Annotated in this window: 97 protein-coding genes (2 of these 97 running past the window's edge); 26 read left to right on the plus strand and 71 right to left on the minus strand. The window is 57.8% G+C overall.

Going from position 1 to position 115,343, the window contains the following annotated elements:
- Together KGD89_RS14900 and KGD89_RS14905 are read right to left on the minus strand one after the other, a co-directional pair.
- A protein-coding gene (locus KGD89_RS14900; protein ID WP_025260564.1) for an RHS repeat domain-containing protein crosses the window boundary here: on the minus strand, nucleotides 1–409 show its 5' portion. Its footprint begins 4,328 nt before the window's first position; only the first 409 of its 4,737 coding nucleotides appear in the window; its start codon is at nucleotides 407–409; the stop codon falls past the left edge of the window.
- 45 nt (nucleotides 410–454) lie between these two features.
- Nucleotides 455–958 (minus strand): hypothetical protein, encoded by a 504-nt coding sequence (locus KGD89_RS14905; RefSeq protein ID WP_025260565.1) that lies wholly within the window; start codon nucleotides 956–958, stop codon nucleotides 455–457.
- Between the two features lie 291 nt (nucleotides 959–1,249).
- Between KGD89_RS14905 and KGD89_RS14910 the strand changes: the two genes are divergently transcribed.
- From KGD89_RS14910 to KGD89_RS14925, 4 genes are all read left to right on the plus strand, one after another.
- Nucleotides 1,250–3,634 carry a hypothetical protein gene (locus tag KGD89_RS14910; protein ID WP_025260566.1) on the plus strand — a complete coding sequence of 795 codons (2,385 nt, stop codon included), beginning with the start codon at nucleotides 1,250–1,252 and terminating at the stop codon, nucleotides 3,632–3,634.
- A gap of 192 nt (nucleotides 3,635–3,826) precedes the next feature.
- Nucleotides 3,827–6,235, plus strand: a complete 2,409-nt coding sequence (locus tag KGD89_RS14915; RefSeq protein WP_143008704.1) for a hypothetical protein — start codon at nucleotides 3,827–3,829, stop codon at nucleotides 6,233–6,235.
- A 67-nt stretch (nucleotides 6,236–6,302) separates the two neighbouring features.
- On the plus strand, nucleotides 6,303–9,608 hold the full coding sequence (locus KGD89_RS14920) for a hypothetical protein (protein WP_025260568.1): 3,306 nt from the start codon (nucleotides 6,303–6,305) through the stop codon (nucleotides 9,606–9,608).
- Nucleotides 9,609–9,676: 68 nt separating this feature from the next.
- Nucleotides 9,677–14,614, plus strand: coding sequence for an RHS repeat-associated core domain-containing protein (locus tag KGD89_RS14925; protein ID WP_025260569.1), 4,938 nt, complete (start codon nucleotides 9,677–9,679; stop codon nucleotides 14,612–14,614).
- Nucleotides 14,615–14,683: 69 nt separating this feature from the next.
- Here the strand turns inward: KGD89_RS14925 and KGD89_RS14930 are convergent, their stop codons facing one another.
- The 3 genes from KGD89_RS14930 to KGD89_RS14940 form a co-directional block, all read right to left on the minus strand.
- On the minus strand, nucleotides 14,684–16,138 hold the full coding sequence (locus KGD89_RS14930) for an Ig-like domain-containing protein (protein ID WP_143008705.1): 1,455 nt from the start codon (nucleotides 16,136–16,138) through the stop codon (nucleotides 14,684–14,686).
- Nucleotides 16,139–16,222: 84 nt separating this feature from the next.
- Entirely contained in the window at nucleotides 16,223–18,232 is a 2,010-nt protein-coding gene (locus KGD89_RS14935) for a hypothetical protein (RefSeq protein ID WP_143008706.1), read from the minus strand.
- Nucleotides 18,233–18,467: 235 nt separating this feature from the next.
- Nucleotides 18,468–20,348: an autotransporter outer membrane beta-barrel domain-containing protein gene (locus tag KGD89_RS14940; RefSeq protein ID WP_244165753.1), complete on the minus strand. Its 1,881-nt coding sequence runs from the start codon at nucleotides 20,346–20,348 to the stop codon at nucleotides 18,468–18,470.
- An 862-nt stretch (nucleotides 20,349–21,210) separates the two neighbouring features.
- Between KGD89_RS14940 and pabB the strand changes: the two genes are divergently transcribed.
- A complete protein-coding gene (gene pabB, locus KGD89_RS14945; RefSeq protein ID WP_025260573.1) occupies nucleotides 21,211–22,563 on the plus strand; it encodes an aminodeoxychorismate synthase component I in 1,353 nt (450 codons plus the stop codon).
- Between the two features lie 47 nt (nucleotides 22,564–22,610).
- On the opposite strand, the gene thrH is transcribed toward pabB, so the two are convergent.
- A complete protein-coding gene (gene thrH / locus KGD89_RS14950; RefSeq protein WP_025260574.1) occupies nucleotides 22,611–23,228 on the minus strand; it encodes a bifunctional phosphoserine phosphatase/homoserine phosphotransferase ThrH in 618 nt (205 codons plus the stop codon).
- A 152-nt stretch (nucleotides 23,229–23,380) separates the two neighbouring features.
- Here thrH and KGD89_RS14955 point away from each other — a divergent pair, with 152 nt between their 5' ends.
- Entirely contained in the window at nucleotides 23,381–24,115 is a 735-nt protein-coding gene (locus KGD89_RS14955; RefSeq protein WP_025260575.1) for a phosphoadenylyl-sulfate reductase, read from the plus strand.
- A 59-nt stretch (nucleotides 24,116–24,174) separates the two neighbouring features.
- On the opposite strand, the gene cysB is transcribed toward KGD89_RS14955, so the two are convergent.
- From cysB to KGD89_RS14975, 4 genes are all read right to left on the minus strand, one after another.
- Nucleotides 24,175–25,149, minus strand: coding sequence for an HTH-type transcriptional regulator CysB (cysB, locus tag KGD89_RS14960; protein ID WP_025260576.1), 975 nt, complete (start codon nucleotides 25,147–25,149; stop codon nucleotides 24,175–24,177).
- A gap of 145 nt (nucleotides 25,150–25,294) precedes the next feature.
- Nucleotides 25,295–25,795, minus strand: coding sequence for a universal stress protein (locus KGD89_RS14965; RefSeq protein ID WP_025260577.1), 501 nt, complete (start codon nucleotides 25,793–25,795; stop codon nucleotides 25,295–25,297).
- A 90-nt stretch (nucleotides 25,796–25,885) separates the two neighbouring features.
- Entirely contained in the window at nucleotides 25,886–26,791 is a 906-nt protein-coding gene (locus KGD89_RS14970) for a 5'-nucleotidase (RefSeq protein ID WP_025260578.1), read from the minus strand.
- A 21-nt stretch (nucleotides 26,792–26,812) separates the two neighbouring features.
- Nucleotides 26,813–27,769, minus strand: a complete 957-nt coding sequence (locus KGD89_RS14975) for a putative 2-dehydropantoate 2-reductase (protein WP_025260579.1) — start codon at nucleotides 27,767–27,769, stop codon at nucleotides 26,813–26,815.
- Nucleotides 27,770–28,051: 282 nt separating this feature from the next.
- Between KGD89_RS14975 and KGD89_RS14980 the strand changes: the two genes are divergently transcribed.
- The gene (locus KGD89_RS14980; protein ID WP_025260580.1) at nucleotides 28,052–29,128 is read left to right on the plus strand and encodes a 3-deoxy-7-phosphoheptulonate synthase; all 1,077 of its coding nucleotides are present in this window, start codon (nucleotides 28,052–28,054) and stop codon (nucleotides 29,126–29,128) included.
- Between the two features lie 63 nt (nucleotides 29,129–29,191).
- On the opposite strand, the gene KGD89_RS14985 is transcribed toward KGD89_RS14980, so the two are convergent.
- Nucleotides 29,192–29,473, minus strand: coding sequence for a GNAT family N-acetyltransferase (locus tag KGD89_RS14985; protein WP_025260581.1), 282 nt, complete (start codon nucleotides 29,471–29,473; stop codon nucleotides 29,192–29,194).
- A 612-nt stretch (nucleotides 29,474–30,085) separates the two neighbouring features.
- Here KGD89_RS14985 and oprI point away from each other — a divergent pair.
- Nucleotides 30,086–30,337, plus strand: coding sequence for an outer membrane lipoprotei OprI (gene oprI / locus KGD89_RS14990; RefSeq protein ID WP_002553018.1), 252 nt, complete (start codon nucleotides 30,086–30,088; stop codon nucleotides 30,335–30,337).
- A 119-nt stretch (nucleotides 30,338–30,456) separates the two neighbouring features.
- On the opposite strand, the gene KGD89_RS14995 is transcribed toward oprI, so the two are convergent.
- The 5 genes from KGD89_RS14995 to KGD89_RS15015 form a co-directional block, all read right to left on the minus strand.
- Nucleotides 30,457–31,422: a L,D-transpeptidase family protein gene (locus KGD89_RS14995; RefSeq protein ID WP_025260582.1), complete on the minus strand. Its 966-nt coding sequence runs from the start codon at nucleotides 31,420–31,422 to the stop codon at nucleotides 30,457–30,459.
- Nucleotides 31,423–31,518: 96 nt separating this feature from the next.
- Nucleotides 31,519–31,800 (minus strand): hypothetical protein, encoded by a 282-nt coding sequence (locus tag KGD89_RS15000; RefSeq protein WP_025260583.1) that lies wholly within the window; start codon nucleotides 31,798–31,800, stop codon nucleotides 31,519–31,521.
- A 132-nt stretch (nucleotides 31,801–31,932) separates the two neighbouring features.
- Nucleotides 31,933–32,349 carry a hypothetical protein gene (locus KGD89_RS15005; RefSeq protein ID WP_074569006.1) on the minus strand — a complete coding sequence of 139 codons (417 nt, stop codon included), beginning with the start codon at nucleotides 32,347–32,349 and terminating at the stop codon, nucleotides 31,933–31,935.
- Nucleotides 32,336–33,475 carry a polymorphic toxin type 44 domain-containing protein gene (locus KGD89_RS15010; protein WP_025260584.1) on the minus strand — a complete coding sequence of 380 codons (1,140 nt, stop codon included), beginning with the start codon at nucleotides 33,473–33,475 and terminating at the stop codon, nucleotides 32,336–32,338. Before KGD89_RS15010 ends, KGD89_RS15005 begins: the two co-directional genes overlap by 14 nt.
- Before the next feature lie 367 nt (nucleotides 33,476–33,842).
- Nucleotides 33,843–34,448 (minus strand): arylesterase, encoded by a 606-nt coding sequence (locus KGD89_RS15015; protein WP_025260585.1) that lies wholly within the window; start codon nucleotides 34,446–34,448, stop codon nucleotides 33,843–33,845.
- Between the two features lie 10 nt (nucleotides 34,449–34,458).
- Here KGD89_RS15015 and KGD89_RS15020 point away from each other — a divergent pair, with 10 nt between their 5' ends.
- Together KGD89_RS15020 and KGD89_RS15025 are read left to right on the plus strand one after the other, a co-directional pair.
- Complete coding sequence (locus tag KGD89_RS15020; RefSeq protein ID WP_025260586.1) at nucleotides 34,459–35,142, plus strand: ABC transporter ATP-binding protein; 684 nt, start codon at nucleotides 34,459–34,461, stop codon at nucleotides 35,140–35,142.
- The gene (locus KGD89_RS15025) at nucleotides 35,142–37,649 is read left to right on the plus strand and encodes an ABC transporter permease (RefSeq protein ID WP_025260587.1); all 2,508 of its coding nucleotides are present in this window, start codon (nucleotides 35,142–35,144) and stop codon (nucleotides 37,647–37,649) included. The genes KGD89_RS15020 and KGD89_RS15025 overlap by 1 nt, the downstream gene beginning before the upstream one ends.
- A gap of 65 nt (nucleotides 37,650–37,714) precedes the next feature.
- On the opposite strand, the gene greB is transcribed toward KGD89_RS15025, so the two are convergent.
- From greB to KGD89_RS15050, 5 genes are all read right to left on the minus strand, one after another.
- The gene (gene greB, locus KGD89_RS15030) at nucleotides 37,715–38,188 is read right to left on the minus strand and encodes a transcription elongation factor GreB (RefSeq protein WP_025260588.1); all 474 of its coding nucleotides are present in this window, start codon (nucleotides 38,186–38,188) and stop codon (nucleotides 37,715–37,717) included.
- Nucleotides 38,189–38,320: 132 nt separating this feature from the next.
- Nucleotides 38,321–40,351 carry a methyl-accepting chemotaxis protein gene (locus tag KGD89_RS15035; protein ID WP_025260589.1) on the minus strand — a complete coding sequence of 677 codons (2,031 nt, stop codon included), beginning with the start codon at nucleotides 40,349–40,351 and terminating at the stop codon, nucleotides 38,321–38,323.
- Between the two features lie 369 nt (nucleotides 40,352–40,720).
- Entirely contained in the window at nucleotides 40,721–41,029 is a 309-nt protein-coding gene (locus KGD89_RS15040; RefSeq protein WP_025260590.1) for a hypothetical protein, read from the minus strand.
- A gap of 234 nt (nucleotides 41,030–41,263) precedes the next feature.
- Nucleotides 41,264–41,698 carry a DoxX family protein gene (locus KGD89_RS15045; RefSeq protein WP_025260591.1) on the minus strand — a complete coding sequence of 145 codons (435 nt, stop codon included), beginning with the start codon at nucleotides 41,696–41,698 and terminating at the stop codon, nucleotides 41,264–41,266.
- A 104-nt stretch (nucleotides 41,699–41,802) separates the two neighbouring features.
- The gene (locus tag KGD89_RS15050; RefSeq protein WP_025260592.1) at nucleotides 41,803–43,230 is read right to left on the minus strand and encodes an MltF family protein; all 1,428 of its coding nucleotides are present in this window, start codon (nucleotides 43,228–43,230) and stop codon (nucleotides 41,803–41,805) included.
- 165 nt (nucleotides 43,231–43,395) lie between these two features.
- Between KGD89_RS15050 and KGD89_RS15055 the strand changes: the two genes are divergently transcribed.
- The 3 genes from KGD89_RS15055 to KGD89_RS15065 all read left to right on the plus strand — a co-directional run bounded on the left by KGD89_RS15055 (nucleotide 43,396) and on the right by KGD89_RS15065 (nucleotide 46,265).
- Entirely contained in the window at nucleotides 43,396–44,220 is an 825-nt protein-coding gene (locus KGD89_RS15055; protein WP_025260593.1) for a TatD family hydrolase, read from the plus strand.
- Between the two features lie 98 nt (nucleotides 44,221–44,318).
- Entirely contained in the window at nucleotides 44,319–45,794 is a 1,476-nt protein-coding gene (locus KGD89_RS15060; protein WP_025260594.1) for a methyl-accepting chemotaxis protein, read from the plus strand.
- Nucleotides 45,795–45,890: 96 nt separating this feature from the next.
- Entirely contained in the window at nucleotides 45,891–46,265 is a 375-nt protein-coding gene (locus tag KGD89_RS15065) for an Mpo1-like protein (protein ID WP_025260595.1), read from the plus strand.
- 26 nt (nucleotides 46,266–46,291) lie between these two features.
- On the opposite strand, the gene KGD89_RS15070 is transcribed toward KGD89_RS15065, so the two are convergent.
- The 6 genes from KGD89_RS15070 to KGD89_RS15095 form a co-directional block, all read right to left on the minus strand.
- A complete protein-coding gene (locus KGD89_RS15070) occupies nucleotides 46,292–47,089 on the minus strand; it encodes an acyl-CoA thioesterase (protein ID WP_025260596.1) in 798 nt (265 codons plus the stop codon).
- Between the two features lie 112 nt (nucleotides 47,090–47,201).
- Entirely contained in the window at nucleotides 47,202–47,954 is a 753-nt protein-coding gene (locus KGD89_RS15075) for a CHAD domain-containing protein (protein ID WP_176767547.1), read from the minus strand.
- Nucleotides 47,955–47,987: 33 nt separating this feature from the next.
- Nucleotides 47,988–49,988 (minus strand): transglutaminase TgpA family protein, encoded by a 2,001-nt coding sequence (locus KGD89_RS15080; RefSeq protein ID WP_025260598.1) that lies wholly within the window; start codon nucleotides 49,986–49,988, stop codon nucleotides 47,988–47,990.
- Nucleotides 49,985–50,941: a DUF58 domain-containing protein gene (locus KGD89_RS15085; RefSeq protein ID WP_025260599.1), complete on the minus strand. Its 957-nt coding sequence runs from the start codon at nucleotides 50,939–50,941 to the stop codon at nucleotides 49,985–49,987. The genes KGD89_RS15080 and KGD89_RS15085 overlap by 4 nt, the downstream gene beginning before the upstream one ends.
- Complete coding sequence (locus KGD89_RS15090) at nucleotides 50,938–51,855, minus strand: AAA family ATPase (RefSeq protein WP_025260600.1); 918 nt, start codon at nucleotides 51,853–51,855, stop codon at nucleotides 50,938–50,940. Before KGD89_RS15090 ends, KGD89_RS15085 begins: the two co-directional genes overlap by 4 nt.
- Before the next feature lie 185 nt (nucleotides 51,856–52,040).
- Nucleotides 52,041–52,319 carry a hypothetical protein gene (locus KGD89_RS15095; RefSeq protein WP_025260601.1) on the minus strand — a complete coding sequence of 93 codons (279 nt, stop codon included), beginning with the start codon at nucleotides 52,317–52,319 and terminating at the stop codon, nucleotides 52,041–52,043.
- 139 nt (nucleotides 52,320–52,458) lie between these two features.
- Between KGD89_RS15095 and KGD89_RS15100 the strand changes: the two genes are divergently transcribed.
- Nucleotides 52,459–53,499: a patatin-like phospholipase family protein gene (locus tag KGD89_RS15100; RefSeq protein WP_025260602.1), complete on the plus strand. Its 1,041-nt coding sequence runs from the start codon at nucleotides 52,459–52,461 to the stop codon at nucleotides 53,497–53,499.
- 84 nt (nucleotides 53,500–53,583) lie between these two features.
- Here the strand turns inward: KGD89_RS15100 and KGD89_RS15105 are convergent, their stop codons facing one another.
- From KGD89_RS15105 to kdpF, 6 genes are all read right to left on the minus strand, one after another.
- Nucleotides 53,584–54,273: a response regulator gene (locus tag KGD89_RS15105; protein ID WP_025260603.1), complete on the minus strand. Its 690-nt coding sequence runs from the start codon at nucleotides 54,271–54,273 to the stop codon at nucleotides 53,584–53,586.
- 55 nt (nucleotides 54,274–54,328) lie between these two features.
- Nucleotides 54,329–56,983 carry a sensor histidine kinase gene (locus KGD89_RS15110; RefSeq protein WP_025260604.1) on the minus strand — a complete coding sequence of 885 codons (2,655 nt, stop codon included), beginning with the start codon at nucleotides 56,981–56,983 and terminating at the stop codon, nucleotides 54,329–54,331.
- Nucleotides 56,984–56,999: 16 nt separating this feature from the next.
- Nucleotides 57,000–57,572 carry a potassium-transporting ATPase subunit KdpC gene (gene kdpC / locus KGD89_RS15115; RefSeq protein ID WP_025260605.1) on the minus strand — a complete coding sequence of 191 codons (573 nt, stop codon included), beginning with the start codon at nucleotides 57,570–57,572 and terminating at the stop codon, nucleotides 57,000–57,002.
- A gap of 121 nt (nucleotides 57,573–57,693) precedes the next feature.
- On the minus strand, nucleotides 57,694–59,760 hold the full coding sequence (gene kdpB, locus KGD89_RS15120; protein WP_025260606.1) for a potassium-transporting ATPase subunit KdpB: 2,067 nt from the start codon (nucleotides 59,758–59,760) through the stop codon (nucleotides 57,694–57,696).
- A gap of 10 nt (nucleotides 59,761–59,770) precedes the next feature.
- The gene (kdpA, locus tag KGD89_RS15125; RefSeq protein ID WP_025260607.1) at nucleotides 59,771–61,465 is read right to left on the minus strand and encodes a potassium-transporting ATPase subunit KdpA; all 1,695 of its coding nucleotides are present in this window, start codon (nucleotides 61,463–61,465) and stop codon (nucleotides 59,771–59,773) included.
- Between the two features lie 8 nt (nucleotides 61,466–61,473).
- Nucleotides 61,474–61,563 (minus strand): K(+)-transporting ATPase subunit F, encoded by a 90-nt coding sequence (gene kdpF, locus KGD89_RS15130; RefSeq protein ID WP_074569008.1) that lies wholly within the window; start codon nucleotides 61,561–61,563, stop codon nucleotides 61,474–61,476.
- Nucleotides 61,564–61,878: 315 nt separating this feature from the next.
- Here kdpF and KGD89_RS15135 point away from each other — a divergent pair, with 315 nt between their 5' ends.
- The 3 genes from KGD89_RS15135 to xopAW all read left to right on the plus strand — a co-directional run bounded on the left by KGD89_RS15135 (nucleotide 61,879) and on the right by xopAW (nucleotide 64,435).
- Nucleotides 61,879–62,628 carry a response regulator gene (locus KGD89_RS15135; RefSeq protein ID WP_025260608.1) on the plus strand — a complete coding sequence of 250 codons (750 nt, stop codon included), beginning with the start codon at nucleotides 61,879–61,881 and terminating at the stop codon, nucleotides 62,626–62,628.
- Nucleotides 62,625–63,665 carry a sensor histidine kinase gene (locus tag KGD89_RS15140; protein WP_025260609.1) on the plus strand — a complete coding sequence of 347 codons (1,041 nt, stop codon included), beginning with the start codon at nucleotides 62,625–62,627 and terminating at the stop codon, nucleotides 63,663–63,665. The genes KGD89_RS15135 and KGD89_RS15140 overlap by 4 nt, the downstream gene beginning before the upstream one ends.
- Nucleotides 63,666–63,778: 113 nt before the next feature.
- Nucleotides 63,779–64,435, plus strand: a complete 657-nt coding sequence (xopAW, locus tag KGD89_RS15145) for an EF-hand domain-containing protein (RefSeq protein WP_025260610.1) — start codon at nucleotides 63,779–63,781, stop codon at nucleotides 64,433–64,435.
- Nucleotides 64,436–64,476: 41 nt separating this feature from the next.
- Here xopAW and KGD89_RS15150 read toward each other — a convergent pair whose 3' ends face one another.
- From KGD89_RS15150 to KGD89_RS15185, 8 genes are all read right to left on the minus strand, one after another.
- Nucleotides 64,477–65,529, minus strand: a complete 1,053-nt coding sequence (locus KGD89_RS15150) for an AI-2E family transporter (RefSeq protein ID WP_025260611.1) — start codon at nucleotides 65,527–65,529, stop codon at nucleotides 64,477–64,479.
- Nucleotides 65,530–65,576: 47 nt separating this feature from the next.
- Nucleotides 65,577–66,395: a DUF4892 domain-containing protein gene (locus KGD89_RS15155; RefSeq protein ID WP_025260612.1), complete on the minus strand. Its 819-nt coding sequence runs from the start codon at nucleotides 66,393–66,395 to the stop codon at nucleotides 65,577–65,579.
- A 139-nt stretch (nucleotides 66,396–66,534) separates the two neighbouring features.
- Nucleotides 66,535–67,389, minus strand: coding sequence for an alpha/beta hydrolase (locus KGD89_RS15160; RefSeq protein WP_025260613.1), 855 nt, complete (start codon nucleotides 67,387–67,389; stop codon nucleotides 66,535–66,537).
- Nucleotides 67,386–68,195 (minus strand): alpha/beta fold hydrolase, encoded by an 810-nt coding sequence (locus tag KGD89_RS15165; RefSeq protein WP_025260614.1) that lies wholly within the window; start codon nucleotides 68,193–68,195, stop codon nucleotides 67,386–67,388. The genes KGD89_RS15160 and KGD89_RS15165 overlap by 4 nt, the downstream gene beginning before the upstream one ends.
- A 121-nt stretch (nucleotides 68,196–68,316) precedes the next feature.
- Nucleotides 68,317–68,760 (minus strand): hotdog fold thioesterase, encoded by a 444-nt coding sequence (locus KGD89_RS15170; protein WP_025260615.1) that lies wholly within the window; start codon nucleotides 68,758–68,760, stop codon nucleotides 68,317–68,319.
- A 133-nt stretch (nucleotides 68,761–68,893) separates the two neighbouring features.
- The gene (gene sixA, locus KGD89_RS15175; protein WP_025260616.1) at nucleotides 68,894–69,349 is read right to left on the minus strand and encodes a phosphohistidine phosphatase SixA; all 456 of its coding nucleotides are present in this window, start codon (nucleotides 69,347–69,349) and stop codon (nucleotides 68,894–68,896) included.
- Complete coding sequence (locus tag KGD89_RS15180) at nucleotides 69,346–69,636, minus strand: DUF4389 domain-containing protein (RefSeq protein ID WP_232924438.1); 291 nt, start codon at nucleotides 69,634–69,636, stop codon at nucleotides 69,346–69,348. Before KGD89_RS15180 ends, sixA begins: the two co-directional genes overlap by 4 nt.
- A 79-nt stretch (nucleotides 69,637–69,715) precedes the next feature.
- A complete protein-coding gene (locus KGD89_RS15185; protein WP_025260618.1) occupies nucleotides 69,716–70,741 on the minus strand; it encodes an NAD(P)H-dependent glycerol-3-phosphate dehydrogenase in 1,026 nt (341 codons plus the stop codon).
- Between the two features lie 305 nt (nucleotides 70,742–71,046).
- Between KGD89_RS15185 and KGD89_RS15190 the strand changes: the two genes are divergently transcribed.
- The 4 genes from KGD89_RS15190 to KGD89_RS15205 all read left to right on the plus strand — a co-directional run bounded on the left by KGD89_RS15190 (nucleotide 71,047) and on the right by KGD89_RS15205 (nucleotide 75,871).
- The gene (locus KGD89_RS15190) at nucleotides 71,047–72,948 is read left to right on the plus strand and encodes an ATP-binding protein (RefSeq protein WP_025260619.1); all 1,902 of its coding nucleotides are present in this window, start codon (nucleotides 71,047–71,049) and stop codon (nucleotides 72,946–72,948) included.
- Between the two features lie 222 nt (nucleotides 72,949–73,170).
- Complete coding sequence (fabA, locus tag KGD89_RS15195) at nucleotides 73,171–73,686, plus strand: 3-hydroxyacyl-[acyl-carrier-protein] dehydratase FabA (protein WP_025260620.1); 516 nt, start codon at nucleotides 73,171–73,173, stop codon at nucleotides 73,684–73,686.
- Nucleotides 73,687–73,696: 10 nt separating this feature from the next.
- Nucleotides 73,697–74,917, plus strand: coding sequence for a beta-ketoacyl-ACP synthase I (gene fabB, locus KGD89_RS15200; RefSeq protein ID WP_025260621.1), 1,221 nt, complete (start codon nucleotides 73,697–73,699; stop codon nucleotides 74,915–74,917).
- Nucleotides 74,918–75,016: 99 nt separating this feature from the next.
- Nucleotides 75,017–75,871, plus strand: a complete 855-nt coding sequence (locus KGD89_RS15205) for a pirin family protein (protein ID WP_025260622.1) — start codon at nucleotides 75,017–75,019, stop codon at nucleotides 75,869–75,871.
- Between the two features lie 71 nt (nucleotides 75,872–75,942).
- On the opposite strand, the gene KGD89_RS15210 is transcribed toward KGD89_RS15205, so the two are convergent.
- The gene (locus KGD89_RS15210) at nucleotides 75,943–76,671 is read right to left on the minus strand and encodes a dienelactone hydrolase family protein (RefSeq protein WP_025260623.1); all 729 of its coding nucleotides are present in this window, start codon (nucleotides 76,669–76,671) and stop codon (nucleotides 75,943–75,945) included.
- Between the two features lie 82 nt (nucleotides 76,672–76,753).
- Entirely contained in the window at nucleotides 76,754–78,661 is a 1,908-nt protein-coding gene (gene htpG, locus KGD89_RS15215; protein WP_025260624.1) for a molecular chaperone HtpG, read from the minus strand.
- 356 nt (nucleotides 78,662–79,017) lie between these two features.
- Here htpG and KGD89_RS15220 point away from each other — a divergent pair, with 356 nt between their 5' ends.
- Complete coding sequence (locus KGD89_RS15220; RefSeq protein WP_025260626.1) at nucleotides 79,018–79,275, plus strand: hypothetical protein; 258 nt, start codon at nucleotides 79,018–79,020, stop codon at nucleotides 79,273–79,275.
- A 109-nt stretch (nucleotides 79,276–79,384) separates the two neighbouring features.
- On the opposite strand, the gene brnQ is transcribed toward KGD89_RS15220, so the two are convergent.
- From brnQ to sdhC, 10 genes are all read right to left on the minus strand, one after another.
- Nucleotides 79,385–80,698, minus strand: a complete 1,314-nt coding sequence (brnQ, locus tag KGD89_RS15225) for a branched-chain amino acid transport system II carrier protein (RefSeq protein ID WP_025260627.1) — start codon at nucleotides 80,696–80,698, stop codon at nucleotides 79,385–79,387.
- Between the two features lie 353 nt (nucleotides 80,699–81,051).
- Entirely contained in the window at nucleotides 81,052–81,936 is an 885-nt protein-coding gene (sucD, locus tag KGD89_RS15230) for a succinate--CoA ligase subunit alpha (protein WP_025260628.1), read from the minus strand.
- Nucleotides 81,936–83,102 carry an ADP-forming succinate--CoA ligase subunit beta gene (sucC, locus tag KGD89_RS15235; protein ID WP_025260629.1) on the minus strand — a complete coding sequence of 389 codons (1,167 nt, stop codon included), beginning with the start codon at nucleotides 83,100–83,102 and terminating at the stop codon, nucleotides 81,936–81,938. The genes sucD and sucC overlap by 1 nt, the downstream gene beginning before the upstream one ends.
- A gap of 208 nt (nucleotides 83,103–83,310) precedes the next feature.
- On the minus strand, nucleotides 83,311–84,747 hold the full coding sequence (gene lpdA, locus KGD89_RS15240; RefSeq protein ID WP_025260630.1) for a dihydrolipoyl dehydrogenase: 1,437 nt from the start codon (nucleotides 84,745–84,747) through the stop codon (nucleotides 83,311–83,313).
- A 169-nt stretch (nucleotides 84,748–84,916) separates the two neighbouring features.
- A complete protein-coding gene (gene odhB, locus KGD89_RS15245) occupies nucleotides 84,917–86,143 on the minus strand; it encodes a 2-oxoglutarate dehydrogenase complex dihydrolipoyllysine-residue succinyltransferase (protein ID WP_025260631.1) in 1,227 nt (408 codons plus the stop codon).
- A 41-nt stretch (nucleotides 86,144–86,184) separates the two neighbouring features.
- Nucleotides 86,185–89,016 (minus strand): 2-oxoglutarate dehydrogenase E1 component, encoded by a 2,832-nt coding sequence (locus KGD89_RS15250; protein ID WP_025260632.1) that lies wholly within the window; start codon nucleotides 89,014–89,016, stop codon nucleotides 86,185–86,187.
- A gap of 259 nt (nucleotides 89,017–89,275) precedes the next feature.
- Complete coding sequence (locus tag KGD89_RS15255; protein ID WP_025260633.1) at nucleotides 89,276–89,980, minus strand: succinate dehydrogenase iron-sulfur subunit; 705 nt, start codon at nucleotides 89,978–89,980, stop codon at nucleotides 89,276–89,278.
- 11 nt (nucleotides 89,981–89,991) lie between these two features.
- Nucleotides 89,992–91,764, minus strand: a complete 1,773-nt coding sequence (sdhA, locus tag KGD89_RS15260) for a succinate dehydrogenase flavoprotein subunit (protein WP_025260634.1) — start codon at nucleotides 91,762–91,764, stop codon at nucleotides 89,992–89,994.
- 3 nt (nucleotides 91,765–91,767) lie between these two features.
- Nucleotides 91,768–92,136 (minus strand): succinate dehydrogenase, hydrophobic membrane anchor protein, encoded by a 369-nt coding sequence (gene sdhD, locus KGD89_RS15265; RefSeq protein ID WP_025260635.1) that lies wholly within the window; start codon nucleotides 92,134–92,136, stop codon nucleotides 91,768–91,770.
- Nucleotides 92,130–92,504 (minus strand): succinate dehydrogenase, cytochrome b556 subunit, encoded by a 375-nt coding sequence (gene sdhC, locus KGD89_RS15270; protein WP_025260636.1) that lies wholly within the window; start codon nucleotides 92,502–92,504, stop codon nucleotides 92,130–92,132. The genes sdhD and sdhC overlap by 7 nt, the downstream gene beginning before the upstream one ends.
- Nucleotides 92,505–92,868: 364 nt before the next feature.
- Here sdhC and gltA point away from each other — a divergent pair, with 364 nt between their 5' ends.
- Entirely contained in the window at nucleotides 92,869–94,158 is a 1,290-nt protein-coding gene (gene gltA / locus KGD89_RS15275; protein ID WP_025260637.1) for a citrate synthase, read from the plus strand.
- A gap of 59 nt (nucleotides 94,159–94,217) precedes the next feature.
- Here the strand turns inward: gltA and KGD89_RS15280 are convergent, their stop codons facing one another.
- The 9 genes from KGD89_RS15280 to KGD89_RS15320 all read right to left on the minus strand — a co-directional run bounded on the left by KGD89_RS15280 (nucleotide 94,218) and on the right by KGD89_RS15320 (nucleotide 101,439).
- Nucleotides 94,218–94,823 carry an START domain-containing protein gene (locus KGD89_RS15280; RefSeq protein WP_025260638.1) on the minus strand — a complete coding sequence of 202 codons (606 nt, stop codon included), beginning with the start codon at nucleotides 94,821–94,823 and terminating at the stop codon, nucleotides 94,218–94,220.
- A gap of 71 nt (nucleotides 94,824–94,894) precedes the next feature.
- Nucleotides 94,895–95,152 carry a YkgJ family cysteine cluster protein gene (locus KGD89_RS15285; protein ID WP_025260639.1) on the minus strand — a complete coding sequence of 86 codons (258 nt, stop codon included), beginning with the start codon at nucleotides 95,150–95,152 and terminating at the stop codon, nucleotides 94,895–94,897.
- Nucleotides 95,153–95,241: 89 nt separating this feature from the next.
- Complete coding sequence (locus tag KGD89_RS15290; protein WP_074569012.1) at nucleotides 95,242–95,892, minus strand: translation initiation factor 2; 651 nt, start codon at nucleotides 95,890–95,892, stop codon at nucleotides 95,242–95,244.
- A 98-nt stretch (nucleotides 95,893–95,990) separates the two neighbouring features.
- Nucleotides 95,991–97,430: an aminotransferase-like domain-containing protein gene (locus tag KGD89_RS15295; RefSeq protein ID WP_025260641.1), complete on the minus strand. Its 1,440-nt coding sequence runs from the start codon at nucleotides 97,428–97,430 to the stop codon at nucleotides 95,991–95,993.
- 219 nt (nucleotides 97,431–97,649) lie between these two features.
- A complete protein-coding gene (locus tag KGD89_RS15300) occupies nucleotides 97,650–98,465 on the minus strand; it encodes an OmpA family protein (protein ID WP_025260642.1) in 816 nt (271 codons plus the stop codon).
- A complete protein-coding gene (locus KGD89_RS15305; RefSeq protein ID WP_025260643.1) occupies nucleotides 98,462–98,815 on the minus strand; it encodes a DUF4398 domain-containing protein in 354 nt (117 codons plus the stop codon). Before KGD89_RS15305 ends, KGD89_RS15300 begins: the two co-directional genes overlap by 4 nt.
- Before the next feature lie 10 nt (nucleotides 98,816–98,825).
- Nucleotides 98,826–99,656, minus strand: coding sequence for a substrate-binding periplasmic protein (locus KGD89_RS15310; protein ID WP_025260644.1), 831 nt, complete (start codon nucleotides 99,654–99,656; stop codon nucleotides 98,826–98,828).
- A gap of 103 nt (nucleotides 99,657–99,759) precedes the next feature.
- On the minus strand, nucleotides 99,760–100,689 hold the full coding sequence (locus KGD89_RS15315; RefSeq protein WP_025260645.1) for an electron transfer flavoprotein subunit alpha/FixB family protein: 930 nt from the start codon (nucleotides 100,687–100,689) through the stop codon (nucleotides 99,760–99,762).
- Nucleotides 100,690–101,439 (minus strand): electron transfer flavoprotein subunit beta/FixA family protein, encoded by a 750-nt coding sequence (locus tag KGD89_RS15320; protein WP_025260646.1) that lies wholly within the window; start codon nucleotides 101,437–101,439, stop codon nucleotides 100,690–100,692.
- Nucleotides 101,440–101,958: 519 nt separating this feature from the next.
- Here KGD89_RS15320 and KGD89_RS15325 point away from each other — a divergent pair.
- Entirely contained in the window at nucleotides 101,959–103,614 is a 1,656-nt protein-coding gene (locus tag KGD89_RS15325) for an electron transfer flavoprotein-ubiquinone oxidoreductase (protein WP_025260647.1), read from the plus strand.
- Nucleotides 103,615–103,678: 64 nt separating this feature from the next.
- Here the strand turns inward: KGD89_RS15325 and KGD89_RS15330 are convergent, their stop codons facing one another.
- Nucleotides 103,679–104,584, minus strand: coding sequence for an AraC family transcriptional regulator (locus tag KGD89_RS15330; RefSeq protein WP_025260648.1), 906 nt, complete (start codon nucleotides 104,582–104,584; stop codon nucleotides 103,679–103,681).
- Nucleotides 104,585–104,761: 177 nt separating this feature from the next.
- Between KGD89_RS15330 and KGD89_RS15335 the strand changes: the two genes are divergently transcribed.
- Nucleotides 104,762–105,814: an NAD(P)-dependent alcohol dehydrogenase gene (locus KGD89_RS15335; RefSeq protein ID WP_025260649.1), complete on the plus strand. Its 1,053-nt coding sequence runs from the start codon at nucleotides 104,762–104,764 to the stop codon at nucleotides 105,812–105,814.
- 46 nt (nucleotides 105,815–105,860) lie between these two features.
- Here the strand turns inward: KGD89_RS15335 and KGD89_RS15340 are convergent, their stop codons facing one another.
- From KGD89_RS15340 to KGD89_RS15360, 5 genes are all read right to left on the minus strand, one after another.
- Nucleotides 105,861–106,670: an IclR family transcriptional regulator gene (locus tag KGD89_RS15340; protein ID WP_025260650.1), complete on the minus strand. Its 810-nt coding sequence runs from the start codon at nucleotides 106,668–106,670 to the stop codon at nucleotides 105,861–105,863.
- Nucleotides 106,671–106,735: 65 nt separating this feature from the next.
- Nucleotides 106,736–108,046: an MFS transporter gene (locus tag KGD89_RS15345; RefSeq protein ID WP_025260651.1), complete on the minus strand. Its 1,311-nt coding sequence runs from the start codon at nucleotides 108,044–108,046 to the stop codon at nucleotides 106,736–106,738.
- Between the two features lie 93 nt (nucleotides 108,047–108,139).
- Nucleotides 108,140–109,288, minus strand: a complete 1,149-nt coding sequence (gene dgoD / locus KGD89_RS15350; protein WP_025260652.1) for a galactonate dehydratase — start codon at nucleotides 109,286–109,288, stop codon at nucleotides 108,140–108,142.
- Between the two features lie 51 nt (nucleotides 109,289–109,339).
- Nucleotides 109,340–109,966 carry a 2-dehydro-3-deoxy-6-phosphogalactonate aldolase gene (locus KGD89_RS15355; protein ID WP_025260653.1) on the minus strand — a complete coding sequence of 209 codons (627 nt, stop codon included), beginning with the start codon at nucleotides 109,964–109,966 and terminating at the stop codon, nucleotides 109,340–109,342.
- 1 nt (nucleotide 109,967) lies between these two features.
- Entirely contained in the window at nucleotides 109,968–110,972 is a 1,005-nt protein-coding gene (locus KGD89_RS15360; protein WP_025260654.1) for a 2-dehydro-3-deoxygalactonokinase, read from the minus strand.
- Between the two features lie 288 nt (nucleotides 110,973–111,260).
- Between KGD89_RS15360 and KGD89_RS15365 the strand changes: the two genes are divergently transcribed.
- On the plus strand, nucleotides 111,261–112,427 hold the full coding sequence (locus tag KGD89_RS15365; RefSeq protein ID WP_025260655.1) for an acyltransferase family protein: 1,167 nt from the start codon (nucleotides 111,261–111,263) through the stop codon (nucleotides 112,425–112,427).
- Nucleotides 112,428–112,484: 57 nt separating this feature from the next.
- Here the strand turns inward: KGD89_RS15365 and asd are convergent, their stop codons facing one another.
- From asd to leuD, 3 genes are all read right to left on the minus strand, one after another.
- On the minus strand, nucleotides 112,485–113,597 hold the full coding sequence (gene asd, locus KGD89_RS15370; RefSeq protein WP_025260656.1) for an aspartate-semialdehyde dehydrogenase: 1,113 nt from the start codon (nucleotides 113,595–113,597) through the stop codon (nucleotides 112,485–112,487).
- 75 nt (nucleotides 113,598–113,672) lie between these two features.
- Nucleotides 113,673–114,755, minus strand: coding sequence for a 3-isopropylmalate dehydrogenase (gene leuB, locus KGD89_RS15375; RefSeq protein WP_025260657.1), 1,083 nt, complete (start codon nucleotides 114,753–114,755; stop codon nucleotides 113,673–113,675).
- Between the two features lie 112 nt (nucleotides 114,756–114,867).
- A protein-coding gene (gene leuD, locus KGD89_RS15380; RefSeq protein ID WP_025260658.1) for a 3-isopropylmalate dehydratase small subunit crosses the window boundary here: on the minus strand, nucleotides 114,868–115,343 show its 3' portion. Its footprint extends 166 nt past the window's final position; only the last 476 of its 642 coding nucleotides appear in the window; its start codon lies off the right edge, out of view; its stop codon occupies nucleotides 114,868–114,870.

Consider the following 115,343-nt stretch of genomic DNA (forward strand, 5'->3'; position numbering starts at 1 on the left):
TGTCGCCGCCGCGCAGGGTGAGGATTTCCACCAGGCCGGACTTGTGGGCCACCCGATAGCGGCCGGTGGCCTCGACGGAAAAATGAAAACTGTCGATCTTGCGTTCGGGGACGGTGGGCTGGCTGGCCGAGCCTTCGATGCGGAAGGTTTCCCCGGTGGACAGCGAGAGAATGCGCGAGACGGTATCGAAGTGCGACAGGCGCACGCTCCAGCCCTTGCCGAACCCGGTGTTGCGGGGGCTCATGGGGCTGAAGCCGAGGCTGAGGGGCACCGTAGGCCCGCACAGGTGGTTGGCCTTGAGTTCGGGCAAGGTAATGAGGCAGGTGTACTGCCCGGTGCGCGGGTCGACACCGGCCTGAACCGCGCTGAGAAAGTTGAAGGCATTGGAGTGAACGGTAGGCGTAGGCATGGAGAGATCTCCAACATGCAAATCAGGCGTTGTCAGAAACGACTCTTATGGCGATGGAACGGCGGAACGTTCTATTTTGACGCACGAAAGTTTTCCGCCCACCTGACCACTCGTACTGCTGGACATCAACATCACGCCAGGCAAAACAACCGAACCCACTGGCTTTTTCCCGGCTTCCTCAATATCGAAACCTTGTTCCATATGAGTAGGCTGCTTGATGGTTTTGAATCGATAAGAAAAACCGCCGCTTTCCGTACACTCTGGAGAATCATAGAACGAAAAAAATGTCGCCGAGGGAACATTCTCCAGTTTGAAGGCATACGCATCATCATTCTCACACCCCAGTGAGTTATTCTGAAAGTTGAGGGTGGACGTGACAAAAGGAATACTGCAGTTAATCGGGTAAGTGCCATCTGCATTCTTCTTGTTCAAGATAACCAACTGCCCATCGGCGTCAGCAGCCTGCACCGATGAAACAGGGCCGACCATAGAAGTAAATAGGGCCATGACCGAGATCAATGGCAGAAGTTTTAACACGCGCCGCGTCATGACAATGTGTCCTGTTATAAGGGTTTTATAAACCTGCCTCAACACCGCACGCCGCAAAACCAGAGGGCATCAGGCCGAAAAATAATACTGTCACTGGATACTAGCAGCCGTGGAATGGCTGGCAACTGGCATTTCTACCAGTGGACAATGGACAGAAGACGGTGGACATTCCTGTTCATGCGCCTTACCGGCAATGACCGTAGATAACACGATGCATAATAACAACATGACTGAGTCCTTAATGGCATAACCCAGCCAACAGGCGACAACTTTCACGACCCGGAAAACACCATGACTCTTTCAAATGATAAACCGATAAAGGCGATAGGCGGCGACCCGCTAGATATACTGCTGAGCTGGCTAGTAAAAACCCCCAGGACCCTCGGCTGGGACGCTATCGTGGCTTATAACCGTGGCCGGATAAATGCGTTACTGATCCAGCAATATATAAAAAAACTGACGGCCGACAACTACCTCACCCCCATCGACGGCCAGATAAAGGGAGAAGGCGAGAAACTGAAGTTCTTCGGCATTCAGTTAGGCATGCCCCGGCTTTCATTTGAAAACGCCGATATCGAGCATTCGACAGCCCGGGTGACCCAAACGATTACCGCAGGGCTGGCCATTCTGCAAAGCGAACCGGCAGGCGGCTACAAGACGATCCATTCGATCATGCGGCCCAATGGGGCGACAGGCCCCACGTTATGGATGGACGTGGACCTGCTGAGCGCGCCGGGAGACGTCACGCAAGCAGGCGTGGTACAGATTGATCTCTCGAAGATGACCAACTTTGAGACTGACCTGTTCTCTGACAAGGCAAGCGCAATCCATGCAAAAGAATTTTTCATTGAGCGCTTCAAGGAAAACCCGGAACTGCAGGTGTATACCCTGGGCACTCTGGACAAGAGCGCAGACTCCACCCTGGCTCCGCAACACTTTGTCGTCCGCACCCAGCCAGCCCCCGGTGCAACTAACCGGGCAGCCCCCAACTATGGCGACGGTGCCGTGGTATTACTGGTGACACTGAAAAACGGGGCGGACGGTCAAACGCCCACTGGAAACAGTGACTTCAAATATTTGATACCCAATGATGAAAACGGAACCAAGTATTCAGGGACGGTACTGATTTCAAACAACGTCTTGTTCACCAAACTCATCACCCACCACCTGAACATTCTACTGCCCGGAAAAACCCTGACCCCTAAAACGTCTACAGATGAGCAAGGAAAGCCGGGGCATATATACCTGGAATACACGCAGGGAGCGATAACGAAGTCCGACTACAAGTTTGTTTGCAATGGTTACTACAGCAACTACATTGTCACCGCCAGCACCCCCCTGATCACAATTCCTTTGGCAGGCGCGACCTTTACAGCCTATTCCGACGCTATTTATTTCAACTGGACAAACAAGACGTTCCCCATCAGTATGCATTACCACAATACCCGAGGCGACCTGAGCGATACGCACTCGGACGAAACAGTAAACATTAAAACAAACCTGAGCGTGGCCTTAAAACTCAGCATCTACCCTGATACCGGCGTCATACATTTTGAGCAGGAAGACGTGGCCGACGAGCAAATCGAAATTGATATGCCAAAGGATCACTACGCACAGAACTTTAATCGTTATGTGGATGATTTGCGTAACGTCATCAAAGACAATCTTTTCGAGTTCACCAAAAACCTGGCGCTCCCCGACATCAACACCCTCCTGTTACGGAACCTGCTATTCCCAGACCACAACCTGATGGTCCTGACAGACGCTTATGTTCCCGGAGATCTGACGGTCTTCGGCAACGTCACGCCCTCCCTGACCAGTTTCGTCATAGAGCCCGAGCACGTCGTCCTGAAGCCGGAGGGCAACGCAACATTCAGAGTAGAACCGGCCGCCACAGTGACCTGGAGCGTGAAAGGCTTGCCGGGAGACAATCGTTCCGTCGGCACCATCAACAATCAGGGCGTCTATATCGCTCCCACCACGGCGCAGCTTGAAGGCCGAAAGCCTCATCAGGTGATCATTACTGCGGCCGGTACGACATCACGAGGTATCGCGGCCTCCTCTTCGACCCTGGTCTCGATTGTCCCCCAGACCATTACCCTGAACCCGGTCTTTTCAGTAGTCAAACCTGAAGGCAGCATCCAGTTCACCGCCGCAATAGCGGATGACAGACCGTTGCAATGGACCATGAGAGCGCCAGGTCAAGGCGGCAAGCTTGTACCTGCAACGGGCCTGAGTACGACCTATACGGCCGCACCGCTACAGGTTTCAGGCATGTTCACCCTGGATGTGATTGAGGTAACTGACACTTTGGGCAACCTGGGCGAGGCTTACATACTGGTCATCAACAGAGAGCTCGGCGGGCAGGTAGACGTGGATTTTGCCCAGGCTGCGAGTGGCAAGGCACAACTGAGCTTCCTGAAACAATACGGTGCCGATCTTACCCCTGTTCCGCCAGAGAAACTGACATGGACATTGCTGGCAGGTACAGGCTCCGTGGATGCCTCAGGCCTCTATACCGAACCGCAATATCAGGTCACGGGATTTGCCTTGATTACCTGCGCATTTGCTCGCGAACCCGACTTCGAAGGCGCGCCCATACCCGTCGACTATGGATACACCGCAATAGCACTCCCCTTGCCGCAATATTCCGGCAAGGCAATGAAATACCCATAAACAAGGGAACTTGAAAGGCCACTGGTATTTCTGCCAGTAGACAACTTTCACAAGACCGTAGAGATTCTTTACCGCACAGCGAAGTTTGCACGAACTTATAACAGGCATCGTTTTGTACGACGACAGCAGTCTTTAGTCATTAAATGCATAACCTCCCCGGAAGGCGACACTCTTTATTACATGGAAACCATCATGACTCTTCCAGACGACACACACATAAAGGCTGTAGGCGGTAAATCACGAGACGCTCTGTTGACCTGGCTACAGCAAAACCCCAAGACCCAGGGCTGGGACGCCATTGTGGTTTATAACCGTGGGCGGGCCAATGCGTTACTGTTGCAACAATATATAAAAAAACTGACCTCCGAAAACTACATGTCTCCCATCGACGGGCATATCGAGGGAGAGGAAGGCTCAAAACTTAACTTCTTCGGCATTCAGTTAGGCCTGCCCAGGATTTCTTTCGAAAATGCCGATATCGAGCACTCCAAAGCCAAGATTACTCAACCCATTACCGCAGGACTGGCCATTCTGAAAAGCGAACCGGTCGGCGGTTACAAAGGCATTCATTCCATCATGCGGCCCAATGGAGCCGCAGGGCCAACGTTATGGATGGATGTGGACCTGATCAATGCACCCGGCAACGTAACAGATGCCGGAGTCGTACAGATTGATCTCTCAAAAATGACCGCATTCGATACCGACCTCTTCTCGGACCAGGTAAGCATCATCAATGCAAAAAACTTCTTCCTTGAACGCTTCAAGGAAAAACCGGAGCTGCAGGTTTATACCCTGGGTGCCCTCAACACAAGCATGGACACCACACTCACCCCGAAAAATTTTATCATACGTACCCAGGCGGCACCTGGGGCCAAAAACCGGGCAGCACCCAACTACAGCGACGGCGCCGTAGTGTTGCTGGTGACATTGAAAGGCGGGACTGACGGTGGCGCCCCTACCGAAAACAGCGACTTCGAGTATCTGATTCCCAATGATGAAAACGGAACCAAGTACTCGAGTGCTGTACTGCTTTCAAATAGAGTCCTGTTCAGCAAGCTGATTCTGCCAGTGCTCAATCAACACCCCAATATGACTTACGAACTGAAATCACCCACGGATGAAGATGGCAAAGCTTTACACTTATATGCACAAGCCTTGAAAGAAAACTATGTAAAACCGGCGGGCACAGTATTTACAAGCTCCTCTGACGGACACCATAGCACCTTGAGATTACTGGAAGACGCTGTTATTAAAGTCACGGAGGAAGCCCCCTACTCCGGTGTAGTATTAAAAGCCCAGAATAACACTCTTCACGTAGAGTGGAATGCCCATAACACAAGCGATTGGAACCAGAAAGTTGATGTCAATAACGGCAACGATACGGATGTCAACGGCCAGTTTGAATTCAATCTATATACCAAGACAGACATGACACCTGAAGTAGATCCGATTACCAGCGCCATCCAGTTTTCGACGACCGTAAGTGCTGAAACCGGGAGCAGTATAGGCGGCTATGATTGGCTGAATTTTTTCGGTTTCGATCATCGAGCCGTATTTTTTAGAACATGGTACGAAAAGCTGAACGAGCATTTCTTCAACCATATTGCCAACATCAAGATCCCCGACATCGACACATTCCTGTTACGAAATCTCCTGTTTCCCGACAGTAACTCAATGGTCCTGACAGACGCTCATGTACCCGGAGATCTGGCCATTTTCGGCAATGTCGACCCTTCCCTGACCAGCTTCGTGATAGAACCCGAACAAGCCATTCTGAATCCGGGCAGCACCAAGACATTCAGCGTCGCACCGGCAGCTACCGTGACCTGGAGCGTGAAAGGTTTACCGGGCGACAACACCCCCTTCGGTTCAATTACCAATGCGGGCGTCTATACCGCGCCTACAGTGGCAGAACTTCAAGGCCGCGACTCCCAGCAGGCGATCATTACCGCGACAGGCACAACAGCACGTGGTATTGCGGCGGCGTCCTCAACCCTTGTCTCCACTGTCAGCCAGACCATTTCCCTGAATCCGATCTTTTCGGTAGCCAAACCCAAAGCTGAACTGAGCTTCACCGCCGGAACCCTTGATGACAGGCCACTGAAATGGGCCATGAAGGATCCAGGCCAAGGCGGTCAGTTGAACCCCGCTACGGGCAAGAGCACAACCTATAAGGCCGCTGATAACAACTCGGAAGACATGTTCATCCAAGAGGTGATTCAAGTCACTGACGATCAGGGCAACATCGGCCAGGCCGAAGTACTGTTGATCAACAAGGTACTGGGCGGACAGGTAGAAGTTGATCTGGCCCAGGCGGCGCAAGGCAAAGCCCAATTGAACTTCATGAAACAATACGACAGCGGGCCTATACCCGTTCCGCACAACAAACTGGTCTGGGCATTGCTGGGGGGCACAGGCTCGGTGAATGAACTGGGTGTCTACACCGAACCACAGGAAAAACTGCCGGGGTTCGCCATCATTACCTGCACATTTACTCGCGAACCGGAATTTGAAGGCGCCCCCATACCCGTCGATTACGGATACACCGTTATACCACTGCCCTTGTCGCAGTACCCGGATATAGGCAGGGCCTACCATTAAATCAGGAAGCCTGAATGGCCACTGCATTTGGTAGTGGCCTGGGACAAGGAGTCAATCGAGGTGTGACATGGCAAATTCACTGAATTCACTTTTACAGAAAATTAAAGGCAGAACCAATACCCTGGGCTGGGGGGCGATCGTGTCCTTCAACCGTACCAAGGCCAATCATTTACTGGCGCAGCAGCATATCGCACGGTTCAGCACAGACAGCTTCCTGCCCGCGATCCGCGGTACGGTGCAACTGGAAGGGCCAGAAACACTGGAACTGAGCGGGATCATTCTCAGTGCCCCACGTCTCTCGTTTGAAAATGCATCATTGAAGGACTCCAGGGCACGCCTGAATATGGACATCGTGGGAGGCACCGTCACTCACTACAGCAATGCCCCTGGTTCTCCTACGCGAGCGCTCTCCAGTTTCAATATTTCCGAACAGCATGGCTACCGCTTGAATGCCGATATTGAATTGAGAAAAGTAGTGGGAGGCATCAACAAGAGCTCTCACGTCATTCTGGATATCTCGAAAGCCACAGAGTTCACGTCCAACCTGATTGATCTGGGCGCCAGCCCGACGCTGATAGGCGATTTTTTCAAGGCCCGATTCGATGAGTTGCCCGCCGAACAGCAAATCTATTCACTGGGGTTGCTGGACTTCAATGCCGATGACCTGTTGGCACCCAAGGACTTTTATATCCTGACCCAGGCAGCGCCTGAAGGAAAGAATCTCAAGTCGGACAGTTATGGCGATGGCGCCGTGGTGTTATTTGTTCGCACCAAAAACAATTTTTACGATGGAACGTTACCGACAAGCGAGAGCACGTTTCCTTACCTTATTCCCGATGACAAGGTGACGGGTGAGGAGCGTTCAAAATACTCCGGCTCATTGCTCATTTCTCGCCAGGCTGTCATGTACTGGTTCATTATGCCGTATATAAAACAGCATATCGGCAAGGGGTTGAACTTTGAAGTCAAGGACGATGATCAACAGACAGGTGATTATCAACTGGTTGCGGTCGCGGGAGAGTACCCGGCGGAGCCGATCGACATTCAATATCAGCATGCGAATCATCATCTTCACTTTATAAAAGATGATCTGCGCTTTAAGTTCTCACAAAAACTGTCACTTATCGTCAGGTCGGATTTTCGCCTTGAGTTAAAATGGGTCGGAACCAGCAATGAAGTCTTTCATTTCTGGGACGATATCGCAGGATGGTGGGACGAACACAGAGATGCCTTGGTCGGATTCGAGCATGAAGTCTCTATTATTTTCGATAACCAACTGAACGCGAGCAACAACACCATTACTTTTGTGCAGTCGCCCCTCTCCAGTTATAAAGCGACCGTCACCGCTCCGGACGCACTCCATGAAAAACTGAAGATTAAAGTTCAGGAAGTTCTGGAGGGTATCCTCAAGGAGCTTCTAGACCTTTTCAAATCCATCGACATCCCTGAAATAAATTTCTTCGGCATCAACCACCTGCTGTTCCCGGAACACAACGCCCTGATCCTGAAAGAAGCCTACTTGCCCGGCGACCTGGCCCTGTTCGGGGAAGTCGACCCGGCCCTGACTTCATTCAGCCTCAACCCACTCTATGTCACCGTCAAGACCGGTGACACGCTGCAATTTGAAATCGTCGAACTGCGTTATCGGGCCCGTGCGGCCAATATCACCTGGAGCGTTCGTGACATCGACGGGTCCCGCTCCCAGGGTGTCATCACGACGGGAGGGTTGTTTACCGCACCTTCGGTCGGGCAACTTGAAGACACGACCGCCCGCAACGTCGTGACCGCCACCTACACCGACCCGCAAAGCCAGGAAACACGGACGGCTTCTGCGCTGGTGGTGATCGTATCCAGCTCCATGGCCATGACACCTGCACTGCATGCCATAGACCTGCGAGCGCCGCGCAATGTTACCTTCAAAGTCTCGACACTGACCGGCAACACCGTGACCTGGACTGCCCTTCCCCCTGAGCAAGGAACTATCACCGGCAACGGCAAGGAAGCGACTTATACCCCTCCTGCCACCTTACCCTCTGGCAAATTCATGCCGGTGACGGTTGAAGCGATTGACAGCGTTACCAAGGCACGCTGCCCGGGCACGGTACTGCTCGTCAATGGCGTCATGCCCATGGACGTCAAACCGGCTTTTCACCCGGGACTCGCACCGGACGCATCCCTGCATATGTCCCTGCCTGGACAACTGGCTGACGTACTCGCCGTGCAATGGAGCGTGGCCACGGGTGAAGGCAGCATCGATGCCACCGGCAACTTCAAGGCTCCGGCGACGATCACCCAGCCTTATACCGTTATTCAGGGCAGCTATTTCGATGGCGTGGGTACCCAATCAGGCTACGGGGTCATTCATCTGTCCGAAATAGCCCCCCGCGCTAAGTGGGTGCGCCTTGAGGACTTCACCATCAAGGAACAATCCGGGTCGGTAAAACTGTTCGCCAATGGCCTGGAACAAATCAAGGTGAGAGTGGCCGTCAAGCCGTTCGACGATCAAAACACAGAAGTTACCCTCACGCCTTCCGAGCTGAACAGCATGCGCCTGATCGTTGCTGACACACTGAATGAACTGCCTTATATCGGTGAGGAAGGGGTGCCCGCCGATACACCTGAAGGCAAAGAATGGGGCGTCAATGAGTCCAGAAACGCTTATCTGTATTATCCTCCTGACGCCCCCCTGCCCCCTGAACCACAGGCTCTGGATGGCAGTGGAAAATCCCTGTATATCCAGACCCGCAGCCCGATACCGTTAAAAATAGCAGTTGCCTTGACCCGCGCCGATCAGGCCGAATTCAATTCCACTGAACAAAATGGTTCCGAAGAAAAACACAACATCATAGAAATCACCCCCCGAACCGTGCCCACTTATGCCATAGAAAGTTATGAGTTCGAGCACATTCGGGTGGTGGGCGGAGCAGACAATGATTACGAACTCAATACCATCGATTATTACTACCTGAGATTCAAACAATCCACCCAGAATATAAAGTTCGTTACGGTCGCATTTGATGGCCCCGCCAGCATGACTCAGTGGGAAAGCCGTCAATATGCGGAACTCATGGGCAGTTACACCGGCTACGCGCTGCCCGGTAGTCGAACACTCTTGTTCGAGCCTTTGTTGATGCAAAGCATTGCACCTGAGTTACGCCCAAGCCTTGATGTCATTGCTGGCCATGAAGCACCTGAGGGCGCCCTCTTGATCAGCCTGCATCGACGTTCAGACTTTCTATTCGACAACGAAAGTGGTTTCGTTCAACCGATGAAGCTGAAATTGATTGATGAATACGGCAACCAGCACAAGATTACCGTGGGATTCAACTCGCCGACTGACCGTAACACATTGAAGATTACGGCCACCAACTGACGTACTCACTAAACACTATAAGAGCCGATAAACAGACTGTTTAACGGCTCTTGTCTGGGGATTGCTCCATGCCCACACCCACTGTTCACTCCAATGCCTTCAACTTTCTCAGCGCGGTTCAGGCCGGTGTCGACCCGCGCACCGGTCAGTACACCTGCCTCATTACCTTGCCCGAACTCAAGGCCAACCACCTGTGCGGACCTACGGTGCCCCTCAGCCTCGGCTTCAGCCCCATGAGCCCCCGCAACACCGGGTTCGGCAAAGGCTGGAGCGTGCGCCTGTCGCACTTCGACACCGTCTCGCGCATCCTCTCGTTGTCCACCGGGGAAACCTTCCGCATCGAAGGTTCTCCCACCCAGCCCACTGTCCCCGAGCGCAAGATCGACAGCTTTCATTTTGCCGTCGAGGCCACCGGCCGCTATCGGGTGACACACAAGTCTGGCCTGGTGGAAATCCTCACCCTGCGCGGCGGTGACACCCTGGCCTGGGTCAGTGAAATCCACTCCGCCGAAGGCCATCGGGTCAGCCTGACCTACGAGAGCTATGCCGGTGAAACCGTGCTGCGCAGTGTCAGTGACGACTATGGCCTGCTGCTTGACATCACACGCCCCAACTCCGCGCAGATCAATGTCGATTTGCATCCCGGACAAGGCAGTGGCGGCGAACCCCTGGTCCGTTTCAGCCTGATGCTCAGCAATGGCGAAGTCACCCGCATCGTGCTGCCAACCGACAACCAGGCCGCCTGGCGCTTCCAGTACGAACTGATCCATGAATACCTGTGCATGGCGCAGGTGCATAACCCGTTGGGTGGCCATGAACTCATCACCTATGACGCCCAGGGTCATGAGTTTCCGCAGAACCGCTACCCGTCGCTGCCCCGCGTGTTACGGCATGAACAGCGCCCCGGCTTCGGCCAGCCGCCGGTCGAGGTGCGTTATCAATATTCCAACACCAATTTTCTGGGTTTCAACGCCAGCGGGCTGATCTGGGACGACGATGGTCTGGACAATCTCTACAAGGCCAACCAGAGCTACACCTACAACAGTACGGAAATGCTCTGGCTCGATGGCAAGGCCTTGCGCACCACAGTGCGGGCCTTCAATAACTTCCACCTGCTGACCGAGGAAACCGTCACCCAAAGCGACAATGTGCTCAGCACCCGCACCACATATCACAGCACGCCGGGCTTGCCCTTCGACCAGCAACCGGCCCAGTGCCAGTTGCCCCGTGAAGTGCTGAAGATCTGGTATCACCCCAGCGCTTCCAGCCAGACCCATGAAGAAACCACCCGCACCACCTTCGACACCTTCGGCAACCTGCTGACCCAGGAAAACCCCGACGGCACCCTGGAAACCCGGCGCTATTACCCGGCCGCCGGTGGCGATGGCTGCCCGCCCGATCCTCAAGGTTTTGTAAGGACCGTGCAGGACACCACCGTCACGCCGATCCCCGGCGCGCCCGGCGAGGCCCCGGTGTTGCGCACCGCGTATCGCTACGCGCTGCAAACCGGCGTGGGTGGCGGCGCAGCGCCCGGCTGGCTGGCCGTGACCGATGAGCGCCTGCTGCAAGTGGATGGCCTGGACGAAACCGAGCTTCAGCACACCGCGTTCACCTACATCCACCAGCCCACCGATCGTTATCAGCACGGGCGCAAGTTGCAGGACACCCAGACCCTCAATGGCCTCTCGACGATCACCGACTACACCTACCAGAGAACCCGTAATGCCCGCGCCGGGGAAACCGTGCAGCACACCATCATCAGCCTGAGCACCAGCTTCGATACCGTGCGCAAGACCCATACCCTGCAACACTCGCTGTTCAACGGCCAGCCACTGCTCAATCGCGACGACAACGACGTGGAAATCGCCTACCGCTACGATGCACTGGGCCGGGTCATCGAGGAAACCGTAGCCCCTGGCACGCTCTACGAGGCCTCGCGCCATTATCGCTATGTGCTCAGCGCCGTGGACGGCCAACAGGCCGAACAGGAAACCACCAACGTCAAGGGGATCAAGACCCGCACCTTGCTCGATGGCATGAACCGGGTGGTGAAGGAGTTGCGGCAAGGGGCTGACGAAAACAACCCCGCCGATTACTTCCAGACCTACAGCGCGCTGTACGACGGCCGCGGGCTGTTGACCGAGGACACCGAGAGTGACTGGCTGCTGGTGGAAGTCGAGGATGAGCCGGAGTTGCAATTGCGTGAATTGCCCCTGACCAATACCTATCAATACGATGACTGGGGTGAACAGCGCAGTGTCACCGGCCCGGACGGGATTTCCCGGATTGCCGAAACGGATCCGATACGCAAGACCGTGCGCAACTGGGTGCAGAGCAGCGATACGCCAGCACAGATCAGCAACCTGACTGAAACCAAAAGCAACCGGTTCGGCAAACCCGAATGGTCCAGAACACTGGATGCTGCCGACATTCTTATAGGCCAGACGGATTATGCCTATGACGGCCTGGGGCGCTGTATCCAGAAAGTCGATGCGCTCAGACGCAGCACAAGCTTCGGTTACGACGCCCTGTCACGGGTCATCAGCACCACCCTCCCCGACCTGACCGTGATCGAAAAGGATTATGCGTTACACAGCAGCGATGCCTTGCCGACAAGAATCTGCGCCAGGCCAGACAAGGCAACAGAATCCATCCTGCTGGGTGAACAACGGTTCGATGGACTGAATCGCGCGACACACGTCAGCGTCGGCCCTCGTACCACCACCCTGGTCTACAAGGGCGGACAGATGCAGGTGGATGAATGCATCACTCCCGCCAGGCACTCCATTCATTATGAATACAGCCTGGGCCTGAGCGATCAGCCAGTGCGCACCATCGCCGAGAGTGAACAGGCCGACTTTACCTATGACTTCAAGACGGCCGCCTTGATGACCTCGCAAAACAGTCGCAGCCGTACCGAGTTCGATTACAACCTGAACGGCGGATTGAAAGCGGAACGCCGCGTGGAAGACGGAGTGACACGGGAAACCCTGCATACGGCTTCCTTTGGCGGACGGGCGTTGAGCCGCCAGGAGCCAGGCGGGCTGACGTCAGTCTATGAGTACGATCAGCTCGGCCGCGCCCGGTCAGTGAAACAGGGACAGTTGCAGGCCGGATTCACCTGGTCCAGCCTGGGGCGGTTGCAGAGTACTCTCACGACGGATACGGGCAGTGGCAACACGTTACAGACCAGCCTGCAATACAACGATCAGGGACAGGAAACCGAGCGTACCCTTGAACTGAGCGGCCACGATACCCGCACGATTACCCAGACATGGCGCAAGGACGGCAGGCTGACGTCCAAGCATCTGAAAACCGCCGACCGCTCATTGCTCGATGAAACCTTCGATTACGACGAACGCGGCCGCCTCGTGCTGCATGCCTGTAACGGAGAAACGCTGCCACAGGATCGTTATGGCAACGGGATCAGCGAGCAACATTTTGATTTCGATGCGCTGGACAATATCACTGCAGTACTCAGCACCTTTATCGATGGCAGCACCGATCAGGCATTGTTCGGCTTTGCCATTGATGATCCGACGCAACTGGTCAGCATCACCCACACTCACCCGGACTACCCTGCCAGCATCACGCTGGATTACGACGCCGATGGCAATCTGTTGCACGACGAAAATGCTCAGCTACTGGCTTATGACACTCAGAGCCGCTTGCTGGGTGTAACCGCAACAGATGGCACAGCGGCAGCGCAATACCGCTATGACTCGCACAACCAACTGGTTGGCGTCAGTCAAGGCAGTCAAATCGAGGCGCTGCGTTTCTATCAGGGCGAACGCTTGAGCAGCAGTATTCAGGGCAACGAAACCACCTGTTATCTGTATGGCGACAATCAACCGCTGGGGCAGCAGACCCTCGGCGATGGGGCAAAGACCCTGTTATTCATGACCGACGCCAAGCAAAGCCTGCTCGGCGAAAGCCAGCAGGCCGATCTGCGCACGGCGGTGTACAGCGCCTATGGGGAACGCAGCAGTGACGATGGCATGCGTAACCTGCTGGGCTTCAATGGTGAAGTGCGCGATGAGGTCAGCGGCTGGTATCTGCTGGGCCGTGGCTACCGAGCCTATAACCCGATACTGATGCGTTTCCATAGCCCCGACAGCCTCAGCCCGTTCGGCGCTGGCGGGCTCAACCCTTATGTCTATTGCCTGGGCGACCCGATCGGCTTCGTCGACCCCACCGGGCATATGTCCCGTGGTCTGTTTCTGGGGCTCAATATCGCAGGCCTGGTGCTGGGGATCATTGGCACCGTTGCGACCGGTGGAGTGGCTGCGCCGGCATTGACCATGCAGTTCGGCCTGTTCGCGGTTGCCCAGACGGCGGGGGTTGCGGCGGTGGTGACAGGCGGGATCGGCGCTTATACCCCGGATACACAGGCCAAGAAAGCGCTGGGCATAACAAGCACTGTGCTGGGGATCATATCGACTCTGGCGGGTGCGGCTGCATTTTTTACGGGGAGGTCAAAGTGGGATTTCGCTAAGGCGGCAAGTACCGGAACTGATGATCTACCAAAGACTGCGCCTACCAGCTCAATGGATATAGGAAGAGCAATGCCTGTAGAGAACGTAGCGTCTGTAGACATGGCAACGCAGACAACACATGAATCAGGCCGAATACTTACCTTCGATAAACGAGTATGGAGGATATCTGGTGGCGAACTGAACGAATTGCCCAAACCGGGCATGGGCAGGCCTAACACTATACATGCCTCGACTCAAACACCGCCCCCCCCTCCGCCCCGAGTGGCTTTCAAACCACCGCCGCCCCCATCCCCCCGGGCAAGTACTCCAGAAGTCGAGATAGTGCCGCCCCCGTCTGGATCTGAAGCAGCAGTAAAATTAGTCCGTCCAGCCAAGCCCTCCACTGGACAGGAATCTCCCCGCGCTTCCACGGAGCTTATTGACAAGATCAATAGTGCAAGTGGCCTAGTGACATCTAACGGCAAAACACTTCATCCTGGTGATCTAATAGGAAAACTGAGAAAAATATAATCGTAAGCGTAGCCGGCCTGAAGACATCAAAAAACCGCCTCCCCCCTTGCGCCGAGGCGGTTTCACGATTCAAGCCACCAACGTCAACTCCAGCCGTCTGAACACCCTGTACGACAACCCGCCATCGAAACTCACTTCAATATATACCGAGAAGACCGCATTGAGTTTCAACTGTTCCAGAAACGAACGAACCAGCACGGCGTTGACTCTCTCTGCAACGATCTCACTTGAAGTTACCTCACGCGCCTTGAACATGTCGAAGTACAGATCGCCCCCCGTATTCTTGTCCACTCCCTCTGCCCGCATATTCATCTTTTGCTTCTCGGCCATAAACACCCATGCCCGGGTGAAGAAGTCTGCTCCACCGGCGGGTACTGCAGAAAGACGAAGTGTCTCCGGTGTCCCGCTTGCCTGTTCGCATTGTGGCTGGGGAAACCGGGCATCGGGAATCGGCAGGATGGTCAGCAGATACTTCCCGGACTCTTCAACCTTGCCACCCTGATGGGTCAAGGTGTAATACACCTCGACTTCTCTGCCTGAACCTATATTGCCGGGTACTGCGATAGCCGGTATTCCATACTCAAGACCACCCGCCGCGATGGGGGTAGTTGTGACGTGGCTGGCCTCGGGAGTAATACCGGTCCAGTAGACCGTGAGCAGGTCGGAGGGCTGCAGATCGATTTCCGAGGGGATGACCACCACGGCCCCATCCGTGACGAGCATCGGGTCCAGTGTTCCCTTGCCACCGCCTGCTGGCAGCGATTTCCTGACCGAAGGCATCAGCAACGGAATCGGCTGCGCATCCACGGACAGCAGTGCGGCGCGAGACAATACACTGAGGTTTCCGGCCCGGTCCTGAACTTCATAGGTCGCATACCGCTGGCCATCGCCACCGGCAACAATCACATCGCCATCGATTGCGATGTCCAGGCTCATATCGACCAGGCTCAGGGTCTTCTCACCCGCCAGCAGAGAACCAACCGGTGCTTGCTCCCAATACCAACTGATGGTGTCGCCGGGCCGATGGGGGGAATAGGTGGGGACAGTGGCCGGAAGTGTATTGTTGTGCTCCTCCAGATAACGGGCCGTGACCCTGTTACCGATCAGATCGGGAAGAAAAGCCAGCGGGTCTTTATTGCCGGCAAGCGTGGCAGGAGTCCTGTCGATGGTAAGGGTGACGGGATCGGAGTCGTTAGTGTTGCCGGTTGAAAGCGTGACCTTGTAAAACAACTGGTGCGTACCTTCAATCAATTCAGCCAGAGGAATCTCCGCAAACAGAGTGTCTGGATCAGTGATGGGCGTCGTGAATGTCTTTACAGCCACTTCCCGGCCATCCCAGTTCAGCACGACCCTTTCATTGCGGCCCGGTGCTGGATCGCTTCCGCCCCATAAGGGAAATGTCACTTTCAGGTTTCTTTGCAATGCCGCCAGAGGCAGAAGATTGGTTTCTCCTCCCGGAATGTCCGGCAAAGCCTCTGGCACTGCTGGCGGGCTCAAGTTCGCTAAAAAATCAGTCGCTTCCATATCGCGTTTCTCCCATATAACCTGCCAGGAATATAACCGGCCACCCCCCTTGCGCGCAGACACGCAAATTGTCGGCCTCACACTTCATGGTTTGGGTTCTGGCGGCGGCACTACGCACGTTAGATTAAGACCCGGGATAATAAGCGAGACATACTGCTTCGCAGGCATTGGATTAGCCGGGACAGGCGCACCACCGCCCACGGGTGTTACGGTGTAAGTAACTTCCGCAAACCCTCTTCTGATCGGCAAGATATGATCAACGTAGGGTTCCACAAGAAACAGGAAACCATCGTCCACCTCTTCCTGCGTCAACGGCGGGTGAGTATGGGTAAATCGGGTCGCAGGAATGGCCGTGGTTCCATCATTCTCATAACCTTGCCATACCGCTATCACCACATCACCAACTTTAAGATCCGGATCCCCGGGAACTTCCACCCTGAAACCATACTTTGCAGTCGGATCGTTATAGTCTTCCGAGTACAGGGAAATGCATGAAAGCGTCGTGTTGCCGTTATCATCCTCGAAGACATCTGGAAAGGTGACAGGCTCGAAGCTGACTCTCAGGACATCTACATTGACTAGCGTATCAATGGAGTACTGGGGATTATTGCCGTCAGCACTGTTGATGCCGTAGTACATCGGCAATGCAGGATTATTGGCCTGGGCTTCAATGGCTACCCAGGGAATAGTGAAATTGATCGGATCCCCTGGCTTTTCACCTACCACAGTGAACTCATCCACCGGGAGTTCCTGAGTTCCCCAATACAGACTCAATACCTCAGTGGACAATGCAGGGTTATACAACGCCACGGTTGCAGTAATGTCCTTTCCATCGTCATTGGGGGTGAGGTGATCCTGCCCACCATCGGCCCCGGTCAGATGCACTTGGGCAAGTGTCGGATTAACGGGGTTGGGCTCATCCGGGTTTACCGGACCGATGACTGAAAAGTCGGCCTGGACTTCCACGGTCAAGGGGGCAGGCGGAAACATCAACGTACCCCGACTGACTTGATAGCTGGCCGTTACGGGCTTCTCGCCCGGCCCCAGATATTCCCCCTTCAGAGCCCCCCAGGGTACAGGGACTTCGACATCGCGAGGATCAGACCCAGGTGCCACAGCAAGCATGGAAGTTGCCCCCCATTTCACGTGAATAAGCGTATCTGCAGGATTATCGAACGCTGGAACAAGCACGGTGACCCCGAAATGTGCATCGGCAAGATCCACCAATGGCCCTAATGGAACCTGCGGGTCTTGCAAGTTCTCGGGCAGCGCGCCCAGTTGCACATCCACTTCAGCAGGTCGGGAAATGGAACTCACGTTTCCGGCCTTGTCTGTCAGCCAGTACACGGAGTACGTAGGGCCATTGATCTTGTCTTCGATGAAAGCTTTCGGGATCGGAATTTTCCGGTCCGCTGGAACCGCTATCGGGCCGAAAGCAGGGTTGGGGGCATCAGGATTCTCAGGCGTTGTCGGCCCCCAATACACCACAATCATGTCGCCCTCGGCATAATCCGGATAATCAGGTAGCGTACAGACAAATTCGGTCACGCCACCGGTAAACGTATCGTCAGTAATAACCTTTTCCGGAACCTCCAGCGCAACCGGGAATGCAAGCAAGGGGTCTGCATTATAATAAGGCGCAGTCCTGTCAATCGTAATCGTTAAAGGAATTGAAGAGTTGGTTACACCCTCGTTCGTTGAAACGGTGTACTCAATCCTGAACTCGCCCTCATGGGGCAGATTACCCTTGGCAATATTTTTTGGCAGTGGGAAGTCAGCAGCAACTAGCGGCCCCTGGAATCGCTGTTTATTGGAATAAACAGGTGGATCACTGCCAGCAACAAGATTTAACGTGATATCCACATAACCCACATCGGAAATATCATCATTCCAATAAGGAATCTGCACATCAAGATCAGCCGCCAATACCCGAACAGGGAGCAAGCCCTGTGGCAAACCAGGAAGAATATCCTTGACCAGAGCGGGCTCAAGCTTATCAACCTGCGAGATACCCCTCCCCTTTACCCTGGCGTGTGAACGCATATACTCACGGCGTTTCTCTACGCCTTCCGCAATTTTATCGGAGTTCGACATGTCACTCTCCTTGAGATTAATAAATGACCTATACCTATAAGCGAGCAGGAGCCTTTCGACAAAACGCCATAAAGCCTTTATCCTTGAACTCTCTACCCCGAACACCATTAAACGCCTCCCCTGACAAACTGGATACTGTCAGAACTGCCAGTGCTTACCCCCTCATTAAAAGCTTCGATTATTCGTTTAAACACAAAAAGGGAGGCTTTCGCCCCCCTCCGATTCTAAATAACAACTACCAGTTATAACGCAGCCCTATAGTGGCACCCCATGGCTGCTCAAGTTTCTTGCCATTGCTGTAGTCGAAATCGGCATGCAGTTGCAGCCGGTCCGACATCGAAACGGCAATACCGGCACCCAGTTCACCTCGCGCCCCGGAAAGATCATTATTGAAGTCGTTGCCATTGATCTTTACGCCATTGTCCTCAGAGAACTCATGCACGTATGCGGCACGGATATAAGGCTGGGCAATCCTGCCCTCGCCCAGATCGAAATCACGACCTGCCGTAGCACCCAGCTTGCCGACCAGTGACCGGGTATCATCACCTTCAGCCCGCATGCCATTGTCCAGAGCATAATCCTTGCCCTGAACCATCAAGCCTGCCAGTTGCGTGTAAGGCTCGACGAAATAGCCATCATCGAGTTTGATATGCTTGCCGAACTCGACGGAAGCACCCACACCACTGTTGTCGTAATCGCCCTTCGACTCAGAGCCATCGCTCAGGCTGACATCGGCTTCATTGCGAAAGCGGTTGAACTTGAGAACACCGTCAAAGTAGTAGCCGCTGTCCTGGTCGAGCCAGGTCGTATAAGCGCCGACATAGTAGCTGTTGACCTGCCCGCTGGTGCCGCGACCAAGGCTCAGGTCAGACTTGCTGTAACCACCCAGCAAACCGACCAGCCACTGCCCGTCACCCACTGGCAATGGAGCATCGGCACCAAAAGAGAGCCCTTGTTGTGTCTGCTGGTAGCCGACACCGGACGCGGCCTTGGCGTCAAACTTGTTGCCATAGGCACGAATCCAGCCGCCTGGCTGTCCGCCCTTGAAACGCAACTCACCCATACGGCTGCGCAGGGTGGACAACTCGCCATACCACACAGTAGGCGCCGTATTGAACAATGCCAGCACCGCGCCAGTGCCGGAACTGACCTTGCCGGTATTGACCAGATACCAGTCATTGCCGCCTTGCTGGCTGAGTTCATAGGTGTAGGTGCCCATATCTACCGGCCCGTTGAGCAACGAGAACTGCGCGTCACCACTGGCGGTATGCACCACATGCATGGAGGAGTCGGCAAGCGGATCGGAACCGGTTGCCCCCACCAGCAAGGAGTGATTGCCGGTTGCCGTACCGGTCACATCGAGAAAGTCGACTTTGCCCTGAGAGAAATCGGCATCCATGATAAAGGTGCCATTACCTGACAGATTGCCCACCGACAACCTGTAGAAAGCATCCGGCTCACCCATCTTGATGAAACCGCCATCCATTGCCAGGTTGCTGACCGTGGAGTCTTCAACCATCACCCACTTCGCGGCACTATTGATCGCCAGGCTGCTGAGGTTTTCAAGACGGCCTGTCAGAACGGAGTTATTGGAAAGTGCAACATTTGCAGTACTGCCCTCTTCAGCGATCACGTCGCCCGTGAGGCTGCTCTGATCCAGGCTCAAATCCAGCTTGCCCCTGTCAGTGAGCTGGACATTCCCTGTAAGCGCACTGCCTGATACATCCATTCTGGTCGTGGCACCATTCACTTCAAGAATGTTCCCGTTGCCCCCCACCAGAGTTGAGCCGTTTTTTAAAACGATAGTTGTCGAGTCAGAAGTACCGAAAGGCCTGGCTACAACGATTGCAGCTCCTGTCTGCCCGATGACATGACTGTTGTCGAGTTCAATGGAAGGATTACCGGGGCCTGCGGTGGGTCTGGCTTGAGTGACGCTGATACCCATCACCGTACCGGAAATAACCGTACCGCTATTGGCCTTCAAATCCCCGTTGTACATATGGATACCAATACCATTGGCACCCGTGCCACTTACCTGGCTCCCCGAGAGCGTCAGGCTGGAGCCCGGGTAAATATCAATGCCTGCCTCTGTTCCCTTCACGACAGAGCCAGTCATCGCGACACTGGAAGCCCCCAGGCGCATACCAAATTCTGTATTTGCCCCTCCGATATTGCCACCTTTGAAACTTGCCACACCACTGAGAAGAGAGACTGCAACACCGGAAAGATTACCCTCCGTCACATCCGTATCCGTAAAGTTCAATGTACCGCCGTGATACACATCTATATAAGTGGTTTGAGCGCCATTGGCGTTAAGCACACCTCCATCCCTGACTATCCAGTCAGTCGTAAGGTAAGAGCCATCTATGTACCTGGGACCTCCAATAACAGTCTCAGTCAAGGGGCCAACAACCGCCTCAGCCGAGACAGGCACATGATAGCCAGCCAGCATCAACGGAGTAATCCATAGCGTCCGCAGCATCCTGCCTGAAGGAGCATCCTTCGATGAATTATAAAAAAACATGACTTATTCCTTCGTTTCACAAAAGCGACAACGACAATACGTGCGTCATCAACAGCGCCGAAGAATAACAATACAAAACCTATAATCATGTAGGACCTTTCCTAGAGGAATGTAGCCTCATTCCTACTAACAAAAGATAAATAAACGATGAAGAGTCAATCAATTCACAATAAAAAAAGCAGGCTTATCCTTTTTAAGAATAACTGAATCATTTCATTAACATTCTCTTCCTAGATTCATACAAACTATTCAAATCAGCGATAAAGCACTTGCACATCACGACCAGGGACAATAGGGAACTCGTTGTAAATCTGCCTTTACAGTCCAATGATTATTTCCATCAAAATACTTCTTCAGAACAAAAATCCAGCCCGTTTCCCAAACAGAGTACTAGGAGATACTGGCACTTGAGCCTTAGAATCACCCACCCGATACTGCCGACCGATTTCTGCGAATGCCGACCTGCACCCTTTACCCCTTGCGCTATTCATCTGACCCTGCTGAATACTTCAAACGGGTCCGTCATGCACCGGGCGCCGTGTTGCTGGACAGTGGTCGTCCTGAGGCGGATCGCGGAAGGTTTGATCTGCTCAGCGCATGGCCGCTGGAGCATCTGGTTGTAGAGCCGGGTGAATCCGGTACGGCGTTTCTGCAACGGTTGCGCAACGGCCTTGAGCGTCTGGGCATTGCACAATTGCCCTCTGACAGCGAGCTGCCCTTTGCGGGTGGGTTGATTGGCTATCTGGGCTATGACTTCGGTCGTCGCCTTGAGCCGTTACCAACCCTGGCTATCGATGACCTGCAACTGCCGGATGCTCGCCTGGGCCTGTATGCCTGGGCGGTGATCAGTGATCATCAGGCAGGCACCACGCAACTGGTCTGCCACCCGGCACTGCCGCAAGCAGAATGTTTGCGGTTACTGGAACTGTTCGAGCAACCAGACGAACCGGCAACGAGCGGGTTCAGATTGACCGGCCCATTCCAGGCCGACCTCAGCGCGCTGGATTACCGCACGGCCATTACCCGTATTCAGGACTACATTCAGGCGGGCGATTGTTATCAGGTCAACTTTGCCCAGCGCTTTCAGACTCGTTGCGAAGGCGACTCATGGGCCGCGTACTGCGCTCTGCGCTCGGCGTGCCCAACGCCGTTTTCCGGCTATCAGTCATTACCCGACGGCGATGCCATCCTGAGCCTGTCGCCGGAGCGCTTCGTCAAAGTCAGCAATCGCGAAGTAGAAACCCGCCCGATCAAAGGCACCCGACCACGGGGTTGCGATGCATCGGAAGATGAGGCTTATGCGCAAGAACTGCTTTCCAGCCTCAAGGACCGCGCCGAAAACCTGATGATCGTTGATCTGTTGCGTAACGACCTGGGCCGCAGTTGCACTATCGGCTCGGTGAAAGTCCCGGAGTTGTTCAGCCTGGAAAGCTACCCGAATGTGCATCATCTGGTCAGCAGCGTGACCGGCGAACTGGCGGCAGACAAGGATGCCCTGGACCTGATCGCAGGCAGCTTCCCCGGCGGCTCGATTACCGGCGCCCCGAAAATCCGCGCCATGCAGATCATCGACGAACTTGAGCCCACACGCCGCGCCCTTTACTGCGGCTCGCTGATGTACATGGATGTACGCGGTGAAATGGACAGCTCCATCGCCATCCGCAGCCTGCTGGTGAAAGACGGCAGTATTTCCTGCTGGGGTGGTGGCGGAATCGTCGCGGACTCCGACTGCGAGTCGGAATATCAGGAGTCGTTTACCAAGGTGCGGGTGCTGCTCAAGACACTGGAGAACTTTATTCGCGACTGAAGCCGCTCCTACGGTATGTGTAAGAGCGAATTTATTCGCGAATGGATTTACAACGACAAATCCCGATTCGAGGCCTTGATGAATTCCTTTTTCAGGTCTTCAAAGGTATGCACCGCCGGGAACTGCGGGAATTCGCGAATGACGTTTTCCGGGGCATGGAACAGGATGCCTGCATCGGCCTCGCCCAGCATGGTGGTATCGTTGTAGGAGTCGCCAGCAGCGATGATGCGGTAGTACAGGCTCTTGAAAGCCAGTACCGACTGACGCTTCGGGTCCTTCTGACGCAACTGGTAGCTGACGACACGGTCCGTCTCGTCGGTGATCAGTCGATGGCACAACAAGGTCGGAAAACCCAGTTGGCGCATCAACGGTTGGGAGAACTCGTAGAAAGTATCCGACAGAATCACCACCTGGAAACGCTCGCGCAGCCAGTTGACGAACTCGACAGCGCCGTCCAGCGGCTTGAGGGTGCCGATCACTTCCTGAATATCCGACAGCTTCAGGCCATGCTCATCAAGAATGCGCAGCCGCTGCTTCATCAGCACGTCATAGTCAGGAATGTCCCGAGTGGTCGCACGCAGCGATTCGATGCCGGTTTTTTCGGCAAAGGCAATCCAGATTTCCGGGACCAGCACACCTTCCAGGTCGAGACAGGCAATTTCCACAGAACACTCCTCAATGGGATTTCGAGATCAAGCGAAACGGCACTCTAGAGTCTGATGTCGTTTCAACGCAAGGCCACAGGCCGGTGGTTTTTGTTACCATTGCCGCCATCACGAGCGCTTAAGCGCCACTCTTGTACCTAGGAAGCCGCCTGATGAGCCAACCTTTCGACGTCGCTGAACTTGCCGCGACGTATGCCAACAAGTCTGCCCAGGACATTCTGAAACTGGCCTTCGCGCATTTCGGTGACGAGCTGTGGATTTCCTTCAGCGGTGCCGAGGATGTGGTGCTGGTGGACATGGCCTGGAAGCTGAACAAGAACGTCAAGGTATTCAGCCTGGATACCGGCCGCCTGCATCCCGAGACCTATCGTTTCATCGAGCAGGTCCGCGAGCAGTATGGTATCGCCATCGAACTGGTCTCTCCCGATCAGCAAAAGCTTGAGCCTTTCGTCAAGGAAAAGGGCCTGTTCAGTTTCTACAAGGATGGTCATGGCGAGTGCTGCGGTATTCGCAAGATCGAACCCCTGCGCCGCAAGCTGTCAGGCGTCAAGGCCTGGGCAACCGGCCAGCGTCGGGACCAGAGCCCTGGCACCCGTAGCGCGGTAGCCGTCCTGGAAGTGGACAGCGCCTTTTCGACACCCGAGCGCACACTGTACAAGTTCAACCCACTGGCACAGATGAGCAGCGAAGAAATCTGGGGCTATATCCGCATGCTGGAGCTGCCTTACAACAGCCTGCATGAGCGCGGTTTCATCAGCATTGGCTGCGAACCCTGCACACGTCCGGTATTACCGAACCAGCACGAACGCGAAGGCCGCTGGTGGTGGGAAGAAGCAACACAGAAAGAATGCGGGTTGCATGCCGGGAATCTGATCACCAAGGGTTGATGACCGTTTTTCGCGGATGAATCCGCTCCCGGCAGGAGCGAATTCATTCGCGATAGACATCAATGCACAGGCAGTTCCACACCTTCAAACAGCTCTTCAAGCTCCTGCTTGTTATGGCACTGAATCGCTTTGGCCATCACTTCGCGAGTCAGGTGCGGAGCAAACTTCTCGATAAAGTCGCACATGAAGCCACGCAGGAACGTCCCACGACGGAAAGCAATCTTGGTGATGCTGGACTCGAACAGGTCGCTGGCATCAAGGATGACCAGGTCGCTGTCCAGTTCTTCATCTACTGCCATCCTGGCAACGATGCCTACCCCCAGATTCAGGCGCACATACGTCTTGATCACGTCCGCATCCGCAGCAGTGAAGACGACCTTGGGCACCAGCCCCCGATGGCTGAATGCTTCATCAAGCTTGGAGCGTCCCGTGAACCCGAATACATACGTCACGATCGGGTATTCGGCCAACAATTCCAGCGTCAGCTTGGGCACCTTGGTCAGGGGATGGCCCTGAGGCACCACTACACAGCGGTTCCAGCGATAGCACGGCATCATGACCAGGTCACCGAACTGCTCGAGTGCTTCGGTGGCGATGGCGAAGTCCACGGTCCCGTCAGCCGCCATTTCTCCGATCTGTACGGGTGAACCCTGATGCATGTGCAATGCAACGTCCGGGTATTGCCTGATGAAATTACTGATTACAGGCGGCAAGGCATAGCGCGCCTGGGTGTGGGTGGTTGCAATCGACAAGGTGCCCTTTTTCTCGTTGGAGAATTCCTGGGCGATTTGCTTGATACTTTCGACCTTGCGCAAGATCTCGCCGGCGGTGGTGATAATACGCTCACCGGCTGGCGTGACTCGCGTCAGGTGCTTGCCGCTGCGGGCAAAAACTTCGACCCCAAGCTCGTCTTCAAGCAAGCGTATCTGCTTGCTGATGCCGGGCTGCGAGGTATAAAGGCTCTGTGCCGTCGCGGAAACGTTGAGGTCGTGGTGCGCCACTTCCCAAATGTAGCGCAATTGTTGAAGCTTCATATGTATCCCTCAAAGCAGATAAACCCTAGGGGTATCAGCGACGGTATATAACTGGATTAATGGTCGAGTAGAGAACGCTAGAACTTTTTATCACCTTTGAGAGGTAATCGCACGCTCGATTTCACTTAAACCATCATTTACACCATCACTCCTGCCCCCGTCCTCTGTTCTGCATCATGGGCACCATGTAAACAGGTACAGCAGAAAGCTGTAAAACCCTGGCGGCCGTACGACCTATCGACGCGCCCTCTCTCGCCATATGGCTATGACTACCTAGCACCAGCAAGTCCACTGCCAGCTCGCGTGTCTGTTCAAGGATCATATTGCAAGGTTCCCCCTGGACAACCCTCACTGCGCGGATGAAAGACAGGTCTTTATGCCCTTCACCTAGTTCTTCACGAAACCCGTCGAGCATCCGTTGCTCTATTCCATCCATGAATGTTCTCACGCCCTTGCCGTGGAGATCCTTCAGCTCATCCTCGCCCAGATAACTCTGCAGCACCGATTCGGCGAACAGCCCCATGGGTTCGACAACATGGATGACATAAAGACCGGCATTGAAAGTTCGAGCCATCGCCAGCGCATGCTGCACTACATAGGGCGCATACAGACCGAGGTCTGTGGCACACAGGATCGAACGAATCATATAACCTCCCAAACAACTGGAATGGCGGAGATTGATTCAGCTTAGCAGCGCACCAAAGACTACGAAGGCGGCTTATTGCGTCTTGTACCTTCAGAGCTTGACTTCATTGCTGATGCCGTGCGGGACATGGCCGGTAGCTACAACCTCACGGGCCTTCTCGCAGTGTCCGGGCTGATCATCGAAGAACACGTCTGCAGCGAACGCCTCAAGAAAGGCAGACTTCTGCAAACCGCCCAGAAACAGCGACTCATCAAGCCGGATGTCCCACTCGCGCAAGGTGCGAATCACTCGCTCATGGGCGGGCGCAGAACGGGCAGTGACCAGGGCCGTGCGAATCGGGCAGCTTTCTTCGGGAAACTCCCGCTGCAACAGGTTGAGGGCCGCCAGAAACGGCTTGAAAGGTCCACCTCGCAGAGGTTCACGGGCCGATTCGCGTTCACTGGCCTGAAAGGCAGCCAGCCCGCCGGTCTGGTAGATGCGCTCGGATTCGTCGGAAAACAGCACCGCATCACCGTCAAACGCGATTCGCAACTCGGCACTGGCCGCCCGACGTGCGCCCCCCGAGAGGATGGTTGCTGCGGCAAATCCGGCGTCCAGAGCGCTGCGCACGTCTTCGGCATGGGTGGAAAGAAACAGGTGGCAGCCAAACGCCGCCAGATAAGGATAAGGACTGCGCCCGCCGACAAACGCCGCACGGGTGATGTCCAGCCCGTAATGCTGGATGGAATTGAAAACCCGCAACCCGGTGTCGGCACTGTTGCGCGAAACCAGGATGACTTCGACCCGCGCCTTGCTGAGGCTGGCGTTGAGGCTCAGCAGCTTCTCCACCAGCAGATAGGCGTCGCCCGGTTCCAGAACCTCGTCTTCATGGTCGATCTGATACTGGCGATAGGCTTCAACCCCATCCGCCATATACACCGCATGGCTTTCGCGCAGATCGAACAATGCCCGCGACGAAATCGCCAGCACCAGTTTTTGCTCATCACGCTCTGCCATGATCGCCTCCTCGCTTGACCACTATTTATTGCGCCGCTCAATGAACGCCAGAGCCTGATAAAGCACCCGGACCCGCGCCATGTCATAGCCTGCGGCCAGCGCTGCAGCCAGTGGCCTGGCGTAGATGGCTTCCAGCTCCAGCGGCCGCCCTTCGATGAAGTCGTGGTGCATGCTGGGTTTGTAATCGGGCATCTTGCCGGTTATCTCGAACAGGTGATGAGCATACCCTTCAGGCAGGATATAGCCACACGCCTCGGCGCCCTGCACCACTTCATCCATCAATCCCTTGATCAGCTCACGACTGCAAGGGTCGACCATCAGCGGCGTGGTGCTGGTCTGCAACAGCGCGGACAACCCGTTATAGGGCACATTCCACACCAGTTTCTGCCAGCGCGCCTGCTGCAGGTCCGCCATCGCATGGGATTCGACGCCTGCCACCTGGAACAGGGTCGAGCATTCTTCGATGGCAGCCTGACGACTTTCCTGATCGCCAGCCGGGCCGCTGTGATAGCCGATACTCACGGCGCCAAAAGCCTGATGAGCCACAACGCCGGGCTCGACACGGTGTACGCAAATGAAACACAAACCGCCCAGAAGATGCAGGCTATCGGGCAACAGGAGCCGCAACTGATCTTCGACTCCCAGGCCATTCTGCAAGAGCAGGACTTTTGCTCCCGGCGCAGCAGCACGTGCAATGACAGGTGCCAGTCCGGCATTGCCGGTGCTTTTGGTACCTACCAGCAACACGTCACAAGGCGGCATATCGGCAACGGAGCAATAGGCCTGAACTGAATCGAGCTTCAGGTTGCCATGCACGGCACTGTTCACCTGCAGGCCATGAGTAACCACTGCATTGAATTCACTGCGCAACAGGAAGTGCACGTCAAAACCGGCACGCGCCAGCATCAGCCCATAAAAACCACCGATAGCACCGGTACCGATAATACCGATCCTCGGTTTGCTCGTATCACGGGTCATCATCTTCCCTCTCAAGATCGTCTGCCTCATGGCAATTCTGGTTGTCCGCACACACTATCCGACGCATGCAGCCAGGTTGCAAATTCGCCGCGGAACCGGGCGGCTATCCTTGCTTGAGGTACTGCATTTATTACAGCACGGACAGCTCAAAGCCACGTTTACCCATTGTCGAGGGACGGGGTAACGCGCTAAGGTTCGGCTCCCCGATACGCTCAACCATGCTGGACACCGTCGCAAGAAACACAGCAGGCGGCCAGCACCCGTGACCTGATGAGTAACACGATGGCTGATTTACCGATTGACGACCTCAACGTTGCATCCAACGAGACTCTGATCACGCCGGATCAACTCAAGCGCGATATCCCTCTTACCGGCACTGCCCTGCACACGGTAAGCCAGGGCCGCGAAGTGATCCGCAACATTCTCGACGGCAAGGATCATCGCCTGTTCATCGTGATCGGGCCATGCTCGATCCACGACCTGAAGGCAGCAAAGGAATACGCCGAACGTCTCAAGACCCTGGCAGCCGAACTGTCGGACACCCTGTACCTGGTCATGCGCGTGTACTTCGAGAAGCCACGCACCACGGTCGGCTGGAAAGGCCTGATCAACGACCCGTACCTGGATGACTCCTTCAAGATCCAGGATGGCCTGCACATTGGTCGCCAGTTGCTGCTGGATCTCGCGGAAATGGGCCTGCCGACCGCTACCGAAGCGCTGGACCCGATCTCCCCGCAATACCTGCAGGATCTGATCAGTTGGTCGGCCATCGGCGCGCGCACCACCGAATCCCAGACACACCGTGAAATGGCTTCCGGCCTGTCCTCGGCCGTAGGCTTCAAGAACGGCACCGATGGCGGCCTGACCGTTGCCATCAACGCCCTGCAATCGGTTTCCAGCCCGCACCGCTTCCTGGGTATCAACCAGGAAGGTGGCGTGTCCATCGTGACCACCAAGGGCAATGCCTACGGCCACGTGGTACTGCGCGGCGGCAACGGCAAGCCGAACTATGATTCGGTCAGCGTCGCGCTCTGCGAACAGGCCCTGAACAAGGCCGGTATCCGCCCGAACATCATGGTCGACTGCAGCCATGCCAACTCCAACAAGGACCCTGCCCTGCAGCCACTGGTCATGGAGAACGTCGCCAACCAGATCCTGGAAGGCAACGAGTCGATCATCGGCCTGATGGTTGAGAGCCACCTGAACTGGGGTTGTCAGGCCATTCCCAAAGACCTGTCGGAACTGCAATACGGCGTATCGATCACCGATGCCTGTATCGACTGGGAAAGCACCGAAAAAACCCTGCGCAGCATGCACGCCAAACTCAAGGACGTGTTGCCTAAACGCAACCGGGGTTGATGGCTGTACTGCAATGAAAAACGCCGGGCATATGCCCGGCGTTTTTCATGGTGCGCTGTGCCCTCAGATCTTGGCAGCCTGACGGTGATGGCGCTCCATGTAGCGCTCCACATAGGAGCAGGACGGGATCACGGTATATCCCATGCTGTCGGCATAGTTGAGCGCCTGTTCGGTCAGGGCTGCGGCAATCCCCCTGCCACGAAGCTCGTCCGGGACGAAGGTCCGGTAGAAATCCAGTGTCTGTTTCCCCAGGTCCATGTAGGTCAGGTAGGCACGGTGGCCGTCAATATTGACTTCAAATTGATGACCGGTCTTATCATGGTGGATGGACAACGCCTCGCTCATCACTACTCCTCGCGGGTCTTGGAATTGACCCCTACCTTACCGATGTTTTTCCGGCGAAGGAATATCTACGCCACCCCGTGCCTGCCTGGACACCGAGAAGAGAATTGCGATCTTCAGCAAACAGCACCTTCAGATAGTAGGCACCCTTGTAGAAAATGCTCAAGCATATCGATCATAAAAAAGCATGTTCGACCTGCTATTTACAGGCCTGGTTGAACCAGTCCTTGCCGGATGCTGTCGATTGAGACGTCCATGAACATTGAAAGTCACCGCAGTCCTTTTCAGATGACCTGCCCTTCGGGAGCAAGGTGCTGCATTGGACACGAAATGGCCGATATGAAGCCGCAGCACCCGGATTCCGGGGCATGACCGTACGTGTCTTCTCGAACCATGCGGTCGTCAGACGCACTGTCACAAGATGACACGGCAAAGTGGATAGTTTTTATACAATTTGCTTGAGAAGTAGTGCGGAACACTTTCAAAGCCAAGATTTTTATCCCTTCTTGCGCTTCGTCAGTTTACTTACTACAAACAATGGGTACTATGTACGCCGGTCATTTTCTCACTTTCGAGAGATGACTAATTTAAAGAAAAGTCCTTAAGGGGAACACGATGAACAACGTTCTGAAATTCTCTGCTCTGGCTCTGGCCGCAGTTCTGGCCACCGGTTGCAGCAGCGTCTCCAAAGAAACCGAAGCTCGTCTGACAGCTACCGAAGACGCAGCAGCTCGTTCGCAAGCACGTGCCGACGAAGCCTATCGCAAGGCTGACGAAGCTCTGGCTGCTGCTCAAAAAGCTCAGCAAACTGCTGACGAAGCCAACGAGCGCGCTCTGCGCATGTTGGACAAGGCAAGCCGCAAGTAATAATCCCTCGGGGTTATTGAAAAGGCCGACCCGTTCGCACGGGTCGGCCTTTTTATTGCCTGCGATTCAGTGCGCAGGCCCTGGCCAGCCCGCTCAGGCTGACCATGACTCAAGACAGCTTATTGAAAGATCACCGGTGCCTCGGCAGCCGCTGACGCAGTGCCCGGAACCGCGATTTCCACCGGCATGCCATCTTCGGCAGCCACCACATCACGCACCAGATCCCAGTTCATGCGCAGGTTGTTGGCCAGGTCCTCACGCTTGAGCAAGGCATTGATGACCCCGGTGTGCTTGTCGACCACCGACGGATTACCCTGATCGTCCAGTGGGGTATGCGCTTCCAGATACACCTTGCCGCCGCTGATACCAAATTTGTACGGCTCGCTGATGATGCGCACGGTTGTGCCCACCGGCGCCATGTCAGCCAGCTCCAGCACGTTGTTGTTGTACATGCGGAAGCAGCCATGGCTGGTGCGCATGCCGATGCCGAACTTCTTGTTGGAACCATGAATCAGGTAACCGGACATGCCCAGTCCGAACTTGAACGGACCCAGCGGGTTATCGGGACCGGCAGGAACGACGCTGGGCAGGATGTCGCCATCAGCGGCATGCTCGGCGCGGATCGACGCTGGCGGTGTCCAGGTAGGGTTCGGGGTCTTGGCGATCACCTTGGTCACGCCAATCGGCGAACCCCAGCCTTCGCGCCCCACACCCAGAGGATAGGTGTGCACCACGTTCTGGCCTTTGGGGTAGTAGTACATCCGGTATTCGGCCAGATTGATGACGATACCTTCACGCGGACCCGGCGGCAGAATGAAGCGGGTCGGCAACACGATATCGGTACCGGCACCCGGCAACCACGGATCGACGCCAGGGTTGGCCGCGATCATCTCCAGATAGCCCAGGTCGTACTTGGTGCCGATGTCGGCAAAGGTATCTTCGTAACGGGCCTTGATCACCTGAACCTGCCCGATGATGTCCTCTCCAGGCGCAGGCAATGGAAACTCCAGTGCATTGACAGAGCAGGCCACAAAAAGAGCGGCAAGCGACAGACAGCGGGTAACGGCTGGAATGCGCGACAACATCCGGGAAGATCCTTCGGCTAAACGGCAAATGGGGGAAATTGATGAAGTGTACACCGGCGCTTACAGAACCGGGAGACGGGCTCTGAAGAGAGACAGCTAGAGTTCAGGCCAGATCGGGTGCATACCGCGCCGCTGAGCGTCGAGAATGGCCTTGCACAGCGGGCACAGCCGCTCATCGATCAAGGCTTGCTGCTCGACCCCCGACCAGCGTGGCTGCGCCGGGAGCAAGGTACCGCACAAGGTACGATCAATCGAGCCACCCAGTTCCAGTTGCCGTGCGATCAGATGCACCCTGGCTTCCTGGCACGCGAACAGATCGAGCTGCTCATCGGGCTCGATCATTTGATAGGCATATAGGGACCAGGCGGGACGCGGCATGGGGGGCTCCAGATAGGGGGCGCCACATTAGCCGAAAGCCACCGCCCAGAAAAGCCTCAAAGCAGCGGTTTCAGGCTTGGCCATTTGGCTTGCACGCTACTGGGCGGATGCGATGGGTGACCAACGATACCCTCATGGCCGAAAAGGGTCTGGCTGATAGGGACACTGTTTCAAGTGGGCAATAACCACAGGGTCTGTTTTAGCGGTGTCGACCCTACCGCTGCCATCAAGGTAAATATCCAACGTGCTCCACCGTTTTGGTGTGATGTCGATACATCGAGGTGGCGTGTTATCGGCCCACCAATCGAACATCATAAAGAAATCATCATCAGGGAAAATATGACCGGCGTCACCGGCTGTCTCACCGGGCATTAAGTCCCGTCGATAGATTGAATGCTGGGTATTGAAAACGTAATGGAGCCCTTTTGAGCCGTCGTTTGAGTAGTAAATGACGACTCTTGGCAAAGCTAAATACCAGCCTGTAATCAGGACACAAACGAAGCCTGCAACCCATCGTCCTAAGTAGAGCTTTTTCTCACTTACAGACATGTGGTTGGACCCCTGTTGCCCAATCGCTTATGGGTACTGCCAGCACTTTATCCATAATGATCTTTCCAGTGAGGCCACCATTTGGATATTCCTTGTACAGATTCATTCCGATAGTGATCGAAACCCTGTCGGGGATATCGTCCCACGCACGCATTCCCTCAACCCCCTCAGTCCTTCGCGGGCCAGCAAATCTATTAGGGTCTTTGATGAAGCGCCAAGTGTCTGACCCAATCTGCTCAACCCCTGCACCGTCCAGCAAGACGCTCTCAGAAAGCCCACCAGCCACGCCCACATATCCGTAGTGGACGTTCGACCAGATATCATAGAAATAGTCGTACTCTCCCTGCTTGTGCCATATCCCACCGAAGAGTTTCGACAATATCGGCTTATGGTCCCATAGCCTGTCCTGCCCGACGCGCTCAGTCCAAATGGCAAACGCCTTGGCCTTTTTCCCCAATCCCATACTGTAAAAATCCGGTCCTTGCCCGAGTCTCAGGTAAAACGGCAGTGCCGCGTATTTACGTGTTTCCTCTTCAGGATCAAAGCTATTCAGCTCTTTCATCTGTCGAACCGAAAGACTATTGATGTTGACGTTCATCTCGCCCGCTATGTAGCTCGCCAGTTCCTCCATCCTATCAGGGTCTTTGCACACTACAGGTTTCGCTTTCTCTTCAGGGTTTCCCTCCCGCTCCTTACCGGCAGCCTTAGGGTGTAATAAAGCCTTTGCAGCGGTTGCCTTCTCAATCAACCTCGGGTCGGCCAACAAGGTCGCCATCTTCTCGTCGTCGATAGAGCCATCTGGGCGGAATACTCCCAGCACTGCAAAATTAATGATTGCAGCATCGGGAGCCGCCCCCATGACAAACCCGCCAAAGGTATCGCTTGAGCCCGTGATAATTGTCCCACCATGACTGGTAGGGCTTCCTAAATGAGCCATGGGACGGTGATTAACCAGAATAGAGGGGAACCCTGTCGTGATAACAGCACCGCACCCGCACGTATCACCAACTCGGGCTGCACCGGCGAAGCTGATATTCACATCAGTCGATGCACTGGCAATAGGAGTAGTACCGTGGCCGAGCAGTGGGCATACGTGTTTATCACCCAGTCGAGCAGAGGCAAGCATCGAATCATCCTTGTGTGTCGTCCATGAACATAAAGCCAGGCTCATTCCGGCGATCGGGAGGCTACCGGAAACGCAAGAGGGGTCTGTAGGAAAAAACAGACACCATCAAGCGGCTTAAAGATCCTTGAGAACCGGACAGAAAAATCTGAATGGCCATCTCACTACGGGTCTGCGCGCATCCCCCCGTGGGTGCCCTCGCGTGAGCCTTATCGCGCCTGTGTGGGTCCTTACCGTGGGCTGTGTGTGCCTCTGGATGAGGGCCGTGGGACTGTCACAACGACGGGACAAAGCTGTAACAAGACACTACATTACAAGCCCTCTGAGGCACCCTCAGGACTGCCCTTCCTGACCTCATCAGGGATCGCAGTTAGAGCAGCGGTTTCAGGCTCGGCCAGACATTATCAAGCAGCATGGGTTGTGCCTTGGCGTTGGGGTGAAGCCCATCGTCCTGCATCAACGCAGCCACGCCACCGACGCCTTCCAGCATGAATGGCACCAACGGAATGCCGGTCTCCTGGGCCACTTTTGGGTACACCTCGGCAAAGGCTGTGGTGTAACGAGGACCATAATTGGGCGGTATCCTCATCCCCAGAAGCAGCACCTTGGCACCTGCACTTTTAGACTGCTGAGCCATGCTCGTAAGGTTTTGTTGCAATTGTGCTGGCAGTTGCCCGCGCAGCCCGTCATTGCCCCCCAATTCGAGAATAACCAGCTCGGGCTTATGCTCTGCAAGCAGCGTGGGCAGCCGCGCCAGGCCTCCGGCACTGGTGTCGCCACTGATGGACGCATTGACGACTTTATCGGTGTATCCCTCGTTGCGCATGCGCTGCTCGAGCAGGCTGACCCAGCCAACACGGGTATCCATGCCGAAAGCCGCGCTGATACTATCTCCAACGATCAATACCGTGCCCGCCACTGCCCCTTGTGACAGCAGCAATAACCCCAGGCCAGCACTTAAAAACCACGCACGCATCGGATTCTCCATGAGTGAAAGTATTCTCAGTGCCCAAAGCCTCAGTAAAGTGGTCCCCAGCACCGAAGGTGACCTGACTATCCTGCACGAACTCTCTCTGGAACTAAACAAGGGAGATACGCTGGCCATCGTGGGTTCCTCCGGATCCGGCAAATCCACCCTGCTGGGTCTGCTGGCCGGGCTCGACCTGCCGAGCGCAGGTGCAGTGACCCTTTCGGGACGCAACCTGAGCCAGCTGGATGAAGACCAGCGCGCCAGGGTTCGCGCCGAACATGTCGGTTTTGTCTTCCAGTCGTTCCAGTTGCTCGACAGCCTCAATGCCCTGGAAAACGTCATGCTGCCCATGGAGCTTGAAGGCCGCAAAGACGCCCGGGAAAAGGCCCGTAGCCTGCTGGAGCGTGTCGGACTGGGCAAACGCCTGACCCATACGCCGCGCCAGCTATCCGGTGGCGAGCAGCAACGGGTTGCGATTGCCCGCGCCTTTGCCGTCGATCCGGATGTGCTGTTCGCCGATGAACCGACCGGCAACCTGGACAGCCACACCGGCGAGCGCATCAGCGATCTGTTGTTCGAGTTGAACAAGGAGCGCAATACGACGCTGGTGCTGGTCACCCATGATGAGCGTCTGGCCCATCGCTGCCGACGCCTGATCCGTCTTGAAGGTGGGCGACTGGTCGCCCCTCTGGAGCCTTGATGGCACGCCTGCCCTTTATGCGTCTGCTCAGCCTTGCCGCCCGCCAACTGCTGCGCGATGCCCGCGCTGGCGAGTTGCGGGTGTTGTTCTTCGCGCTGTTGGTCGCTGTCGCCGCCAGTACCGCCATCGGTTACTTCGGCGCACGTCTCAATGGCGCCATGATGCTGCGGGCTACCGAGTTTCTCGGCGCAGACCTGATCCTTGAAGGCTCAAGCCCTGCCCGGCCCGAACAGATAGAGGCTGGCGAAAAGCTCCAGCTCGACCACGCGAAAATCGTGCTGTTCTCCAGCGTAATCGCTACCGATAGCGGTATTCAGCTCTCCAGCATCAAGGCAGTGGATGACGTCTATCCGCTGCGTGGCGACCTGAAAAGCGCTCCCGACCTCTACCAGCCTGAACAGATCGGTAACGGTCCCGAGCCGGGAGAAGCCTGGGCCGAGGCACGACTGCTGCCGGCGGTAAACCTGAAGATCGGCGACAACATCGATGTCGGCTCCAAGACCTTGAAGCTGACCCGCATCCTCACCTACGAGCCTGATCGCGCCGGCAACTTCTATAGCCTGACGCCACGGGTGATGATCAACCTGCAAGACCTTGCTGCCACAGGTGTCGTGCAGCCAGGCAGCCGGGTCGAGTACCGGGAAATGTGGAGCGGGCCGCCTGAAATACTCGCGGCTTATCGCAAAGCCATAGAACCCGGCCTTGAGCCTCATCAGGAAATCAAGGACGCACGGGACGGCAGCCAGCAGATCGGTGGCGCACTGGGCAAGGCCGAGCGTTATCTGAATATGGCGAGTCTGGTCGCGGTATTGCTGGCTGGTGTCGCCGTCGCCCTCTCGGCCTCACGCTTCGCTGCCAGACGTTTCGATTCCAGTGCGCTGTTGCGCTGCCTGGGCTTGTCCCGTAGCGAAACCATGACCCTGTTCAGCCTGCAACTGGCAATCATCGGCCTTCTGGCCAGTATCAGCGGTGCCTTTCTGGGCTGGCTGGCACAACTGGGTCTGTTTGCCCTGCTGCAAAATCTCTTGCCGACCACCGTGCCTGCTGGCGGCCTGCTGCCTGCCTTCGCCGGGATAGGTACCGGGCTGGTTGCACTGGCCGGCTTCGCCCTGCCGCCACTGGCTGCCTTGGGCCGCGTGCCGCCATTGCGCGTACTGCGTCGGGACATGCTGCCGATTCCGGCCAGCTCCTGGCTGGTCTACGGCGCCGCCTTGCTGGCACTGGGTCTGATCATGTGGCGTCTGAGCCTGGATCTGGTCCTGACCTTCGCCCTGCTGGGTGGCGGCATCGTGGCCGCGCTGGTGCTGGGCAGTCTGTTGCTGCTGGCACTCAAGAGCCTGCGTCGCCTCCTGTCCGGCGCTTCCCTGCCATGGCGGCTGGGGCTGGGTCAGTTGTTGCGCTATCCATTGGCCGCAGCGGGTCAGTCGCTGGCTTTCGGGCTGATTCTGTTGTCCATGGGGCTGATCGCCCTGTTGCGCGGCGAATTGCTCGACACCTGGCAGAACCAGTTGCCCAAGGACGCGCCGAACTACTTCGTGCTCAACGTGCTGCCATCGGAGAAAGAAAACTTTGCCCAGACCCTGAGCCGCCTGTCGACCCACTCCGCCCCGCTCTACCCCGTGGTGCCGGGCCGTCTGGTGAATATCAACGGCGAACCGGTCGGCAACTTCGTGACCAAGGACTCACGCGGCGAAAATGCAACCCGTCGCGACCTGAGCCTGACCTGGGCAGCCGACCTGCCCGAAGGCAACAGGCTGACGGCCGGTAACTGGTGGGCACCTGCCACCGCTGCCGACGCCAAGCCTGGCGTCTCGGTGGAAGCCAAGCTGGCAGACAGCCTGGGGATCAAGCTGGGAGACAACCTGAGTTTCATCGTCGGCGGCCTGACTCGCGAAGCGGTGGTCACCAGCCTGCGGGACGTGAACTGGGATACCTTCCAGCCTAACTTCTTCATGATCTTCCAGCCCGGCACACTGACCGACCTGCCGACCACTTACCTGACCAGCTTCTATCTGCCGCCCGGGCAGGACAAGCAGATCGTCGAGCTTTCCCGTGCCTACCCGGCAATCAGCATCCTGGGCGTGGAAGCCCTGCTGGCTCAGGTGCGCAGCATCCTCGATCAAGTGACCCTGGCGGTGCAGTTCGTGCTGCTGTTCGTGCTGGCGGCCGGCATTGCCGTGCTGTTCTCGGGCTTGCAGGCGACTCTGGATGAGCGCATTCGCCAAGGTGCCCTGCTGCGTGCCCTGGGTGCCGAACGCAAGCTGCTGATCAAGTCGCGCCGGATAGAGTTCGGTCTGCTGGGCGCAGCCAGTGGCCTGCTGGCCGCGCTGGGCTGTGAACTGGTCAGTCTGGTCCTGTACCGCTACGCCTTCGATCTGGCCTGGCAACCGCATCCATGGCTGTTACTGCTGCCATTGATTGGTGCCCTGCTGGTGGGCGGTGCCGGTGTGTTTGGCACAAGGCGCGCCTTGAATGCCAGCCCGCTGGCGGTGTTGCGCGAGGGTTAAGTGAGGCTTTCGCGCCTGAAGTCGCTCCTGCACAGCCTGCGTGGGAGCGAATTCAGGCGCGAACATTATTGGCCGTAGGTAATCTCATTGATCCACCACAACACCTCTCCGCCAGGTGTCTGCACCACCGCCTCATCGCCCACTTCCTTTTTCAGCAGCGCACGGGCCATGGGTGAGTCGATGGAGATGTAGTCGTTGCGACCGTAGATCTCGTCATACCCCACGACCCTGAATTTCTTGATCTCTCCCGCCTCGTTTTCAATCTCGACCCAGGCCCCGAAAAAGACTTTGCCTTCCTGCTCGGGGGAATAGGCGACGACGCGCACATCCTCAAGCCGCTTGCGAAGGTAGCGAACCCTGCGATCAATCTCGCGAAGCAGCTTCTTGTTGTACTGATAGTCGGCATTTTCACTACGATCCCCCAGCGATGCCGCCCAGGTGACCTTGCGGGTGGTATCGGGACGCTTTTCCCGCCACAGGTAATCCAGTTCCTTTTTCAGGGCCTCATGACCTTCCGTTGTAATGATGTTTGTAGGCAAAAGAGGATTCTCACTAGCGAATGTCGGCAGCGGGGTCGAAAAACAGAGGGGGAGATAGTAGAAGTTGCAAGCGGCAAGCTGCAAGCAGAAGGAGCAGGCCTTTCAGTCAGGCGACTGAAAGGCCTTTGGAGCTTATCGGGATAACTGGAAGCGGCTGACCACGGTGCGCAGTTCGCTGGCCAGTGATGACAGTTCGTCTGCGGTTGCAGCGTTGTCATTCACGCCATCCATGACCACCAGGCTGCTGTTGCGGATGCCCATGACGTTACGGTTGATGTCTTCCGATACAGAGTGCTGTTGCACGGCTGCGCTGGCGATCTGGGTGTTCATTCCCACGATTCCGTCCACGGCTTCGTTGATCTGTTGCAGGGTTCCCGAAGCTTGTTCGGAAGCATCCAGGCACGCATGGGCACGGTCCTGCCCGGCTTTCATCTGTTGTACGGCTTCGTCCGTCGCATCTTGCAGTTGCTGAATGATGCGACGAATTTCCTCGGTGGACTTCTGGGTACGCGACGCCAGGGTGCGCACTTCGTCTGCGACCACCGCGAAGCCTCTGCCTTGCTCCCCAGCCCGTGCCGCTTCAATGGCCGCGTTCAGGGCCAGCAGGTTGGTCTGGTCGGCGATGGTGCGAATCACCTCGATCACGCCACCGATTTCCTGGCTGTGAGTCGCCAGGGCTTCGACTTTCTGGCCACTGAGCTGAACTTCGTTGACCAGCGCTTCGATGGTTGCCCGGGTTTCACCCATGACCTGCAGGCCTTTGGCCGAAGCATTGCTGGCCGCTTCGGCAGCGCGTGCAGCACCTTCGGTGTTCTGCGCCACATCGGCAACGCTGGTGGTCATTTCGTTGATGGCGGTGGCGACCTGCTCGGTCTCGGCCTGCTGGGCATTCATGGATTGCTTGGCCTGACTGATCGAGCGCTCCAGACGTTGCGCCGACTCGGAGACAGAATGTGAACTGCTCTCGACCTGGCTCAAGGAATGGGAAAACGCTTCGACCATGCTGTTGAGGCCAGTACCGACATCACCGATCTCGTCACGACTGCCTACTTTTACACGGGCAGTGAGGTCGCCCTGAGCGATGCGGGCAGTCACGCTCAGCAGTTCTTCCACTGCGCTTCGCAGAGCACTATAAATGCCTGCAAAGGCGTACAGCAGCAAGACGCCGAGAACGACAAACAGGCCGATAAAGAACATGCGTTCATTGTTACGATCCTGCAGGCGTGTAGCGAGCTGGTTCTGCAGCGAAGCCTGCATCTGCTCCTGAGCCTTGTAGAACTGCGCGACCACGGCATTGCCGCGCTCGCCCAGGGTGTTGGCGTTTACGTTCGAGCGCTTGCCCGGGTCCAGATAGTCCATCAGGTCACGACTCAGGTTTTCAAGGTCGTTGATGGCCACGATAACGGGTTGCTCAACCACATCCGTAAGCTCCGGCTCTTCGCGACGCAGCAGGCGCAGACTCTGCTGCAATTCCTGGCGAACCTGGGCTTCCTGCTTCATCAGGTTCAAGGCAAAGGCGCGGGTGGTCTCGTCAATCTGGCGATCCGCACTGAAACCGTTGGCCAGGCCGCGGACTTGTCCGATCACGTTGATCTGTCTGGGCAACCGCAGGGTACTCAGGTCGATCAGAAACAATGAGCCATAGTCTTCGTCCAGAATCATTCCGGAAGTGGCAGAAATGTAATAGATAAAGCCCAGCACCCTGGTCAACTGATCGTTCCAGGCGCTGAAAATGGTCAATGGATCCCCACCGTTCTTGGCTCGTTCGATCAGTTCGCGGGTATCGGCACGCAGTCTCTGCACACGGTCTGCGGTTTCCAGGTATTGACCGACCTTGCCATCCAGAACCGCCAGTTCATTGAAAGCCTGCTCAAGCTTCTCGGCATTGCGAGCAACATCAGCCCTGGCACCTTCATTGCCGCTGAGCATGCTGTGGGTCAAGGCCCGTTGCATCATGGACAGGCGCAGTACAGGAGTAACGTCCACCAGGTATTTCTGGCCTACCTGCTCATGACTCAGCGTATCGATGCTGGCGTTGAGCGTCTGCATGACCCGGATACCGAGAAACAGCAGAGGGATGAGGACAATCACGCCAAGAATAAAAAACTTTATGGGGAAGCGGACACGGTTTGTAACGTAAACGGCAGGGCTCAATATGTTCATCAGATTCTCATTCACTAATTTTTTAGCGACAGCCGTTCAGGGCCTTTTTTGAGACGATCCCTTTCTCGTTTGTGTTGGTGTATTTATTCGAAAAATCGGTGCGTCAGGCTTTGTACGAAAAGTCGGTGAGATACGATCAGACATGGCAAGGACAGGCGATGAGTGGTCGAAGTCACGCACCGGTTCCAGCGTTGTAAAACGCTGTCGGGGATTTGCACTACACGACAGGCTATCGACTCAAACCCGGAATTTTTTAGGTCAACCGAGTATCCAGGGTACGAAAGGTCACGGATTGCACAATCGCAACCCGTTCCAGGAAGGCTTGAAGCGCTTGATAAAACGAGGAATAACGCGAGTTTCCGGTGCCTGTCAGCCGAGGGTTATCAGCCCCTGACGGGCAATGCGCGTCAGGTCGCGGATGACCTGCTCGACGTTATCGGCATCCGGTGTCTGGATCACCGCCAGGTCGAACTGGTCATTGGCGTAATGAGCCAGCGATTGAGTCGTATCGGCAAACTGAATGAGAAAGGCGCAGGAGCCGCCGCGACGTCGAGGCCAGCCATCCAGATAACGCAACAGCGTCGGCTGATGGGAACCGCCCAACAGGATTTTCGGATTCTTGCGCGACAGCACAGTGGTGATCGGGGACAGGCGAGCGAGGGGGCGCAGGTTGTTCATGGTGTCTTTTCTCAGCCTCGGATGGTCCGCTGGGCAGCGGTGGGAGGCAACACCGAACCAACGTTTTAGCGGTATTTCGACAAGGTCCGAGCCTTGCCTGGCGCCCCGCAAGTAGTTGTTAAATCGGCGCCTGATCAGCATCCTAGAGAAGCCGCTGGTTAATTGTCAAATGCCATCAACCAGAAAGGCCCGCCTTTCACAAGACGAGCCTTTCCTGATGCCCATGCCGCTTTATTAGTTGGCGATGGCGCGGTCCACCGAGAGTTTGCCTGCACCTTCGATCAGAATCGCGATGGCGCCACCCAGCAAGGCCAGGGCGAACTCATAGCCGTTGTTGGCCATGAACAGCCCGTTGCCGATGTGCACCGAGAAAATCGCCACCAGCAACAATACCGCCAGGCCCAAGGCAGCCGGGCGAGCCAGCAGGCCGATCAGCACGGCCAGACCACCAAAGAACTCGACACTGCCCGACAGCAGCGCCATCAGGTAACCCGGATTCAGGCCCTGACTGGCCATGAACTGCGCCGTACCTTCCAGGCCATAACCGCCAAACGCACCGAACAGCTTCTGGCTGCCGTGAGCGATGAAGATGATGCCGACGATGATGCGCAATACAGTCAGGCCATAGCCAGCGCGAGTGGAGAGTACCGATTTGATGGTTGCGTTCATGGTGAGTTGTTCCGTTACTGATTAAGTGGGAGTGGCGCCATCATAATCAAATCAACCAATATGAAAACCGCAAAAACCTCAGCATAACAATCGAATAATTCGATTTATCTTCTGATGACAGACTTTTCAGACGTCTCCTTCTCCAGCGCACCACGCTCGCGATCAAACGCCAGGTAGTACTTGTTCACGCTGTTCACGAAGCTGACGACGTTGGCACTGCCCTGCTCCATGGCAATACGTTCGGTCTGGAAGAACCACTGATTGGGGTTGAGGCCGCGACGGCGTGCCTCGTCGCGCATACCTTGTACCCGCTCCGGCCCGAGGTTGTAGGCCGCCAGCACAAAAGCCATGCGCTCGCGCTCGTTGACCCTGGGGCTGGCGAAGTACTTGCTGCGGATCAGCGCCATGTAACGGGCACCGGCCTGCACATTCTTGTCGGCAGTCTGGATATCGGAAACACCAACCCGCTTTGCCGCCGACGGCGTGATCTGCAGCAAGCCCGTCGCCCCGCCGCTGCCCTTGGCCGTCGGGTCCAGTTTCGATTCCTTGAACGCCAGTGCTGCCAGATCCAGCCAGTCCATGTCCTGGGCGTCGGCATGGCGTTGCAGCATAGGCCGCAGTTTTTCCAGGCGCTGAAGGTTGGTGCGCACCAGAGGGTTGTTGACCCGATAGGTGTTCTTGTAGGCCTTTTCGAAAGCCAGGTCCTGATTGGCGGGAGGCTTATAGGCCTTGAGGAAGTCATCGATACTGGCGCGCAAGCGGGTGGCGTCCTGGCGCACGAACCAACTGATGTCGTCGTGGGTGCGCAACGTGAGGCTGCGGTCCAGACGCAGCTTGGGCATGACTCTGGCCCAGCGCTCGGCAATGGGTTGCTCCACCAGCGTCAGGGGATAGATGCCCGCCTGAACCATTTCCAGCACGTCTTCCACGGCAAGGCTGGGGTCGACCCACTCGATCCGTACCGGTGCCAGTTTGCGCAATGCCAGTTGCTGATTGACCTGATGCAGCGCTTCATCCGCCATGCTGCCAGCGGGCAGGCTCAGGGTGCGCCCTGAAAGCTGATCGACATTCTTGAAGCTGCGCCCGCCCCTGACACCCACCAGAATCAGCGGCACGTCACGGATGATCGGCTCGCCTGCATTGATCCCCTTGGCGTTGGCGGTATCGAGCAACTCACCGGGCGCCACCAGATCACCCTCGCCGCGCTGCAGGGCGGCAAGCAACTGATTCTTGGCTTTGGGGATGATCTTGAAGGTCACTTTCTGGCCGTTGCGGGCATGACCATTGAGGTATTGTTCGAAGGCTTGCAGGCGCTGATATTCGATGCCGATTTCCTGCCCCTTGACGTCACCGGAGCTGTTGCGGCTCTGATTGACCAGCACCCGCAACACCTTGCTGCTGCGAATAGCTTCCAGGTCCCGGACCTGAGTCTTGTGCTGCGCAGCCTCCGGCCCCACCTGACGGGCAGCCGCGGGCAAAGGCGACAGCGCCACAAGGCAAGCGATGGGCAAAAGCAGGGCTCGAACGGTCATTCACGCTCCGGGGAAACGTCAGAAAAGACAGAAAAAAGGATTACTCAGGGACGCGTCACACACAAAACCGTTAAATCTTCAGGTTTAACCTGCTGAATACATTGCATTTTCTTGTTATTACCGAAGCTCTGATATCCTCGGCAGCCTTCGGCTGGAGGTAGCACCATGCAACTCATCGACATCGGCGTCAATCTCACCAACGCAAGCTTCGACTCGCAGCGACAGGCGGTACTCGACCGGGCCTATGCCGCCGGCGTGTCACAACTGGTCGTCACCGGCACCAGTGTCGAGGGCAGCGAACAGGCTCTGGAGCTCTGCCATGAACTGGATGAAAGCGCTCTGCGACTGTTCTCCACGGCAGGTATTCACCCCCATTCAGCAAGCGATTGGACACAGGACACCGAACAAAAGTTGCGGGCTCTGCTCAGGGAATCCCGCGTGCGGGCAGTCGGTGAATGCGGGCTGGATTTCAACCGGGATTTCTCGCCCCGTCCCCAGCAGGAAAAGGTGCTTGAAGCTCATCTGGCACTGGCTGTGGAGTTGCAACTGCCGGTATTCCTGCATGAGCGCGATGCCAGCCAGCGCCTGCTGGACATCCTGCGCGACTACCGCGATCGCCTGCCAGCCGCCGTGGTGCACTGCTTTACCGGGGAGCAGAAGGCACTGTTCAGTTACCTGGATATAGACCTGCATATCGGCATTACTGGCTGGATCTGCGACGAACGTCGGGGCACCCATTTGCACCCGCTGGTCCACAACATCCCTCGTGGCCGCCTGATGCTGGAAAGCGATGCGCCTTATCTCCTGCCGCGCAGCCTGCGGCCCAAGCCGAAAAACGGTCGCAACGAACCGGCGTATCTGCCCGAGGTCCTGCGTGAAGTGGCCTTGCATCGCAACGAAAGCCAGGCCGACCTTGCCAGCCATACCACAGCCTGCGCCCGTGTTTTCTTTGGTTTGCCGGATTTCGTGGAGCCAGCCGGGGAAATGTGACGTTACCTTGACCCGTATCAACTGTTTGTTTAATGGCTGAGGCATCGTGATGGCACCTTGCTGCACATCTCTAACGATCAACCAAAAGAAGACCACTCATGGGCTCATTGCTTAGCAACCTCTCACTGAAGTACAAGTTCTGGGCCGTCAACGCGGTCGCATTCATCACGACCCTGCTGCTGGTGGTTTACGCCGTGGAGCTGGAGCAACAGGCCCGCCAGGAAACCGCACGAGACGCCGCCCAGGCACAGGCGCGCCTGATCGCCGCATGGCCCGCCACGCAACCCTTGCCCGCCTCGGCCAATATCCTGACCTACGCACAGGGCCAGACGCCGAGCCTGAACAGCCAGCCTCTGCCACAACTGAGCAATGCCACGGACTGGGTTGCCCTGGATAAACAGGCGGGTGATCAGTCTCTGGTCGGCGCGCAGGTCGTCAGCCGCACCGATGGACAGCGCGTTGCCGTACTGGCCCTGGCCCCCTCATCCTTGCAGGTGCTTGAGGATCGCTTCGCCAATTACGCCGTAGCCGTATTCGTGCTGATGATCGCGATGCTCTGCGCCTCGCAATTGCTGATCCGCTTCATCCTCACCCAGCTCAACGCCCTCAAGGATGTGATGCTGCATGTCGAGAAAAGCGGCGATCTGTCTGCCCGGGTTCCCAACGGCAGCGATGATGAAGTCGGGCAGATGGCCAAGGCGTTCAATGCCATGCAGGCGGGCTACCAGCGGGTGGTCAACACCGTATCGCAAACCGCTACCCGCCTGGATGAAGGCGCAGCTCACCTGGCCTCGGGCATGAAGGATGTACGCCACGGCATGCTCGGCCAGCAAAGCGAAACCGATCAGGTCGCTACGGCAATCAACGAAATGACAGCCACTGTCCACCATATTGCCCAGCACGCCAGCACCACACGGGATCAGTCCCAGACTGCTGACAATCTTGCAGGCAGCGGCAAGACCGTGGTCGACCGGGTACAGGTTTCCATTGCCGGGCTTTCCAGCGGCGTGCAGCAGACTGCGCAGATGATCCAGCGCCTTGCCGAAGACAGTCAGAAGATTAACGGCGTGGTCAACGTGATCCACAGCATTGCCGAACAGACCAACCTGCTGGCCCTCAACGCAGCCATCGAAGCGGCACGCGCCGGGGAAATGGGTCGTGGTTTCGCCGTAGTTGCCGACGAAGTCCGCAATCTGGCCAAACGGGTGCAGACGTCCACCGATGAAATCACCGGGATGGTGTCAGCACTGCAAGCCGGAACCCGCGATGCCGTGGACTTCATGCAGGACAGCTCCTACAAGGCCGATGAGTGCGTGCAACAGGCCCAGGAAGCCGGTGAAGCGCTGGCGGCCATTGCCGGTGCCGTGGCGCAGATGCGTGAAAGCAATACCCAGATCGCCGTGGCAGCCCAGCAACAAAGTCAGGTGGCCGAAGAAATGAACCGCGCCGTGGTCAGCATTCGCGATGTCACCGAGCGCACCGTAACCCAGACCGTGGACTCGGCTTCCACCAGTGATGATCTGGCCACGCTGGCCGGCGAACTGAGCAAAGCCATCGGCCAACTCAAGCTGTAAAGGCCTATCGCACCGATAGTCAGGCTTGGCTCGCGGACAAACGGAGCCAGGCCTATTCTTCAGGACATTGAAACAGGTTTTGAAGAGGACAGCAGTATGGGCAAGCGACTTCCCAATCTCCCCACTTGGCAATGGCGCGGCTATGCCGACAACCATCAGCACCCGGCCAATCTTGTCCTGCACCTGATTGCCGTGCCGCTGTTTATCCTTGCTGCTCTGCTGTTGCTCGACGGGATCTTCTCCCTGAGCTTTTCCTCGATTGCGATTGGCATCATCGGCCTGATCGCCGCCCTGGGTTTTCAGCGGCACGGCCACTCTCTGGAAGCACAGACACCAGAGCCCTTCAGCGACAGGAGCGATGCGGTAAAACGTCTGCTGACCGAGCAGTTCGTGACCTTTCCACGCTTTCTGTTAAGTGGCGCGTGGTGGCGGGCCTGGAAGCAGAGGCATCACCAGAGGCATCACCGATGATAAAGAGACACTGCCGATAAGACGGCTTAACCGAAAACCGTGACCGTCTGCCTGCTGATCGCCACCAGTTGTCCATCAGGTGCCCACAGCATGGCAGCGGTATGCCCATAACCATCGCGGGCATGTTCGATCACGGCGCGGTAGCTGCACCAGTCAAGCGTATTCAAGGCGGGTTGCGGCTGCACGAACTCGATGGTCCAGGTCAATGAACTGCCGGGAGTGGGTTTGCTCAAATGTGGCAAAAGCGCAGGTGGCCAGGTATCGACCATCGCCAGAATATGCGCTTCAGTGAGTGACTGAGGCTCTACCTCATCGCGAAAACGCACATAACCGCCAATGGCAAGTGACGGGGTATTGCTGAACGGCAGACCACCCAGCGCCCAGCGCATTTCCATGAAACGCATGTATTCGGGCATCACGCCGCTGATAAAAGGCAATGCCGGGCAATGTTCCAGCGCTTTGAGCTCGGGAGCCGTATCAGCCGCGACCGCAACTACCGACTCACGCGCCGCGCCAAAACTGCCCTGCATCAGGGTCATCACCTGCCCGTTCTGTATCGCTCGCCCCAGCACCTGACTGACCGCCTTGCCCTCGCGCAGGATGTCGACCTCAAAGGAGATCGGCACGCCTGGCTCGGCTGGCCCGACAAAGGTGATCGCCAGGGAACGCACCGGTCTGTCCTGGGGCACACGAGCGCGCATGGCCTCGTATTGCAAGGCCGCCATCAGGCCGCCAAAGCAGGCGCGCCCCTGTGACCACAGAGCCGGGATGGTGACAGACTGGGGGTTGTCGCGCACCGCGTTGAGCAGATCGGAAAAAGTCATGGGAACCTTGGCGTAGGAAAAAGCTGACAGCCGTCATATTAACGACCCCGCCACCTACTGACAGACGCCGTATCGGCCATATTTGCGGCCTGAATGACTTGAGCCCCCGTAATCAGAAACAATCCCTGGCCAATCGCTCCAGTGCAATTTCGGCCTTGCGCTCGGCCCGCACGATACCAATCTGCCAGCCCGCAATGCAGGGCGCCAGATCCGCTTCCTTGCCAGCCTGCGCCAACCACTGCAAATGATCGTGCCAGTTGCCCAGTTCGCTCTGGGCGGCCTTGAGCCTGGCCTGAAGCTTTTTAGGCTGATGACTGAGTTGCGGGTAAGCCTCGGCGGCATAGCGCACACGCTTGATAAGCAAACGCAGGTCGTGTCGATCATGACCCGGATCAGCCATGGCCACCCGCAGCTTCTGCCACTGTTTGTCCATGCGCTTTTCAATGACCTTGCGCAGATCACCCAACCCGCCCTGGCGTTCCTGCATGCGCAGCATGGCCGGAAACTGATCGAGCAAGGCGAGTAACTTGAGCAACTCAGCAGACCTCGCCACTTTCGGGCAGGCCTTGTCCAGGTACTCGTGACGCTTGTCCGCCGCTTCGTGCAGGCCTTTTTTGGCGAGAAACCCGGCAAGTACCTGCATGTCTCGCAAAGGCGTCGTCAACTGGCCAAGGGCCTTGGCGGCGTCTTCCAGCGGCCCGGCGCCCGGCAGCTCGCGCAATGGACGCAACACGCTGCGCAGACGACGAACCGTGGTGCGCAAGTCATGCAGCGCTTCACTGTCGGTGGATACCGCCACACGTGCCTGACAGGCAATCAACTTGACGTCCAGCGCAATGATTTCGGCGATCAGATGGTTCACCATCGACGACATGCACACATCCTCTGAAAAAACGGTTTATGAATGACTGTCCTTCAAGGGCGCCAGGCGCCATGGCAAACGACGGCGCAACGCTTTGAGGCAGCGGCGCAACTCGCTCACCGAAGCGCCACTTGCGCCATAGCGCTGAGCCTGAAACTCCTGAACAAAGGCTTCGATGACATCGGCATGGCGCGGAAAAAAAAGCACGGCGCGACTGCAAAAGGCTTCGGCACCCTCACCCGGCACGCGCCGCAGCCCATGCCGCGCCAGCAGACGCTCGAAGGCCATGAACAGGCGAAGCTGCGAATCACTTTCCCGCTGCCAGGGTTTGAACAGCCACAAGGCTATCAGTGCCAGAACGCTCAGGACACCCCCCACGAAAACCGGCACCTGAAAACCCGAGAACCAGCGGCCCAGCACCTGCAACTGCTGCTGGCCCTGATAGCCCAGCACCCAGCGTTGCCAGCCGTAGTTGAGGCTGTCCCAGCTCAGGCGCAGCGAATTGAGCCAGGCAACGTCCCGGTAACGCAACGCCGACATGGGTGAGTCCTGGAGGAATGCTTCATCGGCAGCCAATGCCTGCTCCAGGCCCTGCTCGATACGCTCGGGCGCCACGGCAGCAGTCGGGTCGACACTGCGCCAGCCAACGTCCGGCTGCCAGTATTCGACCCAGGCGTGGGCATCGAACTGGCGCACGGTCAGGTACTGGCCGTCCGGATTCAACTCACCGCCCTGATAACCCGCCACCACACGCGCCGGAATCCCTGCCGCCCGCAACACAAACGTCATGGCTCCGGCGTAATGGCCACAGAAACCCTGCCTGCTGACAAACAGGAAATCATCGATGCTGTCGATCCCGAGCGTCGTGGGCTTGAGGGTGTAATGAAACGGCTGCTCACGAAAATACCGCTGCATGGCTTCCACCAGCGCATCGGGTTTTGGGTAGCGGCGCAACAAGTCCCTGGCCCATTGCCGGGCTTGTTCATTCCCCTTGGCAGGCAATTGCAGGTCCTGGCGCTGAATGTTTTCGGTCAGTTGCGCATCACGAACCGCCTGTGGCCATGAGGTCACGGCGAACATCATGGACTGATCGACAGGCCGCCTGCGCTGCAAACGGAAATCGCTCATCTGGCGCACCTCGGCCAGGGTCGTTTCGCCAACATCGAGAATCGGCAGCCACGGACGCCCACTGGGTTCCATGACAATGCTGTAGGCGATTGCATCCCCGCGTTTTTGCCACTGCGGCACCTGCACCGTCTGGGCGCGCAACGATTGCGACCAGCGACGACCATCGAACTGCTCAAGGGTCAGGCTGCGCCAGTACAACTGATTACGCGCCGGCACAGCCCCCTCGAAACTGGCGCGAAACACCAGGGCTGGCGATTTGCTCAATTCCGTCAGGTCACCCGGCGACATGCTGTCGGACAGGCCGGTCACGCCCTTGTTGCTCGGCTGCGGCAGCGCCCATAACGGATCGAGACGCGGAAAGAACAGAAACAGCAGCAACATCAGCGGCACGGCCTGGGCTATAAGTTTGAAACTCAGTTTCAGGCTGTTGACGGGCTTGCTGGCCAGATCCGATTGTTGCAGGCCGATCAGCGATGCCAGCAAGGCGGCAATGGGCAACAGGCTCAATAGCGCCCAGAGCAGGTTGTCCTCGAACAGATAACCCACTACCACGCAAAAGAATCCCAAAAAAATCAGCACCAACGCATCGCGCCGGGTCTGCATCTCCAGCATCTTGAGCACAAAGGCGGCAATCAGCAACGCGGCCCCGGCATCAAGCCCCACCAGACTGCCCCGCGCCAGGTACACACCACCAGCCGTCCCCACCAACAGGCCTGACTTGACCCAGTTGCCCGGCATGCGGGCCCGCATGCGCATGACTTGCACACGCCAGGTCATGCACCCCAGCCACAGCAGGATGATGGATACCGGCAGATGGGTGATGAACGGCAGGATGACCAGAGCCTGGGCCAGTAACAGCCAGATCAGGCCTGGACGCGGAACGGGTTGTCCGAGGCTGACGTTGTTCATGAGCGATTGCCGAACAGTGCCAGCTGGCGCAGGCAGGTTTCGCGATGAGCATCGCTGCTGTCCACCGCCGACAGGAAACCCGGCAAACGCAAGGCAAAGGGCTGCTGACGCTGTGACAGTTCCAACACCCAGTAACACAGACGCGACAAACGCTCCTCGATGTCGCCCCCCAACGCCATGAAATCCAGGCACAGCTCATGGCCGCTCAAATCAGTGAAGTCCTTGACCAGCAGGCCCTGGCCTCGGGAATACGCCTTCCAGTGCAGGCGTCGGCGGTTATCGCCGGGCTGATAGCTGCGCAATCCCTGATAATCATCAACCCCCGCGCCCTGAGTCGCCTGGCCATCGTCCTGGGCATGAGGCTGCACGCCCTGAAGCAGCGGCATCGCACCGGCTATCGGACGGGGATAAATCAATACGGTCTGCTCCAGATCCAGCCAGCTCCAGGCCCGGAAAATCCCCAGGGGAAACACGCTCTCGACACGCAATCGGGGAGCGCGCAGCCAGCCACGGGTTTCGGCGGGCAGTGTCAGCTCCACCTCCGTCAAGCCTTCGGCAGTCACATCGCCAGGCTGCAGTGCTTGCGCATTCCAGCCAAGCCCGAGGGCCTGATGGGCATGGCCGGCACTTTCCAGTCGCAGGCGCAACTGCACCGGCTCACCGACAAACACCGAACGCGCCAGACCGGCACTGAGCACCAGCCCGCCAAGATTGCGGTAGGTATGCAGGATGGCCAGTATCCCCACCGACAACAGCAGAAAGGTCAAGCCATAAGCCAGGCTGTTCTGGTAATTGATGGAAACCAGCAGCATCAGGAACACCACAAGCACGAACGTCGCGCCGGTACGGGTCGGCAGGATGAAAATACGCCGATGATCCAGCTTGATTCGCGCCGCCGGGGGAATCCGTCGCCCCAGCCAGCGCTGCCAGAGCGGTTTGAGCTGTTGGATCAAAGCACCGGCACCTCACGAAGCAACCACTGCACCAGTGCCCCGCCACCATGACCGGTCGGGTCGCTGCGCTCGCGCAGACGATGACCCACCACGGACGGCAACACCGCCTGCACATCTTCGGGGATCACATAATCGCGGCCCAGCAACAAGGCCCAGGCCCGCGCCGCCGAAACAATCGCCAGGCTGGCCCGGGGCGAAAGCCCGTAGGCGAACTGCGGCTGGCTTCGAGTCGCGTCCACCAGACGCAAGACATAATCCACCAGCGCATCGCTGACCCGCACCTGCCGGGCCTGGGCCTGCAACAGACCCAGTTCGGCATGGTTGAGTATCGGTTGCAGACGCGGCATCAGTTCGCGTCGGGATTGCCCCAGCAGCAAGGCTTTTTCAGCCGCCTTGGCGGGATACCCCATGGAAATGCGCATCAGGAAACGATCCAGCTGCGACTCGGGCAAGGCAAAAGTGCCGCCGGAACTGAACGGGTTCTGGGTCGCTATCACAAAGAACGGATCGGGCAACAGCCGCGTCGCGCCCTCGATGGAAACCTGCCCTTCTTCCATCGCTTCCAGCAAGGCACTCTGGCTCTTGGGCGTCGCCCGGTTGATTTCGTCGGCCAGTACCAGTTCAGCGAAGATCGGCCCCGGATGAAAGGTGAACTGCCCGGTATCACGATCGAACACTGATGTGCCCAGAATATCGCCGGGCAACAGGTCCGAGGTGAACTGGATACGCTGATAGCTCAAGCCCAGGATCCGGGCCAGAGCATGGCTGAGGGTGGTCTTGCCCATGCCCGGCAAGTCCTCGATCAACAGATGACCGCCCCCCAGCAGGCACGTCATTGCCAGACGCACCTGCCCTTCCTTGCCCAGCACCACTTCGTTTATGGCACTGAGACATGCATCGAGTTTTCTGCCCATCTGAAAGCCTCTCCAGCCGACTGCCTATAAAGCCATTGGGACTGCAAACGATGCCATCACGCATAACCACTTTAAGGTTAGCGTAGGCCTTTTCGCCAGAGGAGAGAGGAGAATTGCTTTTGGAGGTGTGGGGTTCGCGAATGAATTCGCCCCTACCGGGAGCCAATTCATTCGCGAAGGCCGGATCAGCGACCGGCGCGGGACTCGCGAATATAAAAGCGTGCTTTCTCGGCCTTTTGCGTACAACCTTCAAACGCCTCGAATTGCTGCTGAGTCTTGGCACCGGTCAGGAGCGACAGCGCCTTGGAGTAACTGACCGTACCGGCAAAACCTTCGGCCTTGGCCAGATCCAGCTCCTGCCAAGCGCTGTCGAGCTGACTGGCGCAGCTGTCCCGGTATCCGGTCTTGCCGGCACAACCTGCAAGGACCACGATGAACAATGGCAAACAGATCCAGGCTTTCATGGGGTGTTACCTCAGACGTGAAAAATAGAGTGTGCGGCTTTGACGATGCTGGCCACTAAAAGTGCCGTAAGCAACTGTTTTCATTGCATGGCATTCTGCATTACCCGGTCATGGATCGATACCTGTCAGGAGCATTCTGATGAAAAAACGAATAGCACTGGTGCTGGGCTCCGGCGGAGCTCGTGGTTATGCCCATATCGGCGTGATCGAAGAGCTGGAACGGCGCAATTATGAAATTTCCTGCATTGCAGGCTGCTCGATGGGCGCTGTAGTGGGTGGTATCTATGCTGCTGGCAAGCTGGAGCAGTATCGCAAATGGATCGAAAGCCTCGATTACCTGGATGTATTGAGGCTGGTGGACGTGAGTTTCCGGCTGGGGGCGATTCGTGGCGAGAAGGTTTTCGGACACATTCGCGATATCGTCGGCGAGATCAATATCGAAGACCTGCGCATTCCCTACACGGCTGTGGCGACCGACCTCACGAACCAGCAAGAGATATGGTTTCAGGAAGGCTGCCTGCATCAGGCCATGCGCGCCTCGGCAGCGATTCCCAGCCTGTTTACCCCGGTCATGCAGGGAGGCCGGATGCTGGTAGATGGCGGATTGCTCAACCCGCTGCCTATCGTGCCGGTGGTTTCCAGCCACTGCGATCTGATCGTGGCGATCAACCTCAACGCCACCAATCAGCAGCAGTATCAGCTACCGACGATTGAGCGCCCGCCGGCCGTGAAAAAACGTGTCGACTCGCTGATCAGCTCACTGGGCTCGCGCCTGCCGTTCCGGCGCAAGCTCGAAGCTGTCGAGGGAGGATCGAGCAGCCTGAAACCTGCAGCAGCGCTTATCGAAAACCCTTGGCTGGGCGAAGAATCCGCCGACCCGCTGGGCCAGCAACCCGCCGCCGCACCTCAGGCCACCGGCGCCCCGAAATCGGCCAGCGGCTCAGTCATTATCGACAATGTAGGGCCGGCCTCGTTGCTGGACCTGATCAACCAGAGTTTCGAGGTGATGCAGACGTCCCTGGCGCAATACAAGATCGCCGGTTATCCGCCGGACATTCTGATCAACGTTCCAAAACGGGTCTGCCGGTTCTTCGAGTTTTACAAGGCACCGGAACTGATCGCGCTGGGCCGTGAGATTGCCAGGGATACGCTGGATCGGTATGAAAGTGAGCATGAGTAGGAACGAATTCATTCGCGAGACGGCATTTCAGGCGCTGCATGTTCTTTGAGTGTACCGGCCTCTCGCGAATGAACTGGCTCCAGGTCAGCCGCCCATCAAGCGGTATCCGACCCCCGCCTCGGTCACGATAAATCGCGGGGCGGCAGGGTCATCGGCCAGTTTCTGTCGCAGGTGCCCTACCACAATCCGCAAATAGTGGCTGTCCTCGGTATGAGTCGGCCCCCAGATATCCTTGAGCAATTGCTGCTGGGTGATGACCCGTCCCGGATAGCGCGCCAGTTGCGCCAGCACCGCGTACTCTTTGCGGGTCAGCGACACCTCGACGCCCTCAAGCAACACACGCCGATAGGCAAGGTCCACCGTCAACGGGCCGATATTGACTGCCGCTTCCGGCTTATCGCCAACCGGCACCTGACGCAATAACGCACGAACCCTGGCCAGGAATTCCTGGATACCGAACGGTTTGGTCACATAATCATTGGCCCCGGCATCCAGCGCCTGGACCTTCTGCACTTCACTGGCCCGTACGGAAAGCACCAGCACCGGCACACTCGACCACTCGCGAAACTCGCTCAGCACCTGTTGACCGTCCATATCCGGCAAACCCAGGTCGAGCACCAGCAAGTCAGGCTTGCTCAGCGCCGCCTGGCTCAAGCCGTCGGTGCCGGTTGCCGCTTCAAGTACTTTGTACCCCTGCGAGACGAGGCTGATGCGCAAGAACTTGCGAATCTGCGGCTCGTCGTCGATCACCAGAATGGTCGCGGTCTGACTCATGATATCCCTGGGTGTTCAATGGCCGAGTGGGCCATAAGCCTAACGTAAAGCGTCCTCAAGACAACGATTCCGTTTCTGCTTCCGGCTGGGCTTGCAGTGGCAGGTGCAAGGTGATGCTGGTGCCCTGCCCGTCAATGCCCGCGCCGACGCTGACCCGTCCGCCATGGGCACCGACCATGCCTTGACAGATCGCCAGCCCCAGCCCCGTGCCCTGCCCGCCACGATCCCCTCGGGCGGCGGTGTAGAACATGTCGAAAATCTTCGACCGCTCGCTCTCGGGAATCCCCGGACCTTCATCGCTGACAGCAAATATCAGTTCGCCGTTCTCGACGGTGACCGCCATCTGCAGACGGCCATTGAGTGGCGAAAAGCGCGCCGCGTTTTCCAGCACATTGACCAGCGCCTGCTCGATCAGCGCCGCATGCACATACAACAGCGGCAGTTCGGCAGATACCTGGGCCTCGACCTGCAACGGCGCCATCACGGCACGCAAACGGCTGAGTGCGCTGCCGACGATATCACCGGGCGATACCCAGTCCCGTGCCAGCTTAAGGGCACCGTGCCCCAGGCGGGTCATGTCCAGCAGGTTCTGAATGTAGCGATCCAGACGCTCGGCCTCGTCCCGGGTGCCTTCCAGCAGTTCACGACGGTCCTCCAGAGAAATGGCCTCGCCCAGCGCCAGCAGGCTGTCGATGCTGCCGCGCATGGACGTCAGGGGCGTGCGCAAATCATGAGATACCGACGCCAGCAAGGCACTGCGCAACTGCTCGGTTTCCCCATGCAAGCGTGCTGCTTCAAGATCCTCGGCCAGCCGCGCACGGGCCAGCGCCTGGGCCAGTGGCTGGCTGAGCGCGATCAACAGACGGCGACGCTGGGCAGTGAATTCCTGGCCGTCGCGAGGACACACGCCCAGCAAGGCCAGCGGCCCGTTTTCACCGGACAATGGCCACCACCACCAACGACCGGACGGCAAGGTGCCGGTGCCGTAGCCCGCCGCCTGATCGTGCTGCCAGGCCCAGTCTGCCGCCGCACGCTCCGATTCGGACAGTGGCGCAATATCGTCGCTGAGTTTCCAGCCGCCCTGCCCGTCGCGGTCCAGCAGGCAGACTTGCAGCTCCTGCCAGCCATTCAAATGATGTTCGGCGGCGCTGAGCACGGCCTGACGATCCGTCGCGGCAGTCATCTTGCGGGACAGGTCCAGCAATTCGCTGGTCTGTTCCTGAGTATCGCGCAAGGCTTCCAGTTGCCGACGCTGGCGGGCCGCCAGATTACCGGTCAGGGCAGACATCAGCAGAAAGAACAGCAAGGTCAGCACGTCTTCTTCGCGCTGGATGATCAGGGAAAAACTCGGCGGCATGAACAGAAAGTCATAAGCCAGGAACGACAACACCGAACAGGCCAGCGCCGGGCCCACGCTGGTGCGTATCGCCACCAGCAGGACAGCCGCCAGAAACACCAGCGAGATATTCGGCAGATCCAGTACGTTCGACACCGCCCAGGCCACGGCACTGGCCAGTACGGTCGCAATCAGGGCCAGGAAATAATCGAACCATGGCGCAGGCCGGGACGAGCGAACCCGTGGCTGATCCGGCAATGGCTCGCTGTCCAGCACACTGATTTCAAGGCCATGGGCCTCACGCAAAAGACGCTCGGCAACCCCGCCGCCGAACAGCCGCCGACGCAGGCGCGGCTGCGACTGGCCAACCAGAACCACGCTGGCCCGGCGCTCGGCCGCATGCTGAATCAGGGTTCTGGCCACTTCACCTGCACGCAGTTGCACCACTTCCCCTCCCAGCCGTTCGGCCAGTTGCTGGGCTCGCTGCAAACGGGCGCGGGACTGTTCGTCGAAAGGCCGGCCATTGTCGACATGCACCAGCGTCCAGGGCAAATGCCGACGCTGGGCAACACGGCTGGCATGACGAACCAGACGCTCGGCATGGATGTCGCCATCCACACACACCAGCAACCGACCGCGCACAGCAGGCGCGTCCTGCCCCAACTGGCGGTAGCCTTGGGCGAGGTCATTATCGACCTGTGCCGCAGCCGTCTGCATCGCCAGTTCGCGCAAGGCCGTAAGGTTGGTCTGGGTAAAGAACGCATCGATGGCCGCCCGCGCCTGTTCCGGCACATAGACCTTGCCGTCGCGCAGGCGCTCCAGCAGTTCACGGGGCGGCAGGTCAATCAGCACCAACTCATAGGCTTCCTGCAACACCCAGTCGGGCAGGGTTTCCCGGACCTGCACGCCGGTAATCCCGCGCACCTGATCGTTGAGGCTTTCCAGATGCTGGACATTGACAGTGGTGTAGACATTGATGCCCGCCGCCAGCAGCTCCTGAATGTCCTGCCAGCGTTTCGCGTGGCGACTGCCCGGCGCATTGCTGTGGGCCAGCTCGTCCACCAGCGCCAGTTCCGGGCGCTGTTTGAGCAGGCCATCGAGGTCCATCTCTTCCAGGGTCACGCCACGGTATTGCGAGCGCAGCAGAGGCTGTTGCGGCAGACCGCCCAGCAATGCCTCGGTTTCTGCGCGACCATGGGTTTCAACCACACCGGCCAGCACCTTCACGCCCTGACGCAACTGGCCATGGGCAGCCTGCAGCATGGCGTAGGTCTTGCCGACGCCAGGCGCAGCGCCCAGAAACACTTTCAAACGCCCACGCCCGGCTCTGGGCATATCGGCTAACAAGGCATCGGCACGGCCGGAATCACTCATGGTTGTTACTACTCACTCAAAGTTGTGCCTGGCGTTGCGCAGACGTTAACTGATTCAGGGCACGATTCAAGTCCAGCACATTAACCACGGGCGGGCCAATCAGGGATCGCTCGGTGTTGGCCTCGATCAAGGCCTGAACCTGCTCCAGCGGCAACTTGCGCGCCGCCGCGACCCGTGCAGCCTGATAGGTAACGGAGGACGGCGGCAGGTGCGGATCCAGGCCGCTGCCTGAAGTTGTCAGCAAGGCCAGCGGCACTGCGCCCTGCCCTGCAACGGCCAGTTTGGCGGCCTCTTCGGTGACACGGGTCGCCAGGGCCGGATTACTCGGCGCCAGGTTGCTCGCGCTGCTGGAAACCGTGGCGAAGGCGCCGGCTGAGGGACGCGACTGGAACCATTCATCGCCGCTGAAGGCCTGGGCAATCAGCTCCGAGCCTTGCACTTTGCCGCTGGCGTCGTAAACCAGACTGCCATTGGCCTGCTCGGGGAAAGCCACCTGAGCCACACCGGTCACCGCCAATGGATAAGCCACACCGGTCAGCACAGTCATCAACACAATCAGGCTCAAGGCCGGACGCAATACAGTGGACATCATCAGTTCCTCATAGAGAGTTGCAACACTTCATGCAGGAGCGAACTTGTTCGCGAAAGCGGTATTCCATAGAGCCTCTGTCTTTCGCGAATGAATTCGCTCCTACACATTGGGTCCGGTTTTACACCAGCCCCAATCCAACCAGCAGCATGTCGATCAGCTTGATCCCCACGAACGGCACGATGATGCCGCCCACCCCATAGATCAGCAGGTTGCGGCGCAGCAGATGAGCCGCGCTGGCGGCCTGGACTCGTACGCCGCGCAGGGCCAGCGGGATCAGCAGCACGATAATCAAGGCGTTGAAGACGATGGCCGAGACAATCGCGCTTTGCGGGCTGGCCAGTTGCATGATGTTCAGCACGCCCAGTTGCGGGTAGATCGCAGCGAACAGGGCCGGCAGGATCGCGAAGTATTTGGCGATATCGTTGGCGATGGAAAAGGTTGTCAGCGCCCCGCGGGTCACCAGCAGTTCCTTGCCGATCTGCACCACATCCAGCAACTTGGTCGGATCGCTGTCCAGATCGACCATGTTCGCTGCTTCCCGCGCCGCCTGGGTGCCGTCGTTCATCGCCATGCCGACGTCCGCCTGAGCCAGTGCAGGCGCATCGTTGGCACCGTCGCCACACATGGCAACCAGCCGCCCTTCGTTCTGCTCGGCGCGAATACGCTCCAGCTTCTTCTCCGGCGTCGCTTCAGCCAGCACATCGTCCACACCGGCTTCGGCGGCAATCGCCGCAGCGGTCAGCGGGTTGTCGCCCGTGACCATCACGGTGCGAATGCCCAGTTTGCGCAGTTCGGCAAAACGCTCGCGGATGCCAGGCTTGACCACGTCCTTGAGGTGGATGGCGCCCAGCAGTTTCTTGTCGACACACACCAGCAATGGCGTACCGCCAGTCTTGGCGATCTTGTCGATTTCCCGGGCCAGAGCCTCAGGCAGGTCGCGACGTTGCAGATCCACAAAGGCCAGCAATGAATCCACGGCACCCTTGCGGTACTGGTGACCTTGATAATCCACGCCGGACAAACGGGTTTCTGCGCTGAAAGGCACAGCCGTCAGTTGCGAAGGTTTTGGCTCGCTGATCGGGTGCAGGTTACGCAGGTATTCGACGATGGATTTACCTTCAGCCGTGTCATCAGCCAGGGACGCCAGCAAGGCGCCGTCGCTCATCTCTTTGGCCGTGACACCCGTCGCGGAATACAGCGCGCTGCAACGACGGTTACCAAAGGTGATGGTGCCGGTCTTGTCCAGCAGCAGCACGTGCACATCACCGGCAGCCTCCACGGCACGGCCGGACTTGGCGATGACATTGAGGCGCACCAGCCGGTCCATGCCCGCGATACCGATGGCCGACAATAAGCCGCCGATGGTGGTAGGAATCAGAGTCACCAGCAGCGCTACCAGAAACACCAGCGGCAGGCTGCCACCGGCAAAGTGGGCGAACGGCTGCAAGGTCACGACCACCAGCAGGAAGATCAGGGTCAGGCCGATCAGCAGGATATCCAGCGCCACTTCGTTGGGCGTTTTCTGACGTTTTGCACCTTCGACCAGGGCAATCATGCGGTCCAGGGTCGATTCGCCGGGGTTGGTGCTGATCTGTATCAGCAGCCAGTCGGACACCAGCCGGGTGTTGCCGGTCACCGCCGAACGGTCGCCGCCAGACTCACGGATGACCGGCGCCGATTCACCGGTAATCGCCGCTTCGTTGACCGCTGCAATACCTTCGATGACTTCGCCGTCACCGGGGATCATTTCCCCGGCCTCGACGCGCACCACGTCGCCTTTGCGCAAGGCGCTGGCATTGACCATGCTGAACGCGCCAGACTCATCGCGACGCCGCGCCTTGAGCCCTTCACTGCCCGCCTTTAGACTGTCGGCTCGCGCCTTGCCGCGCCCTTCGGCCAAGGCTTCGGCAAAGTTGGCAAACAACACGGTGAACCACAGCCACAGGGCGATCTGCAACGCAACGCCGATCGGTACAGCCGGGTCGGGAATCAGGCATAGAACCGTGGTCAGGATGGCGGTCAGTTCCACCACCAGCATCACCGGCGAGCGGGCCAGTTGACGAGGGTCGAGCTTGACGAAGGCTTGCACCAGCGCACCGCGCCAAAGCGACGAGAAACTGGTTTTTGCCGGATCGGCCACTGCTGGCGCTTCAGACGGCTTTGTCACAGGAATCTGCATATTCATCATCGGCTCCTCAGAAGCCCAGGCTCAAATGTTCGGCAATCGGCCCAAGTGCCAGGGTTGGCAGGAAGGTCAGGCCACCGACCAGCAAAATGGTCACAGTCAGCAAAGTCACGAACAGCGGGCCATGGGTCGGGAAGCTGTTGATACCCTGTGGCGCGGCCTTTTTCATCGCCAGGCTGCCCGCCAGTGCCAGAACCGGCACGATGTAGCCGAAACGTCCCAGGAACATCGCCACGCTGAGCATCAGGTTGTGGAAAACGGTATTGGCACTGAAGCCACCGAACGCCGAGCCGTTGTTGGCCGTGGCCGAGGTGTAGGCGTACAGCAACTGGCTGAAGCCATGGGGGCCGGGGTTGCTCACCGAGGCCAGCGGCCCTGGCAGACTGGCAGCCACGGCACCGAGCACCAGCACGCCGACAGGCATGACCAACAGGGTCGCGACCAGCAGGCGGATTTCTGTCGCTTGCAGCTTCTTGCCAAGGTATTCCGGGGTGCGGCCAATCATCAGGCCGGCCAAGAAGACGGCGATCAACACGTTGAGCAACATGCCGTTGAGGCCGACACCGACGCCGCCGAAGATCACCTCACCGACCATCATGTTGACCAGCGCGACCATGCCGGTCAGCGGGTTGAGGCTGTCATGCATGGCGTTGACCGAGCCGTTCGACGCGGCAGTGGTCGCTGTCGCCCAGAGCACGGTAGCGGTGGTGCCAAAACGGCTTTCCTTGCCTTCCAGCGGCGCGGTCTGCTCGACACCTGCAATATTCAGCGCCGGGTTGGGCTGATACTCGGCCCACAGCGAAACAGCACCGCCGATCAGCAGCATGATCAGCATGCAGGCCATGATTGCGCGGCTCTGGCGCATGTCCTTGACGTAATGGCCGAAGGTGAACACAAGTGCAGCCGGAATCAGCAGGATCGACACCAGTTGCAGCAGGTTGCTCAAGGCAGTCGGGTTCTCGAACGGATGCGCCGAGTTCACGCCAAAGAAGCCACCACCGTTGGTACCCAGTTGCTTGATCGCGATCTGGCTGGCGGCAGGCCCCATGGGCAGGCTTTGGTCAGCGCCTTGCAGGGTGACGGCATCGATGTAGTGGGCAAAACTTTGTGGCACTCCCTGCCAGACCAGCAACAAGGCCAGCACGATGCACAGCGGCAACAGACCGTACAGAGTGACGCGGGTCATGTCGGTCCAGAAGTTGCCGAGATTTTCGGTCGAGCGACGGCTGATGCCGCGACAGAACGCCAGCAGCACAGCAATACCGGTGGCGGCGCTGACAAAGTTCTGCACGGTCAGGCCGACCATCTGGCTCAGGTAACTCAGCGAAGCTTCACCGCTGTAGCTCTGCCAGTTGGTATTGGTGACGAAACTCATCGCGGTGTTGAACGCCAGCGACCACTCCAGACCCGGCAACTGCTGCGGGTTGAGCGGCAAGGCGCCCTGCCCCAGCAACATGGCGAACAGCAGCACGAAGCCGGCCAGGTTGAACGCCAGCAAAGCCCACAAGTAGGCTTTCCAGTTCTGTTCGACCTTGGGGTCGATGCCTGACAGTCGATAGCAGATATTCTCTACCGGCCTCAGCACCGGGCTGAGCCAGGTGCGCTCGCCTTCAACGACCCGATAGTAGAAACGCCCCAGCAAAGGCGCGGGCAACACGACCAGTACCAGAAAAGCCAGAATCAGCAGATAGTCATAACTGTGCATGGCAGCTCCTAGTTCCGGCCTGCGCGTAGCAGCGCAACCAGCAAGTAAATGAACAGCCCGACTGCCAACAGCAGTGACACCCCATCCAGAACGCTCATCAAGATTCTCCGTCGCTACGGCGGTTGCCGCTTGGGAGCAATTGTCCTCAGGAGGGGCGTAAAGGAACGAGAGCGACAGGTAACGAGGGGCGTAAAGACGGCGTAAAGAATGACCCGTGCCCCGTCTGGAGTAGGAGCGAATTTATTCGCGAGACGGGTTTTGAGGATTTGTACCAACTTGAATACATTCACGACATGCCCACGACATTCTGCCGCGACACCCTTTCGCCGCGCCCCGTGGCGAAGTAGCATGACGGGAGCGTTGATCCTCAACAGCGGCCAGTGATGGCGGCATCACAAGGCAGCAGTCGCACTATGCAACCCATCCCAGACAGCAACACCGATCAATCTTCATCCGAACAGCGCTGGAACACCCGTGCATTGATTGTCGATGACGACGTGGCCATTCGTGAACTGCTCTGCGATTACCTGTCCCGTTTCAATATCCAGTCCAGAGGCGTCACCGATGGTACGCAGATGCGTCAGGCCCTGACCGAGGAAACCTTCGATGTCGTGGTGCTGGACCTGATGCTGCCCGGCGAAGACGGTCTTTCGCTGTGCCGCTGGCTGCGCAGCACTTCGGATATTCCGATCCTGATGCTCACCGCCCGCTGCGAACCCACCGACCGTATCATCGGCCTTGAGCTGGGTGCCGACGACTACATGGCCAAGCCCTTTGAACCTCGCGAACTGGTAGCCCGCATCCAGACGGTCTTGCGCCGTGTACGTGACGAGCGCAGCGAACAGCGCACCACCGTTCGCTTCGATGCCTGGCGACTCAATAGCGTCCTGCGCCAGCTGATTGCTGCCGATGGCCTGGTGGTGCCGCTCTCCAACGCCGAGTTCCGCCTGCTGCGGGTATTTCTGGAACGCCCGCATCGCGTGCTCAGCCGCGAGCAACTGCTCGATGCCGCCCGTGGCCGCTCCATCGAAGCCTTCGACCGAAGCATCGATCTGCTGGTCTCGCGTCTGCGCCAGAAACTGGGTGACGACCCCAAGAATCCCCAGTTGATCAAGACGGTGCGCGGCGAAGGCTACCTCTTCGATGCCAGGGAACTCGCTTGATAAGATCAGCCGATACACTTTTCGCACGACTTTTTGGCGGCGCGCTGATTGCGATCCTGCTAGGGCATGTACTGGCATTTATCTGGTTCACCCAATACGGGCCACCGCCTCCTCCGCGGGAAGTAGCGCCCTCGGCGCAGCTGCAGGCCAATGACTCGCCTCAGGATCGTGAGCGCCGCAGACCCTCATTCTGGCGTGGCCCGCTGACGGTCATGGGCTTTCAGTTAATCACCCTGGTGATCGCCGCCTGGTTCGGGGCCAAGGCCCTGAGCCGTCCCGTGCAGCGCATGAGCGAAGCGGCCGAGCGCCTGAGCGAAAACCTCGACAGCCCGCCTCTGGAGCTCACAGGCCCCCTGGAGGCGCGCAATGCAGCACATGCCTTCAATCTGATGCAGCAGAAAATCCGCGAGCAGATGCAGCAACGCGGACGCATGCTGGCAGCTGTCTCCCACGACCTGCGCACACCGCTGGCACGCCTGAAGCTGCGCGTCGAAAAGATCGATGACCTCAAGCTGCACGGCCAGATGACCCAGGATCTGGATGACATGATCAACATGCTCGACGCGACCCTGAGTTACCTCAATGAGCATCGCAAGAGCGAAGAACTGCAACAGCTGGACCTGCAGGCACTGATCGAATCACTGGCCGAGAACGCTCAGGACAATGGCGACGACGTGCAGTACCAGGGCCAGTGCAAGCCACTCAGAATCCAGCCCATGGCGCTGCGCTCCTGCCTGCACAACCTCATCGACAATGCCCTGCGCTATGCAGGCAGTGTGCACATCGATATCGAGGATCAGCCCGGTCGCGTGAAGATCTCGGTCATCGATCATGGGCCGGGTATCGCCCCCGAGTTTCACGAGACGGTTTTCGAGCCCTTCTATCGACTGGAAGGCTCGCGCAATCGCAACTCCGGTGGTGTCGGCATGGGCATGACCATCGCCCGGGAAGCTGCCTTGCGCATGGGCGGCGAGTTGTATCTGACCCAGACGCCGGGCGGCGGCCTGACAGTAGTGCTTGATCTGCCGCGAGTCTGACGACCGCGTATCCCGCCCGATACAAATCCCACATCCCCACGACAACTGCCACCCCGAGGCTTCATAAGCCGGTGCACCGCCATCGGCTCTATAAACCTCAGGGAGTCAGTCCAATGATCAGTGGCATCAGCAGCAGTTATTCGAGCTACACCAGCTCGACCAGTTTGACTTCAGGCACCAACAGCAAGAAATTTCAGGAAGAGTTGCTGGCAAAGCTCGATACCGACGGTGATGGCAGCATCAACAAGGACGAACTGAGCTCGGCGCTTTCCTCCGACAAGAAAGACGGGATTACCGTCAGCCTGAGCGAAGCGTTCAGCAGCCTGGACAGTAACGATGATGACAGCCTGGATGCCGATGAACTGGCAGCGCTGACTCCACCGCCGCCTCCACCCGCCACGGACCTGGCAGAAGACCTGCTCAGCTCGCTGGACACTGACGGCGACGGTTCGATCAACAGCGACGAGTTGACCACCGGCCTTACCAATGCGGGCAGCACGGCCGACAGCACTAAAGTGTTCGATGCACTGGACACCAATGAGGACGGCACTGTCAGTCTTGAAGAACTGGCCGCCAGCCTGCAACCTCAGCAACCACCTGCCGGCACGCCGCCAGCACAGAATGCCAATGTCAGCAGCATCGACAGCGAGCAGACCAGCGCCAGCCAGGTGACTGCCCAGGCCTTGAGCAAGATGATCGCTGCATTGGGTGAGCGTTATGACACCGAAGGCAGCAAGCCTGTCGGCAAATACCTCGACACCGCAGCCTGACCGGGAAACCGCCGCTGACAGGCGTCATGCGGCGGCATCTTTTAGCGGTGATTCTTGATAATTCGCTCACCGGCGACCCAGTCGGTCAACAGGCTGTAGGCAACCGCCAGTAGCGTCGGCCCGATAAACAGGCCGATAAAACCGAACGCCAGCAAACCACCAAATACTCCCAGCAGCACGATCACCAACGGCAGGTTGCCGCCACGGCTGATCAGGTACGGCTTGAGCACGTTGTCCACGCCACTGATGATGAAGGTGCCCCACAGGCCGAGAAATACCGCCATGCCGTATTCACCCTGCCAGACCAGCCAGGCAGTGGCCGGGATCCACACCAGTGGCGGCCCCATGGGAATCAGGCTGAACAGGAAGGTCAGGATCCCCAGCACCAGCGCACCGGGAATACCCGCGATCAGGAAACCGATCAGGGCCAGGATGGCCTGGGCTGCGGCGGTGCCGATCACGCCATTGACCACTCGCTGTACGGTAGCGGCAACCAGATCCAGATAATACGGAGCCCGGTCACCGATCAGACGCTCCAGCAGGCTGAGCACGAAGGCCGCCAGCCTCGGACCGTCACGATAGAAGAAAAACGCGAACACGATGCTCAGGCTCAGCTCGAGAATGCCGCCTCCAATCTGTGCGCTGCGGGCCAGCAGCCAGTTGCCGACTTCCCCCAGATAAGGCCTGGCAGCAGTAATCAATGCCGCACCTTGCTGATCGATGGTGTTCCACATACCGACCAGCCGCTCGCCCACCAACGGAATCCCCGCCAGCCAAACCGGAGGATCGGGCAGCCCGTCGACCTGAACATCCTTGATGAACGCCGTTGCATCCCGCACATGATCGGCGAGGTTGAACCCCAGCCACACCAGCGGCGCGGCCACCAGTAGCAGCCAGCACAGACTCATCACCAGAGCGGCCAGCGATTCGCGGCCCTTGAACCAGTGAGTCAGCAAACGCATCAGCGGCCAGCTGGCAAACGCCAGCACAGCACCCCAGACCAGTGCAGACCAGAACGGGGCCATTACCCAGAGACAGGCACCCAATAGCACCAACAACAGGATCTGCACCAGCAGGCGGTCGTTATTGAACATGGAGGACACCTATGAAAACGAGAAAGCGAACGGCTTGTACAGAGAGACTAGCGGATCACTTCGATCACAAGCCCTGCCTTATCGACACTGCCCGTCTCCAATCGTGCCGTGCGCACGCCCTTGGCAACCAGTGCTTCGCGCCATGCATCGGCATGGACGCCCGAAACCGTGGCACGCAAGGTGCTGTCCAGATTCAGGCCACGAGACAGTAAAGTGACCCAGCGCTCCTCGGGCTCGCCACCAAGCCGTGGCAGATCCAGCCTGCCGGTGCTTCTGAGCTGGCGCAGCAAGGTAGCGGACGTCGGCAGCAATTCGCCCAGAGGTGCGGCAGCCGTGAATTGCTCGACATGCAGGTAAGCGCGGCGATTGCCGCGAGTGATGCCATACAGGGCCACCAGGGTTTCGCTATCAGGCTCGGCCAGTCTCAGCAGCAGATAGGCTTGCCTGTCATCGGCACCATAAAGCTTGGAGTTGCCAAAAACATCATTGGCCCACAGGCTGCTTTCGCCGCAATCGCGGGCCTGACACCAGAACAACAACTCGGCGCCCTTCTGCTGCAAGGCTTCACGGGCAGCCGTGAAGGCTTCATCGGACGTGTGTTCGACAGGTAACTGGTAGGTAACCGAGGTAAGGCTGCCACGGGTGTTGACCTGACCGTCAAAACGCAACTGGCCGCTGATCTTGCGGATCGACCCCATCGGGTAGACACGTTCCAGCTCGGCAGCAGGCCGGTAATCGACTATTTCCGCGTCAGCCAGACGCGGCACGATGCTCAGATCGTGGCTGTCCGGCACATCCGCGGCAGACACCAGAGCGCTGAACAGTGAAGCTCCCAGCATGACAAATGGAGCACAGGATAAACGCATGGATGCTCTCATCAACTTGCAAAGGATGAAATGGAATGGACAACGTCGCCACTGAGGCGAATATACAAGGCAATAGGTTGGTCCATCATGACTGACTCCTGTTTCGATCCTTGCAGCGTCGACAGTTGCCTGATGCAAGTCAAGGCGCAGCGAAGAAGCGATTGAAACAGTCTGCAACAGAGCCTGCGCCCTCTTCGTCATTCAAGTGCAGATGATGCCCGCCAGGCAAGCTCTTGACCTGAAATGGCAGCCCTGACAACAGTTCCCGATTTCGGGCCAGCATTCCGTCTTCAGCCATTACCAATTGTGTCGGACACTTGATTCCAGCGACAAAGTTCATGGCCTTCTGGTGACTGAAGCGCATGGCCGAGGGCAAGGTCAGGCGACTGTCGCTGCGCCAGGTGTAACCGCCGGGCACCGGCATCAGTCCACGCTGGGCCAGCAATTGCGCCGCTTCACGACTGACGGCCACCATGCCTTTCATACGCACCTCTACTGCGCGGTCCTGATCCGGATACACCGGCTTTTGCTTGCCGGGCAAGGCCAGTTGCGCCTCGATGGCCATGCGCATGCGATTCACTGCCTCATCGGCTTCGCCGGTCAGCGGCAGCAACCCGTCGATCAGGGCCAGACGCTGCACTCGTTCAGGCATCGAAGCCGCCAGAATCACCGAAATGATTGCCCCCAACGAATGCCCCAGCAGGGAAAAGCGCTGCCAGCCCAACTGCTCAGCCACCTGCAGCACATCAACTACATAATCAGCCAGATTGTAGCTCGCCCCTGCCGGACGATGATCGGAGTGACCATGGCCTGCCAGGTCCAGCGCCACGATGCGCAGGCCTTCAAGCCGCGGTGCGAGCCGGGCAAAGCTGTTGGCGTTATCGAGCCAGCCGTGCAAGGCGATCACCGGCTGCCCGTCTTCAGGTCCGAACAGATGAGCGGCCAGTTCGATATGCCCCAGACTCAGGCGAACTTCTTCTACTGCATGGCTCATGGGCCAGTGACCTCAATGCGTCGGGCGTCCCAACGGGTAAACAATGACTTGAGCATCTGCGCTGTTTCGGTGGGCCGCTCCAGGGGAAACATGTGCCCACCTGGCATCGACAGGTATTCACCGTCCCGCAGACGCCTGGCCTGATAACCATGATGAGGCAATACCACCCGGCTGTGCTTGCCGCGCACCATGGCCAGTGGCACGCTGAGTTGTCGTGACGGCTTGGGGCTGGTGTGCGGAATACTGCGATAGATGCTGATTTCCGTGGCCGCATCGAAACGTAGACGCAACTGTTCGCCATCGGCTTGCAGGCCATGCTGCAGATAGGCATCGAAACAGTCCGGATCGAAACGGCGGAACAGCGTCTTGCTGGCGAAATAATCACGGGCTGCTTCAGCATTGCTGAACGCTTCGCGACGCCCCAGGGTACGGCCTGCGGGCGTGATGCGATCGATGAAACCGAAACGCTTGGCGGCGCGAATCATCCATTGATCCACCAGGCTCAGGACCGGCGAATCGAGCATCACCACACCTCGATACAACTCCGGGCAGCGCAATGCCGCATGAAAGTGCAGCACACCACCCAGTGAATGCCCGACACCCCAGACTGGCGCCGGTTGTTCGCGCAAATGGTGGATCAGTTCATCCACCAGATTCAGCCAGTTGTCATCGACCGGGAAACGAGGGTCGTGGGCATGCTGTTCCAGATGGGCAACCGAGTACTCCGGTGCCAGCGCGGAGAACAACTTGCCGTAGGTCGCCGACGGAAAACCGTTGGCGTGAGCAAAGAAGATATGTTGCGACATGCCGACGCACTCGATGGCCGAATCTGTGGCGATTGTGCGCACCCCGCCAGGGCTACGGCAACGATTGGAAGTGCCATCGAAGGTGACACTCCGGCCATAAAATTGGCCGGAGTGTCGGCATTCAACGTGCAGGCGGTTCCTGTCCATGGGGAACGACCGCGACGGTCAGGCGGGAGATGCAGCACAGCTTGCCCTCCTCGTTGCTGATGCGGATATCCCAGACATGGGTCGTGCGACCGAGATGAACAGGACGTACTACGCCCGTTACACGGCCACTTCGCACGCCACGCAGGTGGTTGGCGTTGACCTCCTGCCCCACGCAAAAGAACTTGCTGCTGTCGACCACCAGAAAACTGGCCATGGACCCAAGGGATTCCGCCAGCACCACCGACGCCCCGCCATGCAGCAGGCCGAAAGGCTGATGGGTACGCTGATCGACCACCATGCTGCCGGTCAGGGAATCTTCGGTAAACGAGTCGAGGCGAATATCCAGTACTTCGCCAATGGTGTTCTTCTGGCCTGCATTGAGGCTTTCGAGATTGGGGGTTTCACGCCATATGGTCATGCCTGATCCTTTTTATAGATGCACTCAATCATGCTGTAGGTACCGTCTTTGCCCCGCCGCAAGCACGCTCCCTCCTGCAACTCCGTGGGAGGAAGCGTGCTTGCGACGGCGGTAAGAACCACACAGCCGTAATTCAAACGTGGCGGACACTCAACAGTGTCATGCCGCCAGCCGTTGCAAATTCGCCTTCCAGCTCGGCAAGGCTGGCGGTGCTCATGGGTTGGGCATGTTGATAGCTGCCGTGCGCCAGCAAACCGATCAAGGCGCCAACCAGAGGCTGATGACTGACCAACAGGACGTCATCGTCAGCCTGAAGATCAAGGTGACTCAGGACCTGACGGGGATCGCTGTCGGGTGTCAGCCAGGGCACGGTCACAATCGGCTCACTGAACCCTAGCGCATGACGAACCAGCTCGGCAGTCTGTTGCGCCCGCACGTAAGGGCTGGCCACGATTCGTTGCAGCGGCTTGCCTTGCAGATGCGCAGCGCTCTTTAGCACCTCTTCGCGGCCATGGGCGGTCAGCTCACGCTCAGCATCGCTGCGCGCCCGGGATTGCGCCTCTCCATGGCGCAGTACCCAGACCTTCACAGTTTTGGCTCTTCATCACGCACCGGATGCGGTGCAGGATCGACACGATGCGCAGCCTCGCCATCCGGAGCACGCGGCGTCGGCCAGTCGGCGAATGGCCAGGGCTTCTGGTCGCTGTGAAAGGTCCCGAAACGGCCGATCTGCGCCAGAAACTGGCTCAGGCTGTCACCGAAGTTCATCAGGCTGCCACTGGGTGCGCCATAAATCAGGCGATAGACCAACTGCACCAGCACGACACCTGCCAGGACAATCTCCGCGACCTGCCAGGCGATGACGAATAGCAGCATCCACAGAATGCGCAACAGAATCGACTCGTTCTTCTGGATTTTGGATTCGTTCAAGCTCTTCTCCCTGATGAAATGGAATTCAGTTGAAACCCGTGGTGGAAATGAAATCGACGTCTGTCTTGGGCTCTGCGCGCATCAGCGCTTCGATGACCTGATTGAGCGTACGACCTTCAAAAAGAATTGCATGCAGGCCCGCGACCAACGGCATATAGACCTGAACCTGCTGCGCCTTGACCTTGAGCACCTTGAGGGTGTTCACGCCCTCGGCCACTTCACCCAGCCGGCTCACCGCTTCGTCCAGAGTCAACCCCTGGCCCAGAGCGAAACCCACCTGATAGTTACGGCTCTTGGGCGAGGAACAGGTCACGATCAGGTCGCCGACACCGGCAAGTCCCAGAAACGTCATGGGGTTCGCACCCTGGCTGACCGCAAAGCGGGTCATTTCGGCCAGTGCGCGGGTAATCAGCATGCTCTTGGTGTTTTCCCCCATGCCCAGCGCCACGGCCATGCCGGCAATGATTGCATAGACATTCTTGAGGGCGCCGCCCAGCTCCACACCGAAGCGGTCGTTACTGGCATAGACCCGAAAGGTACGACCATGCAACGCCGCCTGAACCCGCTGGCACAGTTCTTCGTCTTCACTGGCGACCACCGTCGCAGTCAGCGCATCTTCGGCGATTTCCCGGGCCAGGTTTGGACCGGACAACACACCGATGCGGGCATCGGGAACGATTTCTTCGAGAATCTGGCTCATCAGCTTGAACGTCTGGGCCTCGATGCCCTTGGTCAGGCTCACCAGCATCTTGCCGTTCAAACGCTCGACATGGGGCGCCAGCACGGTACGCAAGGCACTTGAAGGCAGCGCGACGAAAATCAGCTCGCACGCTTCGACGGTTGCAGTGAGATCGGTGACAGGCTCGACTTCAGGCCTGACCTTTATGCCCTTCAGGTAACGAGGGTTTTCACGGTTGTCGCGAATCGCTTGGGCCTGCTCCGGGTCGCGCATCCACTGGCGCACCTGATGACCGTTCTGTGCCAACAGGTTTGCAATGGCAGTGCCGAAGCTGCCGCCACCAAGAACCGCTACAGGTTGCTGTGTGGTCATAAACCAATCCATCCAGGGCCATTCAACTGGCGATGACGCATTATACGGAGCGCTGACGCATCGGCCAGCGACAAACGTTTTCAGAAACACCATCAATCATTGACCTGAGCACATTGAAGTCACACAAGTTCCATGGAAATCGCTGTCATCTCGGTTAACATGCGCCGATGCAGCATGGATTATCGTGGCAAACGGCTTTTATGCTGTGCCGATGCAAATGCTATGACCCGAACCACAGAGCGCAGAAGCATGGACGCCACACTCCACTTCCTGGATTGCCACACGGCCCAGAAGGCACGCAGCCAATGAAACTGCGTCACTGGGACATCAACACCCGTACCCAGATCATCAGCCTGGGCCCTGCACTGATCCTGACATTCCTGCTGGTCAGCTTCTTTACCTTCGTGCGGATTCAGGACCTGCGTCAGGAACTCAATCATATCGGGCAACTGATCGCCAACCAGTTGGCGCCTGCGTCGGAAACCGGGGTCATTCTCGGGGATCTCGAAACCCTCAAGAGCCTGATGCGCGCAACCCTGTCCATGCCCAATGTCCGCTATGTGGAAATTCAGGACAGCGACAACAACGTACTGATTTACATCGAACAGCCACACCAGAGCGCCAACCACTCCTTGCAGACGGAAACCTTCCAGGCGCCCATCCACTCGCAACATGCGAGCGTGAACCACAATATTGCGACCTCTGAAAGCTATCTGGGCCGAGTGCTGGTGGGCATGTCCAGCGAGGCGTTCAGCCAGCGCCAGCAGGAGATCCTGCTCAAGGCCGGTATACTGGCGCTGTTCGCCCTTCTGTTTACCTTTCTGCTGGCCAGGCGGCTGGCCCTGAGCCTGTCGCAACCGATCAGCGACATGGGGGAAGCCCTCAAGGCAATTCAACAGGGCGACTACCACACGCCTCTGCCCGTCAGTGACGATGCCGAGCTGGGTGCGCTGGCCAGACACATCAACAACCTGGCCTTTAACCTGGACAAGGCGAGTACCGAGCAACAACGCTCCATGGCCCAGTTGATCCAGACCCGGGAAGAAGCCGAACAGGCCAACCGGGCCAAATCGGACTTTCTGGCGATGATGAGCCATGAACTGCGCACCCCCATGAATGGCGTGCTGGGCATGCTGCAATTGATGGAAACCACCCGCATGACCGATGAGCAGGCCGAATATTCGGCGCTGGCTACCGAGTCCACAGAACATCTGCTGCGGGTCATCAATGACATCCTCGACTTCTCCCGTATCGAACGCGACGCCCTGCAGATCGAAGGCATCACCTTCAACCTCGCCGAGCTGGTCAACGCCTCGATCCAGGCCTTCATCCATAGCGCCCAGCAACGCAACCTGCTGCTGGAGCGGCAGATACAGCCAGGCCTGGAGTCGCTGAATGTCGTGGGCGATCCCACCCGGATCCGACAAATTCTGGTCAATCTCATTGGCAACGCCCTGAAATTCACCGAAGTCGGCAGCGTACGCATTGAAGTGAGCTGGGAAAACCTGGGCAACGATCAGGTGCGCTTCATATGCACCGTGCGCGACAGCGGGATCGGCATTCATGCGGACCGGCTGGAGTCCATGTTCGATGCCTTCAAGCAGGCCGACAGCTCCATTTCCCGGCGCTATGGTGGCACCGGGCTGGGCCTGCCGATTGCCCGCACACTTGCCGAGCGCATGGGCGGCACTCTGCAGGCACAGAGCGAAGAAGGCACAGGTTCCATCTTCACCCTGCAGATCCCTTTGCCGCTGTGCAGCAAGACGGCCACTGCCAAAGCGCCACCACTGCCGGGTATCGACTCCTGCAACAAGGAACGCTGTGTATTGCTGGTGGAGGACAACCCGGTTAACCGCACCGTGGTCACGGCCATGCTGCACAACATGGGCTGCAAGGTGGATGTCGCGCTCGACGGCGCACAGGCCGTCATCAAGGCCGCCGCAGGAAATTACGCGCTGATTCTCATGGATTGCCGACTGCCGGTCATGGATGGTTATGAAGCAACCCGGCGAATCCGGCAACTTTCGGGGCTCGGCGAGTTGCCGATCATCGCGCTGACAGCTAATGTCCTGCAGGGTGATCGTGACGCCTGTTTACAGGCGGGCATGAACGACTATCTGGCAAAACCCTTCAAACATACTGATTTACAGCAGATTTTACAGCGTTGGCTATCCTTTCGAGCGGCTGCGACTGGCGATAAATGCTAAATTGCGGCAGTCTTGTGGATCGAACCGCCCAATGATATCGGTCGGATGACGTATTTCAGTGCACAGGTGTACTTTGATTTTCCCTTGCGCTGTGACTTTCACTTCAACGCAACAGTCTATGAGTAGGCTGCCGGACAGAGTCCTGGCGAATTAGTCCGCCAGGACTGGCGATAGGGCCAGTGGCGCCCCATCTTGCCGCACAAAGATTATTGAGGAGCTCGCATGACCAAACAACACGCCTTTACCCGGGAAGACCTGCTGCGCTGCAGTCGCGGCGAGCTGTTCGGACCAGGTAACGCGCAACTGCCTGCCCCCAACATGCTGATGGTTGATCGCATCACCCACATCAGCGAAGAGGGCGGCAAGTACGGTAAAGGTGAATTGGTCGCTGAACTGGATATCAATCCAGACCTGTGGTTCTTCGCCTGTCACTTCGAAGGCGACCCGGTAATGCCAGGCTGCCTGGGCCTCGATGCCATGTGGCAACTGGTCGGTTTCTTCCTGGGCTGGCAAGGTCTGCCAGGCCGTGGTCGTGCACTGGGCTCGGGCGAAGTGAAGTTCTTCGGCCAGGTTCTGCCAAGCGCCAAGAAAGTCACCTACAACATCCAGATCAAGCGCGTCCTCAAAGGCAAGCTGAACCTGGCTATCGCCGATGGCTCGGTTACTGTCGACGGGCGCGAGATCTACACCGCCGAAGGCCTGCGGGTCGGCGTCTTCACTTCCACTGAAAACTTCTAAGGGTAATCGCATGCGCCGCGTCGTTATCACTGGTCTGGGCATTGTTTCCTGCTTGGGCAATGACAAAGAGACCGTCACCGCCAACCTGCGTGCCAACCGCCCTGGCATCCGGTTCAATCCGGAATATGCCGAAATGGGTCTGCGCAGCCAGGTTTCCGGTTCCATCGACCTCAACCTCGAAGAACTGATCGATCGCAAGATCTACCGTTTCGTCGGCCACGCGGCAGCTTATGCCTACCTGGCGATGAAAGACGCCATTGCCGATTCCGGCCTGAGCGAAGATCAAGTCTCCAACGTGCGCACCGGCCTGATCGCTGGTAGCGGCGGCGCCTCCACGCTGAACCAGATGGAAGCACTGGACACTCTGCGCGAGAAAGGCGTCAAGCGTGTCGGCCCTTACCGCGTCACCCGGACCATGGGTAGCACCGTTTCGGCGTGCCTGGCCACTCCGTTCAAGATCAAGGGCGTGAACTACTCCATCTCGTCCGCCTGCGCCACCAGCGCCCACTGCATCGGTAACGCAGTCGAGCAGATCCAGCTGGGCAAACAGGACATCGTTTTTGCTGGCGGCGGCGAAGAAGAGCACTGGACCCAGTCGTTCCTGTTCGACGCCATGGGCGCTCTGTCCACCCAGTACAACGAAACCCCGGAAAAAGCCTCCCGCGCCTACGACGCCAAGCGTGACGGTTTCGTCATCGCCGGCGGTGGCGGCATGGTAGTTGTCGAAGAGCTGGAACACGCTCTGGCACGCGGCGCCAAGATCTACGCTGAAATCGTTGGCTACGGCGCGACTTCCGATGGCTACGACATGGTTGCTCCAAGTGGCGAAGGCGCCATCCGCTGCATGCAGATGGCTCTGTCCACCGTTGACGGCAAGATCGACTACCTCAACACCCACGGCACCTCGACTCCGGTCGGCGATGCCAAGGAAATGGAAGGTGTTCGTGAAGTCTTCGGCACCGACGCTCCAGCGATCAGCTCGACCAAGAGCCTGTCCGGTCACTCCCTGGGCGCTGCTGGCGTTCACGAAGCGATCTACTGCCTGCTGATGATGGAAAACAACTTCATCGCCGGTTCCGCTAACATCGACGAGCTGGACCCGGTTGTCGCCGACATGCCGATCCTGCTCAAGACTCGCGAAGATGCCAAGCTCGATCTGGTCATGAGCAACAGCTTCGGCTTTGGTGGCACCAACGCCACTCTGGTCATGAAGCGCTGGCAGGGCAAGTAATACGCCCATCGCCACGTGATAGAAAAGGCGCCTTTCGAGGCGCCTTTTTCATGTCTGCGATATGCTTGGGCATTGCCCCGCTCAGCAGAGACAAGCCCCATGCTCACCATCAAGCCACGCGCCGAAGACGTGGAAGGCCAACCGATCTTGCGCCCCCTGCCCTCCGCCAGATGCAGAAGCGTCGGCCCCTTCGTATTTTTCGATCACATGCTGGAAACCGATTACGCGCCCGGCAGCGGCATGGATATTCGCCAGCATCCGCATATCGGCCTGTCGACCCTGACCTATCTGCTTGAAGGCCAGCTACAGCACAAGGACAGCCTGGGCAGCGACCAGCTGGTGGGCCCCGGTGACGTCAGCTGGATGACCTCGGGCAACGCCATCGCCCATATCGAGCGCACTCCTCCCCCGCTTCTCGCCAGCGGCTCGCGCCTGCATGGCTTGCAAGTCTGGCTGGCATCACCCAAGGAACATGAACAGGGAAATGGCCAGTATGGCTATCACCCGGCGCAGAGCCTGCCTTGCAGCGAGACGCCGGGAATCCGCATCCGCATGATCGCGGGCAACGGCTTTTGCCTGACCTCTCCTGTAGAAGTGCTTTCACCGACCCTGTACGCCGAACTGCATCTGCAGACAGCCACGACATTGCAGATCCCTACCGAACACGAGGAACGAGCCCTGTATGTGCTGGAGGGAGAAGCATCGCTGGATGGCGAGCCTGTCACAGCACGAACCCTGGTGGTGCTGGACCCAGGCCAGACGGTGAACCTCTGCGCAGATAGTGACTGCCATGCCGTACTGATCGGAGGCTCACCACTGGACGGCCCGCGTCGCATGAACTGGAATTTCGTGGCCAGCGACAAGGCCCTGATAGAACAGGCAAAAGCTCGTTGGGCCAGCGGAGACTGGCCGACGGTGCCGGGGGAAGTTGGCAGGATTGAACTGCCTGAATGAGGTTCGCGACTGAAGTCGCTCCTACGCAATCGGGTAAGAGCGAATTTATTCGCGAAAAAGCCCTTTATGACTTAACCGAACACTTCATCCAGCAAGTTATGCATGGTCGTAAACGCACGCTTCGAGACTTTGGCGTCGTACATCATCATGCCGGGCACGTTGGCGCCTGGATCGGTGAACGAGTGGAAGGCACCGCCGTAGCTGTGCAACTGCCAATCCACGCCTGCCGCATTCATTTCTTCCTCGAAGGCTGGCAATTGCTCTTTGGCCACCAACGGGTCGGAAGCACCGTGCAATACCAATACCGCGCCCTTAATGTTGTTCGCATCGGCAGGGTTCGGGGTATCCAGGGTGCCGTGGAAGGAGATGGCCGCTTTCAGTTCTGCACCAGTACGCGCCAGCTCAAGGGAGCAGCAGCCACCAAAGCAGAAGCCGAAGGTTGCGATACGGCTCTTATCCAGCGAGACATCGCCCTGGGCCAGCAAATGGTCGAGAGCGACCTGCATGCGTTTGCGCAGCAAGGCACGGTCATTCTTGAGCGGCGTCATGGCGGCGCCCGCCTCGTCATTGTTGGACGGACGAATGCTCTGACCATACAGGTCGGCCAGCAAGACGATATAGCCCTGTTCGGCAACCGACCTGGCGATGGTTTCAGCGCCCTGGCTGACGCCCATCCAGTTGGGGGCCATCAATAATCCCGGACGCGCAGAGGTTGCAGCCGCGTCGTACACCAGACGGCTTTCATAAGGCTGGCCATCGATCTGATAAACCACGGAACGGACAGTAATAGTGCTGCTCATTGCTGACTCCTGCTCATTAAGGGGAAGTGATAAACCGTAAAATCAGAAAACCCGCCGAAGCGGGTTTTCTTTCAACCGGTGATCAAACCGACAGTTCGACCAGCAACTTGTTCAGACGGCGCACGTAGGCAGCCGGATCTTTCAAGCTGTCACCTGCGGCCAGGGCCGCCTGATCGAACAGAATGTGCGACAAGTCGCCGAAACGCTCTTCGCTCTGCTCTTGATCGAGCTTGCCGATCAGAGGGTGAGACGGATTGAACTCGAAGATCGGCTTGGAATCCGGGACCTTCTGGCCGCTGGCTTCCAGGATCTGACGCATTTGCAGACCCAGGTCCTGCTCGCCGATGGCCAGAATCGCCGGAGAGTCGGTCAAGCGATGGGAAACCCGGACTTCGCTCACGGACTCGCCCAGGGCAGCCTTGAGGCGTTCGATCAGGCCTTCCTTCTCCTTGGCGATCTCTTCCTGAGCCTTCTTGTCCTCTTCGGAATCAAGCTTGCCCAGATCCAGGTCACCACGCGCTACATCGACAAAACCCTTGCCATCGAAATCGCTCAGGTAGCTCATCAGCCACTCGTCGATACGATCGGTCAGCAACAACACTTCGATGCCTTTCTTGCGGAAGACTTCCAGGTGCGGGCTGTTCTTGACCTGAGCGTAGGACTCACCGGTGAGGTAGTAAATCTTGTCCTGACCTTCCTTGGCGCGAGCCAGGTATTCGGTCAGGGAAACACTCTGCTCGCCGCTGTCGTCGTTGGTGGACGCGAAACGCAGCAGGCCGGCGATTTTTTCCTTGTTGGCGAAGTCTTCAGCCGGCCCTTCTTTCAGCACTTGACCAAAGTTCTTCCAGAAGCCCTTGTATTGCTCAGGCTCGTTCTTGGCCAGTTTTTCCAGCATGTCCAGCACGCGCTTGGTCAGCGCGGACTTCATCGAATCGATGATCGGATCTTTCTGCAGGATTTCACGGGAAACGTTCAGCGACAGGTCATTGGAGTCGACCACGCCCTTGATGAAGCGCAGGTACAAGGGCAGGAAGGACTCGGCCTGATCCATGACGAATACGCGCTGCACATACAGCTTCAGGCCGCGAGGCGCTTCACGCTGGTACAGATCGAACGGAGCACGCGCCGGGACGTACAGCAGCGAGGTGTATTCCAGCTTGCCTTCGACCTTGTTGTGGCTCCAGCTCAGCGGGTTCTCGTAGTCGTGACCAACGTGCTTGTAGAACTCCTGGTATTCCTCGTCCTTCACCTCGGAGCGAGAACGTGTCCAGAGCGCGCTGGCGCGGTTGACGGTTTCCCACTCAAGCTCAGGAGCCTCTTCGCCTTCAGCGGCAGCAGCCTGCTCTTTAGGCAGCTCGATCGGCAGGGCGATATGGTCGGAATACTTCTTGATGATGTTGCGCAGACGATAACCATCGGCGAACTCGTCTTCACCGCTTTTCAAGTGCAGAACGATACGGGTACCGCGCTCGGCCTTCTCGATGGTGGCAACTTCAAACTCGCCCTCGCCTTTGGAGGACCAGTGCACGCCTTCGCTCGCTGGCAAGCCTGCACGGCGGCTGAATACTTCAACCTGATCGGCAACGATGAATGCCGAGTAGAAACCTACACCGAACTGGCCGATCAGGTGCGAGTCCTTCTTCTGGTCGCCCGACAGGTTTTTCATGAAATCTGCGGTACCGGATTTGGCGATGGTACCCAGGTGGGTAATCACATCGTCACGGCTCATACCGATGCCGTTGTCTTCGAGGGTGACGGTCTTGGCGTCCTTGTCGAAGGTCACGCGAATCTTCAGCTCAGAGCCGCCTTCCAGCAACTCCGGACGGGACAGGGCTTCAAAACGCAGCTTGTCGACCGCGTCGGAGGCGTTGGAGATCAATTCGCGAAGGAAGATTTCCTTGTTTGAATACAGCGAATGGATCATGAGGTGCAGCAGTTGCTTTACCTCGGTCTGGAAGCCCAGGGTTTCCTTTTGAGTTTCCACACTCATGGTCATCAAACTCCAAGTGGATGATATAAGCCGCCACATCCAGACCAAGGCCTGCGTGGCAGCGGGTAGTCATCAAAGTGGGGGCTGGAGGCAGGATTTCAAGAGCGCAAAAACATCAACGGCAATTCTTCTCTACGAAGACGTCCTTGCAAAAGCGTCGATGCAAGGTGTGGACAGCCGGCCGTCTCATCGGCAAGACAGCCACCTCGGCCAATGCAATCCCGGCTCGTCGACAGCGAATTCGTGCCTGTAAGGGAGACGGAACAGGTGCATTGGATATTCCGATAATCCGTTGGAACTTAACTTACACGCCTGTGCTCTGAGGCAAGTAGTTAATCAATAAGGAGAAATACCCCATGCGTAAATCTTTAGCCTATGCCTTGATGCTTTCTGCCACCCTGGGTCTTGCCGCCTGCGACAAAAAATCCGAAAACACTCAGCAAGAAGCCAACAAGGCAGCTCAACAATCCCAGGAGTCGATGGAGAAGGCTCAGGAAAAAGTGAATGATGCGGCCAAGGAAAGCCAGGAAGCTGCCCAGAAAAATGCGGAAGCCGCACAACAGCGCGCCACTGAAGCTCCTGCCCAGACGCCAGAGACAGCACCAGCCAAATAAGGCACGCCCGAGGGTCTCCAATAGAAACAATAAAGCCCGTTATTCAGCGGGCTTTATTGTGTGCGACTGTAAAACAGTCATTACACCAGCGTATTAACTCATTACAGCATCATGCCAACGCTTCACTGCGCTTGCCGGCGATGCGATCGAATACCACAGCACCGAACAGGGTAATCACCGAAGGCACCAGCCAGGCCAACCCCTGCTCGCTCAGCGGCAGATTTGCCAGTACACCTGGCAGATACTCGGCAAGTCCGGCCCCCTTGAGGGCATCGATAATACCGAACAGCAGGGAAACCAACATGACCGGAGCGATGACACGCCCCTGACTGTTCCATAGCCCTTTGCAGAAGCTCAGACCGACCAGCACGATGCAAGGCGGATAGATCGCCGTGAGCACCGGAATCGAGAACTGGATCAGATTGGTCAGGCCAAGGTTGGATACCAGCAGGGAAAACAGCGCAAGGATGATGACCAGCGTCTTGTAGGACAGCGGCAGAACGCGACTGAAATACTCGGCACAGGCACAGGTCAGACCCACGGCAGTCACCAGGCAAGCCAACGAAATCAGCACCGCCAGGAAACCACTGCCCAACGAGCCCGAGGTATGTTGCACATAAGCATGCAGCACAGCTGCACCATTGCTCGCACCCGCAGCCACCGCATGGCTGCCGGAACCCAGGCGGAACAGGCTGATGTACACCAGCGCCAGACCCACGCCAGCGATTAGACCGGCAATGATTGCGTAGCGGGTAATCAGACGTGGCGACTCGACGCCTCGCGAACGGATGGCATTGACGATGACGATGCCGAACACCAGGGCCCCAAGTGTATCCATGGTCAGGTAGCCATTGATGAAGCCCTGGGAAAAAGGTGCAGCTACATAGGCAGCCTCTGCTGGTCCGACATCACCCGCCGGAAGCATGAAGGCTGCAACACCGAGCACCGCCAGCGCGATGATCTTCAGAGGGCCCAGGAAACGGCCAACGGTATCCAGCAGACGACCCGGGTACATGGAAACCCAGAACACCACCAGGAAATAAACCAGACTGTAGAGGAACAGCGCCAGCGGGCTCTCCCCTGTCAGCGGCGCCAGACCGACTTCAAAGGACACAGTGGCGGTACGCGGGGTCGCGAAGAGCGGGCCGACAGCCAGATAACAGACCGCTGCCAGAATGCCGCCGGCAATTTTGCCGATGGGGCTGCTCAGGTCGTCCATGGCACCCCCGACCTTGGCCAGGGCAATGACGGTGACGACCGGCAAGCCTACAGCCGTGACCAGAAAGCCCAGCGCAGCCATCCACACATGGGGGCCGGCATGCAGGCCGACGATAGGCGGGAAGATGATATTACCGGCGCCCACAAACAGGGCGAATGTCATGAAACCCAGTGCCAGGACGTCCTGGCCTTTCAAAACGTTCATCGAGGAAAACCACACTGCCAAATCAGGATTAAAAGAGAGGATTCCCGAGGGTCTGGGAAACAATGCCTACCCTTTTAAGGCTGGCAATAGGCGCCAGGTTTCCTTGTGGGAAACGGACGACGCGAAAAGGTTGCTAGCCTAACGAAATGGGCAATAAAACGCACTAGAAAAGAGCGCAGGAGCGACGAGCCGCACTCGAATGTAGCGATTTACGACTCATTCGTGCATGAAACTCGCGAAAATGCCGATACACCCAAAAGGCATGCGTCGCCTGGAATATGAAGTGACGACCCAGACGCACAAAGGCCACCCGAAGGTGGCCTTTGTTGAAGCATCAATCCGTCAGCCGAAGCTTACTTCTTGACTTCCCAACCAGTCAGCTCAGCCAGGGCTTTGCCGATGTCTGCCAGGGAACGCACGGTTTTCACGCCAGCGTCTTGCAGTGCAGCGAATTTCTCGTCTGCAGTACCTTTACCGCCGGAGATGATTGCACCTGCGTGGCCCATGCGCTTGCCCGGAGGAGCAGTCACACCAGCGATGTAGGAAACAACCGGCTTGGTCACGTTTGCCTTGATGTAGGCAGCCGCTTCTTCTTCAGCCGAACCGCCGATCTCACCGATCATGACGATCGCTTCGGTCTTCGGGTCTTCCTGGAACAGTTTCAGGATGTCGATGAAGTTGGAGCCCGGGATCGGGTCACCACCGATACCGACGCAGGTGGACTGACCGAAACCGGCGTCAGTGGTCTGCTTCACAGCTTCGTAGGTCAGGGTGCCGGAACGCGACACGATACCGACCTTGCCTGGCAAGTGAATGTGACCTGGCATGATGCCGATCTTGCACTCGCCCGGAGTGATGACGCCTGGGCAGTTAGGGCCGATCAGGACTACACCCAGCTCGTCGCACTTGACCTTGGCTTCCAGCATGTCGATGGTAGGAATGCCTTCGGTGATGCAGACGATCAGCTTGATACCGCCGAAAGCTGCTTCAAGGATGGAGTCCTTGCAGAAAGGAGCCGGAACGTAGATGACCGATGCGTCAGCGCCAGTAGCCGCTACAGCTTCTTTCACAGTGTTGAACACTGGCAGGTTCAGGTGAGTAGTGCCACCCTTGCCTGGAGTCACGCCGCCAACCATTTTGGTGCCGTAGGCAATGGCTTGTTCGGAGTGGAAGGTACCTTGCGAACCAGTGAAACCCTGGCAGATAACCTTGGTGTCTTTATTGATCAGAACGCTCATTACTTGCCCTCCGCAGCTTTGACAACTTGTTGAGCAGCGTCGGTCAGGCTGGTAGCCGCGATGATGTTCAAACCGCTTTCTGCCAGTACTTTAGCGCCCAGCTCAGCGTTGTTGCCTTCAAGGCGAACAACAACCGGGATTTTAACGCCGACTTCTTTCACTGCACCGATGATGCCTTCGGCAATCATGTCGCAACGAACGATGCCGCCGAAGATGTTGACCAGTACTGCTGCGACATTGGTGTCGGACAGAATGATCTTGAACGCTTCGGTAACGCGCTCTTTGGTAGCACCGCCACCCACGTCAAGGAAGTTGGCTGGCTTGCCGCCATGCAGGTTGACGATGTCCATGGTACCCATGGCCAGACCGGCACCGTTGACCATGCAGCCGATGTTACCTTCCAGCGCTACGTAGTTCAGTTCGAACTTGGCAGCGTGAGCTTCGCGCGGATCATCCTGGGATGGATCGTGGAAAGCCTTCAGCTTTGGCTGACGGTACATGGCGTTGGCATCGATGTTGATCTTGGCGTCCAGGCAGTGCAGATCGCCGTCAGCCTTGATTACCAGCGGGTTAACTTCCAGCAGGGCCAGATCGTGGTCCTGGAACAGTTTGGCCAGACCGATGAAGATCTTGGCGAACTGGGCAACCTGCTTGCCTTCCAGACCCAGCTGGAAAGCCAGCTCGCGACCCTGGAATGGCTGAGCGCCAACCAGTGGATCGATGGTGGCCTTGAGAATCTTTTCAGGAGTGTCGTGAGCGATCTTCTCGATGTCCACGCCACCTTCGGTGGAAGCCATGAACACGATACGACGGCTGGAACGATCGACTACAGCGCCCAGGTACAGCTCTTTGGCGATGTCAGTGCAGGATTCAACCAGGATCTTGGTCACTGGCTGACCGTTGGCGTCGGTCTGGTAAGTCACCAGACGCTTGCCCAGCCATTGCTGTGCGAAAGCTGCTGCGTCTTCTTTGCTGCGAACCAGCTTGACGCCGCCCGCTTTACCGCGACCACCAGCGTGAACCTGGGCCTTGACGACCCACTCGGTACCACCAATCTTGTCGCAAGCTTCTGCTGCTGCTTCGGGGGTGTCGACTGCGTAGCCTTTGGATACTGGCAGGCCGTATTCAGCGAACAGCTGCTTACCCTGATACTCGTGAAGATTCATGCTTATTACCGTCTTCGTTTAGGTACTGCGCATTCGGTGCTGCACATTCATTGTGCCGCACCACCTGTGACCGCTACTCCTGGAAGGCTCCAGGGTGTCATTCAACACACCTGAAGCCGCCTGAGAGGTCGAGTCCGGCGGACTTTCCGCGGTGAGTCTTGCTCGCAAGGCTCACGACGGGCAGTCCGTCGTGGTTTCTCTTGTTGTCTTAGCGTTTTTTACGGTTCTGGATGTGGATGGCACCGCCATTCACAGCCAGGGCCGCTTCGTGAAGCGCTTCGGACAAAGTCGGGTGCGAGAAGACCATCATGCCGATGTCTTCTGCACTGCTACCGAATTCCATTGCAATCGCGCCCTGCTGTACCAGCTCGGCAGCGCTTGGACCAATGACGTGAACGCCCAATACGCGGTCGGTCTTGGCATCGGCGATGATCTTGACGAAACCGCCGGTGTCGTTGGCTGCCATGGCACGGCCACTGGCTGCGAACGGGAAGGTGCCGACGTTGACTTCAACGCCTTCGCTCTTCAGGGTCTGCTCGGTCTTACCAACCCACGCGATTTCCGGGTGAGTGTAGATAACCGAAGGAATCAGGTTGTAGTTCATCTGGGCCTTGTGACCCTTGATGCGCTCGACAACCATGATGCCCTCTTCCGACGCCTTGTGCGCCAGCATCAGACCACGAACCACGTCACCGATGGCGTAAACGCCCGGTACGCTGGTGGTGCAGTAGTCGTCGACATAGATGAAGCCACGCTCATCCAGATCCACGCCGCTGTCGGCAGCCAGCAGGTCGGTGGTCACAGGACGACGACCAACGGCAACGATCAGGCGATCGAAAGTGATCGACTGTTCGCCAGCGGCGTCGGTGTAGCTGACCACAACTTCTTCGCCATTGACCTTGGAACCGGTCACGCGAGCGCCCAGTTTTACGTCCAGGCCTTGCTTGGTGAAGGTTTTCAGCGCTTCCTTGGAAACGGCTTCGTCAGCTGCCGGGATGAACTTGTCCAGAGCTTCCAGAACCGTTACCTGAGCACCCAGGCGAGCCCATACCGAACCCAGCTCCAGACCGATAACGCCAGCGCCGATCACGCCCAGACGTTTTGGTACTGCCTGGAATTCCAGGGCGCCGGTGGAGTCGACGATGACTTTCTGGTCGACCGGAGCCGGTGGAATGTCGATCGGACGCGAACCGGAAGCCAGGATCACGTGTTCGGCTTCGATGATTTCAACGGTGCCGTCAGCAGCGGTCAGCTCGACCTTCTTGCCGGCCAGCAGTTTGCCGTGGCCTTGCAGAGTGGTCACGCCGTTGGCCTTGAACAGGCTGGAAACGCCGCCAGTCAGGTTCTTGACGATGGTGGACTTGCGGCCAACCATTGCAGGAACGTCGATGGAGACGTCAGAAGTCGAAATACCGTGAACGCCGAAGCCGTTCTTGGCTTCGTAGAATTTCCAGGAGCTGTCCAGCAGAGCCTTGGAAGGAATGCAACCAACGTTCAGGCAGGTACCGCCCAAGGCCAGTTTGCCTTCCTTGTCCTGATACTTCTCGATGCAGGCAGTCTTGAAACCAAGTTGCGCAGCCTTGATGGCGGCAACATAACCGCCAGGGCCTGCGCCAATCACTACCACGTCGAATTTCTGGGACATAAAAAAGATTCCTTTTAGCTGCGAGCTTCAAGCTGCAAGCTGCAAACCGATCAGTGGCTTTCCACGCAACCGGCTTGCAGCCCTTCATTAGATGCTACCTGCGAGCCCCGGGCCATACGCCAAACTGCTTTTTCTTGCAGCTTGCCGCTTGCAGCCCGGAGCTGCTCCATCAGATATCCAGCAGCAGACGAGCCGGATCTTCCAGCAGGTTCTTGATGGTAACGAGGAAGGTTACCGCTTCTTTACCGTCGATCAAACGGTGATCGTACGACAGAGCCAGATACATCATCGGACGAATCACAACCTGACCATTGACCGCCATAGGACGCTGCAGAATGTTGTGCATGCCCAGAATCGCGGCTTGTGGCGGGTTGACGATCGGAGTCGACATCATCGAACCGAAGGTACCACCGTTGGTGATGGTGAAGGTACCGCCTGTCATCTCGTCCAGGGACAGTTTGCCGTCACGAGCCTTCTTGCCGAAGGTGGCGATGCCGCCTTCGATTTCAGCCAGGCTCATCAGCTCGGCGTTACGCAGAACCGGTACGACCAGACCACGATCGCTGGAAACGGCAACACCGATGTCGGAGTAACCGTGGTAAACGATGTCGTTGCCATCGATCGAAGCGTTGACTGCCGGGAAACGCTTCAGCGCTTCGGTAGCGGCCTTGACGAAGAACGACATGAAGCCCAGGCGCACGCCATTGTGGGACTTCTCGAACAGGTCCTTGTACTTGGAGCGCAGAGCCATGACTTCGGTCATGTCCACTTCGTTGAACGTGGTCAGCATCGCCATGTTCGACTGGGCTTCGACCAGACGCTTGGCAACGGTGGCACGTACGCGAGTCATCGGTACACGCTTCTCGACGCGGTCGCCAGCAGCCAGCACAGGAGCAGCAGCGGCTGCAGCAGGCTTGGCAGCAGGAGCTGCGGCCGGTGCGGATTTCTTGGCTTCAACAGCGGCAACCACGTCTTCCTTGGTTACGCGACCGTCCTTGCCAGTGCCTTTGACGCTGGCCAGATTGATGCCGTTTTCTTCAGCCAGCTTGCGAGCGGCAGGCGCTGCAATTGCATCTTCGTCAGCAGCCGATGCAGCGGCCTGGGCCGGTGCAGCAGCAGGAGCCGCGGCGGCAGGCGCAGGAGCAGCCGATGCGGTAGCACCGGCATCCAGGGTTGCAATCACTTCGTTGGACAGGACGATGTCGCCCTCGCCTTTCACGATCGATGCCAGCACGCCGTCTGCTTCGGCCAGGACTTCAAGTACAACCTTGTCAGTCTCGATATCGACCAGCAGCTCGTCACGTTTTACCGCTTCGCCCGGTTGCTTGTGCCACTTGGAAATGGTGCCGTCGGCAACGGATTCCGGGAAAGAGGGGGCTTTGATCTCGATAGCCATTATCTGTAATTCCTTAATTCGGTTTCTAATGCTCGAAGGCGTTAAACAGTGAAGGCATCTTGCAGGAGTTTTTCCTGCTGCTCGGCATGCATCGAAGCATAACCACAAGCTGGCGCTGCAGAAGCATCACGACCGGCATACTCGAGAACGAGGCTGCGGTTATGGTTGCTCATGCTGCGACGCAAGTGGTGCTGACTGCTGTACCAGGCACCCTGGTTCATCGGCTCTTCCTGACACCACACTACGTTCTGCAGGTTGGTGTAAGGCGCGATCGCTTCCATGAGATCGTCTTCAGGGAACGGATACAGCTGTTCGATACGTACGATTGCGATGTCTTCTCGGCCTTCGGCACGGCGTTTTTCCAGCAGGTCGTAGTAGACCTTGCCGCCACACAGAACCAGACGGGTCACTTTGGCCGGATCGAGCGCATCGACTTCCGGGATCACGGTCTGGAACGAGCCTTCGGCCAGTTCTTCCAGAGTCGAGATCGCCAGTTTGTGGCGCAGCAGCGACTTTGGCGTCAGCACGATCAGCGGCTTGCGCAGCGGACGAATGACCTGACGACGCAGCAGGTGGTAGATCTGCGCCGGCGTAGTCGGCACACACACCTGAATGTTGTGCTCGGCACACAGTTGCAGGTAACGCTCAAGACGTGCGGACGAGTGCTCAGGCCCCTGCCCTTCATAACCGTGAGGCAACAGCATGGTCAGACCGCACAGACGGCCCCACTTGTGCTCGCCACTGGTGATGAACTGGTCGATGACCACTTGCGCGCCGTTAGCGAAGTCGCCGAACTGGGCTTCCCAGATGACCAGAGCGTTAGGCTCGGTGGTCGAGTAGCCGTATTCGTAAGCGAGTACCGCTTCCTCGGAGAGGAACGAGTCGTACAGGTCAAAACGCGGCTGACCGGCGAACAGGTTCTTCAAAGGAATGTAGGTGCTTGCGTCTTTCTGGTTGTGCAAGACGGCGTGACGGTGCGAGAACGTACCGCGACCGATGTCCTGACCCGTCATGCGGATCGGGTGACCTTCGAACGCCAGGGTCGCGTACGCCATGGTTTCGGCGTAACCCCAGTTGATCGGCAGGCCGCCGGCTTGCATCTTCTGACGGTCTTCGTAGATCTTCTGGACCTGACGCTGAACGACGAAACCTTCTGGCAGTTCCATCAGCTTGGCAGACAGTTCCTGCAAGGTCTTGAGATCGAAACGGGTGTCGTGACGCGCAGTCCAGGCATGGCCCAGGTACGGACGCCAGTCGACGAACAGTTCCTTGTTCGGCTCCTTGACCAGGCTTTTCACAACGTGCTGACCATTGTCCAGCGCATTGCGATAGTCGTCGATCTTGGCCTGCACACGCTCTTCAGTGAGAACACCGGTCTTGATCAGTTGCTCGGCGTACAACTCGCGAGTCGTGCGCTGCTTGGTGATCTGCTGGTACATCAACGGCTGGGTGCCGCTAGGCTCGTCCGCTTCGTTGTGACCGCGACGACGGTAGCAGACCAGGTCGATCACGATGTCACGCTTGAACTGCATGCGGTAATCGATAGCCAGCTGGGTCACGAACACCACGGCTTCCGGGTCATCGCCATTCACATGGAGAATCGGAGCCTGGATCATCTTGGCAACGTCGGTGGCGTACTCGGTGGAGCGCGAGTCCAGCGGGTTGCTGATGGTGAAACCAACCTGGTTGTTGATGACGATATGGATCGTGCCGCCAGTCTTGAAGCCGCGGGTCTGCGACATCTGGAAGGTTTCCATGACCACGCCCTGACCTGCAAACGCAGCGTCACCGTGGAGGGAAATCGGCAGAACCTTGTCACCGTCCGGATCGTTGCGACGATCCTGACGCGCACGCACGGAACCCTCGACCACCGGAGAAACGATTTCCAGGTGGGACGGGTTGAATGCCATGGCCAGGTGAACTTCACCGCCTGCGGTCATTACGTTGGAAGAGAAACCCTGGTGATATTTCACGTCACCGGAGCCCAGCTCCACTTTCTTCTTGCCTTCGAACTCGTCGAACAGCTCGCGCGGGTTCTTGCCGAAGGTGTTGACCAGCACGTTCAGACGGCCACGGTGGGCCATGCCGATCACGACTTCCTTGGTGCCGTAGGAGCCGGAGCGCTGGATCAGCTCGTCCAGCATCGGAATCAGGCTTTCGCCGCCTTCCAGACCAAAGCGTTTGGTGCCTGGGTATTTGGTGCCCAGGTATTTTTCCAGACCTTCAGCGGCCGTAACACGCTCAAGCAGATGACCCTGGATTTCAGCAGAGAACGCAGGACGGCCACGCACGCTTTCAAGACGCTGCATGAACCAGTTGCGTTGCTCGGAATCAACGATGTGCGTGAACTCCGAACCGATGGTGCGACAATATGTCTGCTGCAACGCTTCGAGAATTTCGCGTAGGCTCGCTTCCTCTTTGCCGATGAACAGGTCGCCGGCACGGAAAGTCGTATCAAGATCGGCATTGGTCAAGCCGTAGTGATTGATCGACAGATCGGCCGGGGCAGGACGCTGCCACAGGCCCAGCGGATCGAGCTGGGCAACCTGATGGCCGCGCATACGATATGCCTGGATCAGTCGCAATACTTCAACTTGCTTCTTCTCGTGCTCGCTGCTCACGCTTCCGGCAGATACCGGCTGGGCGCGGCGCTGGTTTTTGGCCAGCAACACGAAATGATCGCGAATCGTGGAATGCGATACATCGGTGGCAGAGTTGCCGTCTGCTGGCAACTTCTGAAAGTAGGTGCGCCATTCTTCTGGCACAGCGTTAGGGTCGTGCAGGTAGAGCTCATAAAGCTCTTCCACATAGGCAGCGTTACCACCGGAAAGGTGGGCACTGTTCCACATGCGCTGCATCACGCTTTCTTGCATGCTTGGTCACCCTCGGTAAGGGGACACCACCGGCGAAGACGCCATAGCAAACATGAAACAGTCGTGTGCAGCGACCATATCAAGTCACTAAGGATCACGCAGATAGCCCGGGTACCAGCCCGGATGCCCCTGCTGGTCTCATTTCTTCAAAAGAAGAGCGGCAGCCTTGCGAGCCACTGCTCAGGTTAAAGCCACGACGCCGGTTGAAGCCTGCGCCGCGGCTACTTTACGTGCAACGGTATTGCGGTACTGCGATAAATCAGACGCCGCTTTGCAGAAGCATGTTACGTACGTGGCCGATTGCCTTGGTCGGGTTGAGACCTTTAGGGCAAACGTTCACGCAGTTCATGATCCCGCGGCAGCGGAAAACACTGAACGGGTCATCAAGCGAAGCCAGACGCTCTGAAGTCCGGGTATCACGGCTGTCAGCCAGGAAACGATAGGCTTGCAGCAGTGCAGCCGGGCCCAGGAACTTGTCCGGGTTCCACCAGAAGGACGGGCAGGAAGTCGAGCAGCAAGCGCACAGAATACACTCGTACAGACCATCCAGCTTCTCACGCTCTTCCGGAGTCTGCAGACGCTCGATGGCCGGAGCCGGAGTATCGTTCTGCAGGAAAGGCTTCACCTTCTCGTATTGCTTGTAGAAGATGCTCATATCCACTACCAAGTCACGAATAACCGGCAAACCAGGCAGTGGGCGCACTACCAGCTTGTTATTCTTGACCACGGACGACAATGGAGTGATGCAGGCAAGACCGTTCTTGCCGTTGATGTTCATGCCATCGGAACCACACACGCCTTCGCGGCAGGAGCGACGGTACGAGAAACCTTCATCCTGTTCCTTGACCAGAGCCAGCACGTCAAGAACCATCAGGTCCTTGCCACCGGTATCGACCTGGAACTCCTGCATGAACGGCGCAGCGTCCTGATCAGGGTTGTAACGATAAACACTGACTTGCAACATATCGGTCACCCTTAATAAGTCCGAATCTTAGGCTCAAAAGTCGGAACAGTTTTTGGCGAGAAGTTCACGGCACGCTTGGCTACGCGCTTGTCACCCGGGAAGTACAGGGTGTGGCACAGCCAGTTTTCGTCATCGCGATCTTCAAAGTCTTCACGGGCGTGGGCGCCGCGCGATTCCTTACGATGTTCTGCAGCAATCGCCGTGGCTTCGGCAACTTCCAGCAGGTTTTGCAGTTCAAGCGCTTCGATACGAGCAGTGTTGAATGCCTGGCTCTTGTCGTTGATCTTGACGTTGGCGATGCGTTCACGCAGACCAGCCAGTTGGGCAATACCCTTCTGCATGTATTCGCCGGTACGGAATACACCGAAGTAGTTCTGCATGCAGCTTTGCAGCTCTTTACGCAGCGAAGCGACGTCTTCACCGGCAGTACGCTCGTTGAGGCCGGACAGACGCGCCAGGGCAGCGTCAACATCGGACTCGGAGGCACGACGGTAGTCGACACCTTCACGCAGGCTCTGCTCCAGGTGCAGGCCGGCAGCGCGACCAAAGACCACCAGATCGAGCAGCGAGTTGCCGCCCAGACGGTTGGCGCCGTGCACGGATACGCAAGCCACTTCACCTACAGCGAACAGACCAGGAATGATCTGATCGGTGCCAGCAGCGTCCTGAGTGATCGCCTGACCGTGAATGTTGGTGGCGATGCCGCCCATCATGTAGTGGCAAGTCGGAACAACCGGGATCGGAGCCAGAGCAGGATCGACGTGAGCAAAGGTCTTGGACAGCTCCATGATGCCTGGCAGGCGGCTGTGCAATACTTCTTCACCCAGGTGATCAAGCTTGAGCATCACGTGGTCGCCATCAGGACCGCAACCGTTACCGGCGATGATCTCTTTAACCATGGAACGGGCAACAACGTCACGACCGGCAAGGTCCTTGGCGTTCGGAGCATAACGCTCCATGAAACGCTCGCCGTGCTTGTTGATCAGGTAACCACCTTCACCACGGCAACCCTCGGTAACCAGTACACCTGCGCCGGCAATACCGGTCGGGTGGAACTGCCACATTTCGATGTCCTGAACAGGAACACCGGCACGCAGGGCCATGCCGACACCGTCACCGGTGTTGATCAGGGCGTTGGTGGTGGACGAGTAGATACGACCTGCACCACCGGTCGCCAGTACGGTTGCATTGGCGCGGATGTAGGAGGTTTCGCCTGTTTCGATGCAGATAGCGATGATGCCGACAAAGGCGCCATCCTGGTTCTTCACCAGATCCACTGCATAGTATTCGTTCAGGAATACGGTGCCAGCTTTCAGGTTGGCCTGATACAGGGTGTGCAGCAGAGCATGACCGGTACGGTCGGCAGCGGCGCAGGTACGTGCAGCCTGACCACCTTTACCGAAGTCCTTGGACTGACCGCCGAAAGGACGCTGGTAGATGCGGCCCTGTTCGGTGCGGGAGAACGGCAGGCCCATGTGCTCGAGCTCGAAGACCGCTTCCGGACCTACGGAACACATGTATTCGATAGCGTCCTGGTCACCGATGTAGTCGGAACCCTTGACGGTATCGTACATGTGCCAGCGCCAGTCATCGTTCGGGTCGGCCGAAGCGATTGCGCAGGTAATGCCACCCTGTGCGGAAACGGTGTGCGAGCGAGTCGGGAATACCTTGGTGACAACAGCGGTCTTGTGACCACCCTGAGCCAGCTGCAAGGCAGCGCGCATGCCAGCGCCGCCGCCACCGATGATGATGGCGTCGAAGGAAAGTGTATTTGTGTTAGCCATGAATCAGATACCCCAAAGAATCTGCACGCCCCAGACGAAGTAAGCGAACATCGCAACGCCGCTGACTGCCTGGAAGAGAAAACGAACTGCAGTCGCGGACTTGCCCAGCGCCATTGGCGTCAGGTAGTCGGTCGCGATGGTCCACATGCCGACCCAGGCGTGAGCGCCAAGGGCAACGAAGGCCAACAGACTGAAGATACGCATCCCGTTGTGCGAGAACAGCTCATGCCACTGGGCATAGGTCAGACCAGGGTGAGCGACGAGGTAGCCGATCAGGAAAATGAAATAAGCCGCGAGAACGACCGCTGAAACGCGCTGCGCCATCCAGTCATAGAGGCCCGAACGCGACAGGTTAGTGACGTTGGTTACCATATCCATACTCCCGCCAGGATGATCACCACCACGGAGACGGCGATAACGATTTTCGAGCCCAGTTTCCCGCCTTCCAGCGTTTCACCGACACCCGCGTCCATGATCAGGTGACGAACACCCGCCACCAGGTGATACAGCAGGGCAGACAGCAGCGCCCAGATTACAAACTTGGCCAGCGGGCTGGTCAGACACGCTTTTACTTCACCGAAGGTTTCTTCGGAGGCCAGCGACTTGTCCATTGCATACAGCATGATTGCAATACCGACAAAGAGGATGACACCGGAGATACGGTGAAGGATGGACGTGTAAGCAGTGACTGGGAGCTTGATGGTCCTTAGGTCTAGATTTACAGGTCGTTGGCTTTTCACGGCTTTTTTTTCACACTGAAGAGCCCCTAACAATCAGGGCAAGTTGTTGGGAAGTGCACTGGTCAGGTACCCACCACCCAGGAAGTGACAACCCCCTCAAAACGGGCCAAAAAGCCCTTGGCGGTCGGACGCCGAGTATAGACAGTTAGGGAACTAATGACAACGCGCAGACTTGCAGCCAATAGCGGATTGCGCGGATTGAATAAAAGGCGTAAACGGCAGCAATGGCTTGAAGAAACATCGACATAAAGGCCTTGCGGAACACGACTTTAGGCAAATTGACTTTAGAATTTATCTAACTATAGTGGTGCGGGCCCTGCGTGGGGGGCCTGTCTGATGATTTGAAGCATAAATAGGAGGCCACATGGCTGACAAAAAAGCGCAGTTGATCATCGAGGGCACAGCCCCCGTCGAGCTGCCCATACTGACCGGCACCGTGGGTCCTGACGTGATCGACGTGCGCGGACTTACCGCCACCGGCCGCTTCACATTCGACCCCGGATTCATGTCGACCGCCTCTTGCGAGTCGAAGATCACCTACATTGATGGTGATAACGGCATTCTGCTGCACCGCGGTTATCCGATCGAGCAACTGGCCGAACAGTCCGATTATCTGGAAACCTGCTACCTTCTGCTCAATGGCGAACTGCCAACCAGCGAACAGAAAGCCCAGTTCGTTGCCGTGGTCAAAAACCACACTATGGTCCACGAGCAGCTCAAGAGCTTCTTCAACGGCTTCCGCCGCGACGCCCACCCGATGGCTGTCATGTGTGGCGTAGTCGGTGCCCTGTCCGCGTTCTACCACGACTCGCTGGACATCAATAACCCGCAGCACCGCGAAATCTCGGCAGTACGCCTGGTCGCCAAGATGCCGACCCTGGCAGCGATGGTTTACAAGTACTCCATGGGCCAACCCATGATGTACCCGCGTAACGACCTCAGCTACGCCGAAAACTTCCTGCACATGATGTTCAACACCCCTTGCGAGATCAAACCGATCAGCCCGGTGCTGGCCAAGGCAATGGACAAGATCTTCATCCTGCATGCCGACCACGAACAGAACGCTTCGACCTCTACCGTGCGCATGGCCGGCTCGTCGGGTGCAAACCCGTTCGCCTGTATCGCAGCCGGTATCGCGGCACTCTGGGGCCCGGCTCACGGCGGCGCCAACGAAGCCGTACTGACCATGCTCGATGAAATCGGTGATGTCTCCAACATCGACAAATTCATCGCCAAAGCCAAGGACAAGAACGATCCGTTCAAGCTGATGGGCTTCGGTCACCGCGTCTACAAGAACCGCGACCCACGTGCCACGGTCATGAAAAAGACCTGCGACGAAGTACTTCGCGAACTGGGCATCACCAACGACCCACAACTCGAACTGGCCATGCGCCTGGAAGAGATTGCCCTGACCGACCCGTACTTCATCGAGCGCTCGCTGTACCCGAACGTCGACTTCTATTCGGGCATCATCCTGAAAGCCATCGGCATTCCAACCAGCATGTTCACCGTGATCTTCGCCCTGGCGCGGACTGTCGGCTGGATCTCGCACTGGAAAGAAATGCTCTCCAGCCCGTACAAGATTGGCCGCCCACGCCAACTGTACACAGGCAACGTGACACGCGACATCGTTCCACTGGAAGATCGCAAGTAAGCGACCTGCCAACGAAAAGGGCTGCCATTGGCAGCCCTTTTTATTGCGCAATCAAAAATCTACTTCTGCGACCGCTCCTTCAGCGCTTTCAGGGTATTGAACGGCGCATCCACGACAAACTTGTTGGCCACCCAGGACGGCACACTGCCGCCCGGGTCGGTATGCACCTGATAGGTGACTTCTGTCAGATTCGGGCCTTTGGGCACCAGCTTCCAGAAACCCTTGACCTCGGCGACCCGCACAAAACCCTTTTCTTCAGGCAAATAGCTTGATTGCTCATCAATATTGCGGGTCAGGCTGCCATCTGCGCCCTCCTCGCTGGTAATCAGCAGAATCGAATCACGGGGCGTTACGGGCCATGGTGTGTTGAATCGCGTGTAGGTCCAGGCTTTGTTGCCTTCATGCTTAAGCAGCTTCTGTGACTGGCATTCATGAATCCAGGCGCAGGCCCCCACGACATCTTCCTGCAGGGCGCGCAGCTTGGCCACACTGGCATTGATGGTCGTCACACCGCGATAAGCCTTGTACTTGGAGCCCGGCACATCACTCAGGGATACCTTGATCCCCTCCTCGTCCTTGGCCACCTGCCAATCTTCAGCCTGGGCCACACCTGTCAACAACACAGTCAACCCACAGACAACAGCCATGCGATGTAGCGTATTCATTGTTTATTCCTTGTTGTTGATATTCCGCCCAGCGACACTCTTGGTTCAACTGCATCTGATTCAGTTGCAGCTCATGCAACCGCAGTTGCTTTTTCCCACCAGCCAATCAGACGAATAGCCTCGGCCTGATCAACGCCACAAACATCTTGCGCCGCCTTGAACTGACTGCACACAGCAGGCCGCTCGGCCATGCCAAACAGACCACAGAGCAACTCGATGGATAAATGCAGGCAACGCTCACCCGCCGGCTTGCCATCTGGCATGCCCGGAATGGGAGAAGTAATAGACGGAGCGATGCAGCAAGCACCACAACCGGAGCGGCAGTCCATGACCAGACACCCTTGCTGAATATTAAAAGGAAGATTTTAGCGGCTAAAACGGACGTTTCAAAATGCCATATCAGACGAGAAACAGGGCCTTACTGCTTGAATTTGAAATCCAGCGCAGCCCCTTCGATATCGCGACGACTTTCATTGCGCATTTGCAGCTGCATTTCATTGCTCAGCAGGCGCCCATTGAGCTCGAAAGGACTGGGATCAGATGATGACCCCTTGCTGCCAAACATCTGCGGCAGCAAAGGCTTGCGCTTGGCAGTAATCACATTGGCAGGAGGAGAAAGCTCTTTGACCATTTCTGGCGGCAGGCTCAAGTCAAGCTTGGGCTGAGGCAAACGGACATCCTTGACCGAAGCTTTAGCCGTCTTGTTCTTTTCGCGCCTGGCGGTAACAGCAACGGCCTTCTCTTTAGCAGGAGCAGCCTTGACCGCTGGAGTCTTTGCAGCCTCTCTGGAAGCAGGCGATTTAGCGACAGAAACAGGGCGCGGCGGCGTTACCTCCCCCTTACCCGCAACCACAGGAACAACCGGGACACCAGGCTTCAACTCATGCACTGGCGCAGCAGGCCTGGACACTGCCGGCTCAACGGCGGCAGCTGGCGGCTGAACAGCAGGCGCAACAGGCGCAGCCACGCCTGCCTCAACCTTCGGCTTTGGAACCGGCGCGTCTTGAGAGTCGCAAGCGCTCAACAACACAACGACGAACAATCCGAGACAACGAAACGCATTATTCATAATAAGTAAATGGCTGAGGCATAGAGGTCACATGCTGTCCCTTTGAGGCACACCTGACAAGACAAGAGTTCCAACGATGAGACAAAAAACATGTGCGCTCAATAAGCCGGCACAGTTTCTTGACACAATTGTTTGGCCAGCATCCCCAATGTCATCAGCGCACGCTCCGCTTCACGATTCCAGGGCATGCCACAGTTCAGACGAATACAGTGATTGAACTGTTCTGTATTACTGAAAATAAGACCCGGCGCGATACTGATACCCTGCTCCAGCGCCCGCACATGCAATTCCTGGGTATTGACGCGCCCCGGCAAGCTGACCCAGAGAATAAAGCCACCTACCGGACGACTCATCTGAGTCCCCTCGGGGAAGAACTGCTGCACCGCCAACTGGAAAGCACTCAGATTCTTGCGATACTCCAGGCGAATAAAACGCAAATGCCGGTCATAACCACCGTTTTCCAGATAAGCCGCGATAGCCATCTGCGTCACACTGCAGGCTGAATGAGTGCTGAAGGTCTGCAAGCGCTGGATTTCCGCCTGATATTTCCCGGCAATCATCCAGCCAATGCGCACACCCGGCGACAGTGTCTTGGAAAAACTGGAGCAATAAATCACTCGACCAAGGCGATCGAAGGCTTTCAAGGCCTTGGTACGCCCCACTTCAAACATCAGCTCGCCGTACACATCATCTTCAACGATCTGGATATCAAAGTCCGATGCCAGTCGCAGCAGGTTCTTCTGCCGCTCTTCCGGCATGGTGCCACCCAGCGGATTACTCAAGCGTGCGGTCAGCACCAAAGCCTTGATCGACCACTGGTTGGCCGCCAGCTGCAGAGCCTCCAGGCTAATACCCGTCGATGGGTCACTGGGAATCTCGATGACCTTGAGCCCCAGCAGATCCGCCAGTTGCAGCAGACCGTAATAAGCCGGTGACTCGGCCGCGATCAGGTCGCCGGGCTGCGTCAGCACCCGCAGGGCCATTTGCAGGGCATCGACGCAACCGTGGGTAATCACCACTTCATAAGGATCTACCACAACGCCCGCATCACGCATGCGGATGGCAACCTGTCTGCGCAATGGCTCGAAACCGGGGCTGAACATATAACTGAACGCCCGAGGGCTGTGAAAGCGCGTCACCTTGGCCAGTTGCTGATGCAGGGCACGGACCGGCAGATAATCCACGTGCGGCACCGCTGCCCCGAGGGCAAACACACCTTCACGACGAGATTCTTCAAGCACCTGCTGGATGATGCTGCTGCGGGTCACCAGACCTGGACGCTCCACTCGCGCAATATCTGGCGTCGATGCCGTCAGCGCAGGTGTCTGATGCACGTAATACCCGGACTGCGGGCGAGCCCGGATCAGGCCCTGATCTTCAAGATTGGCGTAGGCCTGCAATACCGTTGCATGGCTGACATTGAGCTGCGAACTCATTTTGCGGACCGATGGCACACGCTCGCCGGGCTGATAGACGCCCCGGCGGATGTCTTCCGCCAACTGCTGAGCGATGCGTTGATAAAGCAAAAGATTGGTCATGACACAGCCTCGAACCGACCCGCAATTTGTTTTTGTAGGGGAGATGATAGCCTAAAGACCGGAACAGTCGAAAAGTGTACGGGGACAGTTTCTCTTCAGGCCCATCATTGTGCGCTCTGACAAAAAATATTGTCGGGTAAAGATGCCAAGTTCACGGCTTTTTAAGCCAAAAAAAGCCCGGGGCCGTTTCCGACGCCGGGCTTTTTTTCAGATTTTTTCTTACCGGGCAGCGCCTAGCTGGCCCTTGTCGTCGGAAAAGACGATTTCTACACGACGATTTTGTGCTCGCCCACGCTCGGAGGCGTTCACATCGACCGGATATTGCTGACCATAACCCTCGACCTGAATGCGCTTGTCGTCAACACCCAGGTCGATCAGCACATCGGCGACCGACTGTGCGCGATCACGGGACAGTTTCAGGTTTTCCTGCCGGTCACCGGTACTGTCGGTGTAGCCTTCGATCCTTACCGTGCGGCGAGGATTGAGCAACAGGAACTGTACGACTTTGAGCACCGTGCGATTGGCAGAGCTTTTCAGTTCGGCATGCCCCGGATCGAACAGCACATCGCCCAGGGTCATGACCAGGCCACGGTCGGTCTGCGTAGTCGCAAGGCTGAGTATCTGATCTTCCAGCCACTTGCCATGCTGCTGCGCACTGGCCAGCTTGGCCTCGCGCAACGCCAGTTGCAGGCGTTGACGCTCCATCTCCAGTTTGGCCAGTTGCTCCTGGGCCAGCATCAGGTTGCTGTGCTCACGGGCAATCTCGCTGTACCGGGTACTCAGGTAGGCGTAATGACTGACATCGGCTCCGCTGCCCAGATAACTCGACAGGCGCTCTGCCCTCGCCAGCGATTCGCCTGAACGGATCACGTCCTTGGGCGCACTGCGCAGTACATTCGGGTCTTCTTTCACTTTCTGGAAATCTGTACCGGCCTGACGCAGCGCCTGCTCACTGTCCTGATGACTCGCACAACCAGACAGGCCTGCAACGCCCAGCAAAAGGCATCCGCTCAATACACGGGTAACACGGTTCATTGAGCTTCCCCCAACTGTTTGCGCAGACGATTGAGGCGAACATTCAACTGATTGATCTGCTCCTGACTTTTCAGGGTCAACACCCTCGCTTCCGCCAGGCGCGCATCAAGCTCGGCACGCTCGGCGTTCATGCGCGCATCCTTGTAGGATTTATCGGCCATGTCGGCACGTGCCTGGGCAAATGCGGATTGCGCATTGACCAGTTCGGGCTGCTCATCGCTGGCGCCGACGGCCTTGGCCTGCTCCAGAGCCTGCTCGGTCAGCTTGAACTGTTCGGTCGGTGCCGGATCGCTGGCACAACCGACCAACGTGGCGATGGCCATGAATGCAACTAAAGGGCGAATACTCACAAAAACATTCCTACTTGTTTGGGACGCTGGTGCTGGCAGGTTGCAGCAACTGAGCTTTCCACACATCCAGATTGCGCTGGATAGCTTCACCCGCAAGGCCCGAAGACGCCAATTCTGTCATCTTTTTCACCAACTGTCCGCGCAACCATGGATCGTTACAGGCCGAATTCACTGATAACGCCAGATACAGGCCCGGTTTATCAAGGGGTTCAGGCTGAGCGACCAGATCAGACGACAAGCCAAGGGTTTGCATCATGACCATGCCTGCATAGCGTCCAGCCAGTACATATTCGACCTGCCCCAGCGCCAGTTTCTGAAAGGCCAGGGTCAGATTGGGCAAGCGCTCCAGCGTCAGGTGTTCTTTAGCCGTTGCCTCGAATGACTGGGTAAGACGAGTCCTTTCAGAGATAGCGCCCGACCGCCCGTGCAGGTCGGCGAGAGAACTGAAGGGCAAGGCACGATCGTGACGGGTCCAGACCAGGATTTCATTGTGGGTGATTGGCGGCTGGATATAGTCGAACGAATCAAGCTGAGCCTGATTCAGTGGCGCATCGACCAGCATGTCCATACGACCGGTGCGCGCCTCTTCCAGCGCCTGGCTGCGCTTGCCCGCATACAGAAACTCGACATCCAGATCCAGAGAATCGGCCGCCCGCCTGAGCAGGTCGGCATTGGCACCCATCAAGTGCCTTGGGTCCTGCGGATCGCGCCACAGGTAAGGCGGTGTATCCGGGCTGCCGGTGACGATCAGTCGCTCGCACTTGCCTGCCGCCGATGCAAACGACGGCAGCACCATCAGCCCCAGAAGAAGCGAAGACAAAAACAGCCTTGGCTGGCCCATGAATAATCCTTTTTCAGCACAACAAAAAACCCGTTCACTCAGGCCACGCACCCTGTCAAGGACAGGTATGCACGGCCGGATTGAACGGGTTCTCGAAACTGGTTTAAACCAGCTTTTCCAGCTCAGGCACCGCTTCAAACAGATCAGCCACCAGACCGTAATCAGCCACCTGGAAGATCGGAGCTTCTTCGTCCTTGTTGATCGCGACGATCACCTTGGAGTCCTTCATGCCCGCCAGATGCTGGATCGCACCGGAAATACCCACCGCGATGTACAACTGAGGAGCAACGATCTTGCCGGTCTGCCCGACCTGCATGTCGTTGGGCACGAAACCGGCATCGACCGCGGCGCGGGATGCGCCCACCGCAGCACCCAGCTTGTCCGCCAGGGCGTACAGGTGCTTGAAGTTATCGCCGTTCTGCATGCCGCGACCGCCGGAAACGACGATTTTGGCAGCGGTCAGTTCTGGGCGATCGGACTTGGCCAGCTCTTCGCCAACGAAGGAGGACTTGCCTGCATCATGAGCAACAGAGACAGCTTCGACCGCAGCCGAACCACCTTCTGCAGCGACCGGATCGAAACCGGTCGCACGGACGGTGATGACCTTGATCGACGCACTCGATTGCACGGTGGCAATAGCGTTACCGGCGTAGATCGGACGCTTGAAGGTGTCAGCCGATTCAACCGAAACGATTTCGGAGATCTGATCCACATCCAGCTGTGCTGCAACGCGAGGCAGGATGTTTTTGCCATTGGAGGTCGCAGCCGCCAGAACATGGCTATAGCCAGTTGCCAGCTCGACGACCAGCGGTGCTACGTTTTCCGGCAACTGATGCGCGTAGGCAGCATTGTCGGCAACCAGTACCTTGGTAACGCCCGCGATCTTTGCAGCAGCTGCGGCGACAGCACTTACGCCGGAACCGGCCACCAGGACATTGATATCGCCACCGATCTTCTGGGCAGCGGCAATGGTGTTCAGCGTGGCTGGAGCCACAGCTGCATTGTCATGTTCAGCGATAACCAGGATCGTCATTTAGATTACCTTCGCTTCGGTTTTCAGTTTTTCGACCAGTTCGGCCACCGACTTCACTTTGATACCGGCGCTACGTGCTGCCGGCGCTTCAACCTTGACAGTCTTGTTGGTCGAAGCGGTGGAAACGCCCAATGCATCCGGGGTCAGCGTTTCAAGCGGCTTTTTCTTGGCCTTCATGATGTTGGGCAGCGAAGCATAACGTGGCTCGTTCAGACGCAGGTCTGTGGTCACGATAGCCGGCAGGCTCAGGGATACGGTTTGCAGACCACCGTCGATTTCGCGGGTCACGGCAACCTTGTCGCCCGACACTTCGACCTTGGAAGCAAAGGTACCTTGCGGGTAACCGCTCAGGGCAGCCAGCATCTGGCCAGTCTGATTGTTATCGCTGTCGATGGCCTGTTTGCCCAGGATCACCAGTTGTGGCTGCTCCTTGTCGACAACAGCCTTGAGCAGCTTGGCCACGGCCAGGGAGGTCAGGTCCTCGGCAGACTCGACCAGTACGGCACGGTCGGCACCCAGCGCCAGAGCAGTACGCAGCTGCTCCTGAGCGGTGGTCGGGCCGATGGTGACCACGACGATTTCGCTGGCCACGCCCTTTTCTTTCAGGCGGACAGCCTCTTCCACAGCAATTTCGCAGAAGGGGTTCATGGACATTTTGACGTTGGCAAGATCGACGCCGGAGTTGTCCGCCTTGACGCGAACCTTGACGTTGTAGTCGACCACTCGTTTGACAGCTACAAGAACCTTCATGGATTCCTCACTCTCCGGTGAAAAGAAAGTCGCCCGGAATGACCAGGCGATCGATAGGTGTGTCCTCAACAAGCAATCGCTTCAGTGCAGGCATCGGGGCTGTTTATCAGAACAGCCGCCAAAAAACCGTATATAAGGCCAGATCACACCCATCAAGCGCCTCAAGGGTGTGTAAAATGCGCCGCGCGCGATGGCCGGACTGCCTGCACTACGCTCACCTGATACCTTTTCGGAGGTTTCATTGAACCTCGCTTCAGCCTACGGCGAGCGCAAAACCGCCCGTATCTTGACCGCAACGCCTTTTCCGGTCAATACGACAGATCGGCCAGTCCTGAGTCTCGCGTCTTTGATTTATCTGGCCTGCGGCCAATTCAAACGAACGTTTGTATTGGACCTGCAAAGTGGTGTAGATATAATGCGCTCCTTAATAAAGACGGGCAGGCATCTCACGCCTCCGCACGTCGGCCTGTACGCTTCATATAAAAAAATACCGTGAGCCTTGAGAGTAGGAGATAGCCTGTGGAACGCGAATACATGGAATTCGACGTCGTCATCGTCGGAGCCGGCCCTTCCGGGCTTTCTGCCGCGTGCCGTCTTAAACAGAAGGCAGCCGAAGCGGGCCAGGAAATCAGCGTCTGCGTGGTAGAAAAAGGCTCCGAAGTCGGCGCACATATTCTGTCCGGCGCGGTATTCGAACCTCGCGCCCTGAACGAGCTCTTCCCGAACTGGCAAGAACTTGGCGCGCCACTCAACACGCCGGTCAAGCGTGATGACATCTATATGCTGCGCAGCGCCGAAAAGTCCGTGAAAGTACCGGACCTGTTCGTGCCCAAGACCATGCACAACCAGGGCAACTACATCATTTCCCTGGGCAACCTGTGCCGCTGGCTCGCCCAGCAGGCCGAAAACCTGGGTGTCGAGATCTATCCGGGCTTTGCCGCCCAGGAAGCCCTGTTCGACGAAAACGGCGTGGTACGCGGGATCATCACCGGCGACCTGGGCGTTGACCGCGAAGGCAATCCGAAAGAAGGCCTGTACACCCCGGGCATGGAACTGCGTGGCAAGTACACCCTGTTCGCCGAAGGGTGCCGCGGCCATATCGGCAAGCAACTGATCAAACGCTTCAACCTCGACAGCGAAGCCGATGCCCAGCACTACGGCATCGGCCTGAAGGAAATCTGGGAAGTCGATCCGGCGAAGCATGAGCAAGGACTGGTGGTGCATACCGCTGGCTGGCCGCTGGACGACGAGAACATGGGCGGCTCTTTCCTGTATCACCTGGAAAACAATCAAGTGGTCGTCGGTCTGATTATCGACTTGTCCTACAGCAACCCTTACCTGTCGCCTTTCGACGAATTCCAGCGTTACAAGCACCATCCGGTCATCAAACAGTACCTGGAAGGCGGCAAACGCATCAGCTACGGCGCCCGCGCCATCTGCAAGGGCGGCCTGAATTCCCTGCCGAAAATGGTTTTCGCGGGCGGCGCACTGATCGGTTGCGACCTGGGCACCCTGAACTTCGCCAAGATCAAGGGCAGCCACACAGCCATGAAGTCCGGCATGCTGGCTGCAGAGTCGGTGGCCGACGCCCTGCTCTCAGGCAAGGAAGGCGGCGATGTGCTGACTTCTTATGTAGACGCCTTCAAGGCCAGCTGGCTGCATGAAGAACTGTTCGCCAGCCGTAACTTCGGCCCGGCGATGCACAAGTTCGGCGCGGTCATGGGCGGTGCATTCAACTTCATCGACCAGAACATTTTCGGTGGCAAGATCCCGTTCACCTTGCACGACACCAAGCCGGACTATGCCTGCCTCAAGCTGGCAGCCGACTCGAAGAAGATCGACTACCCCAAACCGGATGGCAAGCTCAGCTTCGACAAGCTCAGCTCGGTATTCCTCTCCAGCACCAACCATGAAGAGGAACAACCTTGCCACCTGAAGCTGACCGATCCGAGCATTCCGATCACCAGCAACCTGCCGCTTTATGACGAACCTGCCCAGCGTTACTGCCCGGCTGGCGTTTATGAAGTGATTACCCAGGAAGATGGCGAGAAACGCTTCCAGATCAACGCCCAGAACTGCGTGCACTGCAAGACCTGCGACATCAAGGATCCTGCGCAGAACATCACCTGGGTGGCGCCGGAAGGGGCTGGCGGGCCGACTTATCCGAATATGTAGGGAACAACAAGCTGCAAGTTTTTAGCGGTAAGCTGCAAGAAAGCCCCTTTTGGGGCTTTCTTGTTTATGCAGGAATGCGCAGGTAGGTACTTTCTTCCACGGGATTGCGCTCGAAGTAGCGTTTGTATTCGCGGCTGAACTGGGATGTGCTCTGGTAGCCGACAGCGAGCGCAACCTGGGCCACGCCCATTCCCTGGGCGACCAGCATGTGCTGGGCCTTGAGCAGGCGCAGGCGCTTGAGGTACTGCACGGGCGACAATAAGGTGCTGCGCTTGAAATGCTCATGGAAGGTCGAGGCACTCATGTTTGCCTGACGTGCCAGGATGTCGATATTCAAAGTCTCGGCATAATGGCTGTGCAGGTAAGCCAGAGACGCTGCGACACGGGCGAAATGGCTCTGCTGCGCAACCAGCGCCCGCAATACACCCGCCTGAGGGCCGCGCAGGGCCGCATAGAGCACTTCCCGCAACCGTGACTGGCCCATGACGTGACAATCCAGCGGATCATGCAGGCAGCGCAGCAACCGCTCCACACTCTCACGCATCGACGCATCCAGCACAGCAGATGTCATTGATTCAGGCGTTTGTGCCTCGATGGTGTGATCAGGCACCGGTCCCATCAACTGCACCAGTTCGCCCAGCATGACCCGGTCAATCGCCACCGAAACACCGAGCAATGGCGCTTGAGGCGTGGCAAAGGTTTCGCACATGAACGGCACGGAAAGCGCCTGCACCAGATAGTGTCCGGCACCGTAATCCAGCGTGCGCGACCCCAGACTGGCCAGCTTGCCGCCCTGAGCGACGATCATCAGGCTCGGCTCATAAATCTGCGGGCTGCTGGCCACATACTCATAGGCCGAGACCACCTTGACCTCCGGCAATAACGTCGTCACAAATCCGGGACTCGTGGCCAGAGGCTTTATCAAGGAAACAAGAGTGGCATTGGCATCATGGGGATGAAGTCGCGACATGGAACACCAGGTAGAGAATCAGACATGTGCATCATCGCAGAAATGAGCGTTTCAGCCATGGACGATTAACCATATCCGGAGAAATAGGCATGACTCGCGGAGGAATGCTCATGGCCCTCAGCGCCCGGTCCCCGGAAAATAGTCACCACTATTCACCCTTGATCCGCGAGGAACATCATGTACAAAGCTATCGGTTACGCCGCCCAGTCCGCCACCGCTCCCCTCGCCCCCATGACCTTTGAACGTCGCAGCCTGCGAGCCAACGACGTTGCCATCGAAATTCTCTACTGCGGCGTCTGCCACTCCGACATTCACCAGGCCCGCAACGAATGGGGCATTGCCGTCTACCCGCTGATGCCGGGCCACGAGATCGTCGGCAAGGTCACAGCCACCGGCCCGGACGCTGGCAAATATAAAGTGGGCGATCTGGTGGGCGTCGGCTGTATGGTCGACTCATGTCAACAGTGCTCGGCCTGCCAGTCCAATCTGGAGCAGTACTGCCTGGAAGGTCCAACCATGACCTACGCCACACCTGACCGCGTGGACGGCAGCAACACCATGGGCGGCTACTCCAGCAGCATTGTGGTTCGCGAAGAGTTCGTGGTCAGCATCCCGGAAAAACTCGACCTGGCGGCTGCCGCACCGATTCTCTGTGCAGGCATCACCACCTACTCGCCTCTCAAGCACTACGGCGTAAAAGCGGGCGACAAGGTCGGGATTCTCGGCATGGGCGGCCTGGGCCATATGGGGATCAAGTTCGCCAAGGCCATGGGCGCCGAAGTCACCCTCTTCACCCGCTCGGCATCAAAAGCCCAGGAAGCCCGTCGCCAGGGTGCGGATCATGTGATCGTCTCCACCGACGCCGAACAGATGAAAGCCGCCGCAGGTCGCTTCGACTTCCTGCTGGACACCATTCCTGTGCAGCACGACCTGAACCCCTACCTGGAAACCCTGAGTTTTGACGGCGTCCATATTCTGGTCGGCCTGATCGAGCCGGTAGAACCGCCAATCCACGCCGCCCATCTGGTCATGAAACGTCGCGTGATCGCAGGTTCCCTGATCGGCGGGATTGCAGAAACCCAGGAAGTGCTGGACTTCTGCGCGGCAAATGACATTACCTGCGATATCGAAATGCTGGATATCCGCAATATCAACGAGGCCTACGAGCGCATGCTCGCGGGTGACGTGAAATACCGCTTCGTGATTGATATGGCGACTCTGCAAGCGTAACCCCCGCAGGAGCGAATTCATTCTCGAATGAATTCGCTCCTTGCCGTTACCCGCCCAGCTCCGCCGAAAGCCTCGCCGCCGCCTGTTTGATAACCGGCACCAGATCGGCCATTTTCTCCAGCGGCATGTATGGAACAGTGCTGGCAATGCTGATGCCCGCGACAATCTGTTTGCCCGCATCGCGAACCGGCGCAGCCACGCAGCGAATCGACGGTTCGTTGTCCTCCAGATCGAAGGCATAGCCGCCCTGCACATACTCTTGCCTGCGCTGACGCAACTGTTCCCAGGTCTGCTGCTCGTGAGTCGGCCACTGCGGGTTCTTTCCTGCAACCGGCAGGCTGATTTCATACAACCTTTGCCACTCCTGCTCTGGACTATCCAGCAGTAGCGCCTTGCCGATGCCTGTGCGCACCAGCGGCATGCGATGCCCTACCCGGGAACGCATCTCCGGCCCGTTACGGCCAGGGTTCTTGTGCAGATAAAGCACCTCGTCACCGTCGCGAATCGCCAGATGCACGGTGTCGCCCGTCAATTCCGACAGCTCATCGAGATAAGGCCGGGCCAGAATGGCCAGTGGCACCTCTTCCCGAGCCTGGAAACCCAGTTCGATCAACTTGGGCCCCAGCAGATAACCCACCTGAGGCAACACCCGAAGATAACGCTCATCCACCAGGCAACTGACCAGCCGATGGGTCGTGCTGCGGGTGGTGCCGATCAGGCTGGAAATCGCTTTCAGGTCACGGGCACCACTGGCCACGGCCTGCACCACCGCGAGGCCGCGCAACAGGGTTTGCGTCCCGGTCGGTGCGGAGTCCTTGCCCGTGGTGCTCACGGGCGTGAGTGGATCATTGTGCATATCAGCCCTTATCAGATCGGAAAGCTGGCGGCATTATCGTCGCCCGCCCTTCTGCATGCCAACCATCACAACTCGATGCGTTCCACCTTGCCCACCAGCAGGATGTAAGACAGCGCGCCAATCAGCGCCAGCACGGCGATGTAGGTGATGGCAGGCGCAAAGGAATCACCCGACGCCAGGAAGCCGATCACGATGGGCGTGGCAATCGCCGCCAGGTTACCGATGAAGTTGAAGGTGCCACCAGTCAACCCCAGCAGACGGGCCGGAGCCAGTGTCGACACCAGCGACCAGGTGATCGACGCCAGGCCATTGCCGAAGAACGCCAGCGCCAGGAACGCAATCACCAGCGGCGTGGACTCCACGTAGTTGGCACCGATGATCGAGGTGGAGATCAGCAGACCGGCAATGATTGGCAGCTTGCGCGCCAGACCAACGCTATGGCCGCGACGGATCAGCCAGTCGGAGAAGAACCCCGAGCAGAGTACGCCGACAAAGGCCGCCAGAAACGGCAACGACGCCAGCAGTCCGGACTTGATGAAGTCCATACCGCGGTACTTGACCAGATAGGTCGGGAACCAGGTCAGGAAGAACCAGAGGGTCGAATTGAGGCAGAACTGCCCCAGATAAATGCCCCACAGCTTGCGCTGGCTCAGCACCACACCCAGATCCTGCCAACTGAAGCCACGCTTCTGCTTTTCGGTATCGACCTGGATATCCACCAGCCCGCCACCTTCGCGGATCAGGTCGATCTCTTCCTTGTTGATGCCTTTGAAATCACGCGGCTCGCGATACACCGCATACCAGATCACAGCCCAGAGTATGCCGACGCCACCGGTGACGACAAACACCATATGCCAGCCGTAATGAGCTTGCAGCCAGGCCAGAACCGGTGTCAGGAACGCCAGCCCGACAAACTGCCCCGAGGTGTAGAAACCGATGGCCGTGGCACGCTCACGCTCCGGAAACCAGGTGGTGACCACGCGGCTGTTGATCGGGTAGGCAGGCGCTTCAAGCGCACCCACGGCCATGCGCAGCACGAACAGCGCAATGAAACTCGCCGCAAAGCCCAGCATGACGGTAGCGATCGACCACAGCAGCAACGCGGCGGTGTAGAGAATGCGCGGCGGAACACGATCCACCAGCCAGCCGCCAGGCAGTTGCATGGCGGCATAAGTCCAGCCAAAAGCCGAGAAAATCAGGCCGACATGGACCGGGTCGATGCCCAGTTCGCTGGTCAGGGCCGGCGCCGCGATGGACAGGTTGCTGCGGTCCAGATAGTTGATGACCACCGTGATAAACAGCAGCACCATGATGAAGAAACGCTTGCGAGTAGGCGTGACTAAAGACGCCGCCCCTTCGAGAGTGCGGGTTTGCATGAAGATTGCCCCTTGTTGGATTTATGTGAGGACTGCGTTCTGCAATGCCTGATCGTGCAGCGATAGAACGCTGCACGATCATTCAGATCTCTATCACCACTCGGCAAAACTGCCGTCGGCATGGCGCCAGATCGGGTTGCGCCAGCGATGACCGATGGCAGCACGCTCCTTGACGTACTCTTCATTGATCTCGATGCCCAGGCCCGGACCGTTGGGGATCTTCACCATGCCCTTGTCGTAATCGAACACTTCGGGGTGCTTCACATAATCCAGCAAGTCATTGCTTTCGTTGTAGTGGATACCCAGGCTCTGCTCCTGAATGAAGGCGTTGTAACAAACCGCATCCAGTTGCAGGCAGGCCGCCAGTGCAATCGGCCCCAGCGGGCAATGCAAGGCCAGCGCGACGTCGTAGGCCTCGGCCATATTGGCGATCTTGCGGGTTTCGGTGATGCCACCTGCGTGAGAGGCATCCGGCTGGATGATATCGACGTAGCCTTCGCTCAAGACCCGCTTGAAGTCCCAGCGCGAGAACAGCCGCTCACCCAGGGCAATAGGCGTGCTGGTCAGTGGCGCCAGTTCCTTGAGCGCTTCGTAGTTCTCGCTGAGGACCGGCTCTTCGATGAACATCAGCTTGAAGGGGTCCAGCTCTTTCATCAGTACCTTGGCCATGGGTTTGTGAACCCGGCCATGGAAGTCCACGCCAATGCCGACATTCGGCCCGACCGCATCACGCACCGCCGCAACGTTGGCCAGTGCCAGATCGACCTTGTCGAAGGTATCGAGAAATTGCAGCTCTTCGGTGCCGTTCATTTTCACGGCAGTGAAGCCGCGCCCTACAGCCTCTTTGGCTGCACGAGCGGTATCGGCTGGCCGGTCGCCGCCGATCCATGAATAGACGCGGATCTTGTCCCGCACCTGACCACCCAGCAGATCGCTGACCGAAACACCCAGGGCCTTGCCCTTGATGTCCCATAGCGCCTGATCGATACCGGCCAGCGCGCTCATGTGTACGGCGCCGCCACGGTAGAAACCGCCGCGATACAACACCGTCCAGATATCCTCGATATTGCGCGGGTCCTTGCCGATCAGGTAATCGGAAAGCTCCTCCACTGCCGCAGCGACGGTATGGGCACGGCCTTCGACAACCGGCTCGCCCCAGCCGATGACACCGTCATCGGTTTCGACTTTCAGAAAGCACCAGCGTGGCGGAACGATAAAGGTCGTGAGCTTGGTGATTTTCATGTGTGCAATTTCTCTCTTATTAGGTAGGGGAAGAAGCGCTCGGCGCGCCGGTCAGTTGGAAGTCAGTTCACGCCAGGCACTGACGTAAGCCTTGGCACGCTGCTCCACATCTACCGCACTCATGCCCGGCTTGAACAGCCCGGAGCCCAGGCCAAAGCCTTTGACGCCGGCCTCGAGGAAGACCTTCATGTTCTCCGGCGTAATGCCACCCACTGGCAGCAGCACCGTTCCGGCTGGCAATACCGCCAGCCAGGCCTTCACTACCGCAGGCGACATTTGCTCGGCGGGGAACAGCTTGAGCACATCAGCCCCTTCGGCCAGAGCCGCAAAGGCTTCGGTCGGCGTGGCGACGCCTGGCGACAGGAACAATCCGGCAGCCTTGGCCGCACGCAAGACCTTCGGGTCGCTGTGCGGCATGACGATGACCTGACCGCCCGCCTCCTTGACCTGATCGACATGCTCCGGCGTCAGCACGGTTCCGGCACCGACCAGACAATCGGCAGGCAGGTACTGGCGCAACAGAGTGATGCTGTCATAAGGCTGTGGCGAGTTGAGCGGCACCTCGATCACCCGGAAACCGGCCTGATACAAGACCTCGCCAATGGCTGGAGCTTCTTCGGGACGCAGGCCGCGCAGAATCGCGACCAGTCCGTTTTCCTTCAGAGCTTGCTTGAGCATTTCACACCTCGTAGGGATCTGTTGAAGGCCCGGACGCGATCAGGCCGGCCTGAACGGCCACTTGCCACAAACCCCGCTCGGTCGCCTGCGTGGCTGTGGTCACCTGATCGAAACCGCAAGCCGTAAGGCCGCGTGTGTAACGTGTGCAAAGCGACTCGCTGCCGATCAGGATCACAGCAGGCAGTTGCTTCAGGCTTTTTTGCTGGATTCTGGTCAGGGCATCCAGCTCATGCCCGATCAATAGACCGGACAGATAGTCAGGCTGGGCGCTGGCATCGAGCTGACCGGTCAGGCCCAGGGTCCGGGAACTGAAAATGGTCGAGAGCAGACCGGACGCGCCCTCTGGCGACAGGGCAATGGACAGCCCGCAGTCGAACGCATGGATATCGAAGGTTTCGCCGGGCCGCATGGTGCGGCCGAGAATGGTGTGCCCGCACAAGGCCGCGTATACCTCACCGGTCATGAAGGTATCGAAATGAACGATGCAGCCTTCCACCACATGCACCCATTTGGAGTGGCTGCCAGGAAGGCCGATCAACAGGGGCCGACGGGTCGCCGACTCATCGAGGGAAGCCAGTACACCGAGCACCTGGGTTTCTTCACCGCGCATCACATTGGGCAGGGTCGAGCGCTGCAGTACACCGGGGATGATATGGATATCGACGCCGCGCAGGCTGCGCACGGTCTGCAAGGCTGCGCTCAGTTCACCGACGCTGGCAGGCGTTTCCCGGTACACCGCCTCGCGCCAGCCCTGGGCACTGCCCACCATGCCGCAGGCAATCACCGGCAGATCCGGTTGCGCATCGAGCCAGTCGCCACAGGCCTGATCAAAGGCCAGTTCAAAACCATCGCTGCACAGAGCGCCTGCAATCAGCCGGGGAGTATCCGGCAATTGCATGATGCCTGCGCTCAAGGAGCGTTGTTCCAGGACCTGGCCGTGTTCGCCAAGTCGATAAGCACGAAGTGAGGTTGTCCCCCAATCGAGCGCGATCAATTGCGCCGCCATCGCTTCACCTGTTGTTTTTTTAAAAGTGAGTGCGAGGCGGACTATAAGCCCATCGAAAGACAAATCTCAATATGTAATTTTCAATCCCATATATAGGGATTAATTTAAACCCTGCCTTGCTTCTTAATGCGCTAATGTTGGTAACGTCTCTCTAAATACCCGGCACTCCCCCTTTCCCTCGGCAGCTTTGCCGCAGTGGTAACGTGCCCGGCATATCGACGCCCCATCCCTCAGTACTGCCCTCCTGCGCTGTTTGCAGCCTCAACCGCCCTTCAAGGAACCCAAGCCATGAAGCGATTTCTCGTGCTCGACAGCTTTCGCGGGCTTTGTGCCCTTGCGGTGGTGCTGCATCACTTTCATGCAACGCAAAGCGTTACTGAACTGGCGTTTTTCAAGCACGCCAATTACCTGGTGAATTTTTTCTTCGTGCTCAGCGGCTTTGTGCTCTATCACATTTACGCCGACCGACTGGGCAGCACGGCACAACTGAAGCGCTTTGTCATTGCGCGGGTCTGCCGTCTGTACCCGCTGCATTTGGCGACCCTGCTAGCGGCTCTGCTGTTCGAGTTCCTGAAGCTGGCCGCCGAACAACAGGGCATCCTTTTTGCCGCGGGCAGCTTTACTGGTCCACGGGCTGCCGACGAAATCCTGCCCAATCTGTTGCTGCTGCAATCCTGGTGGCCTGGCTTCAACCACTTGTCGTTCAACTTCCCGTCCTGGAGCATCAGCGTCGAGTTCTATCTGTACCTGCTCTTCGCCCTGATTGCCGTCGGGCTGCCCGGGAGGTCGCGGCAGATATTCGCGGCCATCGCTGTCCTGGCCTTCGTCGCGCTGTACTTCAAAGACACCTTCCTCAACGAAGGCGCCCTGACAGGCCTGGCGTGCTTCTTCAGCGGAGTAATGACTTATCGGCTCTACTCAAGATTCAAAGGGCTTGAGCTACATAAAGGCTGGGCGACGCGGCTGGAAGCGCTGGCCCTGCTGACGGTCTACATGGCGATCACCTACAGCGGCCCCTCACAGAATATTTCCCTGAGCCTGTTGTTCTGCGCGGTGATCGGGCTGTTTGCCTTCGAGGCAGGCGGGATTTCGAGAGGGCTGTGCGCCCGGCCGTTCAAGTGGGCAGGCACCCTGTCCTTTTCGATCTACATGACTCACACCATCGTACTGTTCTTCGTGACAACGAGCCTGATGCTGTTCGGCAAAGTCACCGGCCATGACCTGCTGATCGACCTTCCCAGTGAAATCCCCAATGTTGCCCTGCGCTACATCCATACCCAAAGCATGCTGCTGGACAATCTGATCATCGCGATCAGCGTCGGTATGGTGTTGCTGCTGTCGGTACTGACGCATCGCTATATCGAACTGCCGGGCATTGAGCTGGGCAAGGTCTGGGGTCGCAAAGCCACCGGCATTGCGGGGCCCCGAGCACAGCACCAGGAAACGGCACCCTGAATCGCAGCCATAAAAAACGCCCCTGATGAGGGGCGTTCTTTTGACAGCTTCAGCGAATCAACGCTCCAGCAGGATCCGCAGCATGCGACGCAACGGCTCGGCCGCGCCCCACAGCAGCTGGTCGCCTACGGTGAAAGCGCCCAGGTATTGCGACCCCATGTTCAGCTTGCGCAGACGCCCCACCGGAACGCTCATGGTGCCGGTCACGGCAGTCGGGCTAAGCTCGCGGATGCTGTCTTCGCGATGGTTCGGGACCAGCTTGACCCAAGGGTTGTGCTGGCTGATCAAACCTTCGATGTCCGCAATCGGCACATCCTTGTTCAGTTTGATGGTCAGAGCCTGGCTGTGGCAGCGCATGGCGCCGATACGAACACAGATACCATCCACCGGAATCGGGCTCTTGAAGCGACCCAGAATCTTGTTGGTCTCGGCCTGGCCTTTCCACTCTTCACGGCTCTGGCCGTTTGGCAGTTCCTTGTCGATCCAGGGGATCAGGCTGCCAGCCAGTGGCACACCGAAGTTCTCGGTAGGGAAAGCCTCGCCGCGCATGGCTTCAGCGACCTTGCGGTCGATGTCGAGGATGGCGCTGGCCGGGTTGGCCAGATCATCGGCGACCGAAGAATGGACAGTGCCCATCTGCTTGATCAGCTCACGCATGTTCTGCGCGCCGGCACCGGATGCCGCCTGATACGTCATGGCGTTCATCCACTCCACCAGACCGGCCTCGAACAGACCACCCAGGCCCATCAGCATCAGGCTGACGGTGCAGTTGCCGCCGATGTAGTTCTTGGTGCCCGCGTCCAGTTGCTGGTCGATGACCTTGCGGTTCACCGGGTCCAGCACGATCACGGCATCGTCCTGCATGCGCAGGCTGGAGGCCGCGTCGATCCAGTAGCCCTGCCAACCGGCTTCGCGCAGTTTAGGGAACACCTCATTGGTGTAGTCGCCGCCCTGGCAGGTCAGAACCACGTCGAGGGTTTTCAGTTCTTCGATGCTGTAGGCATCCTTCAGAGGCGCAACATCCTTGCCTACCGACGGAGCCTGGCCACCGACATTGGAGGTAGTGAAGAACACCGGCTCAATGAGATCGAAGTCCTGCTCTTCCCGCATCCGCTGCATGAGCACGGAACCCACCATGCCACGCCAACCGATCAGACCTACACGTTTCATCGCAACTACACCTTGAATAAAAGTGGGACCGCTGCCGCACATGTGTCATGCACAGCGAGCAGCGGGCCAGAGAGATTACAGATTCCGCAGCGCGGCGACTACTGCGTCGCCCATTTCACGGGTACCGACCTTCACGTTACCGGCCGACCAGATGTCGCCAGTACGCAAGCCCTGATCCAGAACCAGACTGACAGCCTGTTCAATGGCATCAGCAGCAGCGGTCAGATTGAAGCTGTAACGCAGCATCATCGATACCGACAGGATGGTCGCCAACGGGTTGGCAATGCCCTGCCCGGCAATGTCCGGCGCCGAACCGTGGCAAGGCTCGTACATGCCTTTGTTGTGGGCATCCAGCGAGGCCGACGGCAGCATGCCGATGGAACCGGTCAGCATTGAAGCTTCGTCGGAAAGAATATCGCCGAACATGTTGTCGGTCACTATCACGTCGAACTGCTTAGGCGCACGCACCAGTTGCATGGCGGCGTTGTCGACGTACATGTGGCTCAGTTCGACCTCAGGGTAGTCCTTGGCGACCTGCTCCACCACTTCGCGCCACAATTGGCTGGAAGCCAGTACGTTGGCCTTGTCCACCGAGCACAGCTTCTTGCCGCGCACCATGGCCATGTCGAAACCGACCCGCGCAATACGGCGAATCTCGCTCTCGCTGTAAGGCAGGGTGTCGTAGGACTGACGCTCGCCGTTTTCCAGCTCGCGGGTGCCACGCGGCGCGCCGAAATAGATGCCACCGGTCAGCTCGCGAACGATGAGGATGTCCAGGCCTGCAACGATTTCCGGCTTGAGGCTGGAAGCATCGGCCAGTTGCGGATAAAGAATCGCCGGACGCAGGTTGCCGAACAGGCCCAGTTGCGAACGAATCTTCAGCAGACCGCGCTCAGGACGAATGTCACGCTCGATCGCGTCCCACTTCGGACCACCCACGGCACCCAGCAACACCGCATCGGCAGCACGGGCACGATCCAGGGTTTCGTCGGCCAGCGGCACGCCATGCTTGTCGATGGCAGCGCCGCCAATCACGTCGTGGGTCAGCTCGAAGCCCAGTTGATACTTCTCATTGGCCACTTCCAGCACCTTGACCGCTTCGGTCATGATTTCCGGACCAATACCATCGCCTGGGAGAATCAGAATCTGCTTGCTCATAACATCCTCAATTTTGTGCATCGGTGCCTTGGGTGGCACCTGACATGTCGCTTTTCGCGAATGAATTGGCTCCTACGCGGTGTGTCGGAGCGAATTCATTCGCGATCAAAAATCAGCCACGAAACAACCACGGCTGGCTGGCGCGGTGCTTGCTCTCGAAAGTGGCGATGGCATCGCTGTCCACCAGGGTCAGGCCGATATCGTCCAGACCGTTGAGCAGGCAGTGCTTGCGGAAAGCGTCGATCTCGAAGCTCAGGACCTTGCCGTCAGGACGGGTCACGGTCTGCGCCTGAAGGTCGATGCTCAACTGGTAGCCTTCATTGGCTTCAACCTGCTGGAACAACTGATCGACTTCGTCTTCAGCCAGGATGATCGGCAGCAGGCCGTTCTTGAAGCTGTTGTTGAAGAAGATGTCGGCATAGCTCGGTGCGATGATCGCGCAGAAACCATACTCTTCAAGCGCCCATGGCGCGTGCTCACGGCTGGAGCCGCAGCCGAAGTTCTCGCGGGCCAGCAGTACGCTGGCGCCTTGATAACGGGCATGGTTGAGCACGAAGTCGGTGTTCAACGGACGCTTGGAGTTGTCCT

It is taken from the genome of Pseudomonas cichorii (assembly GCF_018343775.1).
In the GTDB taxonomy this organism is placed as follows: Bacteria; Pseudomonadota; Gammaproteobacteria; order Pseudomonadales; family Pseudomonadaceae; genus Aquipseudomonas; species Aquipseudomonas cichorii.

Coding starts and splice junctions, on each gene's coding strand:
- KGD89_RS14910 (WP_025260566.1), top strand. CDS start 1,250: ATGACTCTTTCAAATGATAAACCGATAAAGGCGATAGGCGGCGACCCG.
- KGD89_RS15105 (WP_025260603.1), bottom strand. CDS start 54,273: ATGAGTCAGACCGCGACCATTCTGGTGATCGACGACGAGCCGCAGATT.
- KGD89_RS15280 (WP_025260638.1), bottom strand. CDS start 94,823: ATGAATACGCTACATCGCATGGCTGTTGTCTGTGGGTTGACTGTGTTG.
- sucC (WP_025260629.1), bottom strand. CDS start 83,102: ATGAATCTTCACGAGTATCAGGGTAAGCAGCTGTTCGCTGAATACGGC.
- KGD89_RS15355 (WP_025260653.1), bottom strand. CDS start 109,966: ATGCTCAAGCAAGCTCTGAAGGAAAACGGACTGGTCGCGATTCTGCGC.
- KGD89_RS15055 (WP_025260593.1), top strand. CDS start 43,396: ATGCAACTCATCGACATCGGCGTCAATCTCACCAACGCAAGCTTCGAC.
- KGD89_RS14905 (WP_025260565.1), bottom strand. CDS start 958: ATGACGCGGCGCGTGTTAAAACTTCTGCCATTGATCTCGGTCATGGCC.
- KGD89_RS15360 (WP_025260654.1), bottom strand. CDS start 110,972: ATGGCGGCGCAATTGATCGCGCTCGATTGGGGGACAACCTCACTTCGT.
- KGD89_RS15220 (WP_025260626.1), top strand. CDS start 79,018: ATGCGTAAATCTTTAGCCTATGCCTTGATGCTTTCTGCCACCCTGGGT.
- KGD89_RS15150 (WP_025260611.1), bottom strand. CDS start 65,529: ATGTTCAATAACGACCGCCTGCTGGTGCAGATCCTGTTGTTGGTGCTA.
- odhB (WP_025260631.1), bottom strand. CDS start 86,143: ATGGCTATCGAGATCAAAGCCCCCTCTTTCCCGGAATCCGTTGCCGAC.
- KGD89_RS15345 (WP_025260651.1), bottom strand. CDS start 108,046: ATGCAAACCCGCACTCTCGAAGGGGCGGCGTCTTTAGTCACGCCTACT.
- KGD89_RS15135 (WP_025260608.1), top strand. CDS start 61,879: ATGCAACCCATCCCAGACAGCAACACCGATCAATCTTCATCCGAACAG.
- KGD89_RS15025 (WP_025260587.1), top strand. CDS start 35,142: ATGGCACGCCTGCCCTTTATGCGTCTGCTCAGCCTTGCCGCCCGCCAA.
- KGD89_RS14975 (WP_025260579.1), bottom strand. CDS start 27,769: ATGACCCGTGATACGAGCAAACCGAGGATCGGTATTATCGGTACCGGT.
- KGD89_RS14955 (WP_025260575.1), top strand. CDS start 23,381: ATGAGCCAACCTTTCGACGTCGCTGAACTTGCCGCGACGTATGCCAAC.
- KGD89_RS15045 (WP_025260591.1), bottom strand. CDS start 41,698: ATGAACGCAACCATCAAATCGGTACTCTCCACTCGCGCTGGCTATGGC.
- KGD89_RS15070 (WP_025260596.1), bottom strand. CDS start 47,089: ATGACTTTTTCCGATCTGCTCAACGCGGTGCGCGACAACCCCCAGTCT.
- KGD89_RS15210 (WP_025260623.1), bottom strand. CDS start 76,671: ATGAGCAGCACTATTACTGTCCGTTCCGTGGTTTATCAGATCGATGGC.
- KGD89_RS15300 (WP_025260642.1), bottom strand. CDS start 98,465: ATGAACCGTGTTACCCGTGTATTGAGCGGATGCCTTTTGCTGGGCGTT.
- gltA (WP_025260637.1), top strand. CDS start 92,869: ATGGCTGACAAAAAAGCGCAGTTGATCATCGAGGGCACAGCCCCCGTC.
- KGD89_RS15185 (WP_025260618.1), bottom strand. CDS start 70,741: ATGACCACACAGCAACCTGTAGCGGTTCTTGGTGGCGGCAGCTTCGGC.
- KGD89_RS14970 (WP_025260578.1), bottom strand. CDS start 26,791: ATGGCAGAGCGTGATGAGCAAAAACTGGTGCTGGCGATTTCGTCGCGG.
- KGD89_RS15170 (WP_025260615.1), bottom strand. CDS start 68,760: ATGACCATATGGCGTGAAACCCCCAATCTCGAAAGCCTCAATGCAGGC.
- KGD89_RS15295 (WP_025260641.1), bottom strand. CDS start 97,430: ATGACCAATCTTTTGCTTTATCAACGCATCGCTCAGCAGTTGGCGGAA.
- asd (WP_025260656.1), bottom strand. CDS start 113,597: ATGAAACGTGTAGGTCTGATCGGTTGGCGTGGCATGGTGGGTTCCGTG.
- htpG (WP_025260624.1), bottom strand. CDS start 78,661: ATGAGTGTGGAAACTCAAAAGGAAACCCTGGGCTTCCAGACCGAGGTA.
- sdhD (WP_025260635.1), bottom strand. CDS start 92,136: ATGGTAACCAACGTCACTAACCTGTCGCGTTCGGGCCTCTATGACTGG.
- KGD89_RS15095 (WP_025260601.1), bottom strand. CDS start 52,319: ATGAAAGCCTGGATCTGTTTGCCATTGTTCATCGTGGTCCTTGCAGGT.
- fabB (WP_025260621.1), top strand. CDS start 73,697: ATGCGCCGCGTCGTTATCACTGGTCTGGGCATTGTTTCCTGCTTGGGC.
- KGD89_RS14930 (WP_143008705.1), bottom strand. CDS start 16,138: ATGGAAGCGACTGATTTTTTAGCGAACTTGAGCCCGCCAGCAGTGCCA.
- KGD89_RS15015 (WP_025260585.1), bottom strand. CDS start 34,448: ATGCGTGCGTGGTTTTTAAGTGCTGGCCTGGGGTTATTGCTGCTGTCA.
- KGD89_RS15000 (WP_025260583.1), bottom strand. CDS start 31,800: ATGCCGCGTCCCGCCTGGTCCCTATATGCCTATCAAATGATCGAGCCC.
- KGD89_RS15335 (WP_025260649.1), top strand. CDS start 104,762: ATGTACAAAGCTATCGGTTACGCCGCCCAGTCCGCCACCGCTCCCCTC.
- KGD89_RS15155 (WP_025260612.1), bottom strand. CDS start 66,395: ATGCGTTTATCCTGTGCTCCATTTGTCATGCTGGGAGCTTCACTGTTC.
- KGD89_RS14925 (WP_025260569.1), top strand. CDS start 9,677: ATGCCCACACCCACTGTTCACTCCAATGCCTTCAACTTTCTCAGCGCG.
- kdpF (WP_074569008.1), bottom strand. CDS start 61,563: ATGAGCGTTCTGGATGGGGTGTCACTGCTGTTGGCAGTCGGGCTGTTC.
- KGD89_RS15180 (WP_232924438.1), bottom strand. CDS start 69,636: ATGCTGCTATTCGTCATCGCCTGGCAGGTCGCGGAGATTGTCCTGGCA.
- KGD89_RS15075 (WP_176767547.1), bottom strand. CDS start 47,954: ATGGTGAACCATCTGATCGCCGAAATCATTGCGCTGGACGTCAAGTTG.
- KGD89_RS15255 (WP_025260633.1), bottom strand. CDS start 89,980: ATGTTGCAAGTCAGTGTTTATCGTTACAACCCTGATCAGGACGCTGCG.
- kdpB (WP_025260606.1), bottom strand. CDS start 59,760: ATGAATATGCAGATTCCTGTGACAAAGCCGTCTGAAGCGCCAGCAGTG.
- kdpC (WP_025260605.1), bottom strand. CDS start 57,572: ATGTCCACTGTATTGCGTCCGGCCTTGAGCCTGATTGTGTTGATGACT.
- KGD89_RS15285 (WP_025260639.1), bottom strand. CDS start 95,152: ATGGACTGCCGCTCCGGTTGTGGTGCTTGCTGCATCGCTCCGTCTATT.
- KGD89_RS14940 (WP_244165753.1), bottom strand. CDS start 20,348: ATGACTGGCTCTGTCGTGAAGGGAACAGAGGCAGGCATTGATATTTAC.
- KGD89_RS15065 (WP_025260595.1), top strand. CDS start 45,891: ATGGGCAAGCGACTTCCCAATCTCCCCACTTGGCAATGGCGCGGCTAT.
- KGD89_RS15190 (WP_025260619.1), top strand. CDS start 71,047: ATGAAACTGCGTCACTGGGACATCAACACCCGTACCCAGATCATCAGC.
- KGD89_RS15005 (WP_074569006.1), bottom strand. CDS start 32,349: ATGTCTGTAAGTGAGAAAAAGCTCTACTTAGGACGATGGGTTGCAGGC.
- KGD89_RS15035 (WP_025260589.1), bottom strand. CDS start 40,351: ATGAACATATTGAGCCCTGCCGTTTACGTTACAAACCGTGTCCGCTTC.
- KGD89_RS15060 (WP_025260594.1), top strand. CDS start 44,319: ATGGGCTCATTGCTTAGCAACCTCTCACTGAAGTACAAGTTCTGGGCC.
- KGD89_RS14980 (WP_025260580.1), top strand. CDS start 28,052: ATGGCTGATTTACCGATTGACGACCTCAACGTTGCATCCAACGAGACT.
- KGD89_RS15320 (WP_025260646.1), bottom strand. CDS start 101,439: ATGAAGGTTCTTGTAGCTGTCAAACGAGTGGTCGACTACAACGTCAAG.
- cysB (WP_025260576.1), bottom strand. CDS start 25,149: ATGAAGCTTCAACAATTGCGCTACATTTGGGAAGTGGCGCACCACGAC.
- KGD89_RS14920 (WP_025260568.1), top strand. CDS start 6,303: ATGGCAAATTCACTGAATTCACTTTTACAGAAAATTAAAGGCAGAACC.
- KGD89_RS15020 (WP_025260586.1), top strand. CDS start 34,459: ATGAGTGAAAGTATTCTCAGTGCCCAAAGCCTCAGTAAAGTGGTCCCC.
- kdpA (WP_025260607.1), bottom strand. CDS start 61,465: ATGCACAGTTATGACTATCTGCTGATTCTGGCTTTTCTGGTACTGGTC.
- KGD89_RS15050 (WP_025260592.1), bottom strand. CDS start 43,230: ATGACCGTTCGAGCCCTGCTTTTGCCCATCGCTTGCCTTGTGGCGCTG.
- lpdA (WP_025260630.1), bottom strand. CDS start 84,747: ATGTCCCAGAAATTCGACGTGGTAGTGATTGGCGCAGGCCCTGGCGGT.
- xopAW (WP_025260610.1), top strand. CDS start 63,779: ATGATCAGTGGCATCAGCAGCAGTTATTCGAGCTACACCAGCTCGACC.
- brnQ (WP_025260627.1), bottom strand. CDS start 80,698: ATGAACGTTTTGAAAGGCCAGGACGTCCTGGCACTGGGTTTCATGACA.
- KGD89_RS14935 (WP_143008706.1), bottom strand. CDS start 18,232: ATGTCGAACTCCGATAAAATTGCGGAAGGCGTAGAGAAACGCCGTGAG.
- KGD89_RS15165 (WP_025260614.1), bottom strand. CDS start 68,195: ATGTCGCAACATATCTTCTTTGCTCACGCCAACGGTTTTCCGTCGGCG.
- oprI (WP_002553018.1), top strand. CDS start 30,086: ATGAACAACGTTCTGAAATTCTCTGCTCTGGCTCTGGCCGCAGTTCTG.
- KGD89_RS15110 (WP_025260604.1), bottom strand. CDS start 56,983: ATGAGTGATTCCGGCCGTGCCGATGCCTTGTTAGCCGATATGCCCAGA.
- KGD89_RS15290 (WP_074569012.1), bottom strand. CDS start 95,892: ATGAATAATGCGTTTCGTTGTCTCGGATTGTTCGTCGTTGTGTTGTTG.
- sucD (WP_025260628.1), bottom strand. CDS start 81,936: ATGAGCGTTCTGATCAATAAAGACACCAAGGTTATCTGCCAGGGTTTC.
- KGD89_RS15365 (WP_025260655.1), top strand. CDS start 111,261: ATGAAGCGATTTCTCGTGCTCGACAGCTTTCGCGGGCTTTGTGCCCTT.
- KGD89_RS14995 (WP_025260582.1), bottom strand. CDS start 31,422: ATGTTGTCGCGCATTCCAGCCGTTACCCGCTGTCTGTCGCTTGCCGCT.
- KGD89_RS15205 (WP_025260622.1), top strand. CDS start 75,017: ATGCTCACCATCAAGCCACGCGCCGAAGACGTGGAAGGCCAACCGATC.
- KGD89_RS15010 (WP_025260584.1), bottom strand. CDS start 33,475: ATGCTTGCCTCTGCTCGACTGGGTGATAAACACGTATGCCCACTGCTC.
- KGD89_RS14985 (WP_025260581.1), bottom strand. CDS start 29,473: ATGAGCGAGGCGTTGTCCATCCACCATGATAAGACCGGTCATCAATTT.
- fabA (WP_025260620.1), top strand. CDS start 73,171: ATGACCAAACAACACGCCTTTACCCGGGAAGACCTGCTGCGCTGCAGT.
- KGD89_RS15330 (WP_025260648.1), bottom strand. CDS start 104,584: ATGTCGCGACTTCATCCCCATGATGCCAATGCCACTCTTGTTTCCTTG.
- KGD89_RS15315 (WP_025260645.1), bottom strand. CDS start 100,689: ATGACGATCCTGGTTATCGCTGAACATGACAATGCAGCTGTGGCTCCA.
- KGD89_RS15340 (WP_025260650.1), bottom strand. CDS start 106,670: ATGCACAATGATCCACTCACGCCCGTGAGCACCACGGGCAAGGACTCC.
- KGD89_RS15090 (WP_025260600.1), bottom strand. CDS start 51,855: ATGGGCAGAAAACTCGATGCATGTCTCAGTGCCATAAACGAAGTGGTG.
- KGD89_RS15250 (WP_025260632.1), bottom strand. CDS start 89,016: ATGCAAGAAAGCGTGATGCAGCGCATGTGGAACAGTGCCCACCTTTCC.
- KGD89_RS14965 (WP_025260577.1), bottom strand. CDS start 25,795: ATGATTCGTTCGATCCTGTGTGCCACAGACCTCGGTCTGTATGCGCCC.
- KGD89_RS15100 (WP_025260602.1), top strand. CDS start 52,459: ATGAAAAAACGAATAGCACTGGTGCTGGGCTCCGGCGGAGCTCGTGGT.
- dgoD (WP_025260652.1), bottom strand. CDS start 109,288: ATGAAAATCACCAAGCTCACGACCTTTATCGTTCCGCCACGCTGGTGC.
- leuB (WP_025260657.1), bottom strand. CDS start 114,755: ATGAGCAAGCAGATTCTGATTCTCCCAGGCGATGGTATTGGTCCGGAA.
- KGD89_RS15040 (WP_025260590.1), bottom strand. CDS start 41,029: ATGAACAACCTGCGCCCCCTCGCTCGCCTGTCCCCGATCACCACTGTG.
- sdhA (WP_025260634.1), bottom strand. CDS start 91,764: ATGGCTAACACAAATACACTTTCCTTCGACGCCATCATCATCGGTGGC.
- KGD89_RS14915 (WP_143008704.1), top strand. CDS start 3,827: ATGACTCTTCCAGACGACACACACATAAAGGCTGTAGGCGGTAAATCA.
- KGD89_RS15080 (WP_025260598.1), bottom strand. CDS start 49,988: ATGAACAACGTCAGCCTCGGACAACCCGTTCCGCGTCCAGGCCTGATC.
- KGD89_RS15310 (WP_025260644.1), bottom strand. CDS start 99,656: ATGGGCCAGCCAAGGCTGTTTTTGTCTTCGCTTCTTCTGGGGCTGATG.
- pabB (WP_025260573.1), top strand. CDS start 21,211: ATGCCGACCTGCACCCTTTACCCCTTGCGCTATTCATCTGACCCTGCT.
- KGD89_RS15160 (WP_025260613.1), bottom strand. CDS start 67,389: ATGAGCCATGCAGTAGAAGAAGTTCGCCTGAGTCTGGGGCATATCGAA.